Source organism: Nakamurella alba (assembly GCF_009707545.1).
Classification (GTDB): Bacteria; Actinomycetota; Actinomycetes; order Mycobacteriales; family Nakamurellaceae; genus Nakamurella; species Nakamurella alba.
This window is the reverse complement of sequence record NZ_WLYK01000001.1, coordinates 460,152-575,494: the sequence shown is the minus strand read 5'-3', so window position 1 is coordinate 575,494 and position 115,343 is coordinate 460,152. Positions and strand designations below refer to the sequence as shown.

Below are 115,343 nucleotides of genomic sequence, written 5' to 3'. Positions count from 1 at the left end.
CGCGCAGCGCCGCCGACGGAATTGCCGCGACTGGTCCTGCCGTCGCACCGATCTCGACCCAGACCAGCGGCCGGGACCGGTCGGAGCGACCGGTGACGATCGACCGCATGGCCTCCGCGGTCGGGACTCCCCAGACGTAGTCGAGCACCACATCCACGTCGCCGGCCACCGCACCCAGATCGTCGACCCCGAGGGTCACGACCTCGTCCGCTCCGAGATCGGCCAGCAGCGCGAGCCTTCCCGGGTCGCGACCGGCAGCCACCACCCGCTCCACGCCGAGATGCCGAGCGATCTGGACCGCCATCCGCCCCGCACTCCCCGTGGCACCCAGCACCAGCACCGACCCACTCGGCTCGATATCGATCCGCCGCCGGAGCGCCACCCACGAGGACATCGCAGGGTTCATCGCAGCGGCAATACGCACCGGGTCCGCGCCGACCGGAAGCACCACGCTGCGCCGCGGATCGATGATCGTCCGCTCGGCCATCGACCCGAGAATCGTGTCGGGCAGTACGAAGTAGCGCATGGCACCGTCGGGGTCACGTCCGACGCCGTCCACACCGGGGACCAGCGGCAGCTCGTCGGTGCTCGTGTAGTGCGATCCATCGGCCTGCGACCGCACCCGTGGGTGCAGGGCAGCCGCCATGACCTCGACCACGACCTCGCCCTCGTCCGGGTGCGGCTCGGGCCACTGGCCCGGGTCCGGAGGACTGTCGAACCTCGTCACCACTGCCGCACGCATCACCGGATCTCCTGCCAACTTGGTTCGTATTACCAACTAAACTAGGTGGTGATCCCAACTAGTGCAAGCTAGGATCGAGGTCATGGAAAAGAGTGCGACCGACCTGTTGGTCCAGACCTCGTTCACGGTGGTCGCCGTGCTGAACCAGGCCGCGGCGGAGAACGATCTGTCGTTGACCCAGTTGCGGGTGCTGGCCATCCTGCGTGACCGGGAGCCGCGGATGGCCGCGCTCGCAGCGCATCTCGGTCTGGACAAGTCCTCCGCGAGCGGCCTTGTCGATCGCGCCGTCGCTCGCGGGCTGGTCCGGCGCAGCCCTGCACCGGACGACGGCCGGGCCGTGGTGGTGAGCCTGACCGACGCCGGCCACACCTTGGCAGCCGAGGTGTCCACCCAGATCGGCACAGCACTCGCGCCATTGATCGGGCGGCTCGGACCCGCCGACCAACGCCGGCTCGCCACGCTCCTCGGACGCCTGCTCGTCGCCCCAGACGCCTGACGACTTGACGCACGGCCCGGGCAGCATGATGCGTCGGCGGGTTCCGTCGGATCGCCCTGCAAGGGGTTCGATGTCGACCTACGGGAGGGCATGCCCGGATCCTGTCCGCGCTGCCCAGCGCTCCGCTCGGGGCGGCGGGCAGGTCGTCGGAGAGGCGGTGTAGCAGGGACGTCCCCGCAACGGGAAGTTTCCGTTGCGGGATGTGGACAGCCGCGACGAGCCAGCGCGATTGTGGACAGCCGGTCCAGCGATCACAGCGGCTCGTGCACCCTGTGCCGATGGGGACGGAATGGGCGGGGTTGAGGGCGGCGGCGGAACCGGACGGCGGGGTGTTCACCGACCGACAGGCAGGAATGTTCGGAGTGACCGTAAGCATGGTGCGCGCCCGGGTGCGGGAGGGATCGGTGCAGAAGGTGCTGCCGGGGGTATTCCGTTTCGCAGGCGGGGGCCTGACGACGGAGGACCTGATTCGGGCGGTGGGCCAGTGGGGCGGGAAGGGCGCGGTGATCATCGGGCATGCGGCCGCCTGGTGGTGGGAGCTGACCGACGCCGCACCGTCCACGATCGACCTGGCCATCCGCCCGACGCGCAATCTCCGCTCGGGAGAAGACGTCCGCGTCCGGAGGCTCGAGCTGCCTGCCGAAGACGTGACCACCCACCGGCGTCTCCGGGTCGCATCGTTGCCGTTCGCCGCACTTTTCGGATCCGTGGCGATGGGTGCCGCCGGCCGCGCGGTGCTGGACCGGGCTCTGCTCCGGCGCGTCACGATGGACGAGATCGTCGACGCCCTCGAGCGCAACCGGTGCCGCACGGGCGCGGCCACCGCCCGCCGCTGGGTGAAGGAGGCGTCCGACGGGTCCGCCTCCGAAGCAGAGCGGTTGTTCGCGCGGCTGCTGCGGAACGCGGACATCACCGGCTGGGTCGTCAACCGGACCCGCAAGGAGTGGGGCGCGAAACCCGACTTCACCTTCGAGGCGGCGCGGCTGATCGTCGAGATCGACGGCTGGGCCCACCATTCCGACTCCGACGCCTTCGAGCGCGATCGCGCCCGCCAGAACCGCATCGTGCTGGCCGGCTGGACCGTCCTGAGGTTCACCTGGCGGCAACTGCAGGACGAACCGGACCGTGTCATCGCCGAAGTGCGGGGTGCCCTCCACCGATTCTGAACAGCCGCTGCCTCTCAGGGGCCCTCGATGTTCAGAATCCGAAGTGGCCACCTGTCAGAGCTCGAGCAGCCCGGCCGATGTCGGCCGAAAACCGCAGGAGTCGATGTAGAACGGGCGCAGCGCGTCATCGAAGTCGACATGCAGGTACAAACAACGTGATTCGCGGGCGCCATGGGCAGCGGCGTCGACCAGGGCACGCCCGATCCCGAGGCGGCGGGACGCCGAGTCGACCATCACGTCCTGGATCCAGGCGTGCACCAGCCCGTCCCAGAGCACGTTGACGAACCCGACCAGCCGGCCTTCGGAGCGTGCCGTGACCCAACCGAGGCTGTGCGCGGCCACCTGCCGCTCCCAGTCCCATTCCTCCGAGCTGTACAGGCGGGCACCGAACGCCTCCGCATGCAGCCGATTCGCCTCGTCGGAGGTGAACGCGCCCCGCCACTCGATGTCGACGCCACGAGCATGGCCGGCAGGTATGGGATCCATGGCCGGAGTATCCGCCGCGGTCAGGCTGTGGTCAGCCGATTTCCGCGCGGAGGGCGTCGACCAACTGCTGCTCCGACATCGACCAGACACCTTCGGCGACGAACTGGTCTGTGTCCTCCTTCTGCACCACGCGCCCGTTCTCCAGCACGAACGGGCCGCTGCAGGTGTACATGATCTCGGGCCAGTCTTTGGTATCCAGCGGCGGATCAGTGGGCATCACCGGGATCACGGCTCGATCGCCCGGCTGCAGCCAGGACCGGGAGAACCGCGCGGTCGGCTCCCATGGATCGCCGGAGTACCAGCCTGGGGCGAGCACCTTCAGGCTTGTGACCGGCTCGCCGAAGAGGGTCTGTTCGACGGCGATGGTCAGTTCCCGGTCCAAGTATGTCAACCGCGGCTCCGGCAGGTTCCCGTCGGCGTCCTCCTGCGGATCAGCCACTCCATAGGTCGCCTCGAACAGCGGCCTGGACGCGACCACCTCCCCGACCACGATCGCCGAACTCACCCCGACGAGATGCTCCAACGTGCTGGTGTAGTGGACGCAGTCCATGGCTTCGCGCACGTCGAAGGACGGCACCGTGTCCCGGTACTCGATGGTCGTGCCGGGGAAGGTGGTGATCGAACTGCGGTCGATGACCAGGTAGACGGTGGTCGCGACCGCCGCCAGCACGGTGAGCGCGATCAGCCCCGCCGTCGCCCCGAACCGTCGTCGCATCCCACTCCCCCTCGGTCTCAGTTTCTACGACGAAACCCTAGGTGCTTCCCGTTGCACCGATGGACCTCTACGGTGCGAGGAACGGGAGGTGAAGCCGATGCGGCGACGGTTCGGCACGGTGGTCCTCTGCCTGCTGCTGGCCGGTTGCAGCGCCTCGACCGCCGGGCCCCATCGATCGCCCCGTCCGTCCACGCGTCCATGTTCGTCGCCTTCGAGCGTCCGGCCAACGGCGATGACCGGGTTCCACTGAGTTTCCGCAACGAGCTGCGGGACCCGGGCCCGATCGACAGCCGCCTGCTCACCGTCGTGGAGTCTGATCATGCTGTCTACCTGGCCTTCGCCGGCGACCAACTCTGCTTGATCGACCGGGATCGCACTGACGGCAGCGGTGGCCTCGGCTGCCTTCCGACCGCATCGCTCCCGCACGAGCTCACCATCAGCCTCGCAGGCGATGTCATCCATGGTTACCTCGGCATGGTCGTCACCCCGCGCGGCTGCACCTTCACTGTCGATCCCGGAATCGAGATCCTCTATCTGTCATCCGACCTCGTCATCACACAGGGCGAAATCCTGGCCGGGATCTACGACTGCCCGGACGCCGGCGTCCACGAGCGGTACTCGTTAGGACCTTGATCAACTCCAGGGGATCCGGTCCGGGTCGCCGACGTTGAGCAGGGACCCTTGCAGCCAGAGCCCATCGCCGGTGGTGACCACGCAGGCTGCGCCGGCCGGAAGCTCCGGCGTCGCTGCGCTCAGTTCGTCGGCCGAGGCCTCGATGGTGATGTCGAGCCCCTCCATATCGGTGATGGCTGGAAGGCCGGTGCGCTCGACCACCAACTGCTTGCAGGACTCGAGGATCTCGTTCCAGTCGGTGGGCCGGTCGTACGTGCCGAACGCGAAGTACTCGGAGCGATGGACGGTGTCGCACGGCTGCTCGCAGGACGCCAGCCCGGGCGGCACCGGGAACCGCTGGTAGGCGTCGCGGATGCTCTGCTCGAAACCCACTGCGTCGCGGGCGATCCGGTTGTAGTCGTCCTGGACGACGCAGACCGCCCAGCCCTGGCCGAAGGCCCTCTGCAGATCTGTCGGTCCGCCCGGGGTCAGCGACGACGTGTAGTCGCCCAGCGGCACCCAGACGTTCATCGCGTCGTTGGCCGGCCCGCCCAGACCGAGGTACTCGCGGGACAACGTCGCACAGTTCTCTTGGTTCGGATCGTCCAGCGACTCCCCCTGCACTTCGCCGTTCCAGATCACTTCGCGGACGACGAGCGGGCCGGGCCGGTCGATCACACCCACCACTTCACCCATCCGCGCCCCCGTGCACGGCTCCGCCACCACGGTCTCGTACACCGGCGGCTTGCCTTCGTCCCGGACCGAGATGTTCGGCGGCAGCAGCAGTTCCGTCACACAGTCACCGAGCGCCGGCGCTCCGGGAAGGGGCGCTATGGCCGCAACCCCCTGCACCTTCCGTCCGATGATCGCTCCGCCGGCCAGCAGCGCGATCACCGCGGTCACGAGAACCACAGCACCGGCGAGCTTCCGCGTCGTCATGCCCATGGGATCCTCGCCGGATCGCCGACCCCGAGCAGCGACCCGGTGAGCAACCGCTCGCTGTTCGCGTGCAGTGCGCAGGTCACCAGGGCCGGTCGGGCCCGGGATGCCTTCGCCAGTTGATCCGGATCGGTGATCAGGACAACGGTCAGCCCGTCGATCTCCGGCAGCTCCGCGAGACCTGTCCGTTCCCGTGCGTACGACTCGCAGGATGCCTGCACCTCGGCGAGCACCGCCGGGGCGGTGAAGTTCGCGTCCGCCAGGTACTCCTGCCGATGCGGACCGTCGCACGGCATCGGTTCGCAGATCAGCAGGTCAGGGAGTGCCGGGAACCTGCTCAGCGCGCCTTGCACCGACCCGGCGAACCCCGACGCGGCATCACCCGCCGCCGCGTTCTGCAGCACGCAGGCCGCCCAGCTCTGCCCGGAGGCAGCCTGCACCGCCGACGGCCCGATCACCTGCACGGCCGAGATGACGGACGTCTCCGCCTCCCACATCCCCTCGTCGGGCGGCAGCCCGAGGTACTCGGCGGCCGCGGCGGAGCAGGTCCGCTCGTTCGGGTCTTCCAGCGCCTGCCCGATCCCCTGCCCCGGGTATTGCACGGACACCGTCCGCACGGGTTCCGGATCGGTCAGCACCGCGACCACCTCGCCGACCCGACGACCGGAGCACGGTTCCGCGACGTCCGACCGGTACATCGGGACCCTGCCGACCGCGTCGGCGAGGGCGTCGTGGGCGCGGACGACGGTGGTCAGGCAGTCTCCGACCGCCGGCGGTCCGGGGATCGGACCGATACTCGGCCGGCCGGGAAGGTCGCGTCCCAGCAGGGCGCCGCCGGCCAGCACCGCGCAGCACGCGAGGATCAGCACCAGGGCTCCGACCAGCTGCCTGCGCACCTGATCACCACCCTGCCTGACCGCCGGACCGTCAGTCTCCCAGCGCGCCCGACCAGCGGCAAGGCACCCGGGACCGAGCGGGCGGCGAGAATTCCTCCGGAACGACCCAACCGATCCGACCCGCTCCGGCAATGAAGGGATGTGCAGACGATCCGCGACCCCCTGCCGCCCGCCGCGGGTTCCGCCTTCACCGCCTGGGCCTCGCCCCACTGGCCCGCCATGACCATGCTCGCCCGGCGGCTGGTTGCCACCGACGACTGGGAGGACGTCGCACAGGACGCTCTGTCCGAGGCGTGGCGTCGCCGCGCGATCTTCGACGCGGACCGGGGCACGCCGCGGAACTGGTTGCTGGCACTCGTCGTCACCCACGCCCGGCGGCACCGGTCGCGTTCCCGGGAGACCCCCGTCGCGTCGGTCCCGGACAGTCCAGTGATACCCACCGACGGACACGCCGTCGACATGGCCGCTGCCCTCGGCACTCTCCCGCGCCGGCAGCACGAGGCGGTCGCCCTCTACTACTACCTCGACCTGCCGGTGGCCGCGGTCGCGCAGGTCATGAGCTGCTCGGAAGGCACCGTGAAGTCCACCCTCGCCGATGCCCGGCGAAGCCTGCGCACCACGTTGGGAGAGTCCTACCGATGATCACCGACGACCGGCTCGGCGCCCTGCTCAGCTCCGACGGGGAGCGGTTCCGGCGCGACTTCGTGGTGCCCGACCTGCCTGAGGAACCCGGTCGCGACGTCCGGACCTCACGGTGGATCAGACCTCTGGCAGCCGCCGCGGCGATCCTGGTCGTCGGATCGGTGACCTGGGTGATCGCGGCGAACCGCTCGGGGCCGGGGACCCAGGGCACGACGCCGGTGACCCTGAACGTCCCGCCCAGCGCGTCGACCGGTGCCGCGACCACGATCTCCGGACCGGCTTTCGATCCCGGGACCGTCCCGCCGGCGCCGAGCGAGTCGACCCTGCCGACCGCGACGGAACCGGCGCGGACACCCGGCGAAACCCCGGTCGTTCAGGCCTTCGCCGGCCAACCGACGCCGACCGTCGAGTACGACGGCCGGACCCTGTTCCTCGAAGCAGTTCTCCCGGCGCCGGAGCTCGCAGTCGATACGGCCCGCCCCGGCTGGATCAGGTTCAGCCGGTACAGCGGGACCGGATCTCCTTGCTACCCGCGAGTGGTGGTGTTCGCCGAGCAGGACGGCACCACCGTGACGGTCTACTACGCCTTCTACGCCGAAGCGACCGACCCGATGCCGGAGTGCGATGCCATGGCCATAGGTGGGGTCAGTGAGGCAACACTGCCGTACCCACTGGTCGGGGCAACCGTTGTTGACGGCGAAACCGGCACGCCCGTACAGACGTTCGATCTCGCGGACGCGCCGATGCCGACCTACATCCCGAACGGCTACACCGCCGGCGGCGGGTATTCGGTCTACGAGGGTGATCGGATGATGGTCGGCACCGAGTTCTCCCTGCGCGCCTGGCCGACCATCTCGGTCGATTGGTCGCGGTCGCCCACGGAGCTCACTCCGAGCGACATCATCGACTCGCGGGAGATCGGGAACAACGGCATCCACGTGGTAAACCCCGGGCGCAATTGCGTCATGACCGATCCGGAATCCGAGGCGGCGTTGTATCGCCAGGTGTGCGTACCTCTGGACCGCTACAAGCCGGACCTGACGGACCAGATCATCATGGTCTTCGAGTCCCTGCAATGATCGGCCTCCGATTCTGAACATCGCGTGGCCCTCAGGGGCACTGGATGTTCACAATCCGAGGAGGGAGAACAGCATGCCGAAGACACCGACGCCCCGGCCGCGCCGGACAACGGTGCAGATCGCCGTCCTCAGCGTGCTGGTGGTGGTGCTGGCGGCCGGAGGGCTGTACCTCGCGCTCCGGCCGAACCCGTTGTCCGGCGACTGGGTCCTGTCCACCGCGACCAAGGACGGATCCACCGTCAGTGCTCCGACCGGCTACTCGGCGGTGTTCGACTCCGGCGGCGAAGGGATGGTCTCGTCGGGATGCGGCAACAGCCTGACGATCTCGACGACCACCACGTTCTCCGGCTCCGGCGCCACGGTCGACTCCGTGGCAACGACCCTCCTGGCCTGTGACGCACCCACGCCCGAGGACGCGGCAGTGGTCGTGGCCATCGGCACCACCTTCGCCGCGCAGTCCACCCTCACTGTCGAAACGGTCGACGGCGAACTGCATGTCGGATCAGGCGGGACAATGCTCGTCTACTCTCCGGCATCGGATTAGGGCATGCCTCTCCGTCCAGGATCGTCGCGAGCAACGTCCTGGTGGGCCGTCGGCAAGGCGGTCGAGGAGCTGGTAATCCTGGTCGGCTTTCCGACGAGACCAACGCGGCCGACGGCCTGCCAGGGCGGTGCGCAGCAGATCTCGGACGGTGAGACATGCCCTACGCCCAGGGGATCCGGTCGGCCCGGCCGACGTTGAGGAGCGATCCGTCCAGCCATCGTCCTTCGTCGGCGCGGAGCAGACAGGAGGCGGTCAGCGGTCGGTCGGGCGCCGCCCCCGCGAGCCCTGCTGCCGAGTACTTCACCACCACGGACAGCCCGGCGACCGCTGTGAGATCAGCCAGCCCGGTCCGCACCTGTGCGTGTTCCCGGCACGACTCCTTCACCTGCGCAGCGGTTCTCGGCGAGATGAAGGTCGCCGAGGCCAGCAGCTCGTCACGGTGCAGGATGTCACACGGTCCCAGATCGCACGCGGTCAGCACTGCCGGGACCGGGAAGCCCAGATAGGCATCCTTGACCGTTCCGGCGAACCCGGGGCGTCGCCGATCAGACGCGGACGTCTCGTCGAAGACCACGCAGACCACCCACTGCTGCCCGAACCGGCGCTGCAGCGGTGTCGGACCGATCAGCTCGAGGCCGGAGATGAACGGGGACAACGGGATCCAGGCGTCGACGGCCTCTTCGGGGCGAACCAGGCCGAGGTACCCCCGGGCCGCGGAGATGCACATGAGATAGTTCGGATCGTCGCTGATGGACCGCCCCACGAGATCCCCGTTGATGTCGACGACCGGGGCGACGTCCACCGGCGCAGGGTCGGTGATCAGCGCGACCACCTCACCTGCCCGCCGACCGGCGCAGGTCTCGAACTCTGCGGACCGGTAGTCGAGCAGCCCGTCGAGATCATCCAGCGGGATGCCGGCCGGGATCACGTCGGTGCGCAGGCAGGAGCCGAGCGCCGGTGGCCCGGGGATCGGAGCGGTGGCCGGATCACCCTGGATCCGCCGGCCGAGCACCGCCATCCCGCCCAGCACTGCGAGGACAGCGACCAGCAGCAGGGCCGCACCGCTCAGCTGTCGTCGCATGTCGGACCACTCCCGCACGGCTCACGGCCGTGCTGCCGAGTGTCCCAGCGGCGGGCATCAGCGGCAAGGGAAAGAGCAACGGTGCAACGGATGGGTCGGTTCCGCTCGTCCACGTCGCATGCGCGCCGCCCTGCTCCGCACCCTGCTGGCCGCCGGTTGCGCGGCGGCGCTGGCGACGAGTTGCACTCCCAGCGGCAACAGCACCGCCCTACCCCCGGAGTCGCCCGAATCGTCGACGGCCCGGACATCCACCACCGGCGAGTCCGCCGATCCGCTGACCGGGATCAGGTGGACGTTCGTGACCGGCGCGGTGGAGGGACCCGGGTCGCTGCTATTGCGCCAGGACGGCACGGCGGAGGTCCGGACCGCGTGCCGCAGCGGCGAGACGACCTGGACACGCACGGCCACCGGTTTCAGGTTGGCAGGTGCGGATCTCGTCGACGATCCGGACGGCTGCGTCGACGAAGGCTTCTACGGGATTGTCCGGTTGCCCGAGCTGCTCGACGTCGACGTCACCGCCGTGGTGCGCGAGCACATGCTCATGGTGAGCCGACCTGGTCGCGAGCACGGCTGGAACTCGCAGTCCGGACCGCTGGCCTTCTACGACCCGGCGCACCGAACGACGCTCACCGCGAAAGGCAGCGTCTGGCTGCTCGTCGGCCTGACCGGAACGGAGACCTCCGATCTTCCGCTCATGTCGCTCGAGATCGACGAGGGCATCGGGACGATCCGCGACGCCAACTGCATCGAGGTCTGGTACGAGCTGGAACCGGTCACCGACTCTCGGTTCGAGCTCGGGCACGACAACCACATGGTGTTGATGGCGTCATGCGCTCGCGCTCCGTCCCCACGCTTGACCGCACTGCGCGAAGCCCTCATCACCCCAGGGTGTCTGGACGCCAACGAACCCGGTTGTGGTGTGCTCGCCGGCACGATCGAGAACGAAGAGACCATCTCTGTGGTCGCCGGGGAGTGGACCTTCCGGTTCCGGAAGATCTGACGGTGCCGAGGGATCACCCCGTGGTCATCCGCGCGAGAGCGGCGTAGTAGGCCGGTGGCAGGTCCAGGAGTCGGGAGGACTCGGTGCCGAAGTCGAGCACCGTCGGCGAGATCGGGTTGTGGTTGTCGTACCTCGCGGTGTAGGTCGCACCGTCCGAGGCGACGAAGGTCAGGGTCCACAACGTGCCGTACATCAGGCCGCCGTACTGCATCGGAGGTTTCGTCGGCGCGGCATTGAGAAAGTCGACCAGTTCATGGATCTCGGCAGCAGTCAGGTCCCTGTGCTGGGCAGCTGAGGGCTGTGGATCTTCGACCGTCCAGGTCACCGTCGCGGAAACGATGTCGTCCTCGGGGATCAGCGTGTCCGGGGTGCGGGCGCCGACCGGATACCCGGATGCCCTGATGGTGATCGCGGAGTCCGTGTCCGTGCCGGCCAGATCGACTTCCAGCCAGGGCTGTGCCAGTGCACTCAGGTCGGTCGGAGACAGTCGGGGGGCGAGGAAGACGATGGCATGACCATCGACGAGCGGCGACCCTCCGGACGCGTCCGGATACTCGTCCCGGTACCAGGCGTAGACCTCGGCGATCGAGGCCGCAGCCCGGAACGACCGGTCCAGCTTCACCTGATGCTCGGACAGTCCCGGACCGAACTGGTCACCGCTCCCCCACGGCGTAGCTCCTGGGTAGACGTGCACCGGGTCGACCAGGTGCACGAGCGCCTGCTCATCGGGATTCAGCGCCCCGGGTGTGGGGTTCGACGAGTTGGACGTCACGGGCAGGACGCTCGGTGTGGACGCAACGGCTGACGCAGAGGTGGACGGCGGCGACGATCGATTCGTTCTGGTCGCGTCGGACCCGCAGGCGACGGCACCGCCGATGACGACCACGGCCGCGATCAACGCGATCAGCGGCGCTGTCCTTCGCACTTGGGCAACCCGACCACCCATGTTGTTCCCCGATCTCCTCCGACACCGAGGGGAAGACGGACCCGACCTGCCCGACGGTTGCACCGGAGATCACATGCAACAGTTCGACGGGGTCGTCCGTGAGTAGAGGTAGGTGTCGGGCTTCGAGACAGCGGAAGGTGTGAGCGGTGACGTTCGACGAGTTCCTGCACGACCACCTCGACCCTCTCGCCCGGTACGCCCGGGTGCTCACCGGCAACCGGGACGACGCGCACGACCTGGTGGCCGACACCCTGGTCGCTGCATCGGACAAGTGGGAGAGGATCCGGCGGACCGACGCGCCGGAGACCTACGTCAGACGCATGCTCACCAACCGGCACATCGACAGGCACCGGCGGACTGCCGTGCTGGGCCGGGTCCGAAAGCTGCTGGTCAGCTACCGCACACCTGCCGTCGAAGGGACCGGGACCGTTGATCAGCGGCTCTACCTCGACTCCCTGCTGCGTGACCTGCCGGCCCGGCAGCGCGCGGCGATCGTGCTGCGCTTCTACCTGGGACGCAGCGACGAGGAGATCGCTGCCGAACTGGGCGTCGCCGAGGGGTCGGTCCGCTCGGCGATCTCCCGAGGGCTGGCCACCCTCCGCACGCGCACGTCCGCCATCGATGTGAGGAGCCACCTGACGTGATCACCGACGCGGAGCTCCGGCACGCCCTGACCGAGCTCGCCGACAACCGTCCCGATACCGAGGAGATCGCGAGATCCGTGCGCTCGCGACTCCTCCGTCGGCGGGGTGGCATCCGCCTGCTGACCACGTCCGCGGCGGCGGTCGTGGTCGCCGCGACCGTCATCCTGATCGCCCTCGCCTTCCGCCCGGTCCGCTTCGATCCGGCCGCGCCGCCGGAGATCACGAGTTCTTCCGCCCGCTGCTACGCCACCGCGGATCTGACGCCCGAGCACAACTTCCTGTCGGTCACGCTGGTCGACAAGGCCGGCGAGGTGCCGATCGCCGCAAGTGCACTGTCACTGTGCCGGGAGATGTGGATCTCCGGTCGGTTCAGCACCCGGCCGCCCTACGTCAACAACGAATTCGTGCCCGCCGACGCCCGTCCCGATCCGAAGCTCGTCCGGTGCGTCCTCCCGGCGGAGAGGAGCGACGACAACGAGCCGGAGATCGCCGTCGTCCCCGGTGTTCCGGGGACCTGCGAGAAGCTCGGCCTCGCCTCCTACGACTGACCGTGCGCTCTCGGCGGAATCGCTGGCGCCGGGGCGACTGTCACGGCGATGGTGGAGTCGGCCACGCCGTCGCGGAAGGGACTCGAAGTGTCAACACAGTCCGAACTGGATGCCTTCCGGTGGCGGGTCGGGTCCGTGCTGGCCGCCGTCAACCGGATCGGATCACAGGATCCGCGCTACGCGGGCGCAGGTGTCGACGAAGCAGTCAGAGGTGTCGTGCTCCGATTCGTCGGCGACGCCCCGCCGGATCCCCGCTACCGCGCGGCGGTGCCCGCCGACATGCCGATGGAAGTGCTGCGGGCGATGTTGGCCAACTACCACTGCGATGCGGTCCGACACTTTTTGCGCGAGCATCGCCTCCGGATCATGGAGAAATACGGGATCCGTCTCGGGGGCTGGGGACTCGATGAGCGGGGCGGGCGGTTCGTGATCGGCTACGACCCGGACCACGCCACACCGGGGCCGGATTTCATCGCGGAGCTGCCCTATCTCGACTCCACCACTGTGGTGTTCAGGCCGGGCATGCCGATCGCACTCGGACGGCATGCGGCCGGATGACCACCTGTGGGACGCTGCGGGCGTGGATGATGCAACGGCGGCCGCCCGGAACAACGCGCGGTGGTGCGACGCGGTCTGCCGCTCGCACGGAGTGGTGACCGAGTTCTCCGACGACATCTGGTGCAGCACATCACGTTCACCGGTCCTCTACCCGGATGCGGTCACCCTCTCGCCCCGGCTGACCGAGCGCGAGGTGCTCGCACGCATCGATGCCGGCGCCGGCGCGTCCGTGAAGGACAGCTTCGCCACCCTCGATCTCACCACGGCCGGATTCGAGCTTCTCTTCGACGCCACCTGGATCCGGCTCGACAGCACGGATCTCGTCACCGACCGATGGTCCGAGGTCCGAGATGTGCAGGCATTGCGTGCCTTTGCCGCGGACCACGGCGGCGGCGAGGTCTTCCGACCCTCACTGCTGGACGATCAGGACGTGGCGGTGCTCAGCGACGGTCGCGGATCGGGGGCGATCGCGAATGTCTCCGATCAGGTGGTCGGGATGTCCAACACCTTCGGTCCCGACCTCGCCGGCGCCGTCGCGGCGATCGCCGCAGCATTCCCCGCTCGACCACTGGTCGGATACGACCGCGGCGAGAAGCTCGATGTGCTGCTCGGGATCGGGTTCCGAGCGGTCGGCCCGCTCCGGGTGTGGCTGAAGCCCTGATCGGTCCGGGCGTAGCGTCGAGGTCGTGACCACCGAGCCCGCGTCCGTCCGCTTCGGCAGGACCGTGTACCGGATCGCCCGTCATCCCGTCGTCGCAGTCCTGGTCGTGATCGGCGCGCTCTCCTGGCTGCTGTCCACGATCATCGCCGCAGCGACCGGCGAGTGGTCCGACTTCTGGTCGCGACTTGCCCTGGGTCCGATCATGGTGCTCGCGCTGGTGGCGGGATGGTCCATCCGGAGGCGACCGTCCCCACACCGCAGTGAGAGCCGTTCCTTCCCAACATCTGTAAAGCACGAGGATCATGCGGCGCAAGCCCGCCAGGCGGTCTCGCGCCGAGATCTGGAAGAATGAGTCCCATGGGCTGGTGGATGCGGAAGGACGGGCTACCACGCTGGCTGGGCACCACCAGCCTGTCCGGGAGCATCGTGCTCACCCTGACCTGGACCGGATTGTGGCTCATCCAGGTGCTCGGCGACCGCGAGGTAGATGTCTTGTTCGTCTTGTTCGCGTACGTGTGCCTCCCGGTGCTGATCTTGTGTTACACGGCGACTGCGATCTATTTGTTGCGGCATCCCGAGAAACGGACGTACACCCTGTCCGCCGCCCGTCGCGAGCGGGAAGCGGAGGAAAGGCGAAAGACGGACGAGGCTGAGGCCGTCGAAGAGGCCCGCTGACCGCTGTGGCCCCGTCTGGGAAACTGACCCGGTGACCCGCTTCGACCCCGCATCGATCGCCCCGACCGCCGCCGGCCTGGCCGGCTTCCTGGACGCGAGCCCCACGCCGTTCCATGCGACGGCCACCGCGGCGGCGCAGCTGGTGGCGGGGGGTTTCACGGCGCTGGACGAGACGCAGCCGTTCCCGACGACGTCCGGCGGGTACTTCGTGCGCCGTAGCGGTTCGCTGGTCGCGTGGCGGCAGGCGGAGGGCGACCCAGCCCGGCCGTTCCGGATCGTGGCCGCGCACACGGACAGCCCGAACCTGCGGATCAAGCCCCTGCCGGACTATGCCAGTGCAGGCTGGCAGATGCTCGGCGTCGAGGTCTACGGCGGACCGCTGCTCGGCACCTGGACCGATCGCGATCTCGGGCTGGCCGGCCGTGTGGTCGTCCGCGACAGTGCCGGTACTGCAGAGCATCTCGTGACGATCGACGAGCCACTGCTGCGCGTCTCGCAGCTGGCCATCCATTTCAACCGGTCGGTGAACGCCGAGGGTCTGGTGCTCGATCCGCAGCGGCATCTGGCGCCGCACTGGGCGATCGGCAGCGGGCCGGGCGACCTGCCGGCGTACCTTGCCGGTCGGATCGGCGTTGCCACAACGGATCTGCTCGCATGGGACCTCATGGCCTACGACCTCACCCCCGCCCGGATCACCGGCCGCGACGGGGCGACGCTGGCCTCCGCCCGACTGGACAACCTGACCTCCAGCTACGCCGGGATCCGGGCGCTGCTCGAGATCACCGACTCCGCGGGCCCGCTGCCGGTGGTGGTGCTGTTCGACCACGAGGAGGTCGGCTCGACCTCCGCCCGCGGCGCCGGGTCGGCGCTGCTCACGACCGTCCTCGAGCGGATCGTCCGGGCCGGTGGCGGGGAGCGCGACGAGTACTTCCGCGCGCTGGCCGGCACCGTCATCGCTTCCAGCGACGCCGCGCACGCGACGCACCCGAACTACGCCGAGTACCACGAGCCGCGGCACCCGATCCGGATGAACGGCGGGCCGGTGCTCAAGGTCAACAGCCAGCTCCGCTACGCCACCGATGCGACCGGCGCGGCGGCCTTCCGGCTGGCGTGCGACCAGGCCGGCGTCCCGATGCAGTCGTACGTGCACCGCACCGACCTGCCCTGCGGCTCGACGGTCGGCCCGATGATCTCCGCGGCCACCGGTGCGGTCACGGTGGATCTGGGGGCGCCGCTGCTCTCGATGCACAGCATCCGGGAGCTCTGCGGGACGGCGGACCAGGCGATGCTGGCCGCGGCGCTGGGCGCATTCCTCGCGCCGGCCTGACCGAGCTGAGTGCGTCGGGGTCGGGAGCCGCCCCTAATTTGACCGGGACGGCTCCGGCCACCCCCCGACAGGTGGCCGGAGATCCCGAGCCGGCATTCCACTGGCGTTGGTGCTTCGGTTCCCGGACCGGTTCTCGTCACCAGTGCAGATCAAACGTTACCGTACCGAGACCGATGTGTGAGGGTTCTGTAGCGTTGCGCCCGGAAGTGATGATCAGTACCGAGCGGACGCTGCGGGATCCGGACGGCTCGCCGCAGGTCATGAACGCTGTCTTCACCCGTACGTGTAGCACAATGGTTTCACCATCTGTCATGGCTCGAGCAAGGGGTTCTCGTGTCGCGGTCGCGGATCAGGGTGCACGAACTGGCCGGTGAACTGGGTCTTGCGCCCGACGCCGTCCTGGAGTTCCTGTCCGGGATCGGCGTGCGGGTGCGCGGCCGATCCGCGGTACTCGGCGAATCGATGGCCGCCCAGGTACGCCGGGGGCTGCGCGAGCACCACGAGCCAGAACATCGGCCGGACCTACCAGTGACGCAGGCCGTCACTGCACCACGGACGACACCGGCCACCGCGGATCCGGACGTCCTCTTCCTGGCACCGGTCAGCCCGGCCCCATCCGTCCGGACACCAGCAGCCGCGACACCACCGACTGCCGCACCGCAGGCCGCCGCACCGCAGGCCGCGACGTCGCCGACGCTGCACGCGGCTGACGGCACCCCGCACACCCGGCCCATCCCGGCGGTGCGCCCCGCCACCCTGCCGCCGGCCAACCGTCCCGGCGGCAGCCGACCGGAGCACCAGCCCGAGCGCCCTGCCCGCAACCGGCCGGTGCCCCGGATCCCGTCGCCGCGGACCTCGCCGGAGAACGACCGAGCGACCGCACCCGAGGTCGACCACGACCCGCAGTGGCGCCGTCGCGGACTGACCCAGGACCAGCAGGCGGAGTGGTTGGCGGCCGGCCTGCTGCCCAGCGAGGCCGGGCTCGCCGACCAGTGCACCGTCGCCGACATCGAGCCCGACGACCTGCGCATCGTGCTGTCCGGGCGTTCGGCCCTGCAGCGGCTGCGCGGTGGGGAGTCCGCCACCTCGGTGTGGGCGCGGATCCAGGAGGGTGAGCAGTACCGTCGCCGCGGCGTCCGGCTGTCCGGCCGGTTCCAACTCGGCTGAGCGGCGGATCGGAACCGGTTAGGTTGATCCGATGACCGAGGGCGCCACGGACAAGCAGGACTCCACCACCGCCAAGGGTTCGGACTCCCCCGACCCGACCGACGACCTGGTGGTCACCGCACACACCGTCACCACACCCGCCGGAGAGCTGCGCTACACCGCATCGACCGGCCGGATCGTGCTGCGCGAGGAGGTGACCACGGACGGCACCTTCGAGGGGCACCAGGCCCGCGCGGAGGTGTTCCTGACCGCCTACACGTTGGACGGCGCCGACCCCGGCACGCGCCCGATCACCTTCGCGTTCAACGGTGGCCCCGGATCGTCGTCGGTGTGGCTGCACCTGGGGCTGCTCGGGCCGCGCCGGGTCCACGCCGGCGACGTCGACGACCGGGTCCCGCCGCCGTACGGACTGCTGGAGAACGCCGAGACCCTTTTGCAGCACAGCGATCTGGTGTTCATCGACCCGATGTCCACCGGCTGGACCCGGCCGGTGAACGGGAAGAAGAGCACGCCGTACCACGGGTTCTCCGGCGACCGGGACGCCGTCGCCGAGGTGATCCGCCTCTGGACCACCCGCAACAGCCGCTGGCTGTCGCCGAAGTTCCTGGCCGGGGAGTCCTACGGCACGCTGCGCGCGGCCGCCCTGGCCGGACACCTGTCCGAGCGGTTCGGCATGACCCTGAACGGGATCATGCTGATCTCCATGGTTCTCGACCTCGGGACCCTCGACTTCGAGCCCGGGAACGACGAGCCGTACGTCCACTTCCTGCCGGCCTACGCGGCCCTGGCGCACTACCACGGCATGCTGCCCGGGCGGGACCTGGAGGAGGCCACCCAGGCAGCGACAGAACTGGCCGAAGGCGACTACCGCTGGGCGCTGGCCCGCGGCAACCGCCTCACCCCGACCGAGAGAGCAGAGATGGCCGCGCGTCTCGCGGACGTGTCCGGCCTGTCCGTCGACTACTGGCTCCGAGCGGACCTGCGGGTGGAGCACCTGCACTTCTTCGCCGAGCTGCTCCGCCACCGCGGGCTGTTCGTCGGGCGACTGGACGGCAGGTTCAGCGGGCGGCCCGGCGACCTCAACGCGGCGCAGCTGCGGGTCGACCCGAGCATGGACCACATCGCCGGGCCGTACACCGCGGCGGTGAACCACTACCTGCGCGAGGATCTCGGCTACCACTCTGATCTGCCCTACGAGGTGCTCACCGAGAAGGTGTACCCGTGGTCGTACAAGGAGTTCGAGAACCGCGCGGTGACGGTGGTCGAGGATCTGTCGGCGGCGATGCGTACCAACCCGTTCCTCAAGGTGCACGTGGCATTCGGACACTACGACGCGGCGACGCCGATCTCCGGCGCGGAGCACTCGTTGGCCGCGCTGAACATCCCGGACGAGTTGCGCAGCAACGTGTCCCGCCGCTACTACCCGGCCGGCCACATGATGTACGTGCACGAGCCGACCCGGGTGCAGCAGTCCGCCGACCTCGCCGAGTTCATCGCGTGGGCGGTCGGTGGCGAGCGGCCGGCCGACTGAGATCTGCAGCGCCGGAAGTGCTGAGCAGCAGGGCTCAGGACGAAAGCCGGATCAGCCGCTCGGCGGCACGGTCAAGTCGAAGCCGTCTATCTCGACGGTCAGTCGCTCCGTGGGGCTGATGTCCGCGGGCGGCTCGACCATGGAAACGCTCGGCGCGAGATCCCAGGTGCACAGTGCCGGATCCACACCGGGCTCCCGCGGGTTGGTCAGCACGCTGCCGGTACCGAGCCGGATCGCCTGGGGCCCAATCATCTCGACATGTGAGATGTAGGTCGGGCAGGCGCCGCTGCCGAACGTCGTGACCAGCAGCACGTCCTGGCCGCGGTAGGTGGTCCAGCTGATCTTCGCCAGCGCCGGGCCCAGTCCGATCTCCGACAGCTGATCGCCGGGGATCTCCACCGGAGATTCCTCAGGATCGAGCCGGGACATCAGCACCATGCCGGTACCGAATTCACGCATCTCGGGGGGCGGGCCCACTGTCGGCCGGGAGCCCCACACCAGCGCGGCCGCCACCAGTGCGACCGCAGCGACCAGGATGAGGGCTCGCCCCACGATCTGGGCACGCCGGAAACCCGTCCGCCGTTCGATCCCCCTCTGCCGGTCCACGTCCGTCATGCGCCGCGCGCCGGAACGGTCAGGTCGAACCCGTTGATCGCGACGATCAGCGGTTCCGATGACGACACGGCCGCGGGTGGGTCGATCAGCGCGGTCAGCGGACTCAGGTCCCCGGAGCAGATCCGCAGAGATTCGCCGGTCGTCCGCGGGTGCGTGACCTCGCTGATGGTGCCGATCCGGATGGACTGATCCCCGGTCGCCACGATGTCGGTGAGGTACGTCGGGCAGGAGCTGCTGCCGAACGTCGTCACCAGCAGCAGAGTCTCGCCGCGGTAGTCCGTCCAGGAGATCTTCGCCAGCGCCGGCCCGAGCCCGGTTTCCGACAGCTGGTCAGAGGGGATCTCGACCGGCGCATCGCTGATGTCCACCTCGGACATCACCACCGATCCGGTGGCGAAACGCTGCAGCTCGGTCCCGGGCCTCGTCGATCGGGAACCCCACACCAGCGCACCGGCGATCAGCGCGACCACAGCGACCAGCACCAGAACGCGCACCACAACATGTCCGGGCGCCCTGCGATGACGCATGTCCACGTCCGTCATGAGTTCCTTCCGATGTCGGCGATCCTCGAGCATCCGAACAGTGAATGCGAGGCTCCATCGGTGGACGGTCCGACCGCACCGTCACGTTGCATCGCCGACGAACGCTGAGGGCCCTGGTGCAACCTCAGGCGTGCCGATCTCCGTCGAGGGATTGACGAAGGGGGGTCCGATGATCCGCACACTGCGGACAGCCGCACTGCTCGCCGCCCTCGCTCTTGTTGCGGTCGGCTGCGACAGCGGGTCGACCGCGGACCCGCCGAGCCCGATCGTCACCGGTCCGCCTTCCGCGCCGCTCACCACCAGCAGCGGGCCGCCGCCCACCGCGCCGTTCGTCAGCATGACCCAGTACCTGCCGGCTGGCACGGACATGCCGGCCACGTTCCCATCGGACATGGCCGACGCCAAGTACGGCGAGTCGATGGTCGGCTGGAGCACGAGCGAGCCGCGGAGGTTGGTGCTGACCACGTTCAACAGCAGCTCGTGTCGCCGTTACCCGACCTCCGTCACCTTGACCGGCCCGAACTCGATCGAGATCGTGCTCGCCGGAGGCTATGAGAGCCCCTACTCCCAAGGCTGTCTCGCAGACCTGGTGGCATCCACCTGGACGCTGGACCCGCCGGGCGGGATCACACCTGGTCAGGATCTTGACGTGCTGATCGAGGGGACGACCCATTCCATCACGGGCTGAGAAGCACACCCGCTCCCGACTCAGCCCAGCGACAACGCGATCCCGTCGAGGATGTCGTGCTCCGACACCGTCGCCTCGTCGATGCCCGTCCGGCGCTCGACCTCGGACACCAGCACCGAGAGCACCAGCGAGCCGGCCCCGATCACGTCCACCCGGCCGGGATGCATGTAGCCCAGGGCTGCACGGTGGGCGCGGGTCGAGTGCAGCAGCGTCGTCGCCACCCGGTGCACATCACCGGCCGGGATCCGGGACAGGTGGATCCGGGCCGGGTCGTAGGTCGGCAGGTGCAGTGCGGCTGCGGCGACCGTAGTGGCGGTTCCGGAGACCGGCACCAGCCGGCGCAGTCCGTCGAGCGGCAGCTGGTCCAGCCCACCGGACAGCAGCTCGGTCGCCCATTCCGTCGCAGCCGAGATCTCCTGCTGCGGCGGAGGATCGGAGCGCAGGATCCGTTCCGTCAGCCGCACGCACCCGATGTCCAGGCTGATCCGGCCGTGGACCTCCGGGTCCCCGGTGCTCGTCGTCGAGCCCACCACGAGTTCGGTGGAGCCGCCGCCGATGTCGGCCACGAGGAACGGTCCGGGATCCGGGGCCAGACCACCGACCGCGCCGAGGAAGGTCAGCGAGGCCTCCTCGACCCCGGTGATCACCTCCGGCTCCTGGCCCAGCACGCCGCGCACCATGTCGACGAAGTCCTGCCGGTTGTCGGCATCCCGCGACGCCGAGGTCGCCGCCATCCGGACCCGGACCGCGCCGGACGCCCGCAGGATCGCGGTGTAGTCGGACAGCGCCGCCCAGGTCCGGTCCAGCGCCCCCGAGGAGATCCGTCCGGTGGCGTCGACGCCCTCACCGAGCCGCACCACCCGCATCTCGCGGTGCACGTCGACCAGCACCCCGTCGTCCTCGACGTCGGCGACCAGCAGCCGGATCGAATTCGTCCCGCAGTCGATCGCCGCGACCCTGCGCGCCATGTCAGCCCACTCCTGTTGCGCCGTAGAAACCCTGGATGTGCGCGACGACCCGCTCGGAGGCGAGCCCCGGGTCGCCGTCCCGCACCGATTCCAGGATGCCCCGGTGTTCGGCGCGCAGCCGATCGGCCATCCCCGACCAGTCCGGGTACCCGTCCACGGCCGCCGTCACGTACTGCTCGATGGCTTCGCGCATGGCCGTCATCACCGCCGCGATCACCGCATTGCCGGCCAGCTGGGCGAGCGCGACGTGAAACCTGGTGTCCAGGTTGAGGAAGTCCGCGACCGGCAGGTCCGGTCGGTCCATCTCGTCCAGCAGGTCGACGATCGGAGCCAGGTCCGCGTCAGCCACCTCACGTACCGCGGCCTCGCCGACGGCCCAGGACTCGATCAGCACCCGGGTACCGACGATGTCCGCGACCGGGAGGTGCCGGCTGGCCAGGTGCCAGCGCAGGGCGGCGCCGATGGGCGCGGCGGGATCGGCGATGACCGTCGCACCGGCGTCCGGTCCGGACCCGACCCCGGTGCGGATCAGGCCCATCGCCTCCAGCACCCGGATCGCCTCGCGCACGCTCGACCGCGAGACGCCGTACCGCTCGGCCAGCGCGCGCTCCCCCGGCAACCGCCCGCCGACGTCCAGCCGCCCGTCCGCCAGATCCGCCTCGATCCGGCGCAGCACCTCCTGGTACGTGCGGGTGGCCATCGGGCTCCGTTCTCGGCTCGGCAGTGCGCGACTCCCAGCATCATCCCGTGCCGCCGTGCGGCCTCCGGCATCGGGTGGGTCTGTGGTCCGACCACAAGCCCGCCGAAAGCCTGGGTTGGCCGACCGAACGCCCCGTTCCCACGGCAGATCGGACCGGATCGTCGAGTGACCCGGGGAAGGGATCCGCTGCCGCCGCGAGGTGACGCGTGCCGGCGATGGCTCTGCATGCCGACGTCCGGCCGCCGGTCCGACCACCCTCCGACCGCAAGGAATGGACCGAAACCATCGCCCAGCAACGGGTTCGGTCCCGGATATGCCCTACCTACCGGCGCACGACGGAACCGCGCGGACCGCCGTCCCCGACCCACCGATCCGATCAGCACCCGGGGCTCACGGGTACTCACTCCCCCACCCGCGCGGCGCGGAACGGGGACAGCAGGAGAAGAAGTGCGGTGAGCAGCATCCCGCCCGCGGCGAGGAAGAGGCCGGGGCGGTAGCCGATGGCATCGGCGAGCAGACCACCGAGCGGCGCGGCGATCACGATCATGGCTCGGTTCACCGAGCGCATCGTGGCGTTCATCCGGCCCTGCAGGCGGTCCGGGGTGACGGACTGGCGGTAGGCCATCTCGTTGGCGTTGGACGCGCCCATCGCCACCCCGAGCAGGAACTGACCGGCCCCGGCGACCACCCCGGCCCAGCCGGAGACGGGGGTGAGAGCGACCACGCCCCAGGCGATCCCGGTGCCGGCCTGGGCGGCGATCACCAATCGGCCGGTCCCGAGCCGCTCCCCCAGCCACGCCGCCGCGGAGCTGCCGACGAACGCACCGACCCCGGCCAGCGCCAGTGCGATGCCGAGCAGCAACGGCGACAGCCCGACGGTGTCGACGGCGAACGGCACCAGCACCACCCCGGCCAGCGCGGAGAAGAGGAACCAGCCGTGGGTGGCGATCGCGAACGGCCCGAGGGTGCGGTGCCGGTACACCCAGCGCAGGCCCTCCCGGATCTCGGTCCACATGCCCTGCCGCGCCGCACGTTCCGGCACCGGCTCGGCGACACGGGTGAACAGCAGCAGGACCCCCGACACCAGATAGCTCGCCGCGTCCACCAGCACCGTCCGCGCGGCGCCGATCAGCCCGATCAGCATCCCGGCCAGCGCGGGGCCGCCCGCCTGCGCCACGGCGGCCGCCCGGTCCAGGCTCGCGTGCGCCCGGGTCAGGTCGTCCACCGGTACCAGCCGGGGCACCAGGGCCTGCGCGGCCGCGTCACCGGCCAGCGAGGCGAGTCCGAGCAGCGCCATCAGACCGGCCAGCACCAGGATCGGCAGCGATCCGGTCCAGGCCAGCAGCGGCACGGCGAGCAGCAGCCCGGCCCGCACGAAGTCGGCCGTGATCAGCACCGGGCGGCGGCGCATCCGGTCCACCAGCACCCCGGCGACCACGCCGAAAAGCAGGTAGGGCAGCCAGCGCGCGCCGTTGACCAGCCCGACGTCCGCCGCGCTGCCGCCCAGCTGCACGACGATCAGCACCTGCACCGCGAGGGTGGTGAAGTAGGTGCCGGCCTCGGAGATCGAGGTCGCCCACCAGAACCTGCGGAACGCCGGGTGCACCACGGCGCGCCCTACAGGTGGGCGCAGGCCGGCTCGCCGCGGAAGTACTCGGGCAGCAGGTCGACGGCCTCGTCGCCCAGCGGGTTGATCCCACGGCCGACGGCCAGCGAGTGCGCGACCAGCACGTGCAGGCACTTCACCCGGTCCGGCATGCCACCGGCGGTCACCGCGATGCCGAGGTCGTCGAGCGCGTTGCGGGTGGCCAGGTAGGTGTCGTGCGCGAACCGGTACTTCTCCGCGAGATCCGGCTCCACCGAGAGCCTCTCGGTCATCTCCCGCATCAGGCCGGCCGACTCCATCCGGCTCACCGCGGCGTTGAGCGTCGAGCAGGACAGGTAGTACAGGGTCGGGAAGGGTGTGCCGTCCGGCAGCCGCGGCGCCGTCAGCACCACCGCCGGCACCCGGTGGTCACAGCGGTAGGCGACCGCCAGCGCACCGCGCGGCGGGCGGCCGAGCTGTTCGGTGAAGGCCACCCGGTCGGCGTCGGTCACCGGGGTCAGGTCGACCGGCGCGCCGGGGCCCACCGCCCGGAGGTCCGGCGGGGTCTGGTCGGTCATGTCAGCTGTTCACCCGGTCGGCGTGGAGAGCGTGTCGTACAGGTCGGAGTACCAGGGCGAGGACTCCTCGACCACCGCGGTGCCGGGGCTGCCGGCCACCGTGGGCTCCGGCGCCTGCACCACGTAGACGGTGTCGCCCGGCATCACGTACTGCAGCCGGGCGCGGGCCTCGGCCTTGATGTAGTCCGGGTCCTGCAGCGCGGCGGCCTGCCCCTGCAGGTCGGCCAGCTGGTCGCGGAGCGCCTGCTCCTCCGCCTGCTCGGACCGCAGCTGGTCGCGCTGGGCGAGGTATGTGCGCAGCGGGAACGCGATCAGCAGGGCGACGGTGCACAGCACCAGTCCGAGCGCCGCTGCCTGCCGGGCCACCCGGGAGCGGGTCGGACGCGGTGCCTCGGCGACCCCGCCGGCGGCCGGTCCGCGCACGGCACGCCGGGCCGCGGTGCTGCCGGCCGGCGCCGATCCCGGTCGTCCGGAGACCGGTCGGGACACGGCCCGGGTGGGCCGCTCCGACCGGGCGGAGGCCCGACGCACCGCAGTGCCGGACCGCGAGGGTCCGGCACTGCGAGGTCGTCGGCCGGGGCCGGCTTGGGTCATACGGGTGAACCTACTCGGCGGAGAACCGCGGGAAGGCGAGCTCGCCCAGGTAACGCGCCGCGTCGCCGAGACTTTCCTCGATGCGCAGCAGCTGGTTGTACTTGGCCACGCGCTCGGACCGGGCCGGCGCACCCGTCTTGATCTGGCCGGATCCGACCGCGACCGCGAGATCGGCGATGGTGGTGTCCTCGGTCTCACCCGACCGGTGGCTCATCATCGACCGGTAGCCGGCGCTGTGCGCCAGGGTCACTGCGTCCAGGGTCTCGGACAGCGTGCCGATCTGGTTGACCTTGACCAGCAGCGCGTTGGCGGCGCCGCGGGCGATGCCGTCCTCGAGCCGCTCCGGGTTGGTGACGAAGAGGTCGTCGCCGACCAGCTGGATCTTGTTGCCCAGCTCGGTGGTCATCGAGATCCAGCCGTCCCAGTCGTCCTCGGACAGCGGGTCCTCGATGGAGACGATCGGGTAGGCCGAGACCAGCTCGCGGTAGTACATGATCATCTCGGCGGCCGTCTTGCGGCTGCCCTCGAAGGTGTAGGCGCCGTCGGAGTAGAACTCGGTGGCGGCCACGTCCATCGCCAGCGCGATCTCGCTGCCCAGCTTGAACCCGGCGGCCCCGATGGCCTCGGCGATCAGGTCGAGCGCGGCCCGGTTGGAGGGCAGGGACGGGGCGAACCCGCCCTCGTCGCCGAGCCCGGTGCCCAGGCCCTTCTTCTTCAGCACGGACTTCAGCGAGTGGTAGACCTCGGCACCCCAGCGGAGCGCCTCGCGGAAGGTCGGCGCGCCGATCGGCGCGATCATGAACTCCTGCACGTCCACCGCGGTGTCGGCGTGCGCGCCGCCGTTGACGATGTTCATCATCGGCACCGGCAGGATGTGCGCGTTCGGGCCGCCGATGTACCGGAACAGCTCCAGGTCGGCCGAATCCGCGGCAGCCTTGGCCACCGCGAGGGAGACACCGAGGATGGCGTTGGCGCCGATCCGGCTCTTGTCCGGGGTGCCGTCGATGTCGATCAGCTTCTGGTCGATGTTGCGCTGCTCGGTGGCGTCGAAGCCGATCAGCTCCGGGCCGATCTCGTCGAGCACCGCCTCGACGGCCTTCTGGACGCCCTTGCCCAGGTAGCGCGAGGCGTCGCCGTCGCGCAGCTCCACCGCCTCGTGCTCGCCGGTGGACGCGCCCGAGGGCACCGCGGCACGGGCCAGCGATCCGTCCTCCAGTGCCACCTCCACCTCGACGGTGGGGTTGCCGCGGGAGTCGAGGATCTCGCGGGCTCCGATGAGTTCGATGGCCGCCACGGGCGCACCCCTTCTTCTCGAGTCGGTCCGCCCGTGCGCCGGTCCGCGGCACGCGGGCACCACGGGGCCGCAACCGCGCGCCCCGCGCAGGCAGCCTATCGGTCCCCGCAGGGACCGCCTGACCGGCCGATCCGGGCCACCGCGCAGAGTCGTGCCTGTCGCACGGCCCACTCACCGGACAAGCCCCGGACGCTCCCGCCCGCCTGTACCTTCAGGCACCGGATCCCGCGCACCGGGACCACGACCGCACCCGGCAGCAGGAGACACCGTGACCACCCTCGCCTCGCTCGTGGAGGTGCTGCGCGAGCAGGGCACCGGCGGCACGGTGGAGGTGCTGGTCGGCGACCTGGACCGGACGGTCCGCGAGGTGGTCGTGGTCGACGACGCCAACGGGCTGGCCGAGACCGGCGAGGGCACCCTGCTGGTGCTGGACCGGCGGCTGTCCGCCGTCGCCGACTCCTACCGCTTCGACATCTTCGTGCGCCGGGCCCTCGGGCACGGGGTGTCCGGCATCCTGCTGACCCTGCCCGAGCAGATCGACGTCTCGGTCACCGCGCTGGCGCTCTGCCGCAAGTCCGGGGTGCCGCTGCTGAAGGTGGCCCCGGACACCGACCTCAACGTCCTGGTCCGGGAGCTGGCGCGACAGCTCGCCGACGAGCTGCACCTGAACATGGACCGGGTCCGCCGCGCGCTGCAGGGCATGGACGACCTCGGCGCCGGCCAGGACACCGCGGAGGCGATCGTGGCGGCCGGCTCCGAGCTGCTCGGCCGACCGATCACCCTGGTCGAGGAGGCCGACCCGGACACCGTGTCGGTCCCTGCGGTGGTCACCGAGCCGGACGGCGAGCGGCTGGCCGCCGCGGCCACCGGCAACGCCGACACCGACGCCCTGGTGCAGATGGTGCTGTGGCGGCTCGCGGTGGAACTGAGCCGCGGGGCACTGCAGCGGCGGCGGGCCGAGCAGACGCTGCGGCGGTCGGCGGGCGAGCTGCTGCTGCAGCTGGTCGACGCGGACCGGGCCGGGCGCGGTGCCACCGGCGCGATGGCCCGGCGGCTGGGCATCCCGGTCGACGGCCGGCATGCGATCGTCCGGATCGAGCTGGAGAATCTCACGGACCTGACCAGCGACGACGTCCGTGCCTACGAACAACGCGACCGGATGGCGGCCGCGGCCCTCCGGTCGACGACCGGCGATCCCGGCATCTGGCATGTCTCGCACGACATCTCGGTGCTGCTGCTGCTCTGCACCCGGGACGCGACGGCGGAGGGCACGGCGGCCGACACGGCCGACCTGCAGCGCACCGTGCGACGGGTGATCGGCGACCTGGTCGCGGACCTGCCGGAGCTGCGCACCTTCACCGGTATCGGGTCCTGGCGGGCCGGCATCGTCGGACTGGCGGCCAGCGCGTCGGAGGCCCGGCTGGCGGTCGCGGCCGCCCGCGCCCGGCGGCGGGTGAACGAGCCTGTCGGGTTCGATGCGGTCGGCCTGCGCAGCGGCCTGATCGAGTGGTACAGCTCGCCGCTGGTGCGCGAGTCGGTGGACACGCTCTTCGCCCCGCTGTCCGGCCTGTCCCCCGCCAAGCGCGACTCGATGATCGAGACCCTCGGCACCTACCTGGATCTCCAGGGATCGATCACCCGGACCGCGGAGCGGCTGCACCTGCACCGCAACGCCGTCCGGTACCGCATCCAGCGGGCGCTGGACCAGCTGGGCATCGACGAGGACGACGCGGACCAGCGCCTCTTCCTGCACCTGGCCTGCCGGGCGGTCACCATCCGCTGATGGGGTGCGGCGGGACCGCCCGGCAGATCCGGGGTCGGGAGAGATGCCCTAGTTGATGAAGGAACCCGCCACTGCGTCGAAACCCGAGATGTAGGTGCGGAACTGCTCGAAGAACGACGGCGGCAGCGAGCCGATCGACTCCTGGTACAGCGCCAGGTCGGTGATCTCGATGATCTCGATGTAGCTGTAGGAGGTCACCTCGACGCCCTCCATCACCGGCTCCTCCAGCCGCACCACGCGGTAGGACGCGATGCCGGGCAGCGCGATCGAACCGGGGGTGTCGACCTCGCGCACCCACGTCTCGTATTCGTCGCGCAGCTCCTCGGAGCCCAGCTTGGTCAGGAAGAACACCACTCGGTTCTCGGACACGTTCGTACGCCTCTCTTCTCGGGAATCGGGTCATCCAGGCCGTGCAGGGAAGGTCAGCCGCGCAGCAGCGGCAGCACCTCGGCCGCGGTCTGCGCGATCATCGCGTCACCCGCCTCGGCGGGATACGGTGCCAGCACGACGGTGTCGGCGCCGGCCTCGTGGAACTCCTTGATCCGGGCGGCACACCGGTCGGCCGGTCCGTGGATCGCGAACAGGTCCACCCACTCCGACGGCAGCCGCTCGGTCATCTTCGCAAGGTCGCCCAGCGCCATCAGCTCGGCGAGTTGGTCGTTGAAACCCAGCACCCCGGTCATCGGGGTGGGGCCGACGGCGGCCAGGTAGAAGGCCACCGCCTCCCGGGCGGCCTTCTCGGCCGCCGCGCTGTCGTCGGACAGGTGGTAGAGCACGAACGTCGGCAGGCTGTGCGGCTCCGCCTCGCGGCCGGCCTTCGCCGCGCCGATCGCGATCTGCTCCTTGGCGTAGCGCAGGTACTCCGGGGTGGCGATGACCGACATGACGGTGCCGTCGGCGACCTCACCGGCCAACTGCAGCGACTTCGGGCCGACGACGCCGGCGAGCACCGGCACCGGCGTCGCCGCCGGGTGCTCCAGCTTGACCGCATCAAAGCCGAAAGGCCCTGTCTCGGTGAGCTCTTCGCCGTCGAGCAGCCGCTTGACGGTGCCGATGACCTGGCGCAGCGAGGCGACCGGGGACTTCGGGTACATGTCCATCTGCTTGACCCAGAACGGCACGCCGTGGCCGATGCCGACCTGCAGCCGGCCGGGGAAGGCACCGGCCAGGGTGGCCGCCTCCATCGCGGTGACGGCCGGGTGGCGGACCACCGCGGACAGGATGCCGATGCCGACCTTGATGTTGTCGGTGGCCGCGAGGGTGATGGCGGCGCTGGAGATCCCGGCCAGCAGGAAGTAGTCCTCGCTGAGCCAGATCTCGTCGAAGCCGAGGTCCTCGATCGCCTTCGCGGTCGGGGCGAGGGAAGCGGGGGCGGCGGTGCCGTGGACGAGAATGCCGACGGATCCGGTCATCTGGACTCCTTGACGAGGCTGGTATCGGTGGTGCCGGGGTTGGCGGGCGGAACAGGACCTGGTGGGTCGGTGGGGCCGGCGGCGATCGGACTGCCGCCGGTCGGTGGGATCTTCCGGCGGCGCCGGGTGAACCACTCGGTGAGCTCGCGGCCGCGGGTCAGGCCGGCGGGCCGGAGCAGCAGGATCAGCACCATGATGATGCCGAGCACCACGTACTGCAGGCCCGGGCGCGGGGTGATCTCGAACAGGCCGAGCACGTCGCCGGCCTCGGCCTTGCGCAGCACCTCGCTGAGCACGGACACCACGACGGCCCCGGTGACGGCACCGGTGAGCGAGTCGGTGCCACCGATCACCAGCATCGCGATGATGACGAAGGTGTAGTCCAGGTAGAAGGTCCCGGGCGTCACCGAGCCGAGCAGCAGGGCGAACAGCCCGCCGCCGATGCCGGTGAAGAAGGCGCTGAGGGTGAAGGCGATGATCCGCTCCCGGGCGATCGACACGCCGGCCGCCTGCGCCGCGACCTCGTCGGACTTCGAGGCCCGCAGCCGCTTCCCGAACGGCGAGCGCTGGAACAGCCAGGCCGCCCAGATCGCGGCGATGGCCCAGAGCACCGCGGTGGTCACCGTGGTGGACGACGGGATCGAGGAGATGCCGCGCCGGCCGCGGGTCACGCTGTCCCAGTTGGAGGCGATGACGTTGACCGCGATCAGGATCGACACCGTGGCCAGACCGGCGGACAGGCCGTTGATCCGGGACAGCGGCAGCACCACCAGGAACCCGAACACCGCGGCCACCAGACCGCCGACCAGCACGGCCGGGAACGGGTCCAGCGCGAACCAGGTGAGTGCCGGCGCGTCCGGGAACATCCGGGTCTTCAGGTCGAGCGGCATCACCAGGATCGCCGCGGTGAACCCGCCGACCGAGGCGAAGGACAGGTGGCCGAAGGAGTGGATGCCGGAGTTGCCGACGAAGATGTAGAGGCCGACCACCATGGTCAGGTTGATCAGGGCGACGCTCAGTGTGCTGACCAGCGACCCGGGACCCGTGGACAGCAGCGCGGACAGCACCACCACGACCACGGACAGCACGGCCGGGACGGCGACGAAACGCAGCGCCCGCGAGCGGCGCGACCCGGTGTGGGTGGCCACGCCGAGGTGTTCGGTGACCGTCATACCCGGACTCCTTCACTGGTGCGGATGATCCCGGACGGCCGCAGCACCAGCAGCAGGAACACCGCGGCGAACAGGATCGCGTCCCGGAACGGCTTGACGTCCAACGGGAGTGCCGTCTGCAGCACCTGGCTGGTGATGCCCAGCGCGAGACCGCCGATGGCGGCGCCCTTCAGGCTGGACAGGCCGCCGGCGACGGCGGCGACGAGGCCGAAGAGCATGGCGTCGACACCGAAGTCGGGGGTGACCGAACCGGAGCTGGTGAGCAGGAAGATCGAGGCGACCGCGGCGAGCACGCCGCTGATCACGAACGCCACCGAGATCACCCGGTTCGCGTTCACGCCCAGCATCCGGGCGGTGGAGAAGTCCGCGGAGGCGGCGCGCATCTGCAGCCCGATCGAGGTCTTCGTCAGGAACACCGTCAGGCCGATCAGCAGCAGGGCGGTCACCAGCACGGTGAAGACGCTGACCCGCGGCACGAAGACCTGCCCGAAGCGCCAGCTCGACATGAGCCATTCCGACACCTGGGTCGACATCGGCAGGGTGCCGAAGAGTGCCTCGGCCAGGCTGGCCATCGCGATGCTGACGCCGAACGAGGTGACCAGCAGGGTCGCCGGATTGGCGCCGCGCACCCCGCGGAAGGCGACCAGGTCGAGCAGCAGCGACAGCACGACGCAGACCACCAGGGCCAGCACGATGCGCAGCCACAGCGGCAGCGAGCCGGTCAGCACCAGGGTGTAGGCGCCGGCCATGATCAGGCTGGAGTGGGCGAAGTTGATCAGCTGCAGGATGCCGAAGACCATCGCCACGCCGAGCGCGTAGAGGGCGAACAGGCAGCCGAGATTCAGTGCGTTGATGATGTTCTGGATGATCAGGCTCATCGGGCGGCCTCCTTGTCGCTGTGGCCGGCCAGGTAGTCCTCGGCCAGTCCGGCCACCTGGTCCGGGCCGGCCAGGCCGCTGCGCACGACCTCGCCGGTGCGCAGCAGGTAGTAGCGGTCGGACATGGCGACCGCGCGGGTGGCGTTCTGCTCGACCAGCAGGATGGTGATGCCGTCGGCACGCAGGGACTCGATGGTGGCGAACACCGAGTCGACCATCCGCGGCGCCAGTCCGAGCGAGGGTTCGTCCAGCAGCAGCAGTTGCGGCCGGCTCATCAGCGCGCGGGCGATGGCCAGCTGCTGCTGCTCGCCGCCGGACAGGAAGCCGGCGGCCTGGTCGATCCGCTCCCGCAGGATCGGGAAGCGCTCGAGTTCGCGCTCGAGGTCGGCGGCGACAGCCTTGCGGTCGCGGCGGGACACGGCGCCCAGCGACAGGTTCTCCTTGACGGTGAGTCCGCCGAAGATGTGCCGGCCCTCCGGCACCAGCGCCAGCCCGGCGGCGACCACCTGCTCGGGCCGCAGTCCACCGATCGGCCGACCGTCGAAGGTGATGGTGCCGCCGGCCGGCTTCTCCAGCCCGGCGACGGCGCGCATGGTGGACGACTTGCCGGCGCCGTTCGGGCCGACCATGGTGACGAGCTCGCCCTCGGCCACCTCGACGGTCACCCCACGGACGGCGGGGATGCTGCCGTAGCGGACGGTCAGGTCAGTGATCTGCAGCATCGCCAGCTCCTACCGGGGATCCGAGATAGGCCTCGATGACGGCCGGGTCGGCGGCCACGGCGGCCGGGGTGCCGACCGCGAGCACCCGGCCGTGGTCGATCACCTGCAGCCGGTGGCAGAGCCGCATGATCAGCCGCATGTCGTGCTCGATGACCAGCAGGCCGCAGCCGAGCCGCTCCGGGATCGCCCGCAGCAGTTCGAGCAGCTCGTCGCTCTCCTGCTCGTTGAGACCGGCGGCCGGTTCGTCGAGCATCAGGTAGCGCGGGGCGGCGACCAGCATCCGGGCGATGCCCAGCCGGCGCTCCAGACCGTAGGGCAGCGAGCCGGACGGGCGGTCCGCCCACTCGGCAAGGCCGGTGAGATCCAGGATCTCGCCGACCGCGGAGCGGGCGGCACGCATCTTCACGCCGAGGCCGAGGGCAACGACCTCGATGTTCTCGTAGACCGACATCTCCTCGAAGAGCCGGACGTTCTGGAAGGTCCGGCGCACACCGTGCCGGGCGATCTTCCGCGGGGACCACCCGGTGACGTCGGTCCCGTCCACCACCAGCGTCCCGGCCGAGGCCTGGAAACCGGTGAGGACGTTGACCAACGTGGACTTGCCGGCCCCGTTCGGCCCGATCAGCCCGAGGATCTCGGACGGGTGGAGCTCGAGGTCGACCTGGTCGATGGCCCGCAGGCCACGGAAGTCGACGGTCAGCCCGGTCGCCCGCAGTGCCGTGGCACCGCCGGTCGGGGCCGAACGGGGTTCGGTCATGTCAGTTCCAACCTTCTTGATTCGTCGTGCGGGCCCTGCGTCAGCAGGGGTTGCCGCCGGGCACCTCGGTGACCACGACGTCCTGGGCGACGACCGCGGGCCGGCCGTCGGTGTACTCGAGGACCAGCTGCGGGCGGGCACTCGGGATGTGGCAGGTGTCGGTGTAGGTGGTGGACCCGATCAGCAGCGGCTCGTCGGTGAAGCTGTTGAGAGCTGCTTCCACGGCGGCGGTGTCGGTGCTGCCGGCCTCCTCGATGGCGGTGGCCAGTGCCTGCACGCTGGAGTAGCCGGACAGCGGGTAGAACCCGGAGGCGGCGGGCTCGCCGGTCTCGGTCTCGATCCGCTCGAAGAAGGCGTTGATGTCCGCACGCGGGTCGTCGCCGTACATCGAGGCGGTCGCCGGGATGAAGAAGTTCGACAGGTTCGGGATCGACTCCAGCCAGTAGGTGCCGTCGAAGGCCTGCAGGCCCATCATGTCGGTCTCGATGCCGGCCGAGCGGATCTGCTGGATCAGGGTGGCGCCACCGGGCGGGTAGGAGCCGGCGACGATCAGGTCCGGCTGGGCCTGCTGGATGCCGGTGACCTGGGAGGCGGCGGAGGTGTCACCGGACTGGAAGGTGTCCTGGCCCGCGATGGTGCCACCGAGCGCCTCCCACTGGGTGATGAACGACTCGGCGGCGACCTGGCTGTACTCCAGGGTGTCGTCGACGATCACGTACGGGTTGGTGTAGCCCTGCTCGAAGGCCCACGTCGCCATGACCGAACCCTCGGCGGGCGAGGAGATGTGGGTGTTGTAGGTGTTCGCGCCGATGCCGTCGTAGCCGAACTGCGGACCACCGGCGCAGCCGATCGCGACGATGTTCGCAGCCAGCGCCTCGCGGGCGGCCGGGGCGCCGATGTCGAAGTCGCACGACGGGACGATGAAGTCCGCGCCCTGCTCGATGATCTCGCGCGCCGCGGTCTGGATGCGCGTCGGGTCGGTGGCGTTGTCGTTGGTGACCAGCTCCAGCGGGCGGCCGAGAACGCCGCCGGCGGCGTTGATGTCGTCGATGGCCATCTGCATGCCCTGCTCGACCGGGATGTCGAACACGGACATGAAGCCGGTCATGCCGGCGGTGTGCCCGATGACGATGGGGTCACCGGTGGGCGCGGCCGCGGACCCGGTGGCCTCCGAGGTGCTCGCCTCGGAGGTGGCACTGCCTTCGGACGAGCCCGCGGACGTCGCCGAGGACTCGGCAGAGGTCTCGGCGGCGCTGGTGGCGGCGGTGCTCGTGCTGGTGCTGGTCTCCGAGGCCGTGGTGCAGCCGGTGACCAGCAGTGCGGCCAGGGCGAGCGGACCGAACCGCGCCGCCCGGGACAACGTGCTCTTCATGTCTCTCCTTGCAGTCAGGTGCTGGATCTGGTGCGGGGATCTGTTGCTGCGTACTGCCTGTCGTGCGGTGGAGCCGGTACTCGCGGTGGGGCTGCGCAGCGGCACCGGTGCGCGGGTGGGAACTGTGTGTGGCTGATGGCTGGTGGGTCAGACCGCGCCGAGCGGTCCGGCGGCCTTGGCCCGGATCCGGACGACCGGGTCCTGCAGGTACGCCATCGGGACCTCCTCGATCTCGACGATCTCGACCTCGTCCGGGTCGGCCCCGGCGCTGACCGCCTCGTCGCTCGCGGCGGTGGTGGCCTCGGCGAGGATCTCCTCCCGCGTCCGGTTGCCGAGCTTGAACACCTTGTCGACCTGACCGGACACCGAGGCGATGGCGGCGCCGATCGCATTGGCCACGTCGTAGTTCTCGGGCCAGAGCACGTCGTCGAAGCCGGGCAGGTCCTTCGGCAGGATCAGCGACCCACCGCCGACGGCGACCACCGGAACCGACATCCGGGAGGGCCGGATCTGGTCGATGGCGTTCCACACCTGGTCGTCCGCCTCGGCCTGCGCGGCCTTGAGGGTCTCCTCGCGACCGGCCACCTTCTCCGGGTCGCCGATCGACATGCGGCCGGCGGCCACCGCGGCGTCCGACAGGGTCGGGCTGCCGCCGCCGAAGACCAGGGCCTCGGTGCGCAGCCGGTAGCCGACACTGTCCGGACCGACGGTGATCCCGTCCGCGGTGGCCCGGATCCGGGTGCCGCCGCCGACGGCGATGGAGACCAGGTCGGGCATCCGGAAGTTCGTGCGCACGCCGCCGATGTCGACCGCGGTGCTGGACTCCCGGGGGAAACCGTTGATCAGGATGCCGATGTCGCTGGAGGTGCCGCCGACGTCCACCACCACGCCGTCGGTGATGTTGGTCAGGTAGCCGGCGCCGCGCATGGAGTTGGCCGGTCCGCTGCCGATGGTGAGCACCGGGAAGCGCAGCACGTAGTCCAGGCCCATCAAGGTGCCGTCGTTCTGGGTCAGGAAGCTGACCGCGTCGATCTTGTTGCGCTGCAACGACTCTGTCAGCCCGGCGACGACCTTGCGGGCGACACCGACCAGGGCGGCGTTGAGCACGCAGGCGTTCTCCCGCTCCAGCAGCCCGAGAGCGCCGATGCCGTGCGACAGCGACACCGGGATGTCGCCGAGCACCTCGTGCACGACCTTCTCGGCGAGGAACTCGTGCTCGGCGGAGACCGGCGAGAACACCCCGGTGACCGCGACCGCCTGGGCGGTGCCCTGGACGCTGCGCAGGAACTGGGCCAGCGCGTCGGCGTCGAAGTCGGTCAGCGGGTCACCGCTGATCTCGCTGCCGCCGCGGATGACCACGTCACCGGCGGAGACGACCTCGGCGAGGTCGGCGGGCCAGTCCAGCAACGGCGGGATCGAGGTGGTCGCCGGAGCCCCGATCCGGACGACGGCGACCTTGTACAGGTCCCGCCGCTCCAGGATCGCGTTGGTGGCGTGGGTGGTCCCCAGCATCACGTGCGTGATGCGCTCCACCGGCTCGTCCAGGCCGGCCAGCACCGACTCGATGGCCAGGCTGATGCCGGAGGTGAGGTCCGGGGTGGTCGGGGTCTTGAACTTGGCCAGGAGCGTGTTCTCCCGGTCCAGGACGACGGCGTCGGTGTTGGTACCACCGACGTCGATCCCGATCCGCAGATCAACCGACGCGGGCATGGGTCTCCTCCACGGGGACGTAGTCGACGTCGTAACCGAAGGCGCGGGGTCCGACGACCTCGAGGCCGCGCGGGGTGCGCCACGGGGCGGGCGACGGGATGACCCCGACGACCACACGCTGTCCGTAGCGGATGTGTTCGGTGACGATGCCGTAGGCGGTGTGCTTGTCGAGCAGGGTGATGATGTCCGGGACGGTGGCCAGGGCCTCGCCGTCCTCCAGCGCCACCAGGTTCTCGTTCTGGAACTCGATGCGCACCAGGCGACCCCGGTCGCCCTCGATGCCCTCGATGACGGCGCTGCCGCGGACGAAGCCGCCGGCCGTGCGCCGGTCCACGTCGATCACCTTGCCGGTGATCAGCGGGTAGAGGCCGACCTCGGCGTCCAGCGCGCCGAACGGGTCCTCCCGGGCGGTGCGCACGGTGCGGCCGATCCGGACGGCGGTGGACACCGTCCCGCGGATCACCGGTCCGCGGGCCTGCGCCCCGGTCATCGGGTAGAGACCGGCGCAGGCACACCCGCCCAAGGTCGAGACCGCATTGCGGGCAAGCTTTTCCAGCCAGACGTTGTCCCGCGGCTCGAAGATGATCGCCTGCGAGCGCTCGTCGACCATCACACACGGCCAGGCCGGGATGTCGTACAGGTGCGGGGTGCACATCTGGATCTCCGGGAAGGCCCGGCCCATCAGGTCGCCGTCGACCAGCGGCAGACCGGTGGCGGAGGCCCAGGCGACCGGGAGAACACCGTTGAGGCCGCCCATCTCGAGCGGCATCATGGCGTGCGCCTTCACCCCGAGCTGCTGCTCGATGGTGGACCGGATGACCGGCCCCTCGGCGCCGCTGGGGATCTTCTCCACCATGACGGTGGGGGCGCCGATCATGCCGGCGCTGATCACCAGGCCGTCGTCGGGTACCTCGGTCACGTCGATCACCGGCACCGGGCCGTGCTCGCGCACCATGTTCAGCGCCATCAGGTGGCCGATGCGCGGGTCACCGCCGCCGCCGCCGGCGAGCACGGTGCAGCCGACGGCCAGGTCGGCGATCTCCTCCTCCCCGAGATGGGTGATGCGGTCGGTGGTGTCGCCCCTCGCGGGGGCTGCGGTCGGATTGCTGGTCAACGTCTCTCCTGTGGTGCGTCCGGGACGAGTGCGTCCAGGACCCGCTCCGGGGTGATCGGCAACGAGTTGCAGGCGCGCCCGAGGGCGTGGCTGACGGCGTTGGCGATGGCGGCCGGGGCGAAGGTGATGGGTGGTTCCGCGACGCCCAGCGCGCCGAAAGGCCCGGCGGCACTGGGATGTTCCATGGGGACGATCTCGACGTCGGGCAGGTCGAGCCCGAGCGGGATCCGGTACTGGTGCAGGTTGCGTTCGAGGTAGCGGCAGTCCGGACCGATGCGGAGCTGCTCCTGCAGGGCGTACCCGATGGCCTGGGTGACACCGCCCTGCACCTGCCCGCGGAACCCGACCGGGTTGATGACCCGGCCCGTCTCCTGCACGATCACGTACCGGATGACCTTGACACCACCGGTGACAGGGTCGATCTCGACCACGGCGAGGTGCACGTGGTAGCTGGGGGTGGCCATGCCGGGGAACAGCAGTCCGTCGGCACAGCTCGGGTTGTACTGCACGGGCGGCGTGGCGTAGGAGCTGGTCGCCGTGATGTGGCCGATCGAGTACAGGGCGGCGGTGGCCACCTCGGCGACGGACAGGCTGCGCTCCGGCACCCCGGCCACCTCGACCCGGCCGTCGGTGATCAGCAGGTCGGCGGGATCGACCTCGAGCATCCCGGAGGCCACGTCGAGCAGCTGCTTGCGGGCATCGGCGGTGGCGTCCCGCGCGGCCCGGCCGGCGGAGTGCGTGGTGCGGCTGCCCTGCGAGCCGCCGTCGTAGCCGGCGACATCCGTGTCCGGCATGGTGATCACGACCTGGTCCGGCCGCACCCCCATGGTCTCCGCGACGATCTGCACCAGCCCCATCGACACCGAACCCGAGCCGTTGTCGTTGGCGCCGCTGATCACCTGCACGACGCCGTCCTCGTTCACCTTGACAGTGGCCGAGCCGGGCATCGGGTTGGTCATCCACATGCCCGCGGAGATACCGATCCCCTGGTTGGGACCGAGCTCGGCGTGCGCCTGCTCCCACGGCACCGTCTGCTCCATCAGCTCGAAGGCCTCGGCGAGCAGCGACGCGTCGGGCAGCACCTGGCCGGTCAGCGTGACCGAGCCGTCGGAGAACAGGTGGCGCAGCCGGTACTCGCGGCGGTCCACGCCGAGGGTCGCCGCGATGTGGTCCATGTGGCGTTCCTGCGACATGTACAGGTAGAGGCCGCCGACCCCGCGGAAGGCGCCGGTCGGGGTGGTGTTGGTGTACCAGAGACGGGAGTCGACCCGCACCGGGCCGTGGATCTCGTAGACCGAGCCGAGGATCGACAGCGGAAGGGAGGCCAGGCCGGGCATCTCGCCGCTGTACGCGCCGTTGTCGCTGTCCACCAGCACGTCCCGGGCGATCATTACGCCGTCCGCGTCCAGCGCGGTGCGGACCCGGATCACCGCGTTCTCCCGGCTCGGGCAGGTGAGGATGTCCTCCTCGCGGTCGTTGCGGATCTGCAGCGGCTGGCCGACCGCCCGGGCGCCGAGCGCGGCCAGCGGCTCCACCGAGGCGTCCAGCTTGCCGCCGAAGCCGCCGCCGATGACGTGGCCGACAGCGCGCACGTCCGAGGACCGCATGCCCAGGTACTGCGCGACCCGGTCACGCACGTTGAACGGGTACTGGGTGGAGGTGTGCAGGGTGCAGCGGCCGTTCTCCCAGGTGGCCAGGCCGGACTTCGGCTCCATGTAGGCCTGGTACTGCCGGTCGACGGTGAAGGTGTCCTCGACGACGTGCGCGGCGCGGGCGAAGGCCTCGTCCACCCCGGGCGGGTCGGCGAACATCCGGGCCGCGAGGTTGCCCTCCCGCGGGAAGTCCCCGCCGGTCGGCTGGTAGGAGGCCCAGTCGGGGTGGATCAACCGCATCTCCGGGTCGCCGTGGCCGGCGATCGCGGCGTCCATGTCGATGCCCGGCCACTCGTCGATCTCCAGCACGATCGCGGTGGTCGCCGCCTTGGCGATCTCCCGGGTCTCGGCGATCACCAGGGCGATCGCCTCGCCCTCGAAGCGGACCTCGTCGACGGCGAGCATCGGCTGGTCCCGCAGCACCCAACCACCCAGCAGGTCCGGCTGGTCCTTCGCGGTGAGCACCGCGATGACGCCGGGAACCTCGAGTGCGGGCGAGGTGTCGAGGGTGACGATGCGCCCGGCCGGCACCGGGGAACGGAGCACGGCGCCGTGCGCCATGCCGACCTCGCGGTGGTCGATGCCGTACACGGCCGTGCCGGTGATCTTGCCGGGGGCGTCGTTCCGGGCGACCGGGGCGCCGATCAGCGAGGCGGTCACGAGGTCTCCCCGCGCAGGGTCGCGGCGGCGGCGAGGGCGGCCTCGACGATCTGGACGTAACCGGTGCAGCGGCAGATGTTGCCGGTGACGGCGTCCAGCACCTGACCTCGGTCCGGGTCCGGGTTGTGCTCCAGCAGATCGGTGAGCGAGACGATCATCCCGGGGGTGCAGAACCCGCACTGCACGGCGCCGTGTGCCTGGAAGGCGCCCTGCAGTGCGGTCCCGACCGGCGAACCGGCGAGTCCTTCGATGGTGCGGACGGAGCGGCCGTCGACGGCGGCGGTGGGCACCAGGCAGGAGTCGACCGCGCGGCCGTCCAGCAGCACCGTGCAGGCGCCGCACTCCCCTTCCAGGCAGCCCTCTTTCGCGCCGCGCAGTTCCCAGCGCTCGCGCAGCGAGTGCAGCAGCGACTCGGCACCCAGCGGCGCACAGCTCCGCACCCGGCCGTTGATCTCGGCGGAGATCTGGTTCATCGGTCCACTCCTCGGGCCAGGCAGCCGGTCAGCACATCGGCGACCAGGCGGGGCAGCAGCGTGCGGCGGTAACGGGCGGTGGCCTTGACGTCCTCGACCGCTTCGGCGCCGAGGTCGGCCAGCCGGGACAGCTCGGCGATCGCCGGCCCGTCCGGGAGACCGGTGCGCACCAGTGCCTGCTCGAGCGCGCGGGCCCGGAACGGGACGTCGGCGTAGGACCCGACCGCCACCCGGGCGTCGGTGATCGTGGCACCGGTGCCGAACTGCAGCAGGATCGCGACAGTGATGATGGGGGCGTCCATCTCGCCGCGGCGGCCGACCTTGCGGTAGCCGGTGACCGCTCCCGGGAGCGTCGGCAGGGTGACCGAGGAGAGCAGTTCGTCGGGCCGGATCGCGGTCAGCCGGTCGCCGAGCATCAGGTCGGCGACGGCAACGGTCCGGGTGCCGGCCTGCGAGCTGAGCACCGCCTGTGCATCGTGCACCAAGAACGGCGTGGCCAGGTCCGCCGGGTGCGCGATGATCAGGTTGCCGCCGACCGTACCCAGCTCCTGGGTCTGCGGGTAGCCGATCCGCTCGGCGGTGATCTTGACCAGCTCCGGCACCCGGGGGTCGGCCAGCAGGTCGTGGTGGGTCACCGTGGCGCCGATCCGCAGAGCCGCGGCCGCCGCACCGCCGTCCGGATCGACGACGGCGTCCTCGGTGATCGTGCGCAGTTCCGAGTGACGACCGATGTGCAGCAACAGCTTCGGGTCGATCTCGCGGCGGCGCAGGCGGATCATCACCTCGGTGCCGCCGGCCATCACCGTCGCATCGGACCCGAGGGCGGCGAGGGCGGCGAGCACCTCGTCGGTGGTGTCGGTGATGCGCACCCCGGGCGGCGCGAACGCCGTGCTGGTCGCTGTCATGGGCCGACGGTATGTCGGATTCCGATCGGCCGACTATGGGCACATCGCCCGGTTTCGACCTCTTCTTGTGCAGGACGGCAACGAATGACGGTCGTGTGTCGCCGGGTTTACCGCTGGACGACAGTTGTCGCTCTGTGCACGCCGAAAGTGACGCTGGGTTGACCGACGGCCGATCGGGTGTGGCACAGGCCACCGGACCGGCCGGTGAGGCACCGGCCACAGAACGCCGTTCTGTTCTCCCCGGCGCGCGGTGCGGCGTCCCGGGCGGCCGATTCCGCCCTCGGGCGCCGGCCGGAGGGGAACCGGCGACGGGTACCGCCGGAGGCCGTCGGTCTCCGGCGGGAGGAGGGTGTCAGCGGGCCCGCAACCGGGGCAGCACCTGCGACCCGTAGAGCTCGAGGAACCGGGCCTGGTCCGGTCCGGGCGCCTGGAAGACCAGGTGGGTGAAGCCGAGATCCAGGTAGCGACCGATGCGTTCGACGTGCTCGTCGGGATCCGAGGAGACGATCCAGCGCGCCGCGGCCCGCTCCGGGGTGACCGCAGCGGCGATCCGCTGCAGTTCGAGCGGGTCGGTCACCCCGGCCCGCTCCTCCGGGGTCAGCGCGAGGGTGGCCCAGGACGCCGTGTCCGCCAGCGCCCGGGCCGGGTCCGGGTCGAAGGACACCTTGACCTCGATCATCAGCTCGAGGTCGGTGAGGCTGCGCCGGGACCGGGCCGCACCCTCGGCCAGGGCCGGCAACAGGGTCTCGGTGTACTGGGCGGTCGACTTGCCGGAGGTGGTGATGAACCCGTCGGCGATCCGCCCGGCCAGCCGGGTCGCGGCCGGTCCGGAGGCGCCGATCCAGATCGGCACCGGCACCTCGGGCCGGTCGTAGACAGTGGCGTTGTCGGTGGAGTACCAGGTCCCGTCGAAGTGCACCCGGTCGCCGGCCCACAGCTTCCGGATCAGCGTGACGGCCTCCTTGAGGCGGGCGAACCGCTCCCGGCCGTCCGGCCAGGACGACCGCAGCGGCACCTCGTTGAGCGCCTCCCCCGATCCCACGCCGAGCACGACCCGGCCCGGGTACAGCAGACCGAGGGTGCCGAACGCCTGCGCGATCACCGCGGGGTGGTAGCGGAAGGTCGGGGTGAGCACCGAGGTGCCGAACAGGATCCGGCTGGTCCGTTCGCCGAGGGCACCCAACCAGGGCAGGGTGGCCGGGGCGTGGCCGCCGTCGTGCCGCCAGGGCTGCAGGTGGTCGGAGACGAAGACGGAGTCGAACCCGCTCTGCTCGGCCAGCACACCGAGCTCGATCAGCTCACGTGGCCCGAAGAACTCGGCGGACGCCTTGTAGCCGAACCGCACCGCCACCCGTTCCTCCTCCGCACCGTCCCGGATCCGGCCGGTCGACGCCGCGGCTCCTGCCCCGCACACTACTGACCCGTCGTCGCCGTGCCGGTCGCGGTGCGGTCAGGAGCTCTTCCCGGCGGCCAGCGCCGTGCGCACGATGTCGCCGATCCGGTCCGCCTCGATGAGGAAACCGTCGTGACCGTGCCGGGAGTGGATGACCTGCAGCGGACGCGCGGTGGGCGCGGTGGCGATCCGCGCGCCCTCGGCGGGTGTGTAGAGGCGGTCGCTGTCCACCACCGCCACGGTGATCGGGGCGGTGATCATGGCCAGTGCGGCGTCGACGCCGCCGCGGCCACGGCCGAGGTCGTGGCCGTTCATCACCTCGGTGAGCACCAGGTAGGAGCCGGGATCGAAGCGGCGGCCCAGCTTCTCGCCGTGGTAGGTGAGGTAGGAGCCGACCGCGAAGCCGCCGCCCGGCTGCTCGTCCCGGCCGAACCGGTCCTCGAGCTCCTGCGCGCTGCGGTAGGTGGTGTGTGCGATCTGCCGGGCCACCGCCATCCCGGCGACCGGTGCCGGACCGCCGTGGTAGTCGCCGCCGGCGAACGCCGGGTCCATCCGGATCGCGGCCAGCTGCGGTGTGGCCCAGGCGATCTGGTCCGCGGAGGCGGCCGCGGTGGTGGCCACCGCGATCACCTCGCGCACGTAACCGGCGTGCTCGACACCCCATTCCAGCGCGCGCATCCCGCCCATGGAGCCACCGAGGACCGCAGCCAGCGAGGTGATCCCGAGCTGCTGCAGCAACCGGTGCTCGGCCCGCACCTGGTCCCGCACGGTGATCTCCGGGAACCGTGACCCCCAGGGCCGGCCGTCCGGGCCGGTCGACGACGGGCCGGTGCTGCCCCGGCACCCGCCGAGCACGTTCGCGGCGATCACGAAGTACTCGGCGTCGTCGATGGGTGACCCCGGCCCGATCAGCCCGTCCCACCAGCCGGGGGTGGGCTGGTCCGGACCGACGTCGCCGACCACGTGGGCGTCACCGGTGAGGGCGTGCAGCACCAGCACCACGTTGTCCCGCTCCGGCGACAACCGGCCCCAGGTCTCGTACGCCATGGTGACCGCCGGCAGCACGTGACCGGAATCCAGTGGCAGGTCACCGATCTCCCGCGCATGCCGACCGGACCCGACGGCGGGTGAGCCGTCGGGCCCGGCCGACACCGCGGTCATCGGTCAGCCCTTCGCCGCGCGGAACCCGGCGTCGAGGTCGGCCAGGATGTCGTCGATCGACTCGGTGCCGACGGCCAGCCGGATCAGGCCGGGGGTGACACCGGTGGTGAACTGCTCGGCCTCGGACAGCTGCGAGTGCGTGGTCGAGGCCGGGTGGATGACCAGCGACCGGACGTCGCCGATGTTCGCCAGGTTGGTGAACAGCTCGAGCGCGTCGGTGAAGGTCTGCCCGGCCTCCACACCGCCCTTGATCTCGAAGGAGACGATCGGGCCGCCGCCCAGCGGTGCGTACTGCTGCTGCAGCGCGTGCCACTTGCTGGACTCCAGCTGGGGGTACGACACCGACTCGACCTCGTCCCGGCCCTCCAGGAAACGGGCGACGGCCAGCGCGTTCTCGTTGTGCCGCTGCACCCGCAGGCTCAGCGTCTCGATGCCCTGGGCGAGCAGGAAGGCGTTGAACGGGGAGATCGCCGGCCCGATGTCGCGGAGCAGCTGCAGCCGGGTCTTGAAGATGAACGACACGTTGATGCCGAACAGCCCGTTCGGGCCGAGATCCCGGGCCCAGACCAGGTTGTTGTAGCTCGGATCCGGGTTGTTGAAGTTCGCGAACTTCTCCGGGTCGGCGCTCCAGTCGAAGGTGCCGCCGTCCACGATCACGCCGCCGATGGCGGTGCCGTGGCCGCCGAGGTACTTGGTCGCCGAGTGCACCACGATGTCCGCGCCGTGCTCGATCGGCCGGATGAGATACGGGCTGGGCACCGTGTTGTCGACGATCAGCGGCACGCCGTTGCGGTGCGCCACGTCGGAGACACCGCGGAAGTCCAGCACGTCCAGCTGCGGGTTCGAGATCGACTCCGCGTAGAACAGCTTGGTGTTCGGCCTGACGGCGGCCTGCCAGGACTCGAGATCGTCCGGATCCTCCACGAAGTCGACGCTGATGCCGTACTTCGGCAGCGTGTAGTGGAAGAGGTTGTAGGTACCGCCGTAGAGCCGCGGCGAGGACACCACGTGGTCACCGGCCTCGGCGATGGCGAGGATCGCCAGCGTCTCGGCCGCCTGGCCGGACGCGACCAGCAGCGCACCGGTGCCACCTTCCAGGGAGGCGATCCGCTGCTCGACGACATCGGTGGTGGGGTTGTGGATCCGGGTGTAGATGTTGCCGAGCTCCTCCAGCGCGAACAGCTTGCGGCCGTGCTCGCTGGAGTCGAAGGCGAACGAGGTGGTCTGGTAGATCGGCAGGGCCCGGGCCTTGGTGGTGGGATCCGGGGTCTGGCCGGCGTGGATCTGCCGGGTCTCGAAGGACCAGTTGGGGCTCATCTCTCATCTCCTGTGACGTGAGGGCGGGGCAGCGACCATGCCCGCTCCGCCGGGGATGACGGGCGGGGACGGGTCGCTGATACAACGAGGACGGATGGCCGCCATGTCCCGGATACCGGGGCGCGGCGGGTGCTGCTGGGTTCCTGGACCGCCCGGTGCGGGGCGGCAGGATGCGGCCTTCGGACCACTACCCCGGGTACGTCGGCCGCACTGCGGACGCCGGAGAATTCAGTGGCGGCAACACATTCGACAGGACACAGCTGCGCTCCTCCGGGCGGCCAACTGGGCCGGCCAGGTGGCCGACCCGCGCTTGCGGAACCCGGATCCGGGCTCCGCCAGGTCAATCACCCGGGGCACCCCACCGCGTGTGGAGGGTTGCCGGCCAGCGAGCCGGGGCTTGTCACTGGCACTCATGACCTGACGCGAGTGTAGCGAACCGGTGTCGCCGGGGCACCGGGTGTCTTGACCGATGGCTGAACACGCGTTTAGCATGCTGAACATGCGTTCAGCGCAGGACGACGACCTGACCACACGTGCCCGGATCCGGGACGCGGCGATCACCCTGTTCGCCACGCACGGTTTCGCCAGGACGACCGTGCGCGCCATCGCCGCGGCCGCCGGCGTCTCGCCGGCGCTGGTGCTGCACCACTTCGGGTCCAAGGACGGCCTGCGCGCGGCCTGCGACGCCCACATCTCGGACTTCTTCGCCGCCTCGGTGGACGAGGTGGCGGGCGCCGACCTCTCCACGCTCGCGGAACTGATGTCCGCCAGGCCCGCCGAGCCGCTGCACGGCTACGTGCGGCAGGCCCTGGTCGAGGGCGGCCCGTTCGCCCGCCGCTTCTTCGACGGGCTGGTGGAGCAGACCCGGCGCTACCTGGTGCTGGCGACCGAGCGGGGTGACGTCCGGTCGGCCGGTGACGACACCGGCCGCGCCCTCGCGCTGGTGGTGATGAGCCTGGGCACCCAGTTGCTGGCCGACTACCTGGCGCCGCCCGGCACGCCGGCACCGGCGGCGCAGGTCGCCGCCGCGGACCGGGTGGCCCTGCCGCTGGTCGAGCTGCTCACCCATGGGCTGTTCACCGACAGCCGATTGCTGGACGGCTATCTCGCACACCTGCACACCCGCCAGGAGGAACCGTGACCGGGACCGCTGCTCTGGAGATGAAAGGTGTCCGGAAGACGTTCGGGCACGTGGTCGCACTGGACGACCTCGACCTGACGGTGGGCACCGGCGAGGTGCACGGCTTCCTGGGGCCCAACGGCGCCGGGAAGTCCACCACCATCCGGGTGCTGCTCGGCCTGCTCCGGCCGGATGCCGGGTCGGCCCTGCTGCTGGGTGGTGATCCGTTCGCCGACGCCGTGGCGCTGCACCGCCGGCTGGCCTACGTCCCCGGCGATGTCACTCTCTGGCCGAACCTCACCGGCGGCGAGGTGATCGACCTGCTGGGCCGGTTGCGCGGCCCGGTCGAACCGGCCCGACGGGCGGATCTGCTGGAGCGCTTCGAACTCGACCCCCGGCGGCGCGGCCGGACGTACTCCAAGGGCAACCGGCAGAAGGTGGCGCTGGTCGCGGCGCTGGCCGCCGACGTGGAGCTGCTCGTGCTGGACGAGCCGACCAGCGGGCTGGACCCGTTGATGGAGGCCGTGTTCCAGGACGAGATCCGGCGGGCCCGGGAGCGCGGCACGACCGTCCTGCTGTCCAGCCACATCCTGTCCGAGGTGGAGTCGCTGTGCGACCGGGTCAGCATCGTCCGGGCCGGTCGGGTGGTCGAGACGGGTTCCCTGTCCCAGCTGCGTCATCTCACCCGGACCTCGCTGGCGGCCGACCTGGACGCCGTCCCTGGCGGTCTCGACGCGCTGCCCGGAGTGCACGACCTGCGGGTCGAGGGTTCCCGGGTCGAGCTGGCGGTGGACTCCGACCGCCTCGGGCCGGTGCTCGAGGCGTTCACCGCTGCCGGGGTCCGGACGCTGACCGCGTCCCCGCCCACGCTCGAGGAGCTGTTCCTCCGTCACTACCGCGAGGAACCGGCCACCGGCGGCGCGCGATGACCTCGGCGGTGGTGGGGATCGGTGCTCCGCCGGGAACGGCCGGGCGGGGTGGGCCGCTGACCGGCCTCGGCCCGCTGCTACGGCTGTGCCTGCGCCGGGAGCGGATCCCGTTGCTGTGCTGGGTGATCGGGGTCGGGCTGGTGGTCGGCACCAGCTTCCCGGCGATCGCGGCGCTGTACCCGGAGGCCGCCGCCCGGGCCGACCTCGCGATCGGGGTCGGGTCGAACCCGGCCACCGTCGCGATCACCGGCCCGGTGTTCGACAGCTCGGTGGGCGGGCTGTCGGCCTGGCGGGTCGGGGTGATCGGCTCCACCGTGCTGGCGCTGATGGCCGTGTTCACGGTGGTCCGGCGCACCCGCGGCGACGAGGAAGCGGGCCGGACCGAGCTGCTGGCCGCCACCGCGGTGGGGCGCTCCGCGCAGCTCGCCTCCGCGGTCCTGGTCGCCGCTGCCGCAGCGGTGGCGGTTGGTCTGCTCGGGCTGCTCGGCGCGCTGTCCACCGGGTCGGCGGTCACCGGGTCTCTGCTGCTGGTCGCCGCCCTGGCCGGTTGCTCCTGGGTGTTCGCCGCGGTGGCGGCGCTGGCCGCGCAACTCGCCGGGTCCGCCCGCGGGGCAACCGTGCTGGCCGGGACCGCCGTCGGCGTGGCATTCCTGCTGCGCGCCACCGCCGATGGATCCGACCTGCCGTGGCTGCGGTGGCTCTCCCCCATCGGCTGGGTCGAGCAGCTGCAGCCGTTCGCCGCGAACCGGTGGCCGGTGCTGTTGCTGTACCCGGCCGCGGCGGTGCTGTTGCTGCTGCCCGCGGCCTGGTACCAGCGCCGCCGGGATCTGGGTGCGGGACTGCTGCCCACCCGGCCCGGTCGTGCCGTGGGCCGGCTGTCCGGGATCGGCGGTCTCGGGGTCCGGCTGCAGTGGGGATCCGCGGCGGGCTGGGCGGTCGGGCTCGCGGTCGCCGGGGCGGTGCTCGGTGGGGTGGCCGGCGGCGCCGATCAGCTGCTGCAGGGCAGTCCACAGATCCAGGAGCTGTTCCGCCGGCTCGGCGGCGACGGCGGGATCTCCGCGGTGGTGCTGGCCGCGATCGGCGGGTTCGTCGGGATCGCGGTGGCCGGGCAGGCGGTGTCCATCGCCCTCCGGCTGCGCGCCGAGGAGGAGGCGGCCCGGACCGAGCTGCTGCTGTCCTGCCCGGTGAGCCGGACCCGGCTGTTCGCGGTGCAGCTGCTGTGGGTGGTGGTCGCCCCGGCCGTGTCACTGACCCTGTGCGGGCTCTCCGCCGGTGTTGCCCTCGGCGCCCGCGGCGGCAGCGGGGCCGGTCTCGGCGACGGACTGTCCGCGCTGCTCGTGCAACTGCCCGCGGTCTGGGTGATGGGCGGGATCGCCCTGCTGCTGGTCGGTCTCGCGCCTCGCGCCATCGGAGTGGCCTGGGCGGCGGTCGGCGTGGCGCTGCTGCTCGGCCAGCTCGGCGACCTGCTGCGGCTGCCGCGCTGGGTCATCGACCTCTCGCCGTTCGGTCACCTGCCGCAGCTGCCCTCGGCGGCGATGGACTGGACCCCGGTCCTGGTGCTGACCGGGATCGCCGCTGTGCTGGTGATCGCCGGGCTGCTCGGATTCCGGCGCCGCGACGTCGGCTGATCCGGTACGCGTCCCCGCGTCGTGTGTCTGCTGTGGCTGCCGCCGGACGGATCCGCCGGTCCCGGTGGCACCGCCGGCACCCTCCGCCGTCCCGGTGACCCCCGACGGATCAGCCGGTGGTGCCCGTCGGGGCACTTCGTTCGGCCGCGACCAGCCGGTCGGCATGACCCCGGGCCACCGCGCGCAGCTCGGACTCCGGGTCACCGCCGGTGGCGCCGGCCTCGTAGGCGAGCCGGAACAGCTGCTCCCCCATCGAGTCGCCGGCGGGCAGTGGCACCTGCACCCCGTACTTCACCGACCGGGCGCCGAGCTTGGCGGCAAGGGCGACCGCCGGTTGCCCGAGGGCGACCCCGGACAGCACCGAGGACCGGCCCTCCGCCTTCTTCAGCTCCACCCAGCGGACCTGCTGGTCGGCCGCGGTGTCGACGGCCTCCGCATCGGCGTACACGTGCGGGTGCCGGCGGATCAGCTTGTCCGCGAGGTCGCCGGCGACGTCGTCGATGTCGAAACCGCCCTCCGCAGAGGGCGTCTCGGCCGCGATCCGGGCATGGAAGAGCACCTGCAGCAGCACGTCGCCGAGTTCCTCACGGATCGCCCGCTCGTCCTGATCCTCGATCGCCTGCAGCAGCTCGTAGCACTCCTCGACCAGGTACCGGCCGAGGGAGGCGTGCGTCTGCTCGGCATCCCACGGGCAGCCACCCGGGGATCGCAGCCGGTCCATCACCTCGACCGCTCGCCGCAGTCCGTCGCCCGGTAGCCCGTTGGTCTCGCTCACCGGCCCCATTATCCGGGCGGTGGAACCAGCCCGGTGCGGGCTCAGGCCGGCGCGGCGGTCAGCCCGGTCCCCGGCGCAGGTACGTCCGGGACAGCGGCGAGCGGATCCGGCACCACCGACACGGAGACCGGGTCCCAGAGACCGAACCGTGGGTTGACCTCGATCGCGGAGGTGGCTGCGACGGTGGACAGGATCACCCGTTCCACCTCCAGCAATCCCTCGAGCCCGCTGCCGAGCGTGCCGAGCTGGATCACCTGCTGCTGGGACGAGCGGGCCGTGATGAGCGCGACCACCACACCGTTGGCCTGCGGCACCACCACGACGTCGCCGACAGCGGCGCGGAACAGGCCCGCCGCCCCCTCGACCGCATGGGCCTCGGCCGAGCTGATCACCTGACTGCCCCGGCGGCCGCCGGTGGCGTCCATCAGGGCGACGGCGTTGCCGGGGTCGGCCTGGATCGCCGACCGCAGCGCGATGCCCGCGGCCCGGTCCGGCACGACCACACCCTCGTAGGTGGTGGAGACGACGTCGGTGGTCACGGCTCCGCCGGTGGCGGTGGCGATCTTGCTGACCAGCACCAGGTCGCCGAGGGTGGCCGGGACGTCGGCGAGCGGGATCTGCAGCGACTGCGCGACCGCCGCCGGATCGATCCCGGACGACTGCACGGTCTCCTGCACCTCCCCCGGCGTCACCGAGATCCCGGCCGCAGCGGCGGCCTTGCCGATCAGGTGGCTGCGGATGACATCGGTCAGCTGGGTGCGGTTCGCGCTCTGCCGGGACAACGTCGTGGAGGTGCCGCCGGCCTGCTCGTCGATCACCTGCTGGACCCGATCGCCCAGCGCGGACTGGCTGTACCCGATGCCGTCGAACTCGGCGGCCGACCCGGGATCCGCGGTGCAGGCGGCCAGCCCGGGCAGGGCGACGGCCAGCACCAGCAGCGCGGTGCGGATCGGGCGGCGCGCCCGGCGGGTCTGCGGCAGCGCAGCGGACAAGGACGTCGTCGACCTCACCGGCACCCCTCTCGGTTCCTCGGCTGCGAGTCAGACTGCCACAGCCGCAGCGGATCCGCGCCCGGAGACGATCATGGGAGGCCGGCGACGGCACCCACGTAGATGGGCGTCAGTACGCCCCGCCGCTGGAGGTCACGGCCTTGAGGGTCTTGAACAGGATGACCAGGTCGCCGGTGATGGACCAGTTCTCGACGTAGTAGGTGTCGAGCCGGACGGTGTCCTCCCAGGAGAGGTCGGACCGGCCGGAGACCTGCCAGAGACCCGTCATGCCCGGCTTGACCAGCAGCCGCAGCATCGCCTCGTCGCCGTAGACGTCGACCTCGGAGCGCAGCGGCGGCCGCGGCCCGACCAGGCTCATGTCGCCCCGCAGCACGTTGAACAACTGTGGCAGCTCGTCCAGCGAGTAGCGGCGCAGCACCTTGCCGATCCGGGTGATGCGCGGGTCGTCCTGCATCTTGAACAGCACCTGGTTGCCGGCGTCCCGCTGCGCCTGCTGCAGCGCGGCCAGCCGCGCCTCGGCGTCGACGACCATCGAGCGGAACTTGACCATCCGGAAGGTGCGGCCGTTGACGCCGACCCGCTCCTGCCGGAAGAACAGCGGACCACGGTCGGTGCACTTCATCGCGACGGCGATGCCCAGGATCACCGGGCTGAGCAGCACCAGCAGCAGCGCGGCACCGATCATGTCGAAGGAACGCTTGAGCACCCGGTTCGCACCGCGGTAGGTGGGCCGGTCGACGTGGATCAGCGGCAGGCCGGCGACCGGCGTGGTGTGCACCCGCGGGCCGGCGATGTTGGTCAGGGCGGGGGCGAGCACCAGGTCTACCGAGGTCTTCTCCAGCTCCCAGCCGAGGCTGCGCACCCGGCTCGGGCCGAAGGAGGCGGTGGCGGTGACGGCGACGACGTCGATGTCGTGGGCGGCGGCGACCTTCGCGACGTCGTCCAGCGAACCGAGCACCGGGATGCCGTCGACGTTCCGGACGGCCGACGGGCCCTCGGTGGTCAGGCCGGTGGCAGTGGGATCGGGCTGGGTGCAGATGCCGACGACGCGGTAGCTGGACAACGGGGCGCGGCGCAGATCGGCGACCAGCTCGCGCACGGTGCGCACGTTGCCGACGGCCAGCACCTGGGAGACGTAGCGACCACCGCGGCGCTGTACGTGCAGCCAGCGGCGCCACAGGTAGCGGGTGGCGAGCAGGGCCAGCAGGCCGGCCGGCAGCATCACCAGCACGTAGACCCGCGGCAGGTGCAGGTTGAACACGTAGGAGCAGATCGCGGCGAGGCCGAAGAAGCCGACGCTGGTCTGGACGACGCGCTTGTACTCCTCGGCGCCGTGGCCGACGACGGACGCGTCCCGGCTGCCGCCCCAGAGGAGGACCAGGGCCCAGGCCGCGGCGAGGCAGGCGGTCAGCAGCAGGTAGGCGCCGTCGACCGGGTCGCGGGACACCTGCGAGGAGAAGACGCCCATGTGCACGGTGTGCGCGCCGGCGCCGGCCCAAATGATGGCGACGAGATCGGTGAGAGCGAGACGGCGGCCGTAGCGGACGGCCCACGGCGTCTTGGCCGGGGCGGTGACGGTGAGCGGTCCGGTGGCGACCTCCGCGGAGCGGGGGGCGGTGCCGGTCTGCTGGAACTCGGCCGTACGCGGACCCCGCTGCGTGGGTACAACGTTCGGCACTCCGGCGTTGTGCACACCGGCGGGCGCGTCGACGCTCACCAACAGCTCCTCTTCGGTATCGATGTCATCCGCGTCCGCACGGAGCGAACCTGAAGGTTCCAGCACCTGTGCGGACTGCCTGACCGGATGATCGACCCCGACAGCGGTCATCCTTACTGCGGTGAAACTTTAACGCTCCGTAAGGTCGGAACCAAGATGGATTCCGCCGATCACCCGTTCGGGACCCAAGGACTGCCCGTCCGTGACGCGGGGCTCCGGCAGGCCCGTCGCAGGCCCCCGATCGCGTCGATCTCCGTCCCACGAACCGGGCGGGCCCGGCTGCACGGCCGCTCGATCCGCGGGCACCGCCGGCGCGATCCGGCACCGGCAGCACGAAGAGCGCCGGTCATGTCCGACCGACGCCCTTCGACCACAGGTGGCAGGGACTCAGGTGGCGATCGCCCGGGCCGGCTGCTCCCCCGTCGGCGCGTCCGCGCCATTGGCGATGGCGGCGAGCACCCGGCGGAGCTGGGTGGACGAGGTGTGCACGGTGTAGGGGAAGTACACGACCTCGACACCGACGGCGGCGAAGTCGGACTCGAGCTTCTCGCCCTTCGGCGTGCCCCGCCAGTCGTCACCCTTGAAGATGTGGGTGAAGCCGATATCCCGCCAGGAGTCGAGCTTCTCGCGGGTGCGCTCGGCGTACACGTCGTCGACGAAGCGGACGCTGCGGACCACCTCGAGACGCTCGGCCAGCGGGATCACCGGCTTGACACCCTTGGTGAGCTCGCACATCTCGTCGGAGACGACGCCGGCGACCAGGAAGTCGCAGCGTTCCTTGGCGTGCCGCAGGATGTTGAGGTGACCGACGTGGAACAGGTCGTAGGCACCGGGCGCATAACCGATTCGGATCGGCACGATGGCGACCTCGTCTTCTCGTGGGTCCACGGCGCGGATCCGAGCGCCGGCGCATCGTCTCGCACCCTGGACGGGCGGATGTCGTCATCGACTGTAACCGGTCGGCACGCCTCCGACCCGGCCTTTCACTCCAACGATGCGGTCCCCTTCGGGTGATTCGCTACGTTGGGTGGACATGCGGAGCAGTCGCCCGCCGACCGGGTGTCGGCGCACCACTGCGCGCCGGCGTCCGCCGGCGGGATCGAGTGAGGTGGTGACGGGGTGGCGGAACCGGGTCCTGACTTCCGGGTGCTGTTCGTCTGCACGGCGAACCTGTGCCGGTCGCCGATGGCCGACTTCCTGATGCGCGCCGCGATCCGGGACGTCCCGGCCGCGTCCGGGTGGACCGTCGCGTCCGCCGGCACCCGGACCCGGGGCGGCCGCGAGATCCATCCGCTCGCCGGCCGGGTGCTCGCCGAGCGCGGTCACGATCCTGCAGGTTTTGTCAGTCACGGGCTGGAACCCGTTGCGGTGCGGGATGCCTCACTGATCCTGACGGCGACGCGCGATCACCGGTCCGCGGTGGTGAAGACGGTGCCGGCCGCACTGGGCCGGACCTTCACCCTGCTGCAGTTCGCCGATCTGCTCACCGGACAGACCCCGGTCGAGGACGGGCCGGCGCTGATCGCCGCCGCCAAAGCGGCTCGCGGTGCGCGCCCGGCCCGGACCACCGAGGACGACATCGCCGATCCGGTGCTGTTGCCCGTGGAGGACTTCCGCGACTGCGCGGACGAGATCACCGCCGCCATCAACACCCTGCTGGCACCGCTGCGCTGATGCGCTGCGGCACAGCGCCTGTCGCGGGACTGTTGCGGAGCGGAGTGCGATCGACCGGGCCGTCACCGACCACTCCTGACCTGTCCGGTCCGCTGCACGCCCGGATCGCTGCCGGCCGGTCGCGGACCCGCTGTCAGTTGGTGCCCGGGCGGACCTTGCGACGGGACCGGCCGTAGTAACCACCGCGGCCCGATCCGCCCGACCCCGCCAGACGCGCGCCGTTCCGGTCGTCGTCCGTGTCGTCGGATCCGTTCACCCGGGGCGCGGTGCCGTCCCTGCCGGCATCACCCTCCGGGTCGACGGGTACATCGGCGTCCTCGGCGACCGGATCGTCGGGGACCAGCTCGTCGGTCGCCCGGTCAGCGGTGTCGTCGGGCAACGGTTCGTCGGCCGGCCGCCTGTCCGGCCCAGCGGTCCCGCCGGCGTGCCGCGCTCCGTTGACCCTGCCCGTCCCGACATCAGGGGTCCATGCGACGTCACTCTCCGCCACCGCAGGATCGGCGTCGTCCTGGCGCTCGTGGGCGGGGTGATGCGCTGTGGCTGCGGTGTCGGAGGCCTCGTCGTCGACCTCGACGAGTGCGAGCTGTCCGTCGATGACGTCCGTTCCCTCGGTGCCGCCGGCTCCATCGAGATCGGCGGCGACGACAGTACCTTCGGCGACAGCTGTCCCCTCGGTCAGCACTGTCACCTCGGCCGTGGGTGTCCGCTCGACGGGAGCGTCCGCGACAACGATGTCGGAGTGGTCAGCCGCGTGCACGGCCGGACCCGACGGCGAATCGGCGCCGGCGGTCGGGCGCGACTCCGATCCCTTCGTCCGGTCCGGAGCGGCGTGCAGCGCCTTCGCCGAGGCCGGGGCGTGCCCGACCTCCTTGCCCGCCGCGACGGCTCCGACAGCGGCTGACGCGACCCGCTCGAGCTGCTCACGGGAGGCCTTGCGGCCGAAGCGCCGCCGGACCGGCTCCTCCTTGGTGTAGTAGCCGTAGCCCTGGTAGCCCTTGGACTGGTCGTCACGCTTGTTCGGCCGCATGGAGAGCACCGCCCCCAGGATGCGGGCGTCGACAGCTTCCAGCGCCCGGACCGACATGGCGACCTGGGAGCGGGTGGTCTTGCCGTAGCGGACGATGAGCAGCGAGCCGTCCGCCCAGGTCGACGCGACCGCGGCGTCGGTGACCGGCAGCAGCGGCGGGCAGTCGACGACGATGATGTCGTACTGCTCGCGCAGCTTCTCGATCAGCTCGATCATGATGTGGCTGCCGAGCAGCTCGGAGGGGTTCGGCGGGGTCTCGCCGCCGAGCATCACCCGCAGGTTGTCGTTGCCCCACTGCTGGACGACGTCCTCGACCTCGACGTCGCCGGCCAGCACGTTGGTCAGCCCGACCGCGCCTTCCAGGCCGAGGTAGTCGGACACCCGGCCACGGCGCAGGTCCGCCTCGATCAGCAGCACCTTGCGGCCGGTCTCGGCGTAGACGATGGCCAGGTTGCTGGCGGTGGTGGACTTGCCCTCGCCGGCCACCGACGAGGTGACGACCAGCACCTGCACCGGGTTGTCGACGTTCATGAACTGCAGGTTGGTCCGCAACTGCCGGTAGGCCTCGGCACGGACCGAGCGGGTCTGGCTGCCGGTCAGCACCGGGTACTTCTTGGCGTTCGCCTCGAACCCCAGGGTGCCGAGCACCGGGAATCCGATGAGCGTGCGGAGGGCCTCCGCGTTCCGGAGGGTCGTGTCGAGCAGACCACGCAGCAGCGCGAGGACCAGACCGAGCACCAGACCGGCGACCACGCCGAGCGCCAGGTTCAGGTTCTCCCGAGGGCTCACCGGATTGGGATTGGCGTACGGGCCGGAGACAACGGTCGCCTTGATCTCGCCCCGGTCGACGGTGTTGACGAGCACCTCGAACTCGGTGGAGAGGGCGGTGGTGATGTCGTAGGCGAGTTGGGCGTTGGCGTCGGTGACCGTGGCGGTCAGCAGCACGGTGTTCAGCTCGGACGTGGTGCTGATCTTGTTGGCCACCGCACCCGGGCTGAGGTCAAGGCCGGCCTTGTCGATCACCATCGTGGCCAGCGAGTCGCTGGACATCAGCTCGGAATAGCTGGCGACCTTGGCCAGGGCGAGCTGGTTGGCCTGGTAGGGGCTGGTGCTGTCGCCCGCGGCGTCACCGGTGGAGATGTAGAAGGTGATGCTGCTCGCGTAGATCCGGGTGGCTTGACTGTTGTAGAGGACGCCGGCGCCGGCTCCGAGGAGGGCGGCCAGCAGGATCAGCCACCAGTTCTTGCGTACCAGCAGCAGGTACGACCGCAGGTCCATCCACCCATCCTCTGACCGCTCGGCCTCCATCGCAGGGCGCGACCCGCCCTCCGTCCCCCCGTGAGGCAACACGGATCGGGATCCACCGTCCGGACGCATCCTAACGTGGAGTGTCCATCCGGTGACAGCACTCGGCGCAACAACGACGATCGGCCGGTGGGGCGGGCAGCACCAGCTGCCCTGGCCCGCACCGGCCGATCGTCATCGGGGAGCTCAGGCCCCCGGCGTCACTGCCTCGAGATCGCGGAACGACACCACGATCGGCGCGTTGGTCGCCGAGCCCGACACGTACCCCTGCACGGCGATGCCGCCGGTCGCCGGCTGCCCGGTCGGCGCCGTGTCGGTCGCGGTGATCGACCAGGCCGTTGGCTCGGTGGCCCCCGCCGACCACGCCTTCGCCTTTGCCTCGACGGTCCCGGTGCCGGTCACCTGGAACCGGAGGTTCAGGTAGGCGCCCGGGGCGTGGGTGACTCCCGGGATCGCCAGCGCGCGGAGCGTGGTGCTGACCCCGGCGTTGACCCGCAGCAGCTGCAGGGTGATCGTCCCGGTCTGCGTGTGCACCGCAGTCAGCCGGTAGTCGCTGGTGCCGACGCGGCGGACCATCGTGCTGATCAACGTGTTCCCGCCGGTGGGCGCCTTGTCGAGCGCGACCTGGAAGGTGAGGTCGATGTCCCCGGCGTCCACCGAGTTCAGCGCCGCCACCCGGGTGCCGCCCTTGGCGACCGGCAGGTTCGCCGTGCCGCTCGCCACGGTGGCGGCGGGGGTACCTGCGCCCACCGTCCAGGCACCGCCGGTCTCGGCGGTGCCCCAGCCGGAGGCCACGATCCGGTTGAAGGCGTCCGCGGCGATGGTCGCCGACGGCTCGATCGTGACCGGGGCGCTGGTGGAGTGGGTGAGCCCGCCGCCGTCCGTCACGGTCAGCGTGACCGTGTAGGTGCCCGCGGCCGTGTAGGTACGGGAGGCGGTGGCGCCGGTCGCGGTGGTGCCGTCGCCGAAGTTCCAGGCGTACGAGGCGATGGGCCCCTCGGCATCGGACGAACCGCTGCCGTCGACGGTCACCACCGACCCGTTGACCGCGCTGGTGAACGCAGCGGTGGGTGCGGTGTTGGCCGCGGCCACGGTGACCGGCAACGACGTGGTATCGGTCAGCCCACCCGCGTCGGTCACCGTCAGGGTCACCGTGTAGGTGCCGGCGGCGTCGTAGGTGTGCGACGCGGTGGCGCCGGTTGCGGTACCGCCGTCGCCGAAGTTCCACGACCAGGAGGCGATCGGGCCCTCCTCGTCGGTGGATCCGGACCCGTTCACCGAGATCTGCAGCGGCGCGGCCGAATCCGAGGTGAAGACCGCGGTCGGCTTGCCGTTCGGCTTCGGCGCGACCGTCACGGTGCCGGTGGTCGTCCCGGTGGCACCGTTGTTGTCGGTCACGGTCAGGGTCACCGTGTAGGTGCCGGCGGCGGTGTAGCTGTGCGACACGGTCGCACCGGTGCCGGTGGTGTTGTCGCCGAAGTTCCAGGCGTAGGACGCGATGCTGCCGTCCGGGTCCGCCGACGCCGAGGCGTCGAACGAGGCCGCCAGGAAGTTGGTGCCCGACGTGAACGACGCGGTCGGTGCGACGTTCGGCGCGGTGCCGCCACCGGCGGTCCAGTGCTGGGTGACCTCGGCCTGGGACAGCACCCCGCTGTACACCGCGGCCTCGTCGATGCTGCCGGCCAGGTACGAGCTGGTGGAGCCACCGTTGGTGCGGTCACCGCCGACCCGCCAGTAACCGGTGTACGAGGTCGGCGTGGTGGCGGCGTTGCTGCCGACCAGCTGGCCGTCGACGTACAACTTCATCCCGCCCGCGCCCTGGGTCGCGGTGACCAGGTGCCAGGTGCCGTCGTTGTAGGACGCCGGCGTGGTGATGTTGTTGCCGGCCGCACCCGCGCCGAACACGAGCTTGCCCGCGTCGGTGAGGTAGACGTGCCGGTCGTAGGTGGTCGACAACCCGGTCCGGGCGTTGCCGAAGCCGATGATCTTGCCGCCGGACGTCGACGTGCTCTTGAACCAGGCCTCGACCGAGTAGTTCGTCGGGTTCGAGAACGACTTGTTCGACGAGACGAACCCGTTGGAGCCGTTGAAGGTCACCGCGGTGTCGGACACGCCGGGCAGTGCGCCGGCGACACCCTTGGTGACCGTGCCCTGGTACCCGCCCGGGGTCGAGCTGGTGCCGGAGTCGGCCGCCGTGGTGGCGGCGGCGTTCTCGCCGAGTCGCCAGTACAGCGTCGGCTCCTGGTCGTAGACCTCGGCACCGTAGGTGTCGGTCGGGGCGGCCAGCACGGTCGAGGTGCGGCCGGAGGCCGTCCACTGTGCGTTGATCTGGCTCAGCGTCAGCACCTTCGGGTACACCGACACCTCGTCGATGACCGCCTGGATGTTGGCGTTGGTGCCGGCGTTCGACCAGCCGGAGGTGCTGTCGCCGCCGACCCGCCAGAAGCCGATGTACTTCTCCCCGCCGGTGACGTCGGTCCGCTTGCCGACCTGCACGCCGTCGACATACAGGGTCATCCCGTTCGGCCCGAGGGACGCGACGGCCTGGTGCCAGACGTTGTCGTTGTAGGAGTTGGCGGAGGTGACGGAGCTGGCGGAGGTGCCGTAGACACCGAACGAGAGCTTGCCGGTGTTGTTCATGTAGATCTGCCGGTCCCGGTGACCGCCGTTGTCGTACTGCAGGTCCGAGAAGCCGATGATGCGGCCGCCCTTGGTGGTGGAGGTCTTGAACCACGCGGAGATGGTGAAGACGTCCGGTGCCAGGGTGGAGCCGGCCATGTAGACCTTGCCGTTGGACGAGCCGTTGAAGCTCAGCGCGGTGTCGCCGGTGATGGCGCCCGCGGCACCCTTGGTGACGCCGGAGGCGATGATGCCGTCCTGATAGCCCGCGCGGTCCCGCAGCGCGAAGCCGGTGGCCTCGTTCATCGGCCAGTACAGGGATGCACCCTGGTTGACCACGACCTGGCCGTACGAGGTGAGGGCGGTCGTCGATCCGGCGACGGTCACCGACACCGTGTCGCCGGTGACGACATTGCCGTCGCCGTCGGTGGCGGTGACCCGGTAGTTGTAGGTCTGTCCCGGGGTGAGGCCCGTATCGGTGTACCCGATCATCGGGCGCTCCCACTCGGCGGAGGCCACAGTGGCGGTGTACACCGGCGAGCCGCTCTGGCTGTTCCGGATGAAGCGGTAGGTGAGGTTGCGGTCGTCCCGGTCCCAGTTCGCCCGGATGGCGATGCGCACCTGACCGGACTTGTCCGAGGTGACGGTCGGCGCGAAGTCGGCACCGACGAGCTGCGGCTTCTCGGCCTTCGGCGCGATCGAGGCCACCGCGAACCGGGCCAGGCCCTGCTGCGCCTTGCCGTTCACCAGCGGGAACTCGCCGCCGAGCAGCACGTACTGGCCGTTGCCCGTCACGGACCAGGCAGCCTGGTCCTTACCGGTGTAGGTGCCGACGTCCAGCCGCGGCTGCCAGGAGAGCTGGGCCGGGGCCGGCTGGTTGATGAAGTTGCCGTAGCCGAGCGGCTCGCGGATCAACGTGCCCATCGGGGCGAAGGTCATGGCGTTGGCGCGGTTGAAGGTCCAGGACGCGGTCTGCGGCATTCCGTAGTTGTTGCCGCAGTAATGGGTGTGCCCGACCTGGTAGACGGCACCGGTGCCGGCGTAGACGCTGTAGGTGTCGCCGTGGCAGTCGTTGAGCCACTCGATGGCCCCGGTGCTCGGGTTGGCCCGGAAGGTGCCCTCGAAGGAGACGGCGCTGCCGCCGTTCTTGTAGCCGCCGCCGTAGATCGAGGTGCCGTCGGTGGTCAGGCTGAGGATCGCCGCGGTGTTACCGGAGTTGTTCACGGTCTGGTTGAGCGCCCACGGCAACGAGGCGCCGGTGACGGCATCGACCGAGGCGCTGCCCTTGGCAGATGCCCCGTTCACGTTCGCGAAGTTTCCTCCCACGATGACCCGGGACCCGTCCGGGGCGAGCACCATCGCCTGGACGCTGGCGTCGGTGGTCGGCGCCCATCCGAGCAGCGCACCGTTCGACGCCGAGAACGCGGCGAGCCGGCTGCGCGCCTGACCACCCGCCGTGCTGAACGCGCCACCCACGTAGAGGACGTCGTTGGTCGCGATCATCGCGTTGACCGTGTAGTCCACGCCGGCCGCGAACGAGGTGATCAGGGCGCCGGTGACGGCGTTGAAGGCGGCGATCCGGTAGCGCGAGACACCGTCGATCGAGATGAAGCTGCCGCCGATGTAGAGGCGGGTGCCGTCGGGCGACACCGCCATGGTCTTGACCTGGGCGTTCGCGCTCGGCGCGAAGGTGGTGATCAGCTCGCCGGTGGTCAGGTTGTAGGCCATCAGGTTGTTGCGGGTCACCTCGTTCTGACCTGCCGGCGAGCCCGCCGGGCGTGCCTTGGTGAACTCGCCACCGACGTAGACGATGTTGCCGGCGACCTTCTGGGTCCACACGACGCCGTTGACCTGCGCCGTGGGCAGCGAATCGGCGGTCACCATCGACGACGTGCGCTGCTGCACCTGCGTGGGCGCTGCTGCCGCGGTCCCGGCGACACCGAGAACGGTGAGACCGCCGGCGATCAGCGTGACGAGAGCGCCGAGCGCCCCGGTACGACGCAGTGCGACTCGGCGCGATCCGATTCGGGAAGTGGCCACCTGATGTGCTCCTGGCTGGTTCCGGCGTGTGGAACCGCACTCCCCCGGTCGTCACTGGCGACCCGCGAAGAACGCGGTGGCACGAACGACAGCGCCCTCCATGCAGGGAGTGCGACGCCGTGTTGTCGAAAGGTCTCGTCCGCGGCCCCGATCGCGAACAGGGTGGTACACGGGCATGCACCCGCAGGAACGAAGGTAACACTTGGTGAGGGTGATTCCGGAGAGTGTTCACCCGCCCAGCAGCTTCGTTCACCCTTTCGGTAACCGGCGGTCACCGGGCGACATCCACCGGGCGAGCCCGGTGGTGCTGCGCGCGGTCAGCGGCCGGTCAGGATCGATGCCAGATCGGCGCACATGGTCCCGGTCGTGTAACGCTCCCGGACGACGGCCGCACCGGCCTCTCCCATCGCGGCGGCACCCGCGGGATCGCCGAGCAGACCGAGGATCTCGTCGGCCATCGCCGCCGGGTCGGCCGGCGGCACCAGCCGCGCCCGGTCCTCACCGAAGTAGTCGTCCATCCCGGGCGTCGCGCAGGCCACGACAGGCCGGCCGGTCGAGAGCGACTCGAGGCCGACCGTCATGCCCGAGGCGTGCAGGTTGTGCCGGGTGGCGATCGCGGTGACCGTAGCCGAGGCGAGCAGGTCGCGAACCTCGACGTGCGGCAACCGGGGCACCACGGTGACGCCGTCGGGCACCGGCAGGTCGGTCCCGGACTGCACGGTGACACGGGTGCCCGGCCGGGCGGCGAGCACCAGCCGTAGCGCCTCGAACAATGTCGCCGGATCCCGGTCCCGGTCACCGCCGACGCTCACCACGTGTGGCTCGTCCGGGTACGGCGCGGCGGCGTAGAAGTCGGCGTCGACGCCGAACCGCAGGAAGTGGACCGGAGGACTGCCCGCACCCAGCCACTGCTGCACCTTCTCCGCCTGCGGCCGGCTGAGCACCCAGAGCCCGTCGAACCGAGGCAATGTCCGGGCCGCCAGGTCCAACGCAGCGGAGCGCTCGCCGGCCGCCACTGCATCGGTCGCCCAGATGACCCCGGAGAAGTGGTGATACGCGGGGATCCCGGAATACATGGGTACCGCCGACGTCTCGTCCCACGCGAGTGCGGTGGTCCCGGCACCTCCACGGGGCCGGCGGGCGCCGATCGCACCCGCCAGTCTCCGGCCGAGGCCGCTCAGGTCAGGAACCTCGACCGACTTCACCGGCAGGCCCGCTCCGGAGAGGAGATCCAGGCCGTAGGGCCAGAGTCCGGGAACCGGACTCTGCTTGTTCCGCTCGACCCATCCCGGTACGCCACGCCCCTCCCGGAACGTCACTACGAATTCCGACGAACCCGTTCCGGTGGATTTCTCGCTCGGGGCCAACAGTGGTGTCCTTCCTGCCGTACCGTGTCGTCGTCCCGAGGTGTGACCCGTCGCTGCAGACCACCGCCGGTGCGCACGGACGCAACCGAGTCTCCGGGTGACGATGTTCCCACGGGAGGTGAGTGCGTGACGGACCGACCCACCGCCGTCAACATCCCCGGCGGCCCCCATCCGGCGCCGACGGCGTTCCGTCCGACCACGGGCACAGCCGACGCGCCGGTCGACCTGGAATCGGCCCGCCGCTGGCGGCTTCTCGAGCAGTTGGTCGCCATCGGCCTAATGCTGATCCTCGGGTACCGCTACACCCTCCCGCAGGATTTCACCCTGGGCGGCCTCGTCGCGATGGCCTTGCTCCCCCTCTGGTGGGGACTCGCCCTTCGGTACAAGGCGGGGAAGTTGCTCCTGGGGCTCGGGGCACTTTGCCTCGCGGTCGGACCGCTGCTGACGTCGCTCTCTTCGGCAGATCACCCGACATCGACCGGCAAGATCATCAGTGCGACGGCGCTGATGATCACCTTGCTGGGTGGTGCAGGCGCCATTCTCTGGTGCCGGACCGTGCTCCGCGACGGGACGGTCATCGCCCTGTTCGGAGTCGGCATGCTGGCCGGCGTCTCGTCGGGGACCTCGTTGTTCGGATCGAACCCGTGGCGGTTCGGCTTCTCGATCCCGATCACGATCATCGCCCTGGGCCTGTTGCGGCTGGCCGCGCGCCGATGGCTTTCCCTGGTGGTGCTCGGCGCTCTCATCGCGGCATCCGGTCTGAGCGATGCCCGCTCGTCGTTCGCGATGCTGCTCCTGACAGCGCTGGTCGTCGGATGGCAGGCACTCCCGCGAACGCGATCCCGACGCGCTTCCGCGGCGCGGGTGCTACTTGCACTCGGGGTGCTGTCCTTCTCGATCTACACACTCGGCCAGGCCCTCATCCTCGAGGGTTTCCTGGGCGAGAGCACCCAGGTCCGCTCGCAGGCACAGCTGGACGCGTCCGGATCACTCATCGTGGGTGGTCGACCGGAACTCGCCGCGACCATGGCCCTGATGTCCGACAATCCCTGGGGATACGGGTCCGGCACGTCTCCGAACGCCCACGATCTGACCGTCGCCAAGCAGGGCATGATCGCCATCAACTACGACCCGGAGAACGGGTACGTCGAGCGGTACATGTTCGGGTCCGGCTACGAGCTGCACTCCATCTTCGGGGACCTGTGGTCGGACTACGGGATCGCCGGTATCTGCCTGGTCCTGGCCGTTCTCGGCCTCACCCTGCTGCGGCTGAGCCAGTCGATCGCGCGTCGGGTCGCCGACGCGGCAGTGGTCTACCTGTGCATCCGAACCCTGTGGAATCTCGCCTTCTCGCCGTTCTACAGCTCGATCCCGCTGTTGATGTTGTTCACCGGAGTGATCCTGCTGCAGACCCCGCGTGAGGTGGTGGAGATGTCCCGCACCGACGATGCCCCCGAGGTTCCGATCGAGGCCGCCGCGCCGCTTCCGGAGACCGCGGCGCGCCCGGCACGTCGCAGGGTGGGTGCCACGTGAGCGCCGGGCCGGTGCCTGCCGGCTCCCGCAAGGTCTTCCGCCTCGACTGGGTCGACACCGGGCGCGGCCTGGCCATCGTGCTCGTCGCGCTGTTCCACAGCACCAATTGGCTGTCCGGACCCGGGCTCGACCTGCAGTGGTGGACGGACTTCAACTCGGTGGTGTCGTCCATGCGCATGCCGACCTTCTTCATGCTCGCCGGGCTGTTCGCGCAGAAGTGGGTGCAAGGCTCCTGGTCGGCGGTACTCACGGCCAAGGTGCGGTTGTTCCTCTGGGTGTTCCTCGTCTGGGAGGTCATCGGGACCGCGACGTTCATGCTCGGCCAGCACGCGAGCGGTGTGACCCCGAACGTCCTTGCGGCGATCCGGGACCTGGTCATCTCGCCGGTGTCCCCGCGTTTCGAACTGTGGTTCATCTGGGCGCTGGCGCTCTTCTTCGTCGTCGCCCGCGCCACCCGCAGGATCGACAGCCGGGTCCAACTGGCCGCGGTCGGCACGGTGTCCGTGGTAGCCCTCACGCTCTGGTCCGACAGCACGACGGGGTGGACCGGCTCCGCCAAGTTCTACTTCTTCTTCCTGGCGGGTCTCTACCTCCGACGACACATCCTTGCCCTCGCCGATCGCGCGCGCGTCTGGTCGATCGTCTCCGTGCTGGTGGTGTGGGCCGGGCTGTCGTGGTTCTTCTTCGCCGCCGGCATCCGCGGAGTCTTCGGGATCTACTTCGTCAACTGCGTCCTCGGTGTGCTGGCGGGTATGGCCTTGGGCCGTGCGCTCTCCCGGCTGACCCTGTTGCGGCGGCTGGGCACCCAGACGCTGCCGATCTACCTCGCCCACACGCCGATCGTGATCCTGCTGTCGTTCCTCATCTCCCTACCCGCGCTCTACCGGATCGTGGAGCCGGTGACCCCGGTGGTCCCGCTCGTCGGCACGGCCGTCGCCGTCTCGCTCTCCCTGGGCCTGCGCCGGCTGTGTCGACGCCCACCCTTCGACTATCTCTACGAGCCGCCCGCCGGATTGCTGGATCCCATCGGGCGCTGGATCGCACGCCTCTTCGTGCGGCGTCCGATCGGAGCGGACCGCGCCCCCGCCGGCGAGCACGGTGGCACGATCCCGACGTCAGAAACGACCGAGTTTCCGGGCGCCGGCGGGCTGTCCGAGGAGCGCGGCGATGTCGGAAGGAAGACCGACCGCGACTGAGCCGCTCTTGCTCGCGGACGGCATCGCATCGGCCACCGAGTGGCCGGGATCGACACCGACGTTCTTCCACGAGGAGTTCTTGGCGTCCGCCAGTTCGTCCGGGGCGTTGTAGTTCGTCACCGTCACGTTGTCGCCACCACCCCAGCCGACCATCTTGGTGTCGCCCTTGGCGTGCCACTCGTTGAAGAGGTTGCCGGTGATGGTGATCTTCATGGCATCGGCGGAGACGTTCGACTTCCCGTCGAGCGCGTAGAACTGGTACAGGCCGCCGGTCCCGAACACGTTGTTGGACACGGTGATGTTCTTGATGATCCACGGCACGGTGGGGTCGGGGTTCGGCCGCTGCGGATCGTGCCCGGCCAACGAGGTGTTGGCGTTCCGTCGCTGGTCGTGCGCCAGCTTGATCCCGAACTGCGTGCTGTCGCCTATCTCGTTGTTGAAGATCCGCACCCCGCCTGTGTTGATGATCTGGATCCCGATGTTGTTGCCGATGGTCTGGTTGTTCGCGACCACAGCCAGCTCGGAGATCTCCAGCTGGATCCCGGTGGTCGAGTTGTCGTTGGCGATGTTGTCGACAACGGTGATGTCGTAGCAGGACTCGTCGCACCAGATCCCCGCGCTCAGGTTCCGACTCACGTCGTTGCCGATGAAGGAGACGTCGCGGGACCGGGTGATCTTGATGCCGCCGGACACCGGCGCCGGCTTGAACTCCTCCAGGTTGTTGTCCTGCACGATCGAGTCGGTGATCCGCAGACCGTAGGCAGCGTTGCCGCCGATGCCGAGCATGCCGTTGCGCACCACGGTCACGTTCTGCACGGTCTGGTCGTCGCCGCGCACGCTCAGCCCGATCGTGGCGTTGTCGGAGATGACCAGGTTGCGGACGGTGCCGCCGGCCTTGCCCATCCGCACCGCGCCGCTGTCCGGGATCGGGGTGGCGTAACGGCGCACACCGAAGCCCTGCAGGGTGACGTCGTCACCTGTCACGTAGAAGGCCTGGTGCTTGTTGCTGGACCGCACCTCCTGGCCGCCCGGGTCGGAGCCGATGCGCAGGGTGTCCGAGTTGTAGTCGACGTAAAAGGTGCCGGCGACGACGGCGGAGGCGGAGGAGACCTGGCGTAGCGCCTTGCTGCCGATCCAGACCTGGTCGGGCCAGGCGGCGAGCGGGTGGTCCGGATCCAGGAACCGGTCGCTGCGGTCGCCACGGGTGTAGCTGGTGGAGCGGTCGAACTGCGCGGTCCAGCCCGAGCTCACCCAGCTGCTGCCCGACTTCGACCATCCGGTGACCGGCAGCGATCCGTCGAACCAGACGGCTTCCTTCGGGTAGGCCTGCACGGTCACCGTGCGGTCGATGGTGACCGATTCGTTGTAGGTGCCGCCGCGCACCACCACGGTGCCGCCGGTCCGGACCTTGTCGACGGCCGCGGTCACCGTGCGCAGCGGCGCGCTCTCGGTGCCGGCCGCGCTGTCCGACCCCTTGGTGCTGACGAAGACCGCGCCGGAGGGCACCGGGTAGTTGGCGGCGCCCACCGCGAGCGAGCCGGCGGCCCCGGAGGACCCGGTGCCGGGTGACGGTGCGGGCGCCGGGGTGCTGGTGGTGGTCGTGCTGGTCGTGGTCGTGCTGGTGGTGGTGGTCGGCTTCGACGTGGTGCTCGACGTGGTGGTGGTCGGCTTCGACGTCGTGGTCGGTGCGTTGCTGGTGGTGGCCGTGGTCCGTGGGGTCGCTGTGGTGGGCGCAGCAGTCGTGGGCGCCGGGTCGTCGCTCGGCGCGTAGGCCTCGAACCGGTCGGTGCGCACGATGGCCGAGCCTGCGGAACCGCCGGACACGTAGGTCCAGAGCCCGATGGTGCCCAGGCCGGTCAGCCGGGCCGAGGAACTGTCGGTGGTGTCGATCTGCCACCCGGGAGCACTGTCTCCGTCCAGCCAGGCACGCACCTGCAGCCGCACCGGGTCGGTGCCGGTGACCTGCAGCTCCAGCCGGGCCTTGGCGCCGGAGGTGAGGCGGTCCGGCAGCCGGACCGAGGCCAGGCCCAGGTCGGTGCCGGCGACCATCCGGCTCAGCCCGACGGTGAGGACGCCACCGGCGGAGACCTTGAGACGTCCGCGGTAGGCGGACTTGTCGGTGGTGCGGGCCTGCACGACCTGGTGCACACCGAACGCGCCGGTGGTGATGTCGTCGATGGAGAAGACCGCGCCGACCAGGACGTCGGATTCGTTGACGGACGGCAGCCGGACCTCACCGGAGGTGCCCGGACCGACCTGGATGCCGCCCGCACCGGAGATGACTCCGGTGCGCAGACCGCCGTAGGTGCGGTAGCTGCCGCCCTTCTCCGCCTTGCCCCATCCGCTCGCGACGGTGCGGTTGAAGTCGTCGGCGGCGACCTGGGTCCACCCACCGGGCGCGGCGCCGGCTGCGGGCGGCAGGGCGACGGCGGTGGCGACGACGACCCCGGCGACCGCCACCAGGGCGGCGGCACCGGCTCCGGCGAACCGCCGCCGGATGCGGTGACGGCCTGAGGTCACGGTCGGGTTCTGCAACGGCACGGGACTCCTCGGGAAGCTCGTCCGCCCGCAGTGGGGGTCACTGCGCGCGGTTGCACCCGGCGACGGTCGTCGGCATTCGATGACGCACGACACCCGCATGTGTGAATGCGAGAGGGATGGAGGCGTTCGCTTCCACCGCCGATGTCGCCGGATCAGGTCACCCGCTCTCCCGATCGGGGGACGAGTTATCGAACTGTAACCGAAGCCATTCCGAATCGAGACCGGCCGGAAACTGCCCACTTGAAAAGTCAACGACCACCGCACTCACGGTTACCCCGCCCCTGTGACCCAGGCCACGAGCGGCACTGTCTGCGCAGGTCCGGACAGTCGGATCAGGAGCTCGCGCGACTCACGGCGGCGACCGACGAAAGTTCGGCTGTCGCACCGAAGGGGCGATTTTTACCTTTCGGCCCTTGATCAACACGATGGGAGGATCGTGCGACATGCGAAGAGACGTGCGGAGTGCAACTTCCCGAACGGCAAAGGCGGTCATCCATCACACGGACGGACGCCGGTCTTTCGTGCACACGCGGTGAAAGCAGCCCGGGGATCCGACATCGGCGTCCGAACAGTCAGAATGTCAACCGGAACGGCCGACAGCTCCGACATCGAACGTTGCGACCGGCGCACCCCACCCCGACCCGGCGTCCCCACCGGAACGAGCGGCACCGACCGAGGAGTGATTCGTGGACCGACCGGTTTCCCCGGCACCGCGGGCCGACGAGAACGCCGGCGCCGCGGCCACGGCACCCGCGTCAGGTCGACGGCCGTGGCTGCCGACCGCAGCAGGAGCGGTCACGACGCTGATCACCCTGATCGGCTCGTGGCACGTCTCGTTGTGGACCGACGAGGCCGCGACGATCAGCGCCTCCTCGCGGAGCCTTGCCGACCTCTGGCGGATGCTCGGCAACATCGACATGGTCCACAGCTTCTACTACGTGGTGATGCACGCCTGGACGTCCGTCGTCGGCGACTCCCCCTTCGCCCTGCGACTGCCAAGCGCTGTCGCCGTGGGCCTCGGCGCCGCGGCCGTCGTCGTCCTCGGCCGCCGGTGGCTGGGCACCGGACCGGCGTTGATCGCCGCCGGGGTGTTCACGGTGCTGCCGCGGGCGTCCTGGTCCGGCATCGAGGCCAGGCCGTACGCGTTCTCCATTGCCTTCGCCGCCTGGGCGACCGTCGTGCTGGTCACCGCGCTGGACCGGACCGTCGATCGTCGGCTGCACGGCGGCCGAGTCCCGTGGTGGTCGTGGGCCGGGTACGTACTGCTGCTGGCGGCCTGCGTTGCCGACAACGTCTATGTCGGGCTGCTCGGCGCGGCCCACCTCGTCACGGTGCTGATCGACCGGCGACTGGTACTCGCCGACCGGCTGCGGTTCGTCCTCGCCGCCGCCCTGGCCGCGGTCCTGGTCTCACCCGTGGTCCTGGTGTCCGCCGGTCAGACCGGCCAGCTCGGCGGCGGCGAGCTGGGCGTTGTCGAGTTCGTGCGCAACGCGGTCGTCAACCAGTGGTTCCTCGGCGACACCCCCACCACCACCACCGGCGTCGACCGGACCGACCTCAGCCTCGGCGACATCGGAACCTGGTGGCAGCCGGCCGCGATCGCGATGGCGCTGCTGTGCTGGGCACTGATCGCGGTCGGCGTCGTCCGCGCGGTGCGGGACCGACGTGGCACCGACCCTGCCGTCACCGGTGCCCGCCCCCTGCAGCTGTGGTGCCTGCCCTGGATCGTCGTCCCCACCGTGGTCATCGGCGGGTGGTCGGTGGCGGTGACGCCGATGTACAGCGCCCGCTACCTCACGTTCGCCGCACCGGCCGTCGCCCTGCTCGTGGCCGCCGGGGCCGCCGCCCTGCGGCCCGCGTGGATCCGCAGCACCGCGCTCGCCCTGGTCGTGGTGGCGGCGGTCCCGGTCCTGGTCTCGCAGCGCCAGCTGTACGGGAAGAACAGCAGCGACTGGGTCTCGGTCGCCTCGGTCGTCGAGCAGCAGGCCACTACGGGTGAGGCGGTGTACTTCGCCCCCCGCTACCCGGTGACCGGCGAACTCGTCGGGCAGTCGACCCGCGGGATCGCCGTCGCGTACCCGGAGGCGTTCGCCGGGCTGACCGACCTGACGCTGGAGACCACCCCCGCAGCGGCCGACAACCTCACCGGCTGGTCGCGCACCCTGCAGGCGGTCGCCCCGCAGCTGGCCGAGGAGCAGGTGGTCTGGGTCGTGCAACGGATCGACTACCCGACGGCATCGGCCGACGCCGACCGCGCGACGTTCGAGGCCGCCGGGCTGCGCGGGCAACTGGTCTTCTCCGGCCCGCTCGACCAGGTCTGGCGCTACAGCAGGTCCTGAGTCCGCGGTCACCGCGGTACCACGGCGTGCCCGGTCGGGCGTCGGCGCTGCCGGATCGACTGCCCACCACCTGTCACCGACGGTGATCTCGGTGTGCCGACCTCGCCGGATCCGGCCTGACTGTGCGTGAGGTCACGTCGCTACGACGATCCGCCGGGCCGCTTCACGGGTCCTTTCGGCACCCCAGGTCGGCATTTTCCCCAGATGAAGAGGCCGACCGTGTGACACAAGGTCAGCGAACCGGACACCCCGGCCGGAACCGTTCAGCCGAAAGTACGTCGATCGGGAGCTCGATGCGCAACCCAGAGCCAGATTCTCCAGCCCTCATGCCACGGTGGAGCGTTCAACTTGTAAACGCTCCGTAGATGCTGGACCACTCTGCGTCACTTCAACTACAGTCAGTGCCGAAGGTTCACGCAGCGTGAATCTCCTCGAACACTCACCGTCAAGAGAAGAGCAGCGAGATGGACAACACCGTGTCACCGCAGCCCGCGGTCGCCCGTCGGTTCAGCCGGCGCAACGTCCTCCGTCTCGCCGCCCTCGGTGTGCCCGTCGCCGTCGGCGTGGCCGTCCCGCAGATCGCCCGGGCCTCCCGGGTGGCCGCCGGCGCCAGCGGGGACAGCACCATCATGCTGATCGACCCGACCTCCCGGGCCTTGGGCGACCCGACGACCACCTCGGCGGCGAGCACCGCGGCGCCGACCACCCCGGCCACCACCGCCGCGCCCACCACGCCGGCCACCACCGCCGCGCCGACCACCCCGGCCACCACGGCCGCCCCGACCACCACCAAGGGCGATGCCGCCGCGATCCGCCGCGCACTCAAGCCGGGCACCTACAAGCCGGGCGCCTCCACCACCGGACCGATCGAGGGCACCAGCCTCAAGCAGGTCCAGGGCGACTTCACGGCGACCGCCAACGGCCAGGTGATCGAGAACCTCGAGGTCTGGGGCACCATCAACATCCGTGCCTACTCGAACGTCGTGATCCGCAACTGCGTCGTGCACGGCACGCTGGCCACCGGCACGGACACCGCCTTCATCATCTTCTCCAACGACAACGGCCGTGGCCTGCTCGTCGAGGACTGCCTGCTGATCGGCCGCGGCAGCCCCTGGTGCAGCGGGATGCGCGGCGGCAACTATACGATCCGCCGCACCGAGATCAACAACGCCCCTGACGGCCTCTGCTTCACCTCGCAGCTCGGCAACGTCACCGCCGAGGGCAACTGGATCCACAACGGCCTGTACATGGAGTGGGACGCGAAGACCCCGAACATGCCCTACGCCGGCTCGTACTACACCCACACCGACGGCATCCAGTTCCACCGCGGCCGCAACTACGTCATCCGCGGGAACACCATCGGTGGCACGCGCTACGTCGCCGCGCACCACTCCGGTAAGGCCAAGCAGCTGCAGGACGATGCGGACGACAACTACAACTCGGCGCTGATGATCAAGCAGGAGGTCGACAGCTCGGCCGCCAACAAGATCGAGAACGTGCTGATCGAGGACAACTGGCTGGCCGGCGGCCAGGCCACCGTCAACATCTGCTCGGGCCGGGACAACACCTTCTCGTCGCTGACCTGCCGCGACAACAAGTTCATGCGGTCCACCTGGGGCTCCCAGATGTACATCCTCCGGGGCCCAGGGCTGGGCAACTTCTCCGGCAACGTCTTCGAGGACGACGGCTCGGCCGTGCCGTTCTCGAAGGGCTACTGACCGGCTACCGGTCAGGTCACCTCGCAGGGGATACTGACGGCACCGATCTCCCCGGGCACCGCTGGCCCGGGACACCACCGACATCGGCCGGGGCATCCGCCCCGGCCGATCGGCGTTCCCGGGGAAGGACGCACGCCGGCCCGGACCGGGACGCCCGGACCCGAAAGGTGCAGTGCGAGAGGTGCAGTGCGAGTGCTGAGCAGCGCAACGACGGGCCGAGGAACCAACGACGCCACGGGGGCCGACCGCCCGGCCGGCCGGATCCGGGTGATGCAGTCGTTCTCGGCGATCCGGGACACGACGAACCCGTACCTGGCCCAGCTCTGGGACTCGATCGGCGGGCAGGTGGTCCCGTTGACCTTCTCCTGGCGTGACGCCGTGCTGGGCCGCTTCGACGTGCTGCACGTGCACTGGCCGGAGTTGCTGCTCCGGTCCGGTTCGCCGCTGAAGCGGTGGCTGCGCCGGGTTCTGCTGCTGGTCGTGCTGCTGCGCATCAGGACCGGCCCGCGGGCGTTGGTCCGCACCGTGCACAACCTGCGCCCGCACGAGGAGGGCAACCGCACCGAGCGGGCCCTGCTCCGGCTGTTCGACCGGTGGACGACCCTCTTCGTCACGCTCGTCCCGTCGACCCCGCTCCCGGTGCCCGGAGCCGCGCGCGCGGTCATCGCGCACGGCGACTACACGCAGTGGTTCGCCGGTCTCGACGTGCCGGCGCAGGTGCCCGGAAGGCTCGGCTACGTGGGTCTGCTCCGCTCCTACAAGGGCGTCGACGTCCTGCTGCACGAATTCGCCGCGCTGTCCGGCGACGGCCTGTCGCTGCGGGTGGTCGGCAAGGCCCAGGACCCGGCGATCGCAGCCCAGGTGACCGCGGCCGTAGCAGCGGACCGGCGCATCTCGGCCCGGCTCGAGTACGTCGACGACCCGACCATGGCTGTCGAGATCGGGCGGTCGGCCCTGGTGGTACTGCCGTACCGGGCCATGCACAACTCGGGCGCCGCCCTGCTGGCGCTGTCCCTCGGCCGACCGATCCTGGTGCCGGACAACGAGATCAACCGGGACCTGGCCGCCGAGGTCGGCCCCGGGTGGGTGCACCTGTTCGACGGTGAGCTGACCGCCGGCGCACTCGCAGGTGCGCTGGCCGCGGTCGCGGAGAACGACCGGTCGGACGCCCCGGACCTGTCGGCCCGGCAGTGGGACGCGGTCGGCGCGGCCCACGTCGAGGGTTACCGGGCCGCCCTGCGGATCGTGCTGGAGCGCCGCCGGAAGCGCTGAACGGACCCTTCCCAGGACCGGCCGGCAGCGCCGGCCGGGCTCAGTCCGTCCTGGTCATCCAGGTGTCCGCGGCGAGCCGCTGGTCGACGGCCGGCAGGTCGGCGAGCACGGACTCCCCGGGGGGTGGACCGTCGAGCACCGCCAGGATCGCCCGCCCGACACCGGCGGCACCGACATCGGCGTCGACGACGACGTGCCCGTGCGCGGCGAGCCACGGCGCGAGCCCGGTCTGCTCGGTGGCCAGGATCCGTGCGCCGTGCGAGAGCCCTTCGGTGATGGGCAGTCCCACCTGTTCGCGCCAGGCACCCACCGGCTGGGACAGCAGCACCAGCGCGGCGGCACGGCGCATCGCCCGGTGGATCTCCGGCCTCGGTGGATCGATCACCACCGTCACCTCCGGCCGGTCGGCCGCCCATGCGGTCACCTCGTCGGCCAGCGTGCCCTTGCCGATCAGCGTGAGCGTCAGATCACCCCGGGCGGAACGGATCTCGTCCCACCCCGCCATCAGCTGCCGGATGCCCTTGCGGTCGGAGAAGGCCCCGACGAAGAGCAGTTCACCCGTCTGTCGATCGTCTGCCGGACAGTCGCAGGGCGCCGGCAGCGCCTCGAACAGCTCGGCCCGCCGGTCCACCGTGCGCGCCCCGACCAGTTGCCGGTACAGCTCGAGGGAACCGCTGGTACCGAAGGCCAGCCGGTCGAACCCCCGGGTCAGCACCCGGCCGATCGCCCGCGCGGCCCACCGGACCGGGGCCGCGGGCAGCACCCGGAACCGGTCGCGGATCTCGCCCGCCGGATCGGAGAACCCGATGCAGTAGGCGGAGATCACCGTGCGTCGGCGCCCCCAGCCGCCACGCAGCCGGATGGCCAGGATCTGCGCGGCCAGGTCCGGCCAGCGCCGCCAGACCAGCGGCTCGTTCAGCTCGGCCACCCCGTACCGGTGACGGAGCAGGTGGCCGACGGTGCCGAGCCGGGACATCCGCCGCGGACGTCGTTCCGGCGCCACCGCCGAGTCGTCGTAGTCGTAGCGGTGCGACCGGTAGAGCACCGTGGACGGGGCCATCACCGCGAACCGCTCCAGGTGCGCCGTCCGCACCGACCCGTAGATCCGGACGATCCCGGGAACGGGATCCGTTGCCCTGCGCTTCATGCCGGGTCGTCGGACGTGCCGCCCGCGACCCCGGCCGGCACCGCGTCCGGGGTGCTCGCCAACCGGCGCCGGACGTACACCAGGTTCGCCGCGTACTGGAAGATCGCCACCCCGACCAGGGACCCGATGACCGGCCCGGCCGCACCGAGCGGGCCGGTCAGCCAGTACGACAGCAGGATGTTGACCGGTGCCATCAGCAGGATCATGTAGGCCTGGAACCGCAGGCCCTTTGCGTCGGTCAGGTACATGCCCAGTGGGTACTTCAGCGCCTGGAACACCATGAAGACCGAGAAGACCACCACCAGCAGGAGCGACACCGAGATCTCGCCTCCCGACGCGAGATCGGCCAACCACGGCGACGCCCCGGCGATGACCAGCGTGACGACGGCGGCTGCCCCGCCGAACCCGAGCGAGATCGGCAGCGGCGACCCCTTCTGGCCGTCGCTGCGCTGCTTGGCGAAGATCGGCCACAACGCGAACCCGGCGGCGCTCACCACCTGCCAGACCGGGGTGAACATCTGCGACGCCAGGTTGTACTCGGCGAGCTGGTCGGTGGTCGAGAAGTGGCTGAGCATCAGGCGGTCGGTCTGCATGGCGAACGGCAGCGCGACCATCTGGATCATCATCGGCCAGGCGACGTCGAACACCTTGCCGCCGCGCACGGTGCGGATCCGCGGTACGTCGCGGACCGCCCGCTTCAGCGTCGGGTTGATCAGCTTCGCGGCAACCCCGGTGGTCATCAGCTGGATCAGCAGGGTGGCCAGGTAGGGCACGACGGCGATGTACGGGCCGATCGGCGAGTCGGTGTTGATGACGATCAGCAGCACCGCCAGCACCATCGGCGTCTGCAGGCCGAGCAGCCCGATGGAGACGTGGTTCTTGCCGACGCCGGCCAGGATCCGCTGGCTGAAGCCGAACAGCAGGCTCACCGCGATGGCCGCGAGACAGAGTGCCGCCGCGAGCGGACCGGTCGCGGGATCCAGTCCCTCGCCGAGGATGTCGCCCCACAGGCCGAGAGCGGTGATGGCGACCGCGAGGCCCATCAGCACGGCGAAGGACCCGATCAGGATGCGGATCGTGCTGACCAGCATCGCGTGCACCTTGGGGTCGCGGCGCGGGTCCTTCGAGGCACCCACCACGTTCATCACCGCGGCCGAGATGCCGAGATCGGCGAACGGCAGCAGGTTCCCGATCGCGACCAGCAGCCCGTACTGGGCGAACGCACCGGTACCGAAGTGGTCGATGATCAGCCGGACGTTGACGACCCCGAGGATCGCCGACACCGGGAGCACCAGGATCTTCACCCCGGCGCTGCGGCCGACCGACGACCAGATGCCGCCCGACTTCTTCTTCGTCCTCGCGGCGGACGCGACCGGCGCCTCCGCCCGGTCCGCCTCCTCCACCGTCTGCGCCGAGGCCGCGGGCGGTACGTCGGAGGGTTGCAGCAACCCGTCGGTGCTGCCCTCCGCGGCGGTCTCGCCGCCGCGTTCGTCCACCCGGCTCACCGTGCCGCCTCCTCTGTCCGTCGCATCCGCGTTCCCGACCCGGCACCGCCTGCAGGAGGCGCGGCCGGGCGCCGCAGCACCGTCCGCACCCCGCGCCGGGCCAGTTCGGCCACTGCGATCCCCAGGCCGCGGGTGGTCCCCGTCAGTGTGGACCACAGGACGGACGGCGAGGCCAGGATCTGCCGGCGGCCACCGCGCAGCAGCACGGCGGCACTCTCGGCCGGCGTCCGCAGCACCCAGCGGAGCAGCGCCGGCGTGCCGAGATGCCGTGCGCCCCAGAGCAACCGGTTGCGGCAGTTGTAGTGGTAGTACAGGCCGGACTTGCGCCGGGTGCCGGCGTGCTCCTGAGTGCCGCCGGCGTCGTGCACCGCGGTCACGTCGTCGGCCAGCAGCAGGGTGCCGCCGAGATCGACCCACCGCCGGCTCAGGTCGACGTCCTCCCAGTAGAGGAACCAGCCGGAACCGAATCCATCCAGCTGCTGCCAGCCGCTGCGGTGGATCGCCAGGCAGGCCCCGGACAGCCAGCGGTCCGGGCCGGACACGAACGGCTGGGGAGCCCGGCCGACCCGGCCGGTGGCCAGGTCGATGCGGGAGCCGGCCGACCAGACGCTGCCGTCCGGTCGCTGCACCAGCGGCGCCACCAGCAGGTCGTGATCGCCGCGGCAGAGCGCGGCGAGCCGGAGCACGCCGGACCGGTCCAGGCGGGCGTCCGGGTTCAGCAGCACCACCACGTCGCAGCCGGCCTGCAGCGCACGCCGGGCGCCGAGGTCCGCGCCGCCGCCGAAGCCCGGGTTGCCGGGCGCCGCGACGAACTCCCAGCCGCGGTCGCGGCACAGCCGCCGGGCGGCCTCGCGCTCGCCGGCGGTGGAGAAGTTGTCCACCACCACCGCGAGCAGATCGGGATCGTCGCCGCCGGACGCCTCGAGCGCGGCCAGGTTCTCGCCGACCAACTGGTGCGAGGAGAAGTTGACGACCACCACGCCGACCCGGTCCGGCGTCACGCGGCGGCCCCGGACGACGCCTGCGGTCCGGTGGCGTGCTGGGCGGCGTACTCCCGGTAGTGCACACCCCATGCGCCCGCGAGCATCCCGGCCCCGCGGACGATGGTGCGCACCCCCCGGACCCGGCGCGGCAGCCGCCCGGTCACCAGGCCGAGCAGCGCCGCGGCAGCGCCGCCGGCGATCCGCACCAGGCCGGTCAGCACCGCGCGGATCCGGACCCGCACCCGCGCCGCGGGCGAACCCGCGAGCGCCAGCGAGGTCCGGGTCCACGAGTTGCCGGACCGGAAGGCCCGGCGCAGCACCCACTCCCGGGTGACCCGGGACGCCGGGACCCGGTCGACCACCACGGCCTCGTCGTTCCACACCATCCGCCCGCCGGCCCCCGTCAGCCGTCGGGTGAACAGTGTGTCCGAACCGCCGCTGATGCCGAACCGCAGGTCGAACCGCAGACCCAGGGCGCGGACCCGCCGCATGTCCAGCAGCAGGTTGTTGGTGGCGGCGACCTCGATCGCGGTGCCGGTGGGCAACCGGCGGCGGTCGAAGAAACGGCCGGCCGCCACCCACTCCCCCGGCTCCTCGTCGTACTCGGAGACGACCGCCCCGGCCACTGCGGCCGCGCCGGTCTCCCGCCAGGTCCCGACCAGTCCGCGGAGCCAGCCCTCGGACGGGGTCTCGTCGTCGTCGATGAACACCAGCAGGGTGTCCTCGGTTGCCTCGTCCAGCGCCCGGTTGCGGGCCGCGGCGATCCCCGGCTCCGATTCCAGCACGTACCGCACGCCGGCCGCTGCCCGGACGACCTCCCCGGCACTCCCGGCCGGGTCGTTGTCGACCACCAGCAGCTGCGAGCCGGGGACGGAGGCGAGCTGGGCGGTCACCGCGGGCAGCGCCTCGGCCAGGTCCGCAGGGCGTTTGAAGGTGAGCATCGCGACCAGCACCGGGCGGTCGGAGGTGCCACTGGTCAGGCCGGTGTCGGTCATGCCTTCGCCCTCCGCCCGATCCCGGCCAGTCGCCGTTCGATGTCCTCGCGGTAGACCTCGGGCGCATGACGACGCCGCGCGGTCCGCTCGTCATCGAGCACCCGGTCCCGGTGACCGGACCAGTCCGCGGCGATCTGCTGCACCGCGGACACCCAGGCCTCGACGTCGTCGGCGGGAACCCGGTGCGCACCACCGTAACCCGCCGTGGCCTCGTCGAGGCCGCTGCTGCTGCTGACCACCACGGGCCGGGCGGCCAGCGCGGCCTCCACGGCGGTGTTGCCGAACGGCTCGTCGCCCTGGGAGGGCACCAGCAGCGCGTCGGCGGCGGCCAGGTGCGGCCAGACGTCGTCCTGGAATCCGTGGAAGGTGACCGCATCGTCCAGGCCGAGCCCGGTGACGGTTTCCCGCAGTTCCTGCTCGAACCACTCGTACCCCGGGAACACCGCCCCGACCAGGTCCAGCCGGGCCGGGGTCCCCTGCTCCCGCAGGCGGGCCAGCGCCTGCACCGCGATCTGCGGTCCCTTGCGCGGGGACAGCCGGCCGACGAACAGCAGCCGGATCCCGCCGGTCAGCTCGGTCCGCGGCGGGGTGAACCGCTCCGGCCCGGGGACCCCGTTGTAGAGGACCTCGGCCCGCCGGCCCAGCCGGCGGAAGCTGTCGGTCAGCACCGACAGCGAGAACCGGCTGTTCACCAGCACTCTCGTGGCCAGCAGCAGCGGGAGGGCCAACAGCCGGCGCACCATCAGCGGGGCGTTGCGCTCGGACTCGTGCACGTGCACCACGACCGGCCGGCGCAGCAGCCGGGCGATCGGGACCCACAGCGGGATGGTCAGGGTGGAGACGTAGACCAGGTCGGTCCCGGCCCGCCGGACCTGCCGGACGGAACCGGGCACCGCCCGGACCATCTCCGCGACCAACCGGAGCAGTCCGGCCGGCCGCAGTGCGCTCTTGCGGAGGACCGGGGAGCGGTCGAACTCGACCGTCACCCCGGTCTTCTCCAGTTCCCGCACCAGCGGCCCCGGGGCCGGCAGGGTCACGGTGACCTGCCAGCCCCGGTCCGCCAGTGCGGCTGCGGTTTCCACCATCACCCGGTCCGACCCGTACAGGTCGGCGCTCGGGTGGGCGATCAGCACCCGGCGCGCTGCACCCGCTGTCACGGGTTCAGGGCGTCGGCCCTGAGGTTGTCGACGCTCGCGACCACGGCACCCGAGGTCGCGGAGCCCGACAGGTAGGGGTAGAGCGCGATCCCACCGGGGGCGGCGATCGTGTTCGCGCTGTCGGTCGCCGAGGCCTGCCAGGCGGCCGGCTCGGTGCCGCCGGTGTTCCACACCTTCGCGGACAGCGCCACGGAGGAGGTGCCGGAGGTCCGCAGCCGGATGGTCACCGGGCTGTTCGGGGTGATCGTGACGCCGGAGACGTTCACCGTCTGCAGCGTGGTGGAGGTGCCGTTCACGATCTTCACCAGCTGCAGCTGCACCCGGCCGTCGGCCAGGAACTTCGCCGTGGTGCGGTACTCCGACGTACCCGTCTTGCGGGCGGCCAGCGACATGTAGATGCCGCCGCCGGTCGGCGCCTTGTCCAGCGACACGTCGACCTTGACGTCGACGTTCGCGGCGGAGACCGCGCCGAGGGTGGCCGACGGGCCCGCGCCGGCCGCCGACATCCGGATCTTTCCGGTGCCCGAGGACACCGAGAAGTTCGCGTTGCCACCGGCGACCGTCCAGGCGCCACCGGTCTCGGCCGAGCCGAGGCCGTTGGCCGTGGTGCGGCCGAAGGTGTCCAGCGCGATCGGCGCGGCGACCGGGGCGTTGACCGTGACCGGCTTGGTGACGGTGTTGGTCGCACCCTTGTCGTCGGTCACGGTCAGCGACACCTGGTAGGTCCCGGCCGCGGCGTACGGGTGGCTGACCGTGGCGCCGGAGGTGAGGTCGGTGACCCCGTCCCCGAAGTTCCACGAGTACGCCGTGATCGTGCCGTCCGGGTCCGTGGAGGTCGACCCGTTGAACGCGGCGGTGAGCCCGTTCGCGGTGTTCGTGAACGCCGCGGTGGGCGCCACGTTCGCCGGCGGCGCGGCGGTCACGGTCACCGGCTTGGTGATCGTGCCGGTGGCGCCGTCGTCGTCGGTCACCGTGATCCGCACCTGGTAGGTGCCGGCGGACGTGTAGGTGTGCACCGCGGCAGCACCGGTGGCCGTCGCGCCGTCACCGAAGTTCCACGCGACGGCGGCGATGGTGCCGTCGGTGTCGGTCGAGGTGGACTCGACGTTGACCGTCAGGTTCTCCACCGAGCTGGTGAAGTTCGCCGTCGGTGCCTGGTTCGGCACCGGTGCGGTGACCTGCAGCGGCTGGGTGCTGGTGCCGGTAGCGCCCTTGTTGTCGGTCACGGTCAGCGTCACCTGGTAGGTGCCGGCCGCCGCATAGGGGTGCGACACGGTCTTCCCGGTGCCCGAGGTGCCGTCCCCGAAGTTCCAGGCGTAGGACGCGATGGTGCCGTCCGGGTCGCTCGACGCGGTGGCGTCGAAGTTGCCGGTGAGTTCCATCGCCTGGGCGGTGAAGGACGCCGTCGGCGCCTGGTTCGCCGGCGGGGCGGTCACCGTGACCGGCTTGGTGATCGCGTTCGTGGCGCCCTTGTCGTCGGTCACCGTGAGCGTCACCTGGTAGGTGCCGGCCGCCGTGTAGCTGTGCGACGGGGTGGCACCGGTCCCGGTGGTGTTGTCACCGAAGTTCCAGGCGTACGAGGCGATCGTGCCGTCGGTGTCGGTGGAACCGCCGCCGTTGAACGTCGCGTCCAGGAACGTGGCCGCGGAGGTGAAGGCCGCGGTCGGCGCCTGGTTCGGCGGCGGCGCGGTCACCGTGACCGGCTTGGTGATCGCGTTGGTGGCACCACGGTTGTCGGTCACCGTGAGGGTCACCTGGTAGGTGCCGGCCGCGGTGTAGCTGTGCGACGGGGTGGCACCGGTGCCGGTGCTGTTGTCACCGAAGTTCCAGGCGTACGAGGCGATGGTGCCGTCGGCATCGGTGGAACCGGTGCCGTCGAAGGTGGCGTCCAGCAGGGTGGCCGCGGAGGTGAAGGCCGCGGTCGGCGCCTGGTTGGCCGGCGCACCGGTGGTGCCGAGCAGGTAGTGGTTGGACACGGTCGAGGCGGACAGCACCTTGTTGTAGACCGCGGCCTCGTCGATCGTCCCGTTGAAGTAGCCGGAGCAGCAACCCCACTGGGTGTCGCCGCCGACCCGCCAGTACCCGGAGAAGTCCTGGGCGGAGGTCTGCGGGTTGGTGCCGACCAGCTGGCCGTCCAGGTAGAGCTTCATGCCGTCGGTCGTCGACTGGGTGGCGACCACGTGGTGCCAGCGGCCGTCGTTGTAGCCCGGTGCGCTGTTGGCCTTGTTCTCCTGGCCGGTCCAGGTGCCGAACCAGACGGTGCCGTCCTGGGTCAGGTACACGTGCCGGTCGTAACCGCCGGACGAGCCGGACTGGTTGCTGCCGAACCCGATGATCTTGCCGCCGTTGGTCGACGTGGTCTTGAACCACGCCTCCTCGGAGTAGTTCTTCGGGTTGTTGTAGGCGTTGGTGCTGGCCACGAAATCGTCGCCACCGTCGAAGGTCGCGGCGGTGTTGGCCACGCCCTGCAGGGCGCCGGCGGCGCCGAGCCCGACACCGTTCTGGTAGATGCCGCCCTGGTCACCGTTCGGGCCGGAGTCGGCCGCGGCGTTGCCCGAGGACTCGCCGAGCCGCCAGAACAGCTGCGGGTCGTCGTTGTAGACGGCCTTGCCGTAGTTGTCGGCCGGGGCGGCCGGGATCACCGAGGTGCGGCCGGCGGCCACCCACTGCGCGTTGACCTGCTGGCGGGTGAGAGCCGTGGGGTACAGCGCGACCTCGTCGATGGCACCGGCGAAGTAGTTGCTGGAGGGCTGGTTCGGCCATCCACCGAGGTTGTCGCCGCCGATCTTCCAGAAGCCCTGGTAGCTCTGGCCGGTGGTGACGTCGCTGCGCTGGCCGACGAGCTTGGCGTCGACGTACAGCTTCATGCCCGCGGAGCTCATCTGGGCGGTGATCTGGTGCCACTGACCGTCGTTGTACGAGGCCGAGCCGTTCACCGTGGCGGAGAAGCCCGGGTACACACCGAAGAAGATGCGGCCCTGGTTGTCCATGTAGACGTGCCGGTCGTAGCTGCCGGACAGGCCGGTGCGGTTGTTGCCGAAGCCGAGGATCTTGCCGCCGGAGGTGGTGGTGGTCCTGATCCACATCTGCGCGGTGAAGGTGTCCGGGCCCTGGACCGCGATCCGGGTGGCCGCCAGGCTGTTCGAGCCGTTGAAGGTGCTCGCGGTGGTACCGGTGATGGCGCCGGCGGTGCCGCGGGTCAGGTTCCAGCTGTCGGCGTCGGCGAAGCCGGCGTTGTCGTAGACGACCGCACCGGACGCCTCGTCCAGCGGGAAGTACGGCGCCGCACCGTCGGCGGTCACCTGCTGGGCGTACGGCGTGCTGCCGGTGCCGGCCTGGGCGACGAAGTCGACGATGTCACCGGTGGCGGTGTTGCCGTCGAGATCGGTGGCGGTGAGCCGGTACTTGTAGGTGGTGCCGGGCACCACGGCGGTGTCGATGTACCCCATCGCCGGCCGGTCCCAGAAGACCGACTTCGCGGTGGTGGTGTACACGGTCTGGCCGTTGCGGGTCAGCGTGTAGGTCATGGTCTGGCCGTCCATGTCGGAGTTGGCCTGCCACGAGACCCGGGCCGCACCCGAGGGCATGGCGCGCACCGAGGGGACGAACTTGGCGCCGGAGTCCTGCGGACCCATCTTGCCCGGGCCGATCGGCTTCACCGCGAAGCGGACGAGACCCTGCTGGGCCTTGCCGTTGACGGTCGGGAACTCGCCGCCCATGACGACGTACTGGTCGTTGCCGGTGACGCTCCAGGCGGCCTGGTCCTTGCCGGTGTAGCTGCCGCTGTCCATCTCCGGGAACCAGGAGTACAGGGTCGGGCTGGGGGTGCCCTCGAAGTTGTAGTAGCCGTACGGGTCGGCCAGCAGGGTGCCGGTGGCCTCCTTGGAGAACGCCAGCGCGTGCCGCATGTTGATCGACCACGGGTCGGACTGCGGGAAACCGCCGACGTTGCCGCAGTAGTGGGCGTGGCTCACCGAGTAGATGACCCCGGTCGGGGCCGCGTACTGGTCGTAGGTGTCGCCGTGGCAGTCCTCGACCCACCGGATGTTGCCGGTGGCCGGGTCGGCGGAGAAGACACCCTCCAGGTTGCCGCCCGCGCCGAAGTGGTAGCCGGACCCGTAGATCGCGGTGCCGTCGGTGGACAGGCTCAGGATCGAGGCGTTCGCGCCGGCGTTGCGGATCAGGTTGGTGGCGTTCCACGGCAGCAACGCGCCGGAGGAGGCATCGATCTTTGCGAGACCGTAGGCGGCACTGCCGTTCACGTTCTCAAAGGAGCCGCCGACGATGACCGCGCCGTCCGGGGAGATGACCATCGAGTTGACCGTGCGGTCCGCGCTCGGGTTCCAACCGGTCAGCGCGCCGTTGCTGGCATTGAACGCGGCGAGGCGGGTCCGGGTGGAGCCGTTGGCGCTGGAGAACGCGCCGGCCACGTAGACGGTGGTGTCGGTGGCCGAGATCGCGTTGACGGTGTAGTCGACGCCGGCGTTGAAGGTGGTGATCAGCGCTCCGGTCGAGGCGTTGATGGCCGCGATGCGGTTGCGGGTCACGCCACCGACGGTGGTGAAGCTGCCGCCGATGTAGATGCGCGACCCGTCCGGCGAAGCGGCGATCGTCTTGATCTGCCGGTTGACGTTCGGGTTCCAGCCGGTGACCAGCGCGCCGGTGCTCAGGTTGTAGGCCAGCGCGTTGTTCCGGGTGGTCAGGTTGGTCCCGGCGGCAGCGCCGGCCGGGCGGGCGTTGGTGAACTCACCGCCGACGTAGACGGTGTTGCCGACGACGACCTGGTCCCAGGCCACACCGTTGATCTGGGTGGTGGGCAGACCATCGGCGGTCACCATGTTGGCCGGCGGGTCGGCGATCGGCGCCGGTGCTGCGGAGGCCGCCGGCGCCACGGCGGCGACGGCGACGAGGCCGCCGATGGTCAGGGCGATGGTGCCGAGCAGGGAGGTCGGACGACGCCACCTACCGGTTCCGGGCACCGCACTTCTGCTGTTACTCACTGGGCATCTCCTGTGAAGACCACGACGGGGGCGTCGATGGAGTAGCGGACGGTGACCGTCACACCCGAACGGTCGGTGGCGGGAATGGTGAAAACGTAAACGGCACTTGCGGTCTCGCCCGGAGGGAGGCTCCCGGAGAAAGGCGCACTGGGATCCGCGGTCATGAAGGTGGCCGGGCCACCGTCCTTGTCCTGCAGATCGACGACGACGTTGCCGAGATCGATGGCGGCGTCGCTGTCGTTGGTGATCGAGACGTCGATCCGGACACCGGGTCCGGCGACCTCACCAGGCAGCTCCGCGGCGGTCTCCACCGCGGTGATCTTGTCCAGCAGCACCGTGACCCCGTTGCCGTAGTTCCCCGTCTCGGTGAGATCGACGGCAGGGGCGGTGGTCTCGGCTCGCGACGGCACGGTCTGGTCGATGTTGCCGGGCGAGGTCGGCGCGACCGGGGTGGTGGCCCGGGTGGCCGTGGTCTGCAGGTCGTCGGAGGTGGTGCCGCTCGTCGCCGACGGCGAGGCCGACCCGGTCCCGGACGGCTGCGCACCACCGGAGGTCGAGGAGCCGGACGGGGCAACGGATCCGGAGCCGGTGCCGGAGATCGTCGTCGCGCTCGTGCCGGCGGTACCAGAAGCAGCGGCGGACGATGTGGTGGCCGCGGTCGAGCTGCTCGTGGCCGGCGACTCGGCGGAGGTGCACGCGGTCAGCAGCAGCGCCGTCGCCAGGGCAGCCGAAGGGAAGGCGACGCGCCAAGCGCGCCGCCGGGTGGTCGGGTTCATCTCGGTCCTTTGTCCAATGCACCCATGTCGCGGAACCACTTCACCGCGGCGAGGGCGAGAAATCCGGCGTTGCAGGCGAAGACGACCGCGTAGACCGGGAAGAAGACGGACGGGGCGCCCCAGAGCACGAAGATCACGCAGAGCAGCCCGTAGTCGGTCGGGATCACCAGCAGGGAACGGAGTCCCGATGTCCCGCCGCGCTCGACGGCGATCCCGGTCCGGGCGGTGAACTGCCGGCGGAGGGAGTCGTTGAGCATCATGCCGAAGAACATCACCGCTGCGACGACCGCGAAGCCGATCGGTACCAGCATCCACGCGTCGGCCAGTTCGGTGAACCGGAACAGGCCGACCAGCACCGCGAGGTGCAGGGTGGAGATCTTCAGCGCATCGACCATGTGGTCGAGCCACTCCCCCGCGGCGCTCCCGCCGCCGCGGAGCCGGGCCAGCTGACCGTCGGCCGCGTCGAAGGCGTAGCCCACGACGAGGCAGACCGCGACCAGCACGCCGGACCACCAGGTCGGGCGGACCAGCGCGAGCAGCGCGATCCCGGTGAAGGAGAACAGTGCACTCACCGCGGTGACCCCGTTCGGGGTCGCTCCCGCGCGGTAGGCGATCGCCGCGAGCACGCGGCCGGCCGGCCGGTTCACGAACCGGGAGTAGGCCGGCGCACCCTTGGAGGTCTTCTGCGCTGCGGACAGCGCGGCCACCACGTCCCGCATCGGGGCGGACCGGGGGGGCCGTCCCGGCGTGACGCCCCGGGACAGCTGGTCGGTGGTGTTCATCAGGCTGCCCTGACCGCCAGGGCCGGCATCGGGACGCCGGCGAGCCGGTGGCAGAGCGCCTCGTACCCGTCGGTGACCGTCTCCCAGTCGTAGGACCGGGCCCGGTCGAGCGCCTGCGACCCGCGCTGGGCGGTCTCGGCCGGCCTGTTCTCGGTCCGCTCGATCAGCCGGGACAGCTCGTCCGCGGTGGAGAAGTAGCGGCCCGACTCGCGCAGCACCTCGCGGTTGAACACCACGTCGAACGCGTTCGTCGCGGTGCCGGCGCCGATCGCGCGCAGCAGGGACGGGTTGGTCCCGCCGACGGAGTGGCCGTGCAGGTAGCTGGTGGCCCCGGCGTACAGCTGGTCCAGCAGCTCCTGGTCCCACACGCCGCCGAGGAAGTGCACCCGGCGGTCACCCAGCTCGTGCACCCGCTTCGTGTACTCGTGGGCGTACGGGGCCGAACCCACCACGATGAGCGGCTTGGTGGCGGCGCTCCGGGTGTAGCCCTGGACGATCTCGGCGACGTGGTTCTCCGGCTCGAAGCGGGCGACCACCAGGTGGAACCCGTCGCGCTCGAGGCCGAGCTCGGCCAGCCGGTCGGACCGCTGGGCCACGACGGGGGCACCGTAGGTGATCAGGTCGGTGTCCGCGTGGTGGGTCTCGCGGTAGTAGTCGGCGATGCCCTGGGCGTCGGCGATCAGCGCGTCCGACCAGCGGACCGACAGCTTCTCGGCCATCTGGTAGTAGCGGCGGCCGTTGCCGCCCCACTTGGCGCGCTTCCACTCGAGCCCGTCGACGTGGGTGGCGACCGGGATGCCGCGCATCCGCAGCAGCGGCAGCCAGGGGGCGTTGGCGCAGTTGAACACCACGGCGGCATCGGCGGCGTGGAAGACCTGGTGGGCGACCGAGAGCCCGGTGTGCGACAGCGTCTCCAGCGACCGGCGGCGCATCGCGGGCAGGTGCACGAGGTGCATGCCGCGGTACTCGGGGGCGCGTTCCACGCCGTCCTGGTTGCGGCAGTAGACGGTGACCTTGTGGCCCCGGCCGGCCAGCCGGGCGCCGACCTCCTCGACGCAGGTCTCGAAGCCGCCGTAGTGGGCGGGCACCCCGCGGGTGCCGATGAGGGCGATGTCCAGCGGGCCGGACGGGGCGTTGCGGCGCTGGAACATCAGATGCTCCCGGCGGTGGCGAGGGCGCCCTGGGCGGTGGGGTGCGCGGTGGCCGGCGGCTCCGCGACCGCAGCTGCCGACGGGCGCCCGGCGCGCCGGCTCTTGCGGGTGGCGGTCAGCCCGGCGATGACGCCGACCAGACCGAGCACGATCCAGATCAGCGCGCCCACGGGGAGGGATGCGGCGGCCGGGGCGGTCGAAGCGGCGCCGTCGGTGGCGGCGGCGGCCGTGGCGGATACGCCCAGCAACACCGTCGGCACCAGTACGATCACGCTCAGTGAGCGTGCGTACTCGGCAAGCCTGACTCGAGTCATCGAAACAGTCCCCTTTGAGGTCTGTACCTAACGGTTCCACGCACCATGCGAAGGTGATTCCCCGACGACCCACCTGCCTCGCGCTCACTCCGATCGGAGTACCGAAAAGTTAACACTTGGTGATCGAAATCCGCAGGCCCTGATGCTGAAACGCAACTTTTTCCGCCTTCCGTGTGAGGGTCGGTGACCGGGTGATGCGGGGGACCGTCACACACCCGCCACATCTCTGCTGGTCGAACGGTGGCACACGGCCACGGTGAGTGATCGTCACCCCGTCGGAGCGACACACGAACGGGGCGTTGCTCCGAATCGGGCACAACGGCCACCCGGCACTCACGCTCCGATAACCCCTCCGCCGATCCCGCGGACCGGCCCGGTCGTCGGAGCGAACGCCGACCCCGTGGTCCGGGCGGCCGCCCGTCGACCCGGGACCGTACCGGTACCGCACTCGCACGGACCGGTTCGGCACCGCCGGAGATCCCGGTCACATCCGAGCCCGGGGAAGCAGCTGCCAGGCCGACGCCGAAGGTCCCTTGCCGGCGGTCGTGGGAACGGAACGGCGGACGACCGCACCGTGAACAACAGGTGCACGGGTGTCCGGCACCGTCGGTCGGGAATCGCAGCGCGGACGGTCCCCGCGCCGGTCCCCGTACGGACGTGGGGGGCGTCACGAGTCCGTCACAGCGATCGTGGACGATGTGCGCCATGACGACCGAGGCCGCATCACCGTCCGTCGAACCCCTGCTCGATGCCCCCGGCTCCCCCGGCACCCCGGAGGAGAACGACGACACCCACGGGGCCATGCTCCGGGCCGACGTCCGGCGGGTCGCCGCGCTGCTCGGACAGACCCTCGCCCGCCAGGGTGGCCAGGAGCTGTTGGACCTGGTGGAGCAGGTGCGCGGTCTGACCAAGCAGGCCCAGGAGGCCGACAGCACCGCGGCCCGGCACGAGGTCACCGACCAGGTCCGGGCGATGCTGACCGCACTCCCCCTGGAGCAGGCCATCGGACTGGTCCGCGCGTTCTCCGCCTACTTCCACCTGGCCAACGCCGCCGAGCAGGTCGACCGGGTGCGCGCGCTGCGCCGCCGGCCGGTGGAGGCCGGCTGGATGGCCCGGACCGTCGCCGCGGTGGCCGAGGCCCTCGGCCCCGCCGAACTCGAGTCGGCGCTGGCGGACCTGGCGGTCCGGCCGGTGTTCACGGCCCACCCCACCGAGGCGAGCCGGCGCAGCGTGCTCACCAAGCTGCGCCGGGTCTCCGACCTGCTGGCCGAGGCGACCACCGCGGACACGGCCGCCCGGCGGCGGCAGGACCGCGCGCTCGCCGAGGTGATCGACCTGATGTGGCAGACCGACGAACTGCGCCAGGTGCGGCCGACCCCGATCGACGAGGCCCGGAACGCGCTGTACTACCTGCAGCAGTTGCTGGGCCACACGCTCGGCGAGCTCACCGACGACCTGGCCGAGCAACTGACCGAGCACGGCGCGACGCTGCCCGCGACCGCGGCCCCGCTGACCATCGGCACCTGGATCGGCGGCGACCGGGACGGCAACCCCAACGTGACGCCGGCGGTGACCAAGCAGGTGCTGGAGCTGGGGGCGCAACTCGCGCTCGGCACGGCGATCGAGCAGGTCGACCTTCTGCTGGCCGCTCTGTCGGTGTCGACCGAGATCGCTTCCGTGTCGAACGATCTCGTCGCCTCGGTGCAGGAGGACCTGGATCACCTGCCGGGCCTGGACCCGCGGGTGAAGGAACTCAACCGCCTCGAGCCCTACCGGCTCAAGCTGACCTGCATGAAGGCCAAGCTGCTCAACACCCGGGCCCGGATCGCCGCGGCCCGGCCGCACGAGCCCGGCCGCGACTACGCCACCTCGGCGGAGCTGTTGGCCGACCTCGCCGTCGTCTCCGCATCGCTGCAGCAGCACGGCGGCACCCTCGCCGCCTCCGGCGTGGTCGCCCGGGTGCAGCGGGTGCTGGCGGCCACCGGGCTGCACGGCGCCACGATGGACATCCGGGAGCACGCCGAGGCCCACCACCACGCGGTCGGTCAGCTCGTCGACCGGCTCGGCGAGCAGGACGGGAAGTACGGCGACCTGGAACGCCCGGCCCGGATGGCGCTGCTGTCCACCGAGCTCGGCTCCCGCCGGCCGCTGGCCATCAAGCCGCTGCCGCTGGACGCCGACGGCAGCAAGACCTTCGGTGTGTTCGAGGTGGTCGCCGAGGCGCTGGAGACCTACGGCCCGGACGTCATCGAGACCTACATCATCTCGATGACCAAGGGTGCCGACGACGTGCTGGCCGCGGCGGTGCTGGCCCGCGAGGCCGGGCTGATCGACCTCTGGGGCACCCCCGGCGCCCGGGCCGCACGGGCGCAGATCGGATTCGCGCCGCTGCTGGAGACAGTGGAGGAGTTGCGCCGGTCCGGCGAGGTGCTGGACGAGCTGCTGTCCGACCCGCACTACCGGGAGCTGGTCCGGCTGCGCGGCGACGTGCAGGAGGTGATGCTCGGCTACTCCGACTCCAACAAGGAGGCCGGGATCACCACCTCGCAGTGGGAGATCCACAAGACCCAGCGCACGCTCCGGGACATCGCGGCCCGGCACGGCGTCTCGCTGGTGCTGTTCCACGGCCGGGGCGGCACGGTCGGCCGCGGCGGCGGCCCCACCTACGACTCCATCCTGGCCCAGCCGCACGGCGTACTCACCGGTGCCATCAAGTTCACCGAACAGGGCGAGGTGATCAGCGACAAGTACGCGCTGCCGGAGCTGGCCCGGGAGAACCTCGAGCTCACCCTGGCGGCCACCCTCCAGGCATCCGCGCTGCACCGCACCCCACGGCTGTCCGACGAGCAACTGGCCAGCTGGGACGAGGTGATGGACACCGTCAGCGACTCGGCCTTCCGCCGGTACCGCACGCTGTTCGACGATCCCGACCTGGCCGCGTACTTCCTGGCCTCCACGCCGGTCGAGCAGCTCGGCTCGCTGAACATCGGCTCCCGCCCGTCCCGCCGGCCGGACTCCGGTGGCGGCATCGGGGCGCTGCGGGCCATCCCCTGGGTGTTCGGTTGGACACAGTCCCGGCAGATCGTGCCCGGCTGGTTCGGTGTCGGCTCCGGCCTGCGGGCCGCCCGCGAGGCCGGTCACGGCGACGTGCTCGCGGAGATCTACGGCAAGTGGCACTTCTTCCGCACCTTCATCTCCAACGTCGAGATGACGCTGGCCAAGACCGACCTCGACATCAGCGAGATGTACGTCCGGGAACTGGTTCCCACCGAACTGCACCGGCTGTTCGAGCTCATCCGGGAGGAGCACACCACCACCGTGGCGGAGGTGCTGACGCTCACCGGCGGCACCGAGATGCTGGCCGACCAGCCGGAACTCAAGCGCACGCTGGAGGTGCGCGAGCCCTACCTGGCGCCCATCTCCTACCTGCAGGTGGAGCTGCTGCACCGGCTCCGTGGGGTCGACGGCGGTGCCGAGCCGGATCCGGACCTGCAGCGTGCCATGCTTGTCACCATCAACGGGGTCGCCGCCGGGATGCGCAACACGGGCTGACGGGCGGCACCGGGCGACGAGGGTTCCCCGGCGGCGTGTTCGCCGGCCCCGCGTCCGGCAGGAGGAGCGCATGACCGCGCTGTCCGTCATCGGTTGTGGATACCTGGGTGCGGTGCACGCCGCGTGCATGGCCAAACTGGGGCACGACGTCGTCGGCATCGACGTCGACGAGGCGAAGATCGCGAGTCTGCAGGCCGGGCGGGCACCGTTCTTCGAGCCCGGGTTCCCGGAACTGCTGGCGGAATCGCTGGCCACCGGCCGGCTGAGCTTCACCACGGACATGGCACCGGCGCAGGGCCGTTCGGTGCACTTCGTGTGTGTCGGCACCCCGCAGCGGGCCGGCGAGTTCGCCGCCGACCTGCGGTACGTCGACGCCTCGGTGGACTCGCTGGCGCCGTTCCTGTCCCCCGGTGACCTGGTCGTCGGCAAGTCCACCGTGCCGGTCGGCACCGCGGCCCGGCTGACCGAGGTCGTCCAGGCCGTGCAGCCGGAGGCGAACCTGGCGTGGAACCCGGAGTTCCTGCGCGAGGGCTTCGCCGTCAAGGACACCCTCACCCCGGACCGGCTGGTCTACGGCCTGCCCGCCGGTGCCGCCGGCGACCGCGCCAAGCAGCAGCTCGATGAGGTCTACGCCACCCCGCTGTCCACCGGCACCCCTTTGGTGACAGCGGATCTCGCGACCGCCGAGCTGGTCAAGGCGGCCGCCAACTCGTTCCTCGCCACCAAGATCTCGTTCATCAACGCGATGGCCGAGGTCTGCGAGGCGACCGGTGCCGACGTCACCCTGCTGGCCGACGCGATCGGCCACGACCCGCGGATCGGTCGCCGCTTCCTCAACGCCGGTCTCGGCTTCGGCGGCGGCTGCCTGCCCAAGGACATCCGGGCATTCATGGCCCGGGCCGGCGAGCTCGGCGCCGACCAGGCGCTGACCTTCCTGCGGGAGATCGACGCCATCAACATGCGCCGCCGGGTGCGGATGGTGGATCTGGCCCGCGAGGTCTGCGGCGGCTCCATCGTCGGGGCCCGGATCGCCGTGCTCGGCGCGGCGTTCAAGCCGGACAGCGACGACATCCGCGACTCCCCCGCACTGAACGTGTCCGCGCAGATGCAGCTGCAGGGCGCGACCGTGGTGGTCACCGACCCGGAGGCCGTGACCAACGCCCGCAAGCAGTGGCCGGGACTGCGGTTCGCCGACACCGTGGACGAGGCCGCCGCGGGCGCCGATCTGGTGCTGCTGCTCACCGAGTGGCGCGAGTACGTCGAGATCGATCCCACCGAGCTGGGCCGGATCGTCGGCGAGAAGCGGATGCTGGACGGCCGCAACGCCCTCCAGCCCTCGGTGTGGCGCTCTGCCGGCTGGACCTACCGCGCGCTCGGCCGCCCGTGACCGATCGTCCGGAGGAGGTCGACGGCACCGGCGCCGCCGCCTCCGGTTCCGCCGCGGCCGGGAACGGCCCTGTCGGGAACGGGCCCGTCAACGAGACCCCCGGCGCTGACGGGGCTGTCGACCACCGAGCCGACGACCACCGGGCCGACGACCACCGGTCCGACGCCAACGGCGCCGACGGACCGGCCGGGCAGGACGGCGCCGACGACACCGACCACACCGAGGCGCCGGCGGCCGGCCCGACGACCACCGCGTCGACCCCTGTGCCGGCCTCGACGAGGTCCGGCCGCCGGGCCCGCTCCCGCCGCCGGAAGATCATCGGCCGCTCGCTGATGGGCCTCGGGCTCCTGGTGCTGCTGGCCGGCGGTTGGGTTGCCTGGCGCAGCTACCAGGCGTACTCCCACCTGCAGGCCGCCGCCGACAAGGTGTCCGAGATCCGTTCGCAGGTGCGGGATCTGGACAATCTCGACGCAGAACAGCTGCGCACCTCGGTGGCCCAGCTGCAGCAGGATTCGGCCGACGCGGTGTCGGCCACGTCCGATCCGGTCTACCGCCTCGCCACCGTGCTGCCATGGCTGGGCACCAACCTGGACGCCGTGTCGGAGATCGCACACACCGTCGACGACCTGGCGACCGGCACCGCCCCCGGGCTGGTCGACGTCGCCGGGACGCTCGATCCGGCGACCTTCGCCCCGAAGGACGGCGCGGTCGACCTCGGCCCGCTCGTGCAGGCCGCCCCCACCCTGCAGGCGGCCGACGACTCGGTCCGGTCCGCCTCCGCCCGGGTGGGCGCCATCCCACGGTCGGGCCTGGTGTCGCAGGTCGCCGACGCCGTCGATCAGCTGCAGGCCCAGTTGACCGAGCTGGGGTCCACCACCGCGGCCGCCGCACGGCTGGGCCGGCTGGTCCCGCCGATGCTCGGCGCCGACGGACCCCGGACCTACCTGGTCGTCTTCGAGAACCTGGCCGAACCCAGGGCCACCGGCGGCATCTTCGGGTCGTATGCCGCCCTGACCTTCACCGACGGGAAGTTCACCCTCTCCGGCCAGGGCTCGGCCAGCCGTGATCTCGGCGAGTTCGAGCCACCGGTGGCGGTGACCGGTGACGTACCGGACGCGCTGTACCAGGGGCTGATCGGCCGGTTCGCGACCGACGTCAACCTCACCCCGGACTTCCCGACGGCGGCCTCGACCATCTCCGAGATGTACACCGAGCGCACCGGCACCGCGGTGGACGGGGTGCTGTCGGTGGATCCGGTCGCGCTGTCCTACCTGATGAAGGGCATTCCGCCGATCGACCTCGGCAACAACATCACCATCGACGCCGAGAACCTCACCGAGACCCTGCTGTCCAAGGCCTACACGCTCTACCCGGACATCGAGGACGGCGACGCCCGCGACGTGTTCCTGGCTGCGGCAACCGCACGGGTGTTCAGCACGGTGACCAGCAGCGTCTCCGGCGACGTGCTGCTGCGTGGCGTGCTGCGCGGCACGCAGGAGCACCGGGTGATGCTCTGGAGCAGCCACCCCGACGAGCAGCAGGACCTGGCGGCGACCCCGGTGGCCGGCGACTTCCCCGGCGGTGGGACCGGTTTCGGGGTCTTCCGGAACGACGGCACCGGCGGCAAGCTCGGCTACTACGCCTCCGGCGACGTCACCCTGGCCCCAGGCGGCTGCGGCGCCGGCGGACGGGACTTCACGCTGACCACCCACCTGGTCTACGACGCCCCGGCCTCCGGGCTCCCGGACTACGTCCTCGGGTACGAGAAGGCCGGACCGTACGTGCTGCGCACCAACATCCTGGTGTTCGGGGCCGCCGGCGCGGAGCTGACCTCGCTGACCGTCGACGGCAAGGAGATCCCGGTCGTGGCCGCGGAGCAGGACGGCCGGTCGGTGCTCACCGCGACCGTCGACCAGAAGCCCGGCACCGACACAAACGTGGTGGTGTCCGGCACCTGGTCGGGTGATTCCGCCCCCGGTCCGACCCACGTCACCCCCGGGGTCGGTAGCTGGGACGTCACCGATGCGGAACTGCTTCCGTGCCCCTGACCGGATGGCATCGGTGACCTCCGGTTCCGGTGGATCGGATTCGGGGTGCGAAAGCACCCACCCGAAGGGGTGACATTCCCCCGCCGGAGGGCTGATGTGGAGCACCATGCGTGATATCCGGGTGCTCTACCCCTACAGTGATCACAGGTTTGGTGCCGATCGGCCCGATTTCGAGGAGTAACGAGAATGTCCCGTATCCGTTCCATGGCCGTCACCCTGGCCCTCGTGCTGACCGGCCTGTTCGCCTCCGTCGGCATCGCCGCTGCCGCGCCGGGCGACTACCCGCCGTCGAGCGTCTCGCCGACCAGCGGTTCGGTCGCCCCGACCAGCGGTTCCGTCGCCCCGACCAGCGGCACCGTCGCCCCGACCTCGTCGGACGTCACCACCAGCACCGAGGCCGTCGCGGGCGTCACCTCCACCGTCGACGACGGCTCCCTGGCCTGGACCGGTGCCGGCTTCAACCTGGGCGCCACCATCGCCATCGCGCTGGCTGTCCTGGTCGCCGGTGTGGGCCTGGTCCTGGTCGGCGGGCGCATGTCCCGTCGCGGCTCGAGCCACAGCTGATCGGCGCCGGTCGCTGACCGGCGCACCGTAGGCACCCGGAAGACCCCCTGCCGATCCGGCAGGGGGTCTTCTGCGTCCCCCGACGGTTCGCAGCCGCGGCCTGGCCGGGCGATCGGCTGCTGATGACCCGACAGCCGGTGGACGTCGATGGGTGACAGGACCGGCCGTCCGCCCACACCGGCGGGCTTCTCACGAGCACGGCGGCCGGCACCACGCCGGGCAGTCCACGTGAGCGGCCCTGACCCGGACCCCGTGCGCCCGGAGCGGCGCGGGAGCCGCGCCCGGATCAGCCCACCGGCACCGGCGCGGGCACGATCGTCAGTACCTGCTCACACCAGGCCAGCAGCTCGAGGTTGCGCAGCGGTGCGGCACCGATCCGGTCCGTCTCGGTCGGCGTGCGGATGGTGATCGTGTGGGTGGACTCCCGGTAGCGGGCGCCGGGGTAGAGCCGGTTCAGCTTGAGCTGTCCGGACTCCGGCAGCGTCACCGGACCGAACCGGATGCCCTGCGGGCCGCCGATCACCTCGGCGATGCCGACCGTCCGGCAACGGCGCCGGAACGCGGCCACCGCCAGCAGGTTCTCCACCACGTCCGGCACCGGACCGTAACGGTCCGCGAGCTCGGCCCGCACCCCGTCGATCTCCTCGGTCGACTCGGCCGCGGCGATCTTCCGGTAGGCGTCCAGCCGCAGCCGCTCCCCCGGGATGTACTCGTGCGGGATGCTCGCGTCGATGGGCAGCTCGACGCGCACCTCGATCGGCTCCTCCTCCACGTCCTCGCCGGCCGCGGCACCCGCCGCCTTCTTGAACGCGGTGACCGCCTCGCCGACCAGCCGCACGTACAGGTCGAACCCGACGCCGGCGATGTGCCCGCTCTGCTCCGCACCGAGGATCGAACCGGCACCACGGATCTCGAGGTCCCGCATGGCCACCGCCATCCCGGCGCCCAGGTCGGAGTGCTGGGCGATGGTGGCGAGCCGGTCGTGCGCGGTCTCGGTCAGCGGCTTGTCGGCCGGGTACAGGAAGTAGGCGTACCCGCGCTCCCGGCCGCGGCCGACCCGACCGCGCAGCTGGTGCATCTGCGACAGGCCGAGGATCTCCGCGTGGTCGACGATCAGCGTGTTCGCGTTGGAGATGTCCAGCCCGGTCTCGACGATCGTGGTGCACACCAGGACGTCGAACTCGCGGGCCCAGAACCCGTCGATGACCTTCTCCAGCATGTCCTCGTTCATCTGCCCGTGCGCGATGGCGATGCGCGCCTCCGGCACCGCCTCGCGCAGGGTGGCCGCGATCTTCTCGATGTCGGCGACCCGGTTGTGCACGTAGAAGACCTGGCCGTCCCGCAGCAGCTCGCGGCGGACCGCGGCGGCCACCAGCTTGTCGTCGAACGCCCCGACGTAGGTCAGGATCGGGTGCCGCTCCTCGGGCGGGGTGGCGATGGTGGACATCTCGCGGATGCCGGCCAGGCTCATCTCCAGCGTGCGCGGGATGGGTGTGGCCGACATGGTCAGCATGTCGACATGCGCCCGCAGCGCGGTGATGTGCTCCTTGTGCTCGACGCCGAACCGCTGCTCCTCGTCGACCACCACCAGGCCGAGGTCGTGGTAGCGGACCGACGGCTGCAGCAGCCGGTGGGTACCGATCACGATGTCGACAGTGCCGTCGGCCAGGCCCTTCAATGTCTCCGCCGACTCGTGGTCGGAGGTGAACCGGGACAGTCCCCGCACCTTGACCGGGAAGGCCGACATCCGCTCGGCGAAGGTCGAGAGATGCTGCTGGGCCAGCAATGTCGTCGGCACCAGGACGGCGACCTGCTTGCCGTCCTGCACGGCCTTGAACGCCGCGCGCACCGCGATCTCGGTCTTGCCGAAGCCGACGTCGCCGGAGATCACCCGGTCCATCGGGACCGCCTTCTCCATGTCGGCCTTGACCTCGTCGATGGCCGCCAGCTGGTCGGGGGTCTCGGTGAACGGGAAGGCGTCCTCCAGCTCCCGCTGCCACGGGGTGTCGGACCCGAACGCGTGCCCCGGCGCCGAGGCCCGCGCCGCGTACAGCTGCACCAGCTTGGCAGCGATCTGCCGGACCGCCTTGCGGGCCTTGCCCTTGGTCTTCGCCCAGTCGCTGCCGCCCAGCTTGTTCAGCGTCGGCAGCTCGCCGCCGACGTACCGGGACAGCTGGTCCAGCGCATCGGTCGGCACGAACAGCCGGTCACCCGGCTGGCCCCGCTTGCTCGGCGCGTACTCGACCACCAGGTACTCCCGGGTGGCACCGGCGCTGGTCCGGCTGACCAGGTCGACGTACCGGCCGATGCCGTGCTGGCTGTGCACGACGAAGTCACCCGGCTGCAGTGCCATCGGGTCGACGGCGTTGCGGCGCCGCGTGCCCATCCGCGGGGCCGCGCTCGGCGCGGCGCCCCGGTTGCCGGTCAGGTCGGTCTCGGTGATCACCGCGAGCCCGGAGGACAGCAGCAGGAAACCGTCCTCCAGCCGGCCGCAGGTGACGGTCACCAGGCCGGCCGGCGGCACCACGGTCAGGCCCTCGAACGCCTGGTGCACACCGAGGTCGGCCTCGGCGAGCTGCTCGGTGACCCGGCCGGCGGTGCCGGCACCCGGCACCACGACCACCGTCGTACCGCCGGCGGTCAGCCGGTCGCGGGCGTCCTGCAGCGCCACCCCGAACTCGCCGCGGTAACTCGGCGCGGGCGAGACCGGCGCGTCCGGACCGCCGGCGGCAGCGGTGGTCTCGGTCGACGGGTCCTCGATCGGGGTGTCCAGCCCGAAGGACCCGATCCGCCACACCGGCAGGTCCGCGTCACGAGCGGAGTCCAGCACCTCACCGAGCGTCCGGTAGGCGGACTCGGCCAGGTCGATCGGCGCCTTGCCGCCGGACGCCGCCGCCATCCAGGACGCGGCCAGGAATTCCGCGCCGGTGCGCACCAGGTCCTCGGCCCGGGTCCGGATCCGCTCCGGATCGGACAGCAGCACATGGGTGCCGGCCGGCAGCAGCTCGGTGAACAGGGTGAGCCGCCCGGGCAGCAGCACCGGGATGAGCGCCTCCATGCCCTCCACCGCGACGCCCTCGGCCAGCTTGGCCAGCATGTCGGCCAGGGTCGGATCGCCGGTGCCCTCCGTGGACAGCCGGGTCGCCCGCTCCCGCACCTCCGGGGTCAGCAGGATCTCCCGGCACGGCTGCGCGACCAACTGCTCCACCGGGGCGATCGAGCGCTGGTCGGTCACCGCGAAGGTGCGCATCTCGCTGATCTCGTCGCCGAACAGTTCCACCCGGACCGGATGGTCGGCGGTCGGCGGGAAGATGTCGAGAATGCCGCCGCGGACCGCGATCTCACCGCGCTTCTCGACCATCTCGACCCGGGTGTAGGCGAGCAGGGCGAGCCGCTCGACGACCTCGGTGAGATCGATCCAGTCCCCGACCGCCAGCGTCACCGGGACCAGCTCACCCAGGTCCGGGGCCATCGGCTGGATCAACGACCGCACCGTCGCCACGATCACCTTCGGCGCGCCCGCCGGGTGCTCCTCCGGGTGGGCGAGCCGGCGCAATGCCCGCAGCCGGCGGCCGACGGTGTCCGCACGCGGCGAGAGCCGCTCGTGCGGCAACGTCTCCCACGACGGGAAGATCTCGACGTTCTCCGCCCCGATCAGGTCGCCGATCGCGCACTCCGCGACCTCGGCCTCCCGACCCGTCGCGGTGACCAGCACCACCGGCACGTCCGCGCCGCCCGCGTCCTTGCCGGTGGCCAGTCCGGCGGCCAGCACCGGCCGCAGCCCGGGCGGCGCCACGATCCGCTCGGCCGGCGACCCGGCAGCCCCGATCAGCGAACCGACCCAGTCGTCGGCGAGCACGGCGGACAGCAGCCCGGACAGCGGAGCCGACCGCTCTGCAGAGGTGCTGGTGGAGTTGATCTTGGCGGTCATCGATCTCCCGTTTCCTGACACCAGCCGGCCGTTCGACCGGGCAGGTGCACACGCCGAACACCCCCCGCCGATGCCGGACGAGGGGTACAGCGCTCAGCCTACGCGTGCACACCGACACTCGGACTGCGCCGTGGGAGCCACACATCTAGACAGATCTAAGGCTTTGTAGGACCGCGCTGTACACGACTGGATCTCGCTGGATCAGCCCGGACGGCAGGCACTCGAGGTTGTCCGGTCGACCGCCAGCGGTCGGATGGCCGGCCAGTCGGGCAAAGTCGCCAGAAGGCTGAACCGCCCGGCGACGTCGCTCGGTCCTGCCCGGGCGAGTCTGATTGCCAAGGGGCTGCTGTATGCGCCGGAGCACGGCCAGATCGCTGACACAGTTCCGGGAATGGCCGATTTCATCGACCGCCAGAAGAACTGACGACGCGAACGCCGGGCGGGAAGTCAGCGATGCGACCGGCCCACGCGGGCCGGGCAGGCCCCGTTAGTGACCCATCTCCCCGGCGGTGGCCTGGATGCGGGCGAGGCGGGTGGCGTTGGGCCAGCGGACCTTGGTCGCCCAGCCGAACTTCTCGAAGAACCAGATGGCCCGGGCGGACAGGTCGACCTGGCCGCGGAGCACGCCGTGCCGGGCGCAGGTCGGGTCGGCGTGGTGCAGGTTGTGCCAGGACTCACCGAAGGACAGCAGCGCCAGCGGCCAGAAGTTCGCCGACTTGTCGCGGGCGGAGAACGGGCGCTCGCCGATCATGTGGCAGATGGAGTTCACCGACCAGGTCACGTGGTGCAGCAGCGCCACCCGGACGAGCCCGGCCCAGAAGAACGCGGAGAGTGCGCCCGCCCACGACCAGGTGACCAGACCGCCGATGACACCGGGGCCCAGGACCGACACCAGCGTCCACACCCAGAAGATGCGGTCCTGCCGGACGATGTCGCGGTCGGCCAGCAGGTCCGGGGCGAATCGCTGCTGGTTGGTGGAGTCGCGGTCGAACAGCCAGCCCATGTGCGCGTGCCAGAAGCCCTTGGCCAGGGCCGGCACCGAGGTGCCGTAGGTCCACGGCGAGTGCGGATCGCCCTCGCGGTCGGAGAAGGCGTGGTGCCGGCGGTGGTCGGCGACCCAGATGATGACCGGGCCCTGGACCGCCATTTGCCCGGCGATCGCCAGACCCACCTTGAGCGGCCGGTTGGCCTTGAACGATCCGTGGGTGAAGTAGCGGTGGAACCCGACGGTGACGCCCATGCCGGAGATCACGTAGAAGACCGCGGCGATGATGACGTCGGTCCAGCCAAGGCCCCAGCCCCAGGCGAACGGCACGGCGGCGATCACCGCGAGCAGCGGGATCAACGAGAAGCCGTAGACCGCGATCTGCGCGGCGACGCCGCGACGGCCGTCGACGATGGGCTTCGGAGCGGCCTTGCCTGCGCTCTCCGCAACGTCCTCGCGCACCACCTTCGGCGCAACGGCCGTCGTGGGCGGGATGTCGGTGTCGATGGTGCTGGGGGTGGCGCCGGCCTGGGCTGGTGTCACGGGCTCTCTTCCGTCCGTTGCTGTTCCGGTACTCATCCTGCTCGCCGCCCGATCTGCCGTGATGCCTTCCGGGTCACCGCCGTGGTGGCTCCGGGGGGCACCTCGGCGGGTGCCCGTGCAAGGCATTCGTCACGGCGAGCGGGACGGACCGGTCGAACCGGTCACGAGCGACGCGAGAACGCCCTTGCACCGTACCGGTCCGGTGCCGTCGACGGTACGGCCCGACCGGTGAAAGTGAGGTTCGCCTTACCCGGGGATCGACCACCCCGCGAGCGACCGGACCGGCGGGTCGGCGCGGTGATCCGTGACAGAATGGCGCCGCTCGATCCGCCGTGGTGTAACGGCAGCACCTCGGATTTTGGTTCCGATGGTTCAGGTTCGAATCCTGGCGGCGGAGCGATCACCCACCGGCACGGCCCCTCGTCCGACGGGCCGTGCCGGGCTTCTTCTCCACCCCCGCCTCCGGGGATCCGGTGCGATCCGTCACCCCGTGCGCGGCGCCGCCATGGTCGCGCACTCACCCGGTCCGGCAGCCCCGCGTACCGGCGCTAGTATCGCGATCGGCCCGGACCGGCACTCGTGTCCCGGGTCCCGGTCCGGTCGTCGCCGCAGCGTCCGGACCCGCCGCGCCGGCCTGCCCACCGGCGGGACGTCGAACGCAGGAGGTCCACGCGTGCCCACTCCCCCGGCGGATCCCACGAACCCGCGGGTCGGCACGGTCGTGGTGCTCGCCGCCGGCGCCGGCACCCGGATGCGCTCGCGGATCCCGAAGGTGCTGCACCCCGTCGCCGGGCGGCCGCTGCTCTGGCACGCCGTCACCGCCGCAGCCGCACTGCAGCCGGACGACCTGGTGGCCGTGGTCGGCCACGGGCGGGAGCAGGTCTCGGCCTATCTCACCGGCGAGCATCCCGGCGTGCGCATCGCCGTCCAGGAGGTCCAGCTCGGTACCGGTCATGCGGTGGCCAGCGCGCTGCAGGACGTCCCGGACCCGAGCGGCACCGTCCTGGTGACCTACGGCGACACCCCGCTGCTGCGGCCGGAGACCCTGCAGGCGCTGGTCCGGGACCACGCCGCGGGCGGTCGGGCGGTCACCGTGCTGACCGCCGAGGTCGCCGATCCCACCGGGTACGGCCGCATCGTCCGGGACGCGGACGGCGCCTTCGCGGCGATCGTCGAGCACCGGGACGCCACCGTCGAGCAGCGCGCGGTGCGCGAGATCAACTCCGGCGTCTACGCCTTCGACGGACCGACCCTGGCCCGGCTGCTGCCGCAGCTGACCGCGGCGAACGCCCAGGGCGAGCGCTACCTCACCGACGTGATCGGGCTGGCCGTCGCCGAGGGTGCAGCTGTCGGCACCGTCTCCGCCGAGGACCCGCAGGACACCGAGGGTGTCAACGACCGGGTGCAGCTGGCCGCCATGTCCCGGGCGTTGAACGACCGGATCGTCCGCGAGCACCAGCTGGCCGGCGTCACCGTCCTCGACCCGGCGACCACCTGGATCCACTCCGGCGTGACCATCGGCGCGGACACCGTGATCCGTCCCGGCAGCAGCATCGAGGCCGGCACGGTCATCGGTGAGGGCTGCGACATCGGGCCGGACACCACCCTGTCGGCCTGTGTCGTCGGCGACGGCGCCACCGTGCTGCGGTCGCACTGCTCCGGCGCCCACATCGGACCGGACGCCACCGTCGGACCGTTCACCTTCCTCCGCCCCGACGCCCGGCTGCTCGAGGGCGCGAAGGCCGGCGCCTACGTCGAGATCAAGAAGTCGACGATCGGCGCCGGCTCCAAGGTCCCGCACCTGTCCTACGTCGGCGACGCGACGGTCGGCACCGGGGCGAACATCGGCGCCGGCACCATCACCGCCAACTACGACGGGGTCGGCAAGTACGCCACCACCATCGGCGACCACGCCTTCGTCGGCACCAACACCACCCTGATCGCACCGGTCACCGTGGCCGACGGCGCTTTCGTCGCGGCCGGCTCGACGATCACCGACGACGTCCCGCCCGGCGATCTCGCCGTGGCGCGCGGCCGGCAGCGCAACGTCGACGGCTGGGTGACCGACCGCCGACCGGACAGCCCCGCCGCGCGCGCCGCCGCCGGGCAGCCCACCGCACCGAGCCCCGAAGTGACGACCCCAGAAGTGACCGCCGCCGGAGAGGACCACCGTCCGTGAACTCGCTGTCCACCACCACCCGGAAGAGCATGATGCTCTTCTCCGGGCGCGGTTATCCCGAGCTGGCCGAGGAGGTCGCGAAGGAGCTGCAGGTCGAGGTCACCCCGCAGTCGATCTGGGACTTCGCCAACGGCGAGATCTTCGTGCGGCCGGAGCGCAGCGTCCGCGGCACCGACGCGTTCGTCATCCAGTCCTGCACGGTGCCGATCAACACCTGGGTGATGGAGACGCTGATCATGATCGACGCGCTCAAGCGCGCGTCGGCGAAGCGGATCACCGTCGTGCTGCCGTTCTACCCGTACGCCCGCCAGGACAAGAAGCACCGCGGCCGCGAGCCGATCAGCGCCCGGCTCATCGCCGACCTGTTGAAGACCGCCGGCGCACACCGGTTGATGACCGTCGACCTGCACACCGACCAGGTGCAGGGCTTCTTCGACGGCCCGGTCGACCACCTCTTCGCGCAGGGCCTGCTCACCGAGTACATCTCCGACCGCTACGGCGCCGAGGAATTGACCGTCGTCTCCCCCGACTCCGGCCGGGTCCGCACCGCGGAGCGCTGGGCGAACCGCCTCGGTGGCGTGCCGATCGCCTTCATCCACAAGACCCGGGACCCGCTCAAGCCGAACCAGGTGGTGGCGAACCGGGTGGTCGGCGAGGTCGACGGCCGCACCTGCATCGTCGTCGACGACATGATCGACACCGGCGGCACCATCGCCAAGGCGGTCATCCAGGTGCTCGAGGCCGGCGCGAAGAAGGTCATCGTCGCGGCGACCCACGGCGTGCTCTCCGACCCGGCCGCCGAGCGGCTCAGCACCTGCGGCGCCGCCGAGGTGGTGCTGACCAACACCCTGCCGATCCCACCGGCGCACACCTTCGACCAGCTCACCGTGCTGTCCATCGCGCCGCTGATCGCCAAGGCGATCCACGAGGTCTTCGAGGACGGGTCGGTGACCTCCCTCTTCGAGGGGCACTGACACCCCATCGACGGCACGGGTTTTCGGCTCGGAACAGATTCCGGGCAGACCTCACCCCAGAGTGCTGCCGAATCCCAACGTGCAGGCCGCCACCTCGGGCAGGGTCTGTTCGCGATGGATCACCACCAGCGGTGTCTCCACGGACAGCAGCACCCCCAGCTTCTTCCGCAGCTGCTTCTCGACCTGCTTGAGGATGAAGCCGTCGACCGAGATCGAGGCCCCCACACCGGCTTTGATGTCCAGGCTGGCGAACCGGCAGTCCGGATTGATGGCGATCTGGGTGCCCTTGGCGATGCCGACGGCACCGGAGACGAACACGTGCGGGCCGGCCATCGCGCTCGGCACCCCCATGCCCAGCATCAATTTCATCTTGAGCGCCACCACGTGACCCATCGCGTTGAGCGAGATCCCGTCGATGGAGTCCATGATCGACTTGTTGACGGTCAGCTCGGGCACGGTGCCCGACGTGCCGTTGATCCCCAGATCGCCCTTCAGGCCGTACGACGCCGAGGCCGACAGCGTGCTGTTCTTCGCCGCGAACGCGGTGATGAACTGCAGCGTGAAGGTCAGCTGCACGAAGAGCGGCAGTCCGCCGGTCGCCGGGCTCGGCGGGATCGGGAACGTCCAACTGATGTCGGGGGCGATCGACACCTTCTTGTTGGCGCCGCTGGGGTCCACCTCGCCCAGCCCGGCCTGCACGGCCACGTCGAACCCGGTCAACCCCTGCAGCAGCACGCTGAAGTTCTGCTTGCCGGGTGAACCTGATGCCTTGAACCGGAGATTGTCGAAGGTGAAACCGATGTCGCCGTCGACGATCAGATCGTCCTTGGTCATGGTGACGTGCAGCCCGGCATGACCCGAATCGACGTTGGGCGTCACCTTCACGTCCTTGTAGGTGATCGGGTCCTTGCCGGCGACCGGGCCGGGCTCGCCGGCGGCCGGGCGCAGCGCCGCGGCCGGGCCGCGCAGTCCACCGGGTCCGGCCGGTCCGCCCTCCTCCTCGTAGGACGGTGCGGCCGGGAAGCGCACGGCGGACATGGTGGCCGGATCGATGGCCGAGTCGAAGTTCACCTCCGGGTCCGGGACGACCTCCTCGAACGACACCGGCTCCAGGGTCACGTCCCGCACCCCGTCACCCTCGGCGATGGAGACGACCCGCCCCGCGGCCAGTGAGGATGCGAGCATCACCTTGCCCACGGCGAGGTCGGACACCCCGGCTGCGGAGGCGTCCATCGAGTAGGTGAACCCGTCGTCGCTGACTCCGCGGATGGCCGCCGGTCCGGCGGCGATCGGGACGACGTCCGGCTGGTAGCTGATCGAGGGATCCGGCCCGTAGCCGTAGAAGTCGCCGGCCGGCAGCGCCGGCGCCGGACCGGATCCGGCGGCGGCCGGTGGAGCGGCTCCGACCTTCACCGCCGTACCGGCGACGACACTGCCGCAGCCGGCGGTCAGCAGCAGCACCACGCCAACCACAGCCAGGACGCGGGACTTCCTGTGCAGCAACATGTTCCGGATCCCCGTTCGTCAGAACCGACTGAGGGCGAGCTTGGCGGCCTCCTGCAACGGCACCACGTTCTCCGCGTCGTCGGTGAGCAGCACCAGGGAGATCTGCACCCAGACCGTGCCCTTGCGGACGAAGATGTTGCCGTCCTCCTGCCACGCCTCGTCGCCGATGCCGGCGGGCTGGGTGAAGGTGTGCTTCAGCGTGTCCCGGTCGATCTGCAGGGACTTCTCCACCCCGTCGCCGACGAACACCGTCACCTGGGCGATGCCCGGATCCTCGGGATTGCCGGCGAACTGGCACATGGTCGCGGCCCCGAACTCGACGCCGGCCGGCTCCATGTCCAGCAGCGTGCGCCCGGCGAGGGTGTTCGCCTCCTCCTGCGTGAGCAGCGAGCAGGCGTCGGGCAGCGGGGTCTTCGCCGGGATCGACCCGGCGGGGGCCGAGGATTCCGGGGGCGGGGCATCGCCGGGCGCGGTGACGGTCACGGTGACCTGACGTGCCGCGGCGATCGGGGTTCCGTCGACCGCACATCCGCCAAGGACCAGCACCACCGGAAGGACGGCGAGAAACGGTCGGATCTTCACCGCACGGCTCCTGGGCGAGGTCGGGACGCGGACGGCCCGCACCCCGGTGATCAGCCGAGTGAGAAGCCTGCCCGCTTGATACACCACCGGCCGTGACCTGCGCCACGGATCCGTGGAACTCCGCGAACCGGACAGAGGCCGGTGACCGCCGACGGTTCGGAAGCACCGGGCGGGGAGCAGCGTCAAGGGATGGAGAACACGCGGTCGCGGTCGCAGTTGAACGGAAATCCTGCGTTCGTTAGACTTGATTGCAAGATAATCTTCGTCGGTGACGACCACCTGACGCCAGTCCGGCGTCGTCGCCCAGATCCGTCCGGGAGGCGACCGTGCCCACTCTGATCCCCACCGCGCCGTCGTCACCGACCGTGCTCGCCCGTTACCCGTCCGTCGCGATGGACCTCCGCGGCACGTCGCTCGCCGAGAACCGGCCGGTCGCGGCCGATCTCGGGGCCGGGCGGCTCGTGGACCCTGCCCCGGCCGACGCGGCCGACACCCTGGTGCTGTCCGCCGCCGTGGACCTGCCCACCGACCTGCCGGCGGATGCCGGCCTGGTGCTGGTCGTCGGTACGGGCGAGCTGTCGTCGTCGGTGCGCGACCTGCTCACCGGGCACGGCATCTCGGTGGACCGCGGCGCGGCGTCCGGGCGCACGCCGTCCGCAGCCTCGACCGAGCTCTCCGGCGCCGGGCTGCTGCCGCGCGGCGCGACCCCGCCGCCGGCCCCGGAGGACCTGCTGGCCCGGGTCGAACCGGGTGCCCTCCACTCCACGGCCGGGCTGCGCCACTCCGGCGGTCGGGTCGTCCTGGCAGTCGGCGGCGTTCCTGTGGCCGTGGTGATTGACGAGGATTGTCGCCGACTCGTGGTGCTGGCCGTCGACGGTGCCCGTGACGCGCTGCTGCCGCTGCTGTGCAATGCCGTTCAGTTCGCCGCTCCCCGCCGGGAGGCCGGAGCTCCCGCTGCGGTGACGGGCGCACGGACCGCCGACCTCCCCGCCTGGATCCGGCTGCGGGACACCGTCTCCCGGTTCCGGCCGCTGCAGTCCGCCGACGGCTCGGTGCCGGCCGACCGCCTCGCCGAGGCCCGCCCGCTGATCACCGACGTCGTCGACGCCCTCGCCGAGCTCGCACCCCGCTTCGAGCACGACGCCGAGTACCTGGGCGCGCTGCAGCGCGACCTCGTCCGCTGGTCGGAGCAGGACCTCGGGGTCCCCGACTTCCTGGACTCGCTGGTCACGTTCCGACCGGAGCTGCAGCGGGTCGACGGCCTCGAGCACCTGGTGCTGTTCCCCATGTACACGCAGAACGGGAACCCGGACCGGAACCTGGAAGCCGTGCTGGTGCAGGTGATCTGGCCGGATTCGGTGGCTCAGTTGGAGGCCGGCGAGTACTCGAACAAGCTCTTCGTCCCGATCCGGTTCCTCGACTTCACCGCGGGGTACGACACCAACTCCGCCGTGCTCTTCCCGGAAACCGTTGCGATGCGCGAGATCCCGCAGTTCACCTGGGGTGCCATCTTCGCCGATCGGGAGGCCGCCCGGTTCCGCCGGGTGGTCCGGGCCGCCGCGGACATCACCCGGCTCGAGCTGCCGCCGGACGCCGCCCGGCTGCTCGCCGACCAGCGGCTGGCCGAGGAGACCTTCGTCACCTGGGATCTCATCCACGACCGCACCCACATGCACGGCGACCTGCCGTTCGACCCGTTCATGATCAAGCAGCGGATGCCGTACTTCTTGTACACGCTGGAGGAGCTGCGCTGCGACCTCACGGCCTTCCGCGAGGCCGTCGCGCTCGAGCAGCAGGGCCTCCCGCAGGCGCGGCTGGTGCAGTACGCCATACTCTTCGACCGCATCTTCCGCTTCGCGATCACCGGCACCCGGGTCCGCAACTACGACGGCCTCGGCGGTCAGCTGCTCTTCGCGTGGCTGCACCAGCACCACGTCCTGCACTGGACCGACAACCGGCTGACCGTCGACTGGTCGGCGGTGACCGCGCCGGTGCTCGAACTCGGCCGCGCCATCGAGGACCTCTACTGGCGCTCCATCGACCGCCCCAAGGTCGCGCACTGGCTGGCCGCCTACCAGCTGGTGTCCGCCACCGTCACCCCGCACCCGGCCTCGGTGTGGGCGCGCGGCGCCGAGGCACTGCCGTTCGACGGCCCGCCCAAGGGCCTCACCGACGCCGTGCTGCCCGACGAGTTCCCGCTCTCGATGTTCTACGAGGCGCTCTCCCGCAAGCTCGGCGACACCGTGGCCGCCACCGCCGGCATCACCGGCACCACCCCCTGACCCCCACCCGGCGCGAGGATCTTCATCGCAGGCGCGTGTGAAGGTGTCGCCGTTGGGACCGGTGGTGCAGGAGTCGCCGACTTCGTACGCGCGGGCGAGGAAGATCCTCGCGCGCAGCGGTGCGGCACATCACTCCACCGACCGGTCGTGGGGACCTACCGCCGGTCGAACCACCCCCGACAGTGAGGGACACTGAGGACCGTGACCGTTCTGCACGACCCCGACCGCAGGGGCTTCGCCTCCGACAACTACGCCGGCACCCACCCGGAGATGCTCGCCGCCCTGGCCGAGGCCAACGGCGGGCACCAGCAGGCCTACGGCGCGGACGTGTACACCGCGCACCTGCAGACCGTGATGGCCGGGCACTTCGGCGAGGGCACGGTGACCTTCCCGGTGTTCAACGGCACCGGCGCGAACGTCGTCGGACTGCAGTCGCTCCTCCCCCGCTGGGGCGGCGTCGTCTGTGCCGAGACCGCGCACATCAACACCGACGAGAACGGCGCCCCGGAACGGATGGCCGGCATCAAGCTGATGACCGTCGCCACCCCGGACGGCAAGCTGACCCCGGAACTGGTCGATCTGCAGGCCTACGGCTGGGGCGACGAGCACCGGGCCCAGCCGCTGGTCGTCTCCATCACCCAGACCACCGAGATGGGCACGCTGTACAGCCCCGAGGAGATCCGGGCGCTGGCCGACCACGCGCACGCCCGCGGGATGGCCCTGCACATGGACGGCTCGCGGATCGCGAACGCCGCTGCCGCCCTCGGCCTGCCGCTGCGGGCGTTCACCACCGACGCCGGCGTCGACGTGCTGTCCTTCGGTGGGACGAAGAACGGTCTGGTCTTCGGCGAGGCTGTCGTGGTGCTGCCGGGTGCCGCCCAGCACGACGCGGCTGCCACCGCACTCCCGTTCCTGCGCAAGATGTCCATGCAGCTGCCGTCGAAGATGCGCTTCGTCTCGGCCCAGCTGATCGCCCTGCTCGAGGGCGACCTGTGGCTGCGGTCCGCGCAGCACGCGAACACCATGGCCGCCCGGCTGGCCGAGGCCGTCGGCGGGTTCGACGGCGTGCGGATCACCCAGCAGGTCTACGCCAACGCGGTGTTCGCGATCCTCGACCGGACCGTCGCCGACCAGCTCCGCGCCCAGTTCAAGTTCTACGACTGGAACCAGGCCACGGGCGAGGTGCGCTGGATGTGCGCGTTCGACACCACGGAGGCCGACGTGGACGCCTTCGCCGCGGCGCTGAAGGAACTGCTGGCCCGGGCCGGCGCCTGACCCGATGACCGCCCCGGCGCTCCCCGACCCGGCACTGATCGTGCTGGCGGGAGCGGCGGGGGCCGGGAAGTCGTTCTGGGCCGCGAGCCGGTACCGCAGCACCGAGATCGTCTCCTCCGACGCCCTGCGTGCGATGGTCGGCTCCGGGCCGGCTGACCTGGACGCGAGCACCGCCGCCTTCGACGTCCTGGAGCGCATCGTCACAGCCCGGATCGGCCGCGGCCTGACCACCGTCGTCGACACCCTGGGCTTCGATGCCGGCCGCCGGATCCGCTGGCGGGAGCTGGCGGCCGGTGCGGGCCTGCCCGCAGTGCTGGTGCTGCTCGACACCCCGGCGGCGTTGTGCCGCTCGCGCAACCGATCGCGGGACCGCCCCGTCCCGGCACCGGTGTTGACCGCCCAGCTCCACTCCGTCCGCGAGCTCGACGCCCGGATCGACGACGAGGGCTGGGATCTCGTGATCCGGGTGATCGACGACGGCGCCGCTCCGGCAGCTGTCGAGCTACCTGCTGATGCCGCCCCGGCCGGCCCGGGCGCCGATGGGCCGGAGGTGATCCTCCAGTTGTCCCGCTTCCCCTGGGACGCGGACCCGGCGGGCTGGCTGGCCGGGATCGCCACGGCCGCAACGGAATCCGGGCTTGCCGGGATCGCCCTGATGGACCATCTGATCCAGATCCCGCAGGTCGGTCGCGCCTGGGACCCGATCCCCGATCCGTTTGTCACCCTCGGGCTGCTGGCGGGACTGCCGGGCGGACTCAAGCTCGGCACCCTCGTCTCGCCGGTGACCATCCGGCCGGGAGGTGTGCTGGCCAAGGCGATCTCGACCCTCGACGTGCTGACCGGTGGTCGGGCGTTCTGCGGGATCGGCGCCGGCTGGTGGGATCGCGAGCACCGCGCCTTCGGCCTGCCGTTCCCGGAGCCGGGTGCCCGGCTCGATGCGGTGGAGGCGGCGATCACCGGCCTACGGGCCTGGTGGGGTCCCGGCACCAAGGCGCTCGAGACACCGGCCGTCCGACTGCCCGAGACCACGTGCTATCCAAGGCCTCTCGGATCGCCGCCGATCATCGTCGGCGGGACCGGACGCCGCACCCTGCGGATCGCCGGGGCGCTGGCGGACGGCTGCAACGTGCCCGCGGACGACCAGCTGCCCGCCCGGATCGCCGCCGTCCGGGATGCCGCCGCCGGGGCCGGCCGGGCGCCGGCGGACGTGTCGATCACCGTGCTCGACCTACCGGTGCTCGGTGAGGACCGGGAGGACGTGGCCCGGCGGGTGGAGAAGGTGCGCGGCCGTACCCCTGCGGCGCAGTACGTCCGCCGGCACCCGGCCGGCACCGCCGCCGAGCATGCCGCCCGATACCGGGATCTCGCCGAGCAGGGCGTCTCGACGGTGTTCCTCGCACTGCCCGACCTGTACGGCCCGGACGACGTCCACCGCCTCGCCCCGCTGGTCGCCGCCCTCCGCTGACCCCACCTCGCGCGAGGATCAACTTCGCAGGCGCGCACGAAGATGGCGACACCTGCACCACCAGTCCCAATAACGGCGATTTCCCACGCGCCTGCGATGTTGATCCTCGCGCGACGGGGCTCAGGGGTGCAGCGGGTCAGGGGTGGTGGATCGGAGTGGGGGTGCCGGTGCGGACGGCGGTGAGCAGGGCGGCGAGGGTGCGGGCCTGGTCGACGGCGTCGTCGGCGCCGAACTCCTGGGGATGGTCGCCGGCGATGATGTCGGCGATCGTGGCGAACTCGATGCGGTAGCCGTCGAACAGTGACCCGGTCAGTCCGTGGACGCCGTGCGGGTCGACCGGCACGCGCTCGACCTCGGCCACCGCACCGTTCCAGCGGTGCACCTCGACCACCCCGGTCGAGCCCAGCCACGGGTCCGGGATGACGACCTTGCCAGCGGTACCGATGATCTCGAGCTCGTCCCGGCGGATCAGGTCCAGCCCGATGTCCAGCACCCCGAGCACACCGGAGGCGCAGCGGGCGGCGGCGGCGACCCGGAGGTCGTCCACCCCGGCGGAGCCGTCGGCCCGGCTCTCCCCCACCGCCACCGCGGAGATCGAGGACACCGGTCCGCCGAACAGCCGGACCGCACTGATGCAATACGCCCCGACATCGCCGACGGCGCCGCCGTCCAGCGCCGGGTCACGGCGGATGTCGTCGGGCGGCGTGGTGATGGTCAGCGCGGCCCGGACGGTCGCCACCTCGCCGATCGCACCGGAGCCGATGATCCGGCGGGCCAGCACGGTCTGCGGGTGGTAGCGCCACATGAACGCCTCGAAGAGCAGCCGCCCGGCGCGGTCCGCCTCCCGGTGGCACTCCGCCACCGCGTCCGGATCCAGCGAGAACGGCTTCTCGCACACCACGTGCTTGCCGGCCCGCAGCGCCTCGATCGTCCACTCCGCGTGCAGCGAGGGCGGCAGCGCGACGTACACCGCGTCGATGTCGTCGCGGGCCAGCAGCTGCCGAAAGTCGGCGGCGTGCACCGGGATCCCCAACTGGAGCGAGTACGCCGCGGCCTTCTGCGCGGAACGCCCGGCCACCGCGACGATCTCGGTGACCGGGTCGTTCCGCACCGCCGGGACGACGACCCGGCCGATGCCGCCGGTGCCGAGAATGCCCCAGCGCAGTGGAGTCCGCATATCCGCCATCCTGCCTCTCATCCGGCCCGGGCGCCGGTCGGCCGAGGGCCGGCCCACGGTCGACGGCGCCGCGGGAGGCACGCCGGCGGCCGGGAGCGGCCGAGCGACTGACCACCTCTCGTACCGCTACCGCCCGCCCTGCCCGCCGGGCGCCGGTCGGGAAGCAACGGCCCGCACGGACCGATCAGTCGATGGTGATCTCCCGACCACCCTCGGCCGCCGAGGCCACGACCGCGGCCATCACCTTCATGTTGCGCAGCCCGTGCTCGAAGGAAGGCACCGGGGGCAGCGCGGACGGCACGCCGGCGGCCTGGTCCAGGAAGGCCCGGGACTGGAAGACGAACAGATCGTTCTGGCCGTAGCCGACCCCCGGGAAGTCCATCGCCATGCCGCGGCTGATGAACGGGTGGTCCGGCCCGATCAGCACCTGCCGGCGGCCGTGCGTGCGGCCGACCGTCGAGGAGTCGACGAAGGAGATCTCGCTCGGCCGGTCCATGTCGAAACCGGCCGTGCCACCGTCGCCGTAGAGGTCGAAGCCGTAGGAATTCGGGTGCCCCACCGCCACCCGGGACGCGGACAGTGTGCCCAGCGCGCCGGAGGCGAACCGCAGGGTGAAGGTGACGACGTCCTCGTTCTCCACCGGCTCCACCACGTCCGACAGCGCGGCACCGGAGTGGCCCACCGCCTGACCCAGCGGCAACGCCCGCTCGGTGACGTGCGTGTGCAGCCGGGCGCCGGACACGGCGACGATCGGGCCGCACAGGTACTCGGCGGAGTCGATCATGTGGCTGCCGATGTCGGCGAGCGCACCGGACCCGGGACCACCCTTGTACCGCCAGCTCATCGGGGCCAGCGGGTCGGCGGCGTAGTCGCACCAGTAGCGCCCGTTGAAGTGCACCGGCGCGCCGATCGCGCCGTCGGTGACCAGCTCACGGACCGCGCTGATCGCCGGCGAACGGCGGTAGACGAACCCGACGCCGGTCGCCTGGTTCGGCGCCGCGGCCGCCGCGTCGACCATGGACTGCGCCTCGGCGATCGTCGGCGCGAACGGCTTCTCGCACAGCACGTGCTTGCCGGCGGCGAGCAGACCCTCCACCACCTCGCGGTGCAAGTGGTTGGCGACAACGACGCTCACGACGTCGATGTCGTCGGCCTCGGCCACTGCCTGCCAGCTGGTCTCGGCCCGCTGGTAACCGAAGCGGCGGGCCGCGTCGGTGGCGAAACCTTCGTTGACGTCGGCGATCGCGACCAACCGGATGTCCGGCAGCACCTGGTCGTAGAGGGTGGGTGCGGACCGGTATCCGGCGGCGTGCGCGCGGCCGGCCATGCCGGCGCCGATCACGGCCACACCGAGGGAATCGGACATCGTCGTCTCCTGTGGGTCGGAAGTTCCTGGAGTGCTGGGGCGGGACCGTCACGATCATTGCCATTGCATTTCTAGACCGGTCTAAATCTCGCAGGTCCATCATGGGATCGGGCGGGTTACGCTGTCAAGGCCCAGCTGCCGGAGGATCGGAGGACGTCGTGACCGGTCCCCGGGACCGCGGCGGACCGCCGAAGGCACCGACCATGCGGGACGTCGCCGAGGCGGCCGGTGTGTCGAAAGCCCTGGTGTCCATGGTGATCCGCGGCGCGGCCGGGGTCAGCGAGGACTCCCGGCGCCGGGTACTGGCCGCCGCGGAGGGCATCGGCTACCGGGCCAACCGCACCGCGAGCCTGCTGGCCCGCCGCCGGACCAACCTGCTCGGCGTCACCATGCAGGTGCGCAACGCCTTCCACGCCCAGCTCGTCGAGGAGATCCAGGCCGCGGCGGACGCGGCCGGCTACCAGATCGTGCTGTCCGCCGTCTCCCGCACCCACGACGAGCAGCGCGCCCTGGACACCCTGCTGGAGTTCCGCTGCGAGGCGCTGCTGCTGATCGGTGCCGAGCTGGCGGAACCTGATCTGGCCCTCATCTCCGCCCAGGCACCGGTGGTCGTGATCGGCCGGCGGACCGATCTGACCGGGCTCGACGTGGTGCGCGCCGCGGAGGACACCGCGATGGGCCTGGCGGTCGACCACCTGGTCGGCCTCGGGCACCGGCGGATCCTGCACGTCACCGGCGGAACCGGCGCGGTCGCCGCGGACCGGCGCCGGGGCTACGAGACGGCCATGACCTGGCACGGGCTGGCCGGCGAGATACGGCTGGTCGAGGGTGGCCACACCGAGATCGACGGCGCCGCCGCCGGTGAACTCATCGCCCGACACCACGGCCGAGCACAGGCGCCGACCGCGGTCGCCGCGTTCAACGACGCCTCGGCGATCGGCGTGATGGACAGTCTGCGGGCCGCAGGACTTGCTGTGCCGCAGGACATCTCGGTGGTCGGGGTGGACGACGCCCCGCTGGCGGCCCTGTCCGGGATCCGGCTCACCAGCGTCGGTCAGTCCCCCGCCGAGCAGGCGTCCTGGGCCGTACGGGCCGCGGTCGAACGGCTCGACGACGGGCGCACGGAACGCCGCGAGGCGGTGCTGGAACCGCGACTCGTGGTCCGGTCCAGCACCGCCCCGGTGCCTGCCTGAAACTGCGCGGGCTCAGCGCCCCAGCTCGTGCGACAGCTCGGCCAGCTCCTGCCCGCCGGCCATCTCGGCGGTCAGCTCCTCCAGCGAGACCTCCGACCGCTTGCGGTCCAGCACGCAGGCGCCCAGCTTCAGGATGATGAAGTGATCACCGACGAGGTAGGCGTGGTGCGGGTTGTGGGTGATGAAGACGACCCCGAGCCCCGCGTCCCGGGCGGCGGCGGTGTACTTCAGCACCACCCCTGACTGCTTGACACCCAGTGCGGCGGTGGGCTCGTCGAGGATCAGCACCCGGGCACCGAAGTAGACGGCACGGGCGATGGCGACACACTGCCGCTGACCGCCGGACAGCGTCCCGATCGGCTGGTTGATGTCCTTGACCACCACGCCCATCTTGCGCAGTTCGGCGTCGGCGATCTCCTTCATCTCACTGATCTTCAGCGGCGCCAGCGGCAGCCGCGAACTGCGCATCTCGGAGCCGAGGAAGAAGTTCCGCCACACCTCCATCAGGCCGACCACGGCGAGATCCTGGTACACGGTGGCGATCCCGTGGTCCAGCGCCTGCCGCGGCGAGCCGAAGGTGACCTCCGCGCCGTCCACCTTGAGCGTGCCCTCGGAGTGCGGGTGCAGCCCGGACATGATCTTGATCAAGGTGGACTTGCCGGCGCCGTTGTCGCCCAGCACGCAGGTGACCTCACCGGCGTTGACCCGGAGGTTGATCCCGGACAGCGCCCGGATGGCCCCGTAGGACTTGCCGATGTCCGACATCTGGATCAGCGACTCGCCCTTGGTGAGGGCCACATCGGCGTGTTCTGCGATGGTGTCGGTCATCTCAACTCAACCTTCTGCTGGACGTGACCTTCTTGACGTACAGGTTCACCATGACCGCGAGCAGCAGCATGACCCCGAGGAAGGCCCGGAACCAGTTGGGATCCCAACCGGCGTAGACGATCCCGAGCCGGGCCATGGCCAGGATCAGGCAGCCGATGGCGATGCCGAACGCGGAGCCGAAGCCACCGGTCAGCAGCGTGCCGCCGACCACCACGGCGATGATGTAGAAGAACTCCTGGCCGACGCCCTCGCCGGCCTGGATGACGCCGTTGAAGCCGTACACCCGGTGCATGCCGTAGAACCAGCAGAGCACGGTGACGCCCATGAACAGGCCGATCTTGACCTTGTCCACCGGCACGCCGACGGCGCGGGCGCTGGCCGGGTTGCCGCCGACCGCGAAGATCCAGTTGCCGATCCGGGTGCGCTGCAACGTCCACGCCGCGATCAGCACGAACAGGATCCACCACAGCACGGTGATCTTCAGAGTGGTGCCGAAGAACGGGATCTCGGCGGCGAAGATGGTGTTCAGCGAGGAGAAGCCCTCGATGTCGGAGGTGTTCACCGTGGCCACCGAGCCGGTGACCAGCTTGGTGACACCGAGGTTCACACCCCACAGGATGAAGTACGTGCCGAGCGTGATCAGGAAGCTCGGGATCTGCGTCTTGACCACCAGGTACCCGTTGACGAAGCCGATCACCAGCGCCAGCAGCAGGGACAGGAACGTGCCCACCCACATGTTCAGGCTGAGCTGGTAGCAGATCATCGAGGTGAACAGGCCGGTGCTGATCGTCGCGACGCCGGCGGAGAGGTCGAACTCGCCACCGATCATCAGCAGACCGACGGCGACCGCCGGGATGCCCACCACGGAGGCCTCGTAGAGCACCGTGGAGATGGAGGCCATCGAGCGCAGCGACGGCGCGATGGCGAAGAAGAAGCCGAAGATGACGACCGCTGCGATCAGCGCGCCGAGCTCCGGCCGGGCGAGCAGTCGCTGGCCGATCGGCCGGTCGACGCGGGTGGGGACGCCGCCCGCGGGGGCACCGCCGGTGGCCGGCGGGCGGTTCGGAGTGGTCGTACTCATGCTGGGGTTCCCATCGTGAAAGGCCCGGGTGGGCAGGTGTTCCCTGCCCACCCGGGCCGGATCTCATCGGGTGTTGTTCGCCGCGTACTTGGCGATCGCGTCGATGTTGCTCTTGTCGACGATGGACGGACCGGTGAGAACGGCCTGGCCGCCACCGATGTCGTTCCCGTTGGTCAGGTACAGGTACAGCGACTCCACCGACAGGTAGCCCTGCAGGTAGGGCTGCTGGTCGACGGCGAACTCGATGCCGCCGTCCTGGATCGCCTTGATGGCCTCGGTGTTGAGGTCGAAGGTGACGACCTTGG

General features: G+C 70.9%; 94 protein-coding genes, 1 tRNA gene, 1 pseudogene and 1 riboswitch (2 of these 97 cut by a window edge). Of the genes and pseudogenes, 39 read left to right on the top strand and 57 right to left on the bottom strand.

Annotated elements, in window-relative coordinates:
• A pseudogene (locus GIS00_RS02485) lies at positions 1-742 on the bottom strand (quinone oxidoreductase family protein) (its annotated part extends 188 nt beyond the left edge of the window); the annotation flags it as partial.
• Positions 743-824: 82 nt separating this feature from the next.
• Here GIS00_RS02485 and GIS00_RS02480 point away from each other — a divergent pair.
• Both GIS00_RS02480 and GIS00_RS28755 read left to right on the top strand, forming a co-directional pair.
• Positions 825-1,238, top strand: a complete 414-nt coding sequence (locus tag GIS00_RS02480) for a MarR family winged helix-turn-helix transcriptional regulator (RefSeq protein ID WP_154766805.1) — start codon at positions 825-827, stop codon at positions 1,236-1,238.
• A 362-nt stretch (positions 1,239-1,600) separates the two neighbouring features.
• On the top strand, positions 1,601-2,404 hold the full coding sequence (locus GIS00_RS28755) for a DUF559 domain-containing protein (RefSeq protein WP_196073085.1): 804 nt from the start codon (positions 1,601-1,603) through the stop codon (positions 2,402-2,404).
• Positions 2,405-2,458: 54 nt separating this feature from the next.
• Here GIS00_RS28755 and GIS00_RS02470 read toward each other — a convergent pair whose 3' ends face one another.
• Together GIS00_RS02470 and GIS00_RS02465 are read right to left on the bottom strand one after the other, a co-directional pair.
• Positions 2,459-2,890, bottom strand: a complete 432-nt coding sequence (locus tag GIS00_RS02470) for a GNAT family N-acetyltransferase (protein WP_154766803.1) — start codon at positions 2,888-2,890, stop codon at positions 2,459-2,461.
• A 31-nt stretch (positions 2,891-2,921) separates the two neighbouring features.
• Positions 2,922-3,605, bottom strand: coding sequence for a hypothetical protein (locus GIS00_RS02465; protein WP_154766802.1), 684 nt, complete (start codon positions 3,603-3,605; stop codon positions 2,922-2,924).
• A gap of 198 nt (positions 3,606-3,803) precedes the next feature.
• Between GIS00_RS02465 and GIS00_RS02460 the strand changes: the two genes are divergently transcribed.
• Positions 3,804-4,238, top strand: coding sequence for a hypothetical protein (locus GIS00_RS02460; RefSeq protein ID WP_154766801.1), 435 nt, complete (start codon positions 3,804-3,806; stop codon positions 4,236-4,238).
• Here GIS00_RS02460 and GIS00_RS02455 read toward each other — a convergent pair whose 3' ends face one another.
• Both GIS00_RS02455 and GIS00_RS02450 read right to left on the bottom strand, forming a co-directional pair.
• Positions 4,239-5,111, bottom strand: coding sequence for a hypothetical protein (locus tag GIS00_RS02455; RefSeq protein ID WP_154766800.1), 873 nt, complete (start codon positions 5,109-5,111; stop codon positions 4,239-4,241). It lies immediately after the preceding gene.
• Between the two features lie 41 nt (positions 5,112-5,152).
• Complete coding sequence (locus GIS00_RS02450; RefSeq protein ID WP_154766799.1) at positions 5,153-6,052, bottom strand: hypothetical protein; 900 nt, start codon at positions 6,050-6,052, stop codon at positions 5,153-5,155.
• A 219-nt stretch (positions 6,053-6,271) separates the two neighbouring features.
• Between GIS00_RS02450 and GIS00_RS02445 the strand changes: the two genes are divergently transcribed.
• The 3 genes from GIS00_RS02445 (at position 6,272) to GIS00_RS02435 (ending at position 8,317) form a co-directional block, all read left to right on the top strand.
• A complete protein-coding gene (locus tag GIS00_RS02445; protein WP_154766798.1) occupies positions 6,272-6,694 on the top strand; it encodes an RNA polymerase sigma factor in 423 nt (140 codons plus the stop codon).
• Positions 6,691-7,773, top strand: coding sequence for a hypothetical protein (locus tag GIS00_RS02440; protein WP_154766797.1), 1,083 nt, complete (start codon positions 6,691-6,693; stop codon positions 7,771-7,773). The genes GIS00_RS02445 and GIS00_RS02440 overlap by 4 nt, the downstream gene beginning before the upstream one ends.
• 73 nt (positions 7,774-7,846) lie before the next feature.
• Positions 7,847-8,317, top strand: a complete 471-nt coding sequence (locus GIS00_RS02435) for an META domain-containing protein (RefSeq protein ID WP_154766796.1) — start codon at positions 7,847-7,849, stop codon at positions 8,315-8,317.
• Positions 8,318-8,477: 160 nt separating this feature from the next.
• Here the strand turns inward: GIS00_RS02435 and GIS00_RS02430 are convergent, their stop codons facing one another.
• Complete coding sequence (locus GIS00_RS02430; RefSeq protein ID WP_154766795.1) at positions 8,478-9,398, bottom strand: hypothetical protein; 921 nt, start codon at positions 9,396-9,398, stop codon at positions 8,478-8,480.
• A 118-nt stretch (positions 9,399-9,516) separates the two neighbouring features.
• Here GIS00_RS02430 and GIS00_RS02425 point away from each other — a divergent pair, with 118 nt between their 5' ends.
• Complete coding sequence (locus GIS00_RS02425) at positions 9,517-10,398, top strand: hypothetical protein (protein ID WP_154766794.1); 882 nt, start codon at positions 9,517-9,519, stop codon at positions 10,396-10,398.
• Positions 10,399-10,411: 13 nt separating this feature from the next.
• Here the strand turns inward: GIS00_RS02425 and GIS00_RS02420 are convergent, their stop codons facing one another.
• The gene (locus GIS00_RS02420) at positions 10,412-11,170 is read right to left on the bottom strand and encodes a hypothetical protein (RefSeq protein WP_154766793.1); all 759 of its coding nucleotides are present in this window, start codon (positions 11,168-11,170) and stop codon (positions 10,412-10,414) included.
• Positions 11,171-11,490: 320 nt separating this feature from the next.
• Here GIS00_RS02420 and GIS00_RS02415 point away from each other — a divergent pair, with 320 nt between their 5' ends.
• The 9 genes from GIS00_RS02415 (at position 11,491) to GIS00_RS02375 (ending at position 18,455) form a co-directional block, all read left to right on the top strand.
• Positions 11,491-11,988 (top strand): SigE family RNA polymerase sigma factor, encoded by a 498-nt coding sequence (locus GIS00_RS02415; RefSeq protein WP_322097381.1) that lies wholly within the window; start codon positions 11,491-11,493, stop codon positions 11,986-11,988.
• Positions 11,985-12,536: a hypothetical protein gene (locus GIS00_RS02410; protein WP_154766792.1), complete on the top strand. Its 552-nt coding sequence runs from the start codon at positions 11,985-11,987 to the stop codon at positions 12,534-12,536. The genes GIS00_RS02415 and GIS00_RS02410 overlap by 4 nt, the downstream gene beginning before the upstream one ends.
• Before the next feature lie 48 nt (positions 12,537-12,584).
• Positions 12,585-13,094 (top strand): hypothetical protein, encoded by a 510-nt coding sequence (locus GIS00_RS02405; RefSeq protein WP_154766791.1) that lies wholly within the window; start codon positions 12,585-12,587, stop codon positions 13,092-13,094.
• A gap of 22 nt (positions 13,095-13,116) precedes the next feature.
• Complete coding sequence (locus GIS00_RS02400) at positions 13,117-13,755, top strand: hypothetical protein (protein WP_230312726.1); 639 nt, start codon at positions 13,117-13,119, stop codon at positions 13,753-13,755.
• Between the two features lie 25 nt (positions 13,756-13,780).
• Positions 13,781-14,107: a hypothetical protein gene (locus GIS00_RS02395; RefSeq protein ID WP_154766789.1), complete on the top strand. Its 327-nt coding sequence runs from the start codon at positions 13,781-13,783 to the stop codon at positions 14,105-14,107.
• A gap of 5 nt (positions 14,108-14,112) precedes the next feature.
• Positions 14,113-14,430 carry a hypothetical protein gene (locus GIS00_RS02390; RefSeq protein WP_154766788.1) on the top strand — a complete coding sequence of 106 codons (318 nt, stop codon included), beginning with the start codon at positions 14,113-14,115 and terminating at the stop codon, positions 14,428-14,430.
• A gap of 31 nt (positions 14,431-14,461) precedes the next feature.
• Complete coding sequence (locus GIS00_RS02385) at positions 14,462-15,757, top strand: M18 family aminopeptidase (protein ID WP_322097380.1); 1,296 nt, start codon at positions 14,462-14,464, stop codon at positions 15,755-15,757.
• A gap of 333 nt (positions 15,758-16,090) precedes the next feature.
• The gene (locus GIS00_RS02380) at positions 16,091-16,924 is read left to right on the top strand and encodes a translation initiation factor IF-2 N-terminal domain-containing protein (RefSeq protein WP_196073083.1); all 834 of its coding nucleotides are present in this window, start codon (positions 16,091-16,093) and stop codon (positions 16,922-16,924) included.
• A gap of 31 nt (positions 16,925-16,955) precedes the next feature.
• Entirely contained in the window at positions 16,956-18,455 is a 1,500-nt protein-coding gene (locus GIS00_RS02375; protein WP_154766785.1) for a S10 family peptidase, read from the top strand.
• A 51-nt stretch (positions 18,456-18,506) separates the two neighbouring features.
• On the opposite strand, the gene GIS00_RS02370 is transcribed toward GIS00_RS02375, so the two are convergent.
• Positions 18,507-18,968 carry a hypothetical protein gene (locus GIS00_RS02370; protein ID WP_154766784.1) on the bottom strand — a complete coding sequence of 154 codons (462 nt, stop codon included), beginning with the start codon at positions 18,966-18,968 and terminating at the stop codon, positions 18,507-18,509.
• 98 nt (positions 18,969-19,066) lie between these two features.
• Entirely contained in the window at positions 19,067-19,564 is a 498-nt protein-coding gene (locus tag GIS00_RS02365; protein WP_154766783.1) for a hypothetical protein, read from the bottom strand.
• Positions 19,565-19,781: 217 nt separating this feature from the next.
• Here GIS00_RS02365 and GIS00_RS02360 point away from each other — a divergent pair, with 217 nt between their 5' ends.
• The gene (locus GIS00_RS02360) at positions 19,782-20,300 is read left to right on the top strand and encodes a hypothetical protein (RefSeq protein WP_154766782.1); all 519 of its coding nucleotides are present in this window, start codon (positions 19,782-19,784) and stop codon (positions 20,298-20,300) included.
• Positions 20,301-20,320: 20 nt separating this feature from the next.
• On the opposite strand, the gene GIS00_RS02355 is transcribed toward GIS00_RS02360, so the two are convergent.
• The 6 genes from GIS00_RS02355 to eno form a co-directional block, all read right to left on the bottom strand.
• Positions 20,321-21,268: a Ppx/GppA phosphatase family protein gene (locus GIS00_RS02355; protein WP_154766781.1), complete on the bottom strand. Its 948-nt coding sequence runs from the start codon at positions 21,266-21,268 to the stop codon at positions 20,321-20,323.
• Between the two features lies 1 nt (position 21,269).
• A complete protein-coding gene (locus GIS00_RS02350; RefSeq protein ID WP_154766780.1) occupies positions 21,270-21,968 on the bottom strand; it encodes a FadR/GntR family transcriptional regulator in 699 nt (232 codons plus the stop codon).
• A 400-nt stretch (positions 21,969-22,368) separates the two neighbouring features.
• Entirely contained in the window at positions 22,369-23,577 is a 1,209-nt protein-coding gene (locus tag GIS00_RS02345; protein ID WP_322097378.1) for an MFS transporter, read from the bottom strand.
• An 8-nt stretch (positions 23,578-23,585) separates the two neighbouring features.
• Positions 23,586-24,131, bottom strand: a complete 546-nt coding sequence (locus GIS00_RS02340; protein WP_154766779.1) for a DUF501 domain-containing protein — start codon at positions 24,129-24,131, stop codon at positions 23,586-23,588.
• Positions 24,132-24,140: 9 nt separating this feature from the next.
• Positions 24,141-24,620 (bottom strand): FtsB family cell division protein, encoded by a 480-nt coding sequence (locus GIS00_RS02335; protein WP_154766778.1) that lies wholly within the window; start codon positions 24,618-24,620, stop codon positions 24,141-24,143.
• Positions 24,621-24,735: 115 nt separating this feature from the next.
• Positions 24,736-26,019 carry a phosphopyruvate hydratase gene (gene eno, locus GIS00_RS02330; protein WP_322097377.1) on the bottom strand — a complete coding sequence of 428 codons (1,284 nt, stop codon included), beginning with the start codon at positions 26,017-26,019 and terminating at the stop codon, positions 24,736-24,738.
• A gap of 268 nt (positions 26,020-26,287) precedes the next feature.
• On the opposite strand from eno, the gene GIS00_RS28750 reads away from it, so the two are divergent.
• A complete protein-coding gene (locus tag GIS00_RS28750) occupies positions 26,288-27,802 on the top strand; it encodes a PucR family transcriptional regulator (RefSeq protein ID WP_154766777.1) in 1,515 nt (504 codons plus the stop codon).
• Positions 27,803-27,850: 48 nt separating this feature from the next.
• On the opposite strand, the gene GIS00_RS02320 is transcribed toward GIS00_RS28750, so the two are convergent.
• The 15 genes from GIS00_RS02320 to GIS00_RS02250 all read right to left on the bottom strand — a co-directional run bounded on the left by GIS00_RS02320 (position 27,851) and on the right by GIS00_RS02250 (position 44,500).
• The gene (locus tag GIS00_RS02320) at positions 27,851-28,171 is read right to left on the bottom strand and encodes a hypothetical protein (RefSeq protein ID WP_154766776.1); all 321 of its coding nucleotides are present in this window, start codon (positions 28,169-28,171) and stop codon (positions 27,851-27,853) included.
• 53 nt (positions 28,172-28,224) lie between these two features.
• Positions 28,225-29,214: an LLM class flavin-dependent oxidoreductase gene (locus GIS00_RS02315; RefSeq protein ID WP_154766775.1), complete on the bottom strand. Its 990-nt coding sequence runs from the start codon at positions 29,212-29,214 to the stop codon at positions 28,225-28,227.
• Complete coding sequence (locus GIS00_RS02310; protein WP_154766774.1) at positions 29,211-30,386, bottom strand: branched-chain amino acid ABC transporter permease; 1,176 nt, start codon at positions 30,384-30,386, stop codon at positions 29,211-29,213. Before GIS00_RS02310 ends, GIS00_RS02315 begins: the two co-directional genes overlap by 4 nt.
• Positions 30,383-31,264, bottom strand: a complete 882-nt coding sequence (locus tag GIS00_RS02305; protein ID WP_154766773.1) for a branched-chain amino acid ABC transporter permease — start codon at positions 31,262-31,264, stop codon at positions 30,383-30,385. Before GIS00_RS02305 ends, GIS00_RS02310 begins: the two co-directional genes overlap by 4 nt.
• The gene (locus GIS00_RS02300) at positions 31,261-31,986 is read right to left on the bottom strand and encodes an ABC transporter ATP-binding protein (RefSeq protein WP_154766772.1); all 726 of its coding nucleotides are present in this window, start codon (positions 31,984-31,986) and stop codon (positions 31,261-31,263) included. The genes GIS00_RS02305 and GIS00_RS02300 overlap by 4 nt, the downstream gene beginning before the upstream one ends.
• Positions 31,970-32,743 (bottom strand): ABC transporter ATP-binding protein, encoded by a 774-nt coding sequence (locus GIS00_RS02295; RefSeq protein ID WP_154766771.1) that lies wholly within the window; start codon positions 32,741-32,743, stop codon positions 31,970-31,972. Before GIS00_RS02295 ends, GIS00_RS02300 begins: the two co-directional genes overlap by 17 nt.
• Before the next feature lie 40 nt (positions 32,744-32,783).
• Positions 32,784-34,115, bottom strand: coding sequence for an ABC transporter substrate-binding protein (locus GIS00_RS02290; RefSeq protein WP_154766770.1), 1,332 nt, complete (start codon positions 34,113-34,115; stop codon positions 32,784-32,786).
• 147 nt (positions 34,116-34,262) lie between these two features.
• A complete protein-coding gene (locus GIS00_RS02285) occupies positions 34,263-35,825 on the bottom strand; it encodes a hydantoinase/oxoprolinase N-terminal domain-containing protein (RefSeq protein ID WP_154766769.1) in 1,563 nt (520 codons plus the stop codon).
• Positions 35,809-36,939 carry a DUF917 domain-containing protein gene (locus tag GIS00_RS02280; RefSeq protein ID WP_230312724.1) on the bottom strand — a complete coding sequence of 377 codons (1,131 nt, stop codon included), beginning with the start codon at positions 36,937-36,939 and terminating at the stop codon, positions 35,809-35,811. Before GIS00_RS02280 ends, GIS00_RS02285 begins: the two co-directional genes overlap by 17 nt.
• On the bottom strand, positions 36,936-39,251 hold the full coding sequence (locus GIS00_RS02275; protein ID WP_154766768.1) for a xanthine dehydrogenase family protein molybdopterin-binding subunit: 2,316 nt from the start codon (positions 39,249-39,251) through the stop codon (positions 36,936-36,938). Before GIS00_RS02275 ends, GIS00_RS02280 begins: the two co-directional genes overlap by 4 nt.
• Complete coding sequence (locus GIS00_RS02270; protein ID WP_154766767.1) at positions 39,248-39,724, bottom strand: (2Fe-2S)-binding protein; 477 nt, start codon at positions 39,722-39,724, stop codon at positions 39,248-39,250. The genes GIS00_RS02275 and GIS00_RS02270 overlap by 4 nt, the downstream gene beginning before the upstream one ends.
• Positions 39,721-40,629 carry an FAD binding domain-containing protein gene (locus GIS00_RS02265; RefSeq protein ID WP_154766766.1) on the bottom strand — a complete coding sequence of 303 codons (909 nt, stop codon included), beginning with the start codon at positions 40,627-40,629 and terminating at the stop codon, positions 39,721-39,723. The genes GIS00_RS02270 and GIS00_RS02265 overlap by 4 nt, the downstream gene beginning before the upstream one ends.
• Before the next feature lie 352 nt (positions 40,630-40,981).
• A complete protein-coding gene (fgd, locus tag GIS00_RS02260; protein ID WP_322097376.1) occupies positions 40,982-41,980 on the bottom strand; it encodes a glucose-6-phosphate dehydrogenase (coenzyme-F420) in 999 nt (332 codons plus the stop codon).
• A gap of 99 nt (positions 41,981-42,079) precedes the next feature.
• Positions 42,080-43,183 (bottom strand): homoserine O-acetyltransferase MetX, encoded by a 1,104-nt coding sequence (gene metX / locus GIS00_RS02255; RefSeq protein ID WP_154766765.1) that lies wholly within the window; start codon positions 43,181-43,183, stop codon positions 42,080-42,082.
• Between the two features lie 3 nt (positions 43,184-43,186).
• Complete coding sequence (locus GIS00_RS02250; protein ID WP_154766764.1) at positions 43,187-44,500, bottom strand: bifunctional o-acetylhomoserine/o-acetylserine sulfhydrylase; 1,314 nt, start codon at positions 44,498-44,500, stop codon at positions 43,187-43,189.
• Positions 44,501-44,801: 301 nt separating this feature from the next.
• Positions 44,802-44,918: riboswitch (SAM riboswitch) on the bottom strand.
• An 81-nt stretch (positions 44,919-44,999) separates the two neighbouring features.
• Between GIS00_RS02250 and GIS00_RS02245 the strand changes: the two genes are divergently transcribed.
• Genes GIS00_RS02245 through GIS00_RS26765 form a run of 3 tightly spaced genes read left to right on the top strand, consistent with a single transcriptional unit; the run spans position 45,000 to position 48,177 of the window.
• Positions 45,000-45,641 (top strand): TetR/AcrR family transcriptional regulator, encoded by a 642-nt coding sequence (locus tag GIS00_RS02245; RefSeq protein ID WP_230312723.1) that lies wholly within the window; start codon positions 45,000-45,002, stop codon positions 45,639-45,641.
• Positions 45,642-45,661: 20 nt separating this feature from the next.
• On the top strand, positions 45,662-46,549 hold the full coding sequence (locus GIS00_RS02240; protein WP_154767812.1) for an ABC transporter ATP-binding protein: 888 nt from the start codon (positions 45,662-45,664) through the stop codon (positions 46,547-46,549).
• The gene (locus GIS00_RS26765; protein WP_196073082.1) at positions 46,546-48,177 is read left to right on the top strand and encodes an ABC transporter permease; all 1,632 of its coding nucleotides are present in this window, start codon (positions 46,546-46,548) and stop codon (positions 48,175-48,177) included. Before GIS00_RS02240 ends, GIS00_RS26765 begins: the two co-directional genes overlap by 4 nt.
• 109 nt (positions 48,178-48,286) lie before the next feature.
• Here GIS00_RS26765 and GIS00_RS26760 read toward each other — a convergent pair whose 3' ends face one another.
• The 4 genes from GIS00_RS26760 to GIS00_RS02220 all read right to left on the bottom strand — a co-directional run bounded on the left by GIS00_RS26760 (position 48,287) and on the right by GIS00_RS02220 (position 52,567).
• Positions 48,287-48,952, bottom strand: coding sequence for a MazG family protein (locus GIS00_RS26760; protein ID WP_322097374.1), 666 nt, complete (start codon positions 48,950-48,952; stop codon positions 48,287-48,289).
• Positions 48,953-48,993: 41 nt separating this feature from the next.
• On the bottom strand, positions 48,994-49,962 hold the full coding sequence (locus GIS00_RS02230) for a hypothetical protein (RefSeq protein WP_154766763.1): 969 nt from the start codon (positions 49,960-49,962) through the stop codon (positions 48,994-48,996).
• Positions 49,963-50,071: 109 nt separating this feature from the next.
• Positions 50,072-51,679, bottom strand: a complete 1,608-nt coding sequence (locus tag GIS00_RS02225) for a sugar transferase (RefSeq protein WP_322097373.1) — start codon at positions 51,677-51,679, stop codon at positions 50,072-50,074.
• Positions 51,680-52,066: 387 nt separating this feature from the next.
• On the bottom strand, positions 52,067-52,567 hold the full coding sequence (locus GIS00_RS02220) for an adenylyltransferase/cytidyltransferase family protein (RefSeq protein WP_322097372.1): 501 nt from the start codon (positions 52,565-52,567) through the stop codon (positions 52,067-52,069).
• Positions 52,568-52,798: 231 nt separating this feature from the next.
• Between GIS00_RS02220 and GIS00_RS02215 the strand changes: the two genes are divergently transcribed.
• Positions 52,799-53,353: an arsenate reductase/protein-tyrosine-phosphatase family protein gene (locus GIS00_RS02215; RefSeq protein ID WP_322097371.1), complete on the top strand. Its 555-nt coding sequence runs from the start codon at positions 52,799-52,801 to the stop codon at positions 53,351-53,353.
• A gap of 133 nt (positions 53,354-53,486) precedes the next feature.
• Here the strand turns inward: GIS00_RS02215 and GIS00_RS02210 are convergent, their stop codons facing one another.
• The 3 genes from GIS00_RS02210 to GIS00_RS02200 form a co-directional block, all read right to left on the bottom strand.
• Positions 53,487-55,658, bottom strand: a complete 2,172-nt coding sequence (locus GIS00_RS02210) for a polysaccharide biosynthesis tyrosine autokinase (RefSeq protein WP_196073080.1) — start codon at positions 55,656-55,658, stop codon at positions 53,487-53,489.
• A 213-nt stretch (positions 55,659-55,871) separates the two neighbouring features.
• A complete protein-coding gene (locus GIS00_RS02205; RefSeq protein WP_322097369.1) occupies positions 55,872-60,344 on the bottom strand; it encodes a PKD domain-containing protein in 4,473 nt (1,490 codons plus the stop codon).
• 317 nt (positions 60,345-60,661) lie between these two features.
• Positions 60,662-61,663 carry a glycosyltransferase family 4 protein gene (locus GIS00_RS02200; protein ID WP_196073079.1) on the bottom strand — a complete coding sequence of 334 codons (1,002 nt, stop codon included), beginning with the start codon at positions 61,661-61,663 and terminating at the stop codon, positions 60,662-60,664.
• Between the two features lie 174 nt (positions 61,664-61,837).
• Here GIS00_RS02200 and GIS00_RS02195 point away from each other — a divergent pair, with 174 nt between their 5' ends.
• Together GIS00_RS02195 and GIS00_RS02190 are read left to right on the top strand one after the other, a co-directional pair.
• The gene (locus tag GIS00_RS02195) at positions 61,838-63,244 is read left to right on the top strand and encodes an O-antigen polymerase (RefSeq protein WP_154766759.1); all 1,407 of its coding nucleotides are present in this window, start codon (positions 61,838-61,840) and stop codon (positions 63,242-63,244) included.
• Positions 63,241-64,440 (top strand): acyltransferase family protein, encoded by a 1,200-nt coding sequence (locus GIS00_RS02190; protein WP_154766758.1) that lies wholly within the window; start codon positions 63,241-63,243, stop codon positions 64,438-64,440. Before GIS00_RS02195 ends, GIS00_RS02190 begins: the two co-directional genes overlap by 4 nt.
• On the opposite strand, the gene GIS00_RS02185 is transcribed toward GIS00_RS02190, so the two are convergent.
• Positions 64,360-66,960, bottom strand: coding sequence for a right-handed parallel beta-helix repeat-containing protein (locus GIS00_RS02185; protein ID WP_154766757.1), 2,601 nt, complete (start codon positions 66,958-66,960; stop codon positions 64,360-64,362). The two genes, GIS00_RS02190 and GIS00_RS02185, sit on opposite strands and share 81 nt — an antisense overlap.
• Before the next feature lie 707 nt (positions 66,961-67,667).
• Between GIS00_RS02185 and GIS00_RS02180 the strand changes: the two genes are divergently transcribed.
• The 3 genes from GIS00_RS02180 to GIS00_RS02170 all read left to right on the top strand — a co-directional run bounded on the left by GIS00_RS02180 (position 67,668) and on the right by GIS00_RS02170 (position 72,310).
• Positions 67,668-69,320 carry a glycosyltransferase family 39 protein gene (locus GIS00_RS02180; RefSeq protein WP_154766756.1) on the top strand — a complete coding sequence of 551 codons (1,653 nt, stop codon included), beginning with the start codon at positions 67,668-67,670 and terminating at the stop codon, positions 69,318-69,320.
• A gap of 464 nt (positions 69,321-69,784) precedes the next feature.
• The gene (locus tag GIS00_RS02175; protein WP_154766755.1) at positions 69,785-71,038 is read left to right on the top strand and encodes a right-handed parallel beta-helix repeat-containing protein; all 1,254 of its coding nucleotides are present in this window, start codon (positions 69,785-69,787) and stop codon (positions 71,036-71,038) included.
• 270 nt (positions 71,039-71,308) lie between these two features.
• Positions 71,309-72,310: a glycosyltransferase gene (locus tag GIS00_RS02170; protein WP_154766754.1), complete on the top strand. Its 1,002-nt coding sequence runs from the start codon at positions 71,309-71,311 to the stop codon at positions 72,308-72,310.
• Between the two features lie 40 nt (positions 72,311-72,350).
• On the opposite strand, the gene GIS00_RS02165 is transcribed toward GIS00_RS02170, so the two are convergent.
• Genes GIS00_RS02165 through GIS00_RS02115 form a run of 10 tightly spaced genes read right to left on the bottom strand, consistent with a single transcriptional unit; the run spans position 72,351 to position 86,078 of the window.
• Entirely contained in the window at positions 72,351-73,457 is a 1,107-nt protein-coding gene (locus GIS00_RS02165) for a glycosyltransferase (protein WP_154766753.1), read from the bottom strand.
• A complete protein-coding gene (locus GIS00_RS02155) occupies positions 73,454-74,962 on the bottom strand; it encodes a lipopolysaccharide biosynthesis protein (protein WP_196073078.1) in 1,509 nt (502 codons plus the stop codon). The genes GIS00_RS02165 and GIS00_RS02155 overlap by 4 nt, the downstream gene beginning before the upstream one ends.
• Positions 74,959-75,963 (bottom strand): glycosyltransferase family 2 protein, encoded by a 1,005-nt coding sequence (locus tag GIS00_RS02150; protein ID WP_196073077.1) that lies wholly within the window; start codon positions 75,961-75,963, stop codon positions 74,959-74,961. The genes GIS00_RS02155 and GIS00_RS02150 overlap by 4 nt, the downstream gene beginning before the upstream one ends.
• A complete protein-coding gene (locus GIS00_RS02145; RefSeq protein WP_154766750.1) occupies positions 75,960-76,940 on the bottom strand; it encodes a glycosyltransferase family 2 protein in 981 nt (326 codons plus the stop codon). Before GIS00_RS02145 ends, GIS00_RS02150 begins: the two co-directional genes overlap by 4 nt.
• Complete coding sequence (locus GIS00_RS02140; RefSeq protein ID WP_322097367.1) at positions 76,937-78,097, bottom strand: glycosyltransferase; 1,161 nt, start codon at positions 78,095-78,097, stop codon at positions 76,937-76,939. Before GIS00_RS02140 ends, GIS00_RS02145 begins: the two co-directional genes overlap by 4 nt.
• A complete protein-coding gene (locus GIS00_RS02135) occupies positions 78,094-83,097 on the bottom strand; it encodes a PKD domain-containing protein (protein ID WP_322097365.1) in 5,004 nt (1,667 codons plus the stop codon). Before GIS00_RS02135 ends, GIS00_RS02140 begins: the two co-directional genes overlap by 4 nt.
• Complete coding sequence (locus GIS00_RS02130; RefSeq protein ID WP_154766749.1) at positions 83,094-83,873, bottom strand: DUF4352 domain-containing protein; 780 nt, start codon at positions 83,871-83,873, stop codon at positions 83,094-83,096. Before GIS00_RS02130 ends, GIS00_RS02135 begins: the two co-directional genes overlap by 4 nt.
• Entirely contained in the window at positions 83,870-84,655 is a 786-nt protein-coding gene (locus tag GIS00_RS02125) for a CDP-alcohol phosphatidyltransferase family protein (RefSeq protein ID WP_230312722.1), read from the bottom strand. Before GIS00_RS02125 ends, GIS00_RS02130 begins: the two co-directional genes overlap by 4 nt.
• Entirely contained in the window at positions 84,655-85,806 is a 1,152-nt protein-coding gene (locus tag GIS00_RS02120; RefSeq protein ID WP_154766748.1) for a DUF1972 domain-containing protein, read from the bottom strand. The genes GIS00_RS02125 and GIS00_RS02120 overlap by 1 nt, the downstream gene beginning before the upstream one ends.
• Positions 85,806-86,078 (bottom strand): hypothetical protein, encoded by a 273-nt coding sequence (locus tag GIS00_RS02115; protein ID WP_154766747.1) that lies wholly within the window; start codon positions 86,076-86,078, stop codon positions 85,806-85,808. The genes GIS00_RS02120 and GIS00_RS02115 overlap by 1 nt, the downstream gene beginning before the upstream one ends.
• A gap of 747 nt (positions 86,079-86,825) precedes the next feature.
• On the opposite strand from GIS00_RS02115, the gene ppc reads away from it, so the two are divergent.
• The 4 genes from ppc to GIS00_RS02095 all read left to right on the top strand — a co-directional run bounded on the left by ppc (position 86,826) and on the right by GIS00_RS02095 (position 93,671).
• Complete coding sequence (gene ppc / locus GIS00_RS02110; protein ID WP_154766746.1) at positions 86,826-89,672, top strand: phosphoenolpyruvate carboxylase; 2,847 nt, start codon at positions 86,826-86,828, stop codon at positions 89,670-89,672.
• A 70-nt stretch (positions 89,673-89,742) separates the two neighbouring features.
• Positions 89,743-91,059 (top strand): UDP-glucose dehydrogenase family protein, encoded by a 1,317-nt coding sequence (locus tag GIS00_RS02105; protein ID WP_154766745.1) that lies wholly within the window; start codon positions 89,743-89,745, stop codon positions 91,057-91,059.
• Positions 91,056-93,107 carry a DUF4012 domain-containing protein gene (locus tag GIS00_RS28745; protein ID WP_154766744.1) on the top strand — a complete coding sequence of 684 codons (2,052 nt, stop codon included), beginning with the start codon at positions 91,056-91,058 and terminating at the stop codon, positions 93,105-93,107. Before GIS00_RS02105 ends, GIS00_RS28745 begins: the two co-directional genes overlap by 4 nt.
• Before the next feature lie 186 nt (positions 93,108-93,293).
• A complete protein-coding gene (locus GIS00_RS02095) occupies positions 93,294-93,671 on the top strand; it encodes a hypothetical protein (RefSeq protein WP_154766743.1) in 378 nt (125 codons plus the stop codon).
• Positions 93,672-93,957: 286 nt separating this feature from the next.
• Here the strand turns inward: GIS00_RS02095 and mfd are convergent, their stop codons facing one another.
• The gene (mfd, locus tag GIS00_RS02090; protein ID WP_154766742.1) at positions 93,958-97,602 is read right to left on the bottom strand and encodes a transcription-repair coupling factor; all 3,645 of its coding nucleotides are present in this window, start codon (positions 97,600-97,602) and stop codon (positions 93,958-93,960) included.
• A gap of 253 nt (positions 97,603-97,855) precedes the next feature.
• Here mfd and GIS00_RS02085 point away from each other — a divergent pair, with 253 nt between their 5' ends.
• Positions 97,856-98,026: a hypothetical protein gene (locus tag GIS00_RS02085; protein WP_196073076.1), complete on the top strand. Its 171-nt coding sequence runs from the start codon at positions 97,856-97,858 to the stop codon at positions 98,024-98,026.
• A 63-nt stretch (positions 98,027-98,089) separates the two neighbouring features.
• Here GIS00_RS02085 and GIS00_RS02080 read toward each other — a convergent pair whose 3' ends face one another.
• A complete protein-coding gene (locus tag GIS00_RS02080; protein ID WP_407666780.1) occupies positions 98,090-99,052 on the bottom strand; it encodes an acyl-CoA desaturase in 963 nt (320 codons plus the stop codon).
• Between the two features lie 404 nt (positions 99,053-99,456).
• Here GIS00_RS02080 and GIS00_RS02075 point away from each other — a divergent pair.
• From GIS00_RS02075 to GIS00_RS02065, 3 genes are all read left to right on the top strand, one after another.
• Positions 99,457-99,527: transfer RNA gene (locus GIS00_RS02075), tRNA-Gln, on the top strand.
• Positions 99,528-99,803: 276 nt separating this feature from the next.
• Positions 99,804-101,309, top strand: coding sequence for a bifunctional UDP-N-acetylglucosamine diphosphorylase/glucosamine-1-phosphate N-acetyltransferase GlmU (glmU, locus tag GIS00_RS02070; protein WP_322097363.1), 1,506 nt, complete (start codon positions 99,804-99,806; stop codon positions 101,307-101,309).
• Positions 101,306-102,283, top strand: coding sequence for a ribose-phosphate diphosphokinase (locus tag GIS00_RS02065; protein ID WP_322097362.1), 978 nt, complete (start codon positions 101,306-101,308; stop codon positions 102,281-102,283). Before glmU ends, GIS00_RS02065 begins: the two co-directional genes overlap by 4 nt.
• Positions 102,284-102,334: 51 nt before the next feature.
• Here the strand turns inward: GIS00_RS02065 and GIS00_RS02060 are convergent, their stop codons facing one another.
• Positions 102,335-103,789 carry a hypothetical protein gene (locus tag GIS00_RS02060; RefSeq protein WP_154766740.1) on the bottom strand — a complete coding sequence of 485 codons (1,455 nt, stop codon included), beginning with the start codon at positions 103,787-103,789 and terminating at the stop codon, positions 102,335-102,337.
• 18 nt (positions 103,790-103,807) lie between these two features.
• Positions 103,808-104,371, bottom strand: coding sequence for a DUF3558 domain-containing protein (locus GIS00_RS02055; RefSeq protein WP_154766739.1), 564 nt, complete (start codon positions 104,369-104,371; stop codon positions 103,808-103,810).
• Positions 104,372-105,330: 959 nt separating this feature from the next.
• Here GIS00_RS02055 and GIS00_RS02050 point away from each other — a divergent pair.
• The 3 genes from GIS00_RS02050 (at position 105,331) to GIS00_RS02040 (ending at position 109,393) form a co-directional block, all read left to right on the top strand.
• Positions 105,331-106,653 carry a DUF6421 family protein gene (locus GIS00_RS02050; protein ID WP_407666779.1) on the top strand — a complete coding sequence of 441 codons (1,323 nt, stop codon included), beginning with the start codon at positions 105,331-105,333 and terminating at the stop codon, positions 106,651-106,653.
• 192 nt (positions 106,654-106,845) lie between these two features.
• Positions 106,846-107,928 (top strand): threonine aldolase family protein, encoded by a 1,083-nt coding sequence (locus tag GIS00_RS02045; protein ID WP_407666778.1) that lies wholly within the window; start codon positions 106,846-106,848, stop codon positions 107,926-107,928.
• A 4-nt stretch (positions 107,929-107,932) separates the two neighbouring features.
• Complete coding sequence (locus tag GIS00_RS02040; protein WP_154766738.1) at positions 107,933-109,393, top strand: LLM class flavin-dependent oxidoreductase; 1,461 nt, start codon at positions 107,933-107,935, stop codon at positions 109,391-109,393.
• Positions 109,394-109,529: 136 nt separating this feature from the next.
• Here the strand turns inward: GIS00_RS02040 and GIS00_RS02035 are convergent, their stop codons facing one another.
• Positions 109,530-110,570: a Gfo/Idh/MocA family protein gene (locus tag GIS00_RS02035; RefSeq protein WP_154766737.1), complete on the bottom strand. Its 1,041-nt coding sequence runs from the start codon at positions 110,568-110,570 to the stop codon at positions 109,530-109,532.
• A gap of 184 nt (positions 110,571-110,754) precedes the next feature.
• The gene (locus tag GIS00_RS02030) at positions 110,755-111,936 is read right to left on the bottom strand and encodes a Gfo/Idh/MocA family protein (RefSeq protein WP_154766736.1); all 1,182 of its coding nucleotides are present in this window, start codon (positions 111,934-111,936) and stop codon (positions 110,755-110,757) included.
• 158 nt (positions 111,937-112,094) lie between these two features.
• Here GIS00_RS02030 and GIS00_RS02025 point away from each other — a divergent pair, with 158 nt between their 5' ends.
• Positions 112,095-113,129, top strand: coding sequence for a LacI family DNA-binding transcriptional regulator (locus GIS00_RS02025; protein WP_322097359.1), 1,035 nt, complete (start codon positions 112,095-112,097; stop codon positions 113,127-113,129).
• 12 nt (positions 113,130-113,141) lie between these two features.
• Here the strand turns inward: GIS00_RS02025 and GIS00_RS02020 are convergent, their stop codons facing one another.
• The 3 genes from GIS00_RS02020 to GIS00_RS02010 form a co-directional block, all read right to left on the bottom strand.
• Positions 113,142-113,957 carry an ATP-binding cassette domain-containing protein gene (locus tag GIS00_RS02020; RefSeq protein WP_154766734.1) on the bottom strand — a complete coding sequence of 272 codons (816 nt, stop codon included), beginning with the start codon at positions 113,955-113,957 and terminating at the stop codon, positions 113,142-113,144.
• Between the two features lies 1 nt (position 113,958).
• Positions 113,959-115,038, bottom strand: a complete 1,080-nt coding sequence (locus tag GIS00_RS02015; RefSeq protein ID WP_154766733.1) for an ABC transporter permease — start codon at positions 115,036-115,038, stop codon at positions 113,959-113,961.
• A 63-nt stretch (positions 115,039-115,101) separates the two neighbouring features.
• Positions 115,102-115,343 carry the 3' portion of a substrate-binding domain-containing protein gene (locus GIS00_RS02010; protein WP_154766732.1) on the bottom strand. The gene runs 763 nt beyond the window's last position, so 242 of the gene's 1,005 nt are visible here — the last part of the coding sequence; its start codon lies off the right edge, out of view; it ends in the stop codon at positions 115,102-115,104.

Bases quoted from the DNA above. Each gene is read 5' to 3' on its own strand.
- GIS00_RS02030 (WP_154766736.1), bottom strand. From the start codon at position 111,936: ATGTCCGATTCCCTCGGTGTGGCCGTGATCGGCGCCGGCATGGCCGGC.
- GIS00_RS02125 (WP_230312722.1), bottom strand. From the start codon at position 84,655: ATGAACACCACCGACCAGCTGTCCCGGGGCGTCACGCCGGGACGGCCC.
- GIS00_RS02270 (WP_154766767.1), bottom strand. From the start codon at position 39,724: ATGAACCAGATCTCCGCCGAGATCAACGGCCGGGTGCGGAGCTGTGCG.
- GIS00_RS02425 (WP_154766794.1), top strand. From the start codon at position 9,517: ATGCGCGCCGCCCTGCTCCGCACCCTGCTGGCCGCCGGTTGCGCGGCG.
- GIS00_RS02360 (WP_154766782.1), top strand. From the start codon at position 19,782: ATGATCCGCACACTGCGGACAGCCGCACTGCTCGCCGCCCTCGCTCTT.
- GIS00_RS02130 (WP_154766749.1), bottom strand. From the start codon at position 83,873: ATGAACCCGACCACCCGGCGGCGCGCTTGGCGCGTCGCCTTCCCTTCG.
- GIS00_RS02240 (WP_154767812.1), top strand. From the start codon at position 45,662: ATGAAAGGTGTCCGGAAGACGTTCGGGCACGTGGTCGCACTGGACGAC.
- ppc (WP_154766746.1), top strand. From the start codon at position 86,826: ATGACGACCGAGGCCGCATCACCGTCCGTCGAACCCCTGCTCGATGCC.
- GIS00_RS02105 (WP_154766745.1), top strand. From the start codon at position 89,743: ATGACCGCGCTGTCCGTCATCGGTTGTGGATACCTGGGTGCGGTGCAC.
- GIS00_RS02060 (WP_154766740.1), bottom strand. From the start codon at position 103,789: ATGTTGCTGCACAGGAAGTCCCGCGTCCTGGCTGTGGTTGGCGTGGTG.
- GIS00_RS02350 (WP_154766780.1), bottom strand. From the start codon at position 21,968: ATGGCCACCCGCACGTACCAGGAGGTGCTGCGCCGGATCGAGGCGGAT.
- GIS00_RS02120 (WP_154766748.1), bottom strand. From the start codon at position 85,806: ATGTTCCAGCGCCGCAACGCCCCGTCCGGCCCGCTGGACATCGCCCTC.
- GIS00_RS02295 (WP_154766771.1), bottom strand. From the start codon at position 32,743: ATGACCGAACCCCGTTCGGCCCCGACCGGCGGTGCCACGGCACTGCGG.
- GIS00_RS02480 (WP_154766805.1), top strand. From the start codon at position 825: ATGGAAAAGAGTGCGACCGACCTGTTGGTCCAGACCTCGTTCACGGTG.
- GIS00_RS02310 (WP_154766774.1), bottom strand. From the start codon at position 30,386: ATGACGGTCACCGAACACCTCGGCGTGGCCACCCACACCGGGTCGCGC.
- metX (WP_154766765.1), bottom strand. From the start codon at position 43,183: ATGACCGCGGTGTCGGCCGGGCCCGACGGCTCACCCGCCGTCGGGTCC.
- GIS00_RS02245 (WP_230312723.1), top strand. From the start codon at position 45,000: ATGCGTTCAGCGCAGGACGACGACCTGACCACACGTGCCCGGATCCGG.
- GIS00_RS26765 (WP_196073082.1), top strand. From the start codon at position 46,546: ATGACCTCGGCGGTGGTGGGGATCGGTGCTCCGCCGGGAACGGCCGGG.
- GIS00_RS02145 (WP_154766750.1), bottom strand. From the start codon at position 76,940: ATGACCGACACCGGCCTGACCAGTGGCACCTCCGACCGCCCGGTGCTG.
- GIS00_RS02290 (WP_154766770.1), bottom strand. From the start codon at position 34,115: ATGAAGAGCACGTTGTCCCGGGCGGCGCGGTTCGGTCCGCTCGCCCTG.
- GIS00_RS02020 (WP_154766734.1), bottom strand. From the start codon at position 113,957: ATGACCGACACCATCGCAGAACACGCCGATGTGGCCCTCACCAAGGGC.
- GIS00_RS02175 (WP_154766755.1), top strand. From the start codon at position 69,785: ATGGACAACACCGTGTCACCGCAGCCCGCGGTCGCCCGTCGGTTCAGC.
- GIS00_RS02300 (WP_154766772.1), bottom strand. From the start codon at position 31,986: ATGCTGCAGATCACTGACCTGACCGTCCGCTACGGCAGCATCCCCGCC.
- GIS00_RS02165 (WP_154766753.1), bottom strand. From the start codon at position 73,457: ATGAAGCGCAGGGCAACGGATCCCGTTCCCGGGATCGTCCGGATCTAC.
- GIS00_RS02375 (WP_154766785.1), top strand. From the start codon at position 16,956: ATGACCGAGGGCGCCACGGACAAGCAGGACTCCACCACCGCCAAGGGT.
- GIS00_RS02465 (WP_154766802.1), bottom strand. From the start codon at position 3,605: ATGCGACGACGGTTCGGGGCGACGGCGGGGCTGATCGCGCTCACCGTG.
- GIS00_RS02040 (WP_154766738.1), top strand. From the start codon at position 107,933: ATGACCGCCCCGGCGCTCCCCGACCCGGCACTGATCGTGCTGGCGGGA.
- GIS00_RS02470 (WP_154766803.1), bottom strand. From the start codon at position 2,890: ATGGATCCCATACCTGCCGGCCATGCTCGTGGCGTCGACATCGAGTGG.
- GIS00_RS02285 (WP_154766769.1), bottom strand. From the start codon at position 35,825: ATGCCCGCGTCGGTTGATCTGCGGATCGGGATCGACGTCGGTGGTACC.
- GIS00_RS02445 (WP_154766798.1), top strand. From the start codon at position 6,272: ATGACCATGCTCGCCCGGCGGCTGGTTGCCACCGACGACTGGGAGGAC.
- GIS00_RS02265 (WP_154766766.1), bottom strand. From the start codon at position 40,629: ATGACAGCGACCAGCACGGCGTTCGCGCCGCCCGGGGTGCGCATCACC.
- GIS00_RS02340 (WP_154766779.1), bottom strand. From the start codon at position 24,131: ATGACCGACCAGACCCCGCCGGACCTCCGGGCGGTGGGCCCCGGCGCG.
- GIS00_RS02305 (WP_154766773.1), bottom strand. From the start codon at position 31,264: ATGAGCCTGATCATCCAGAACATCATCAACGCACTGAATCTCGGCTGC.
- GIS00_RS02095 (WP_154766743.1), top strand. From the start codon at position 93,294: ATGTCCCGTATCCGTTCCATGGCCGTCACCCTGGCCCTCGTGCTGACC.
- GIS00_RS02460 (WP_154766801.1), top strand. From the start codon at position 3,804: ATGTTCGTCGCCTTCGAGCGTCCGGCCAACGGCGATGACCGGGTTCCA.
- GIS00_RS02405 (WP_154766791.1), top strand. From the start codon at position 12,585: ATGGTGGAGTCGGCCACGCCGTCGCGGAAGGGACTCGAAGTGTCAACA.
- GIS00_RS02355 (WP_154766781.1), bottom strand. From the start codon at position 21,268: ATGGCGCGCAGGGTCGCGGCGATCGACTGCGGGACGAATTCGATCCGG.
- mfd (WP_154766742.1), bottom strand. From the start codon at position 97,602: ATGACCGCCAAGATCAACTCCACCAGCACCTCTGCAGAGCGGTCGGCT.
- GIS00_RS02085 (WP_196073076.1), top strand. From the start codon at position 97,856: ATGGCCGGCCAGTCGGGCAAAGTCGCCAGAAGGCTGAACCGCCCGGCG.
- GIS00_RS02430 (WP_154766795.1), bottom strand. From the start codon at position 9,398: ATGCGACGACAGCTGAGCGGTGCGGCCCTGCTGCTGGTCGCTGTCCTC.
- GIS00_RS02035 (WP_154766737.1), bottom strand. From the start codon at position 110,570: ATGCGGACTCCACTGCGCTGGGGCATTCTCGGCACCGGCGGCATCGGC.
- GIS00_RS02315 (WP_154766775.1), bottom strand. From the start codon at position 29,214: ATGACCGGATCCGTCGGCATTCTCGTCCACGGCACCGCCGCCCCCGCT.
- GIS00_RS02390 (WP_154766788.1), top strand. From the start codon at position 14,113: ATGGGCTGGTGGATGCGGAAGGACGGGCTACCACGCTGGCTGGGCACC.
- GIS00_RS02210 (WP_196073080.1), bottom strand. From the start codon at position 55,658: ATGGACCTGCGGTCGTACCTGCTGCTGGTACGCAAGAACTGGTGGCTG.
- GIS00_RS02170 (WP_154766754.1), top strand. From the start codon at position 71,309: ATGCAGTCGTTCTCGGCGATCCGGGACACGACGAACCCGTACCTGGCC.
- GIS00_RS02250 (WP_154766764.1), bottom strand. From the start codon at position 44,500: ATGAGCCCCAACTGGTCCTTCGAGACCCGGCAGATCCACGCCGGCCAG.
- GIS00_RS02435 (WP_154766796.1), top strand. From the start codon at position 7,847: ATGCCGAAGACACCGACGCCCCGGCCGCGCCGGACAACGGTGCAGATC.
- GIS00_RS02015 (WP_154766733.1), bottom strand. From the start codon at position 115,038: ATGAGTACGACCACTCCGAACCGCCCGCCGGCCACCGGCGGTGCCCCC.
- GIS00_RS02440 (WP_154766797.1), top strand. From the start codon at position 6,691: ATGATCACCGACGACCGGCTCGGCGCCCTGCTCAGCTCCGACGGGGAG.